This window comes from Xanthocytophaga flava, assembly GCF_030068545.1.
In the GTDB taxonomy this organism is placed as follows: domain Bacteria; phylum Bacteroidota; class Bacteroidia; order Cytophagales; family 172606-1; genus Xanthocytophaga; species Xanthocytophaga flava.
Genome location: NZ_JASJOR010000011.1, coordinates 57,672 through 173,014, shown reverse-complemented (window position 1 = coordinate 173,014; position 115,343 = coordinate 57,672). Strand labels below are relative to the sequence as shown.

Annotated in this window: 91 protein-coding genes and 2 tRNA genes (2 of these 93 cut by a window edge); 47 read left to right on the top strand and 46 right to left on the bottom strand. The window is 39.4% G+C overall.

The features are described 5' to 3' along the window. Positions 1 to 2,143: the 3' portion of a GAF domain-containing protein gene (locus QNI15_RS17540; protein ID WP_314032788.1), read on the top strand. It extends 149 nt beyond the left edge of the window; the window shows 2,143 of its 2,292 coding nt (coding positions 150-2,292); its start codon lies beyond the left edge, outside the window; it ends in the stop codon at positions 2,141 to 2,143. 184 nt (positions 2,144 to 2,327) lie between these two features. On the opposite strand, the gene QNI15_RS17535 is transcribed toward QNI15_RS17540, so the two are convergent. From QNI15_RS17535 to QNI15_RS17515, 5 genes are all read right to left on the bottom strand, one after another. Further along, positions 2,328 to 3,026 carry a hypothetical protein gene (locus tag QNI15_RS17535; protein ID WP_313995927.1) on the bottom strand — a complete coding sequence of 233 codons (699 nt, stop codon included), beginning with the start codon at positions 3,024 to 3,026 and terminating at the stop codon, positions 2,328 to 2,330. A gap of 197 nt (positions 3,027 to 3,223) precedes the next feature. Then, complete coding sequence (locus QNI15_RS17530; protein ID WP_314032786.1) at positions 3,224 to 3,838, bottom strand: NAD(P)H-dependent oxidoreductase; 615 nt, start codon at positions 3,836 to 3,838, stop codon at positions 3,224 to 3,226. 74 nt (positions 3,839 to 3,912) lie between these two features. Next, entirely contained in the window at positions 3,913 to 4,464 is a 552-nt protein-coding gene (locus tag QNI15_RS17525; RefSeq protein WP_314032785.1) for a Crp/Fnr family transcriptional regulator, read from the bottom strand. A 39-nt stretch (positions 4,465 to 4,503) separates the two neighbouring features. After that, entirely contained in the window at positions 4,504 to 5,133 is a 630-nt protein-coding gene (locus QNI15_RS17520) for a response regulator transcription factor (protein ID WP_314032784.1), read from the bottom strand. A 60-nt stretch (positions 5,134 to 5,193) separates the two neighbouring features. Then, entirely contained in the window at positions 5,194 to 7,374 is a 2,181-nt protein-coding gene (locus QNI15_RS17515; RefSeq protein ID WP_314032783.1) for a tetratricopeptide repeat-containing sensor histidine kinase, read from the bottom strand. A 240-nt stretch (positions 7,375 to 7,614) separates the two neighbouring features. Here QNI15_RS17515 and QNI15_RS17510 point away from each other — a divergent pair, with 240 nt between their 5' ends. The 5 genes from QNI15_RS17510 (at position 7,615) to QNI15_RS17490 (ending at position 12,583) form a co-directional block, all read left to right on the top strand. Beyond that, the gene (locus QNI15_RS17510) at positions 7,615 to 8,199 is read left to right on the top strand and encodes a hypothetical protein (protein ID WP_313995912.1); all 585 of its coding nucleotides are present in this window, start codon (positions 7,615 to 7,617) and stop codon (positions 8,197 to 8,199) included. An 83-nt stretch (positions 8,200 to 8,282) separates the two neighbouring features. Next, a complete protein-coding gene (locus QNI15_RS17505; RefSeq protein WP_313995910.1) occupies positions 8,283 to 8,996 on the top strand; it encodes a hypothetical protein in 714 nt (237 codons plus the stop codon). Between the two features lie 52 nt (positions 8,997 to 9,048). Next, positions 9,049 to 9,756 (top strand): DUF6683 family protein, encoded by a 708-nt coding sequence (locus tag QNI15_RS17500; RefSeq protein ID WP_313995907.1) that lies wholly within the window; start codon positions 9,049 to 9,051, stop codon positions 9,754 to 9,756. 62 nt (positions 9,757 to 9,818) lie between these two features. Next, positions 9,819 to 10,619, top strand: a complete 801-nt coding sequence (locus QNI15_RS17495) for a DUF4344 domain-containing metallopeptidase (protein ID WP_313995904.1) — start codon at positions 9,819 to 9,821, stop codon at positions 10,617 to 10,619. Positions 10,620 to 11,188: 569 nt separating this feature from the next. Beyond that, positions 11,189 to 12,583: a sensor histidine kinase gene (locus QNI15_RS17490; protein ID WP_314032782.1), complete on the top strand. Its 1,395-nt coding sequence runs from the start codon at positions 11,189 to 11,191 to the stop codon at positions 12,581 to 12,583. A 140-nt stretch (positions 12,584 to 12,723) separates the two neighbouring features. Here QNI15_RS17490 and QNI15_RS17485 read toward each other — a convergent pair whose 3' ends face one another. The 5 genes from QNI15_RS17485 to QNI15_RS17465 form a co-directional block, all read right to left on the bottom strand. Continuing rightward, the gene (locus QNI15_RS17485) at positions 12,724 to 13,455 is read right to left on the bottom strand and encodes a 3-keto-disaccharide hydrolase (RefSeq protein ID WP_314032781.1); all 732 of its coding nucleotides are present in this window, start codon (positions 13,453 to 13,455) and stop codon (positions 12,724 to 12,726) included. A 145-nt stretch (positions 13,456 to 13,600) separates the two neighbouring features. Then, positions 13,601 to 14,800: an acyltransferase family protein gene (locus tag QNI15_RS17480; RefSeq protein WP_314032780.1), complete on the bottom strand. Its 1,200-nt coding sequence runs from the start codon at positions 14,798 to 14,800 to the stop codon at positions 13,601 to 13,603. Between the two features lie 126 nt (positions 14,801 to 14,926). Further along, a complete protein-coding gene (locus QNI15_RS17475) occupies positions 14,927 to 15,559 on the bottom strand; it encodes a LysE family translocator (protein WP_314032779.1) in 633 nt (210 codons plus the stop codon). A gap of 218 nt (positions 15,560 to 15,777) precedes the next feature. After that, entirely contained in the window at positions 15,778 to 16,491 is a 714-nt protein-coding gene (locus QNI15_RS17470; protein WP_314032778.1) for a hypothetical protein, read from the bottom strand. 607 nt (positions 16,492 to 17,098) lie between these two features. Further along, positions 17,099 to 17,434 (bottom strand): hypothetical protein, encoded by a 336-nt coding sequence (locus QNI15_RS17465; RefSeq protein ID WP_314032777.1) that lies wholly within the window; start codon positions 17,432 to 17,434, stop codon positions 17,099 to 17,101. Between the two features lie 529 nt (positions 17,435 to 17,963). Between QNI15_RS17465 and QNI15_RS17460 the strand changes: the two genes are divergently transcribed. The 5 genes from QNI15_RS17460 to QNI15_RS17440 all read left to right on the top strand — a co-directional run bounded on the left by QNI15_RS17460 (position 17,964) and on the right by QNI15_RS17440 (position 26,376). Further along, positions 17,964 to 18,548 (top strand): RNA polymerase sigma factor, encoded by a 585-nt coding sequence (locus QNI15_RS17460; protein WP_314032776.1) that lies wholly within the window; start codon positions 17,964 to 17,966, stop codon positions 18,546 to 18,548. Between the two features lie 195 nt (positions 18,549 to 18,743). Continuing rightward, positions 18,744 to 19,712: a FecR family protein gene (locus QNI15_RS17455; RefSeq protein ID WP_314032774.1), complete on the top strand. Its 969-nt coding sequence runs from the start codon at positions 18,744 to 18,746 to the stop codon at positions 19,710 to 19,712. A gap of 217 nt (positions 19,713 to 19,929) precedes the next feature. Then, on the top strand, positions 19,930 to 23,484 hold the full coding sequence (locus tag QNI15_RS17450) for a SusC/RagA family TonB-linked outer membrane protein (protein ID WP_314032772.1): 3,555 nt from the start codon (positions 19,930 to 19,932) through the stop codon (positions 23,482 to 23,484). Between the two features lie 64 nt (positions 23,485 to 23,548). Next, entirely contained in the window at positions 23,549 to 25,330 is a 1,782-nt protein-coding gene (locus QNI15_RS17445) for a RagB/SusD family nutrient uptake outer membrane protein (protein WP_314032771.1), read from the top strand. A 188-nt stretch (positions 25,331 to 25,518) separates the two neighbouring features. Beyond that, on the top strand, positions 25,519 to 26,376 hold the full coding sequence (locus QNI15_RS17440; RefSeq protein ID WP_314032770.1) for an endonuclease/exonuclease/phosphatase family protein: 858 nt from the start codon (positions 25,519 to 25,521) through the stop codon (positions 26,374 to 26,376). A gap of 73 nt (positions 26,377 to 26,449) precedes the next feature. Here the strand turns inward: QNI15_RS17440 and QNI15_RS17435 are convergent, their stop codons facing one another. From QNI15_RS17435 to QNI15_RS17410, 6 genes are all read right to left on the bottom strand, one after another. Continuing rightward, positions 26,450 to 27,202 carry an MBL fold metallo-hydrolase gene (locus QNI15_RS17435; RefSeq protein ID WP_314032769.1) on the bottom strand — a complete coding sequence of 251 codons (753 nt, stop codon included), beginning with the start codon at positions 27,200 to 27,202 and terminating at the stop codon, positions 26,450 to 26,452. A gap of 193 nt (positions 27,203 to 27,395) precedes the next feature. Continuing rightward, entirely contained in the window at positions 27,396 to 28,067 is a 672-nt protein-coding gene (locus QNI15_RS17430; protein WP_313995865.1) for a hypothetical protein, read from the bottom strand. A 113-nt stretch (positions 28,068 to 28,180) separates the two neighbouring features. Continuing rightward, entirely contained in the window at positions 28,181 to 29,779 is a 1,599-nt protein-coding gene (locus QNI15_RS17425) for a HEAT repeat domain-containing protein (RefSeq protein WP_314032768.1), read from the bottom strand. Between the two features lie 19 nt (positions 29,780 to 29,798). Further along, positions 29,799 to 30,458 carry a hypothetical protein gene (locus QNI15_RS17420; RefSeq protein ID WP_314032766.1) on the bottom strand — a complete coding sequence of 220 codons (660 nt, stop codon included), beginning with the start codon at positions 30,456 to 30,458 and terminating at the stop codon, positions 29,799 to 29,801. Positions 30,459 to 30,687: 229 nt separating this feature from the next. After that, on the bottom strand, positions 30,688 to 31,050 hold the full coding sequence (locus tag QNI15_RS17415) for a hypothetical protein (protein WP_313995858.1): 363 nt from the start codon (positions 31,048 to 31,050) through the stop codon (positions 30,688 to 30,690). 342 nt (positions 31,051 to 31,392) lie between these two features. Further along, positions 31,393 to 32,952, bottom strand: coding sequence for a TROVE domain-containing protein (locus QNI15_RS17410; RefSeq protein WP_314032764.1), 1,560 nt, complete (start codon positions 32,950 to 32,952; stop codon positions 31,393 to 31,395). Positions 32,953 to 33,247: 295 nt separating this feature from the next. Here QNI15_RS17410 and QNI15_RS17405 point away from each other — a divergent pair, with 295 nt between their 5' ends. After that, positions 33,248 to 33,808, top strand: coding sequence for a hypothetical protein (locus QNI15_RS17405; protein WP_313995854.1), 561 nt, complete (start codon positions 33,248 to 33,250; stop codon positions 33,806 to 33,808). 127 nt (positions 33,809 to 33,935) lie between these two features. Here the strand turns inward: QNI15_RS17405 and QNI15_RS17400 are convergent. The 4 genes from QNI15_RS17400 to QNI15_RS17385 all read right to left on the bottom strand — a co-directional run bounded on the left by QNI15_RS17400 (position 33,936) and on the right by QNI15_RS17385 (position 36,132). Further along, positions 33,936 to 34,008 (bottom strand) — tRNA-Lys (locus QNI15_RS17400). 5 nt (positions 34,009 to 34,013) lie between these two features. Further along, a tRNA-Gln gene (locus QNI15_RS17395) sits at positions 34,014 to 34,086 on the bottom strand. A gap of 189 nt (positions 34,087 to 34,275) precedes the next feature. Then, the gene (locus QNI15_RS17390; protein WP_314032763.1) at positions 34,276 to 35,661 is read right to left on the bottom strand and encodes a hypothetical protein; all 1,386 of its coding nucleotides are present in this window, start codon (positions 35,659 to 35,661) and stop codon (positions 34,276 to 34,278) included. Positions 35,662 to 35,670: 9 nt separating this feature from the next. Further along, positions 35,671 to 36,132 (bottom strand): hypothetical protein, encoded by a 462-nt coding sequence (locus QNI15_RS17385; RefSeq protein ID WP_314032761.1) that lies wholly within the window; start codon positions 36,130 to 36,132, stop codon positions 35,671 to 35,673. A gap of 137 nt (positions 36,133 to 36,269) precedes the next feature. Here QNI15_RS17385 and QNI15_RS17380 point away from each other — a divergent pair, with 137 nt between their 5' ends. Then, positions 36,270 to 37,328: a helix-turn-helix transcriptional regulator gene (locus QNI15_RS17380; RefSeq protein ID WP_314032759.1), complete on the top strand. Its 1,059-nt coding sequence runs from the start codon at positions 36,270 to 36,272 to the stop codon at positions 37,326 to 37,328. A gap of 85 nt (positions 37,329 to 37,413) precedes the next feature. On the opposite strand, the gene QNI15_RS17375 is transcribed toward QNI15_RS17380, so the two are convergent. From QNI15_RS17375 to QNI15_RS17350, 6 genes are all read right to left on the bottom strand, one after another. Further along, positions 37,414 to 38,016 (bottom strand): YceI family protein, encoded by a 603-nt coding sequence (locus tag QNI15_RS17375; protein WP_313995847.1) that lies wholly within the window; start codon positions 38,014 to 38,016, stop codon positions 37,414 to 37,416. Between the two features lie 29 nt (positions 38,017 to 38,045). Further along, entirely contained in the window at positions 38,046 to 38,948 is a 903-nt protein-coding gene (locus QNI15_RS17370; protein ID WP_314032757.1) for a DUF5777 family beta-barrel protein, read from the bottom strand. 135 nt (positions 38,949 to 39,083) lie between these two features. Continuing rightward, the gene (locus QNI15_RS17365) at positions 39,084 to 39,587 is read right to left on the bottom strand and encodes a QcrA and Rieske domain-containing protein (protein WP_314032755.1); all 504 of its coding nucleotides are present in this window, start codon (positions 39,585 to 39,587) and stop codon (positions 39,084 to 39,086) included. 59 nt (positions 39,588 to 39,646) lie between these two features. Next, positions 39,647 to 40,519: a hypothetical protein gene (locus QNI15_RS17360; protein WP_314032754.1), complete on the bottom strand. Its 873-nt coding sequence runs from the start codon at positions 40,517 to 40,519 to the stop codon at positions 39,647 to 39,649. Between the two features lie 234 nt (positions 40,520 to 40,753). Then, entirely contained in the window at positions 40,754 to 42,547 is a 1,794-nt protein-coding gene (locus QNI15_RS17355; protein ID WP_314032753.1) for a hypothetical protein, read from the bottom strand. Then, a complete protein-coding gene (locus QNI15_RS17350) occupies positions 42,540 to 43,103 on the bottom strand; it encodes an RNA polymerase sigma factor (protein WP_313995837.1) in 564 nt (187 codons plus the stop codon). Before QNI15_RS17350 ends, QNI15_RS17355 begins: the two co-directional genes overlap by 8 nt. Before the next feature lie 511 nt (positions 43,104 to 43,614). Here QNI15_RS17350 and QNI15_RS17345 point away from each other — a divergent pair. From QNI15_RS17345 to QNI15_RS17285, 13 genes are all read left to right on the top strand, one after another. Continuing rightward, positions 43,615 to 44,904 carry a metal-dependent hydrolase family protein gene (locus tag QNI15_RS17345; RefSeq protein ID WP_313995835.1) on the top strand — a complete coding sequence of 430 codons (1,290 nt, stop codon included), beginning with the start codon at positions 43,615 to 43,617 and terminating at the stop codon, positions 44,902 to 44,904. 97 nt (positions 44,905 to 45,001) lie between these two features. After that, complete coding sequence (locus QNI15_RS17340) at positions 45,002 to 47,293, top strand: GH92 family glycosyl hydrolase (RefSeq protein WP_313995833.1); 2,292 nt, start codon at positions 45,002 to 45,004, stop codon at positions 47,291 to 47,293. A 111-nt stretch (positions 47,294 to 47,404) separates the two neighbouring features. After that, positions 47,405 to 47,920 (top strand): DinB family protein, encoded by a 516-nt coding sequence (locus tag QNI15_RS17335; protein WP_313995831.1) that lies wholly within the window; start codon positions 47,405 to 47,407, stop codon positions 47,918 to 47,920. Positions 47,921 to 47,967: 47 nt separating this feature from the next. Continuing rightward, positions 47,968 to 48,813, top strand: a complete 846-nt coding sequence (panC, locus tag QNI15_RS17330; RefSeq protein ID WP_313995829.1) for a pantoate--beta-alanine ligase — start codon at positions 47,968 to 47,970, stop codon at positions 48,811 to 48,813. 58 nt (positions 48,814 to 48,871) lie between these two features. Continuing rightward, complete coding sequence (locus QNI15_RS17325; protein WP_313995827.1) at positions 48,872 to 49,519, top strand: HAD family hydrolase; 648 nt, start codon at positions 48,872 to 48,874, stop codon at positions 49,517 to 49,519. Between the two features lie 195 nt (positions 49,520 to 49,714). Beyond that, positions 49,715 to 50,065 (top strand): aspartate 1-decarboxylase, encoded by a 351-nt coding sequence (panD, locus tag QNI15_RS17320; RefSeq protein ID WP_313995825.1) that lies wholly within the window; start codon positions 49,715 to 49,717, stop codon positions 50,063 to 50,065. 281 nt (positions 50,066 to 50,346) lie between these two features. Then, positions 50,347 to 50,955: a TetR/AcrR family transcriptional regulator gene (locus tag QNI15_RS17315; protein ID WP_313977653.1), complete on the top strand. Its 609-nt coding sequence runs from the start codon at positions 50,347 to 50,349 to the stop codon at positions 50,953 to 50,955. A 16-nt stretch (positions 50,956 to 50,971) separates the two neighbouring features. Beyond that, positions 50,972 to 52,297: a TolC family protein gene (locus QNI15_RS17310; protein WP_313995823.1), complete on the top strand. Its 1,326-nt coding sequence runs from the start codon at positions 50,972 to 50,974 to the stop codon at positions 52,295 to 52,297. 77 nt (positions 52,298 to 52,374) lie between these two features. Continuing rightward, positions 52,375 to 53,409, top strand: a complete 1,035-nt coding sequence (locus QNI15_RS17305) for an HlyD family secretion protein (protein WP_313977657.1) — start codon at positions 52,375 to 52,377, stop codon at positions 53,407 to 53,409. Between the two features lie 192 nt (positions 53,410 to 53,601). Continuing rightward, entirely contained in the window at positions 53,602 to 55,149 is a 1,548-nt protein-coding gene (locus QNI15_RS17300) for a DHA2 family efflux MFS transporter permease subunit (RefSeq protein ID WP_313977659.1), read from the top strand. A gap of 209 nt (positions 55,150 to 55,358) precedes the next feature. After that, on the top strand, positions 55,359 to 56,414 hold the full coding sequence (locus QNI15_RS17295; protein ID WP_314032752.1) for a lysylphosphatidylglycerol synthase transmembrane domain-containing protein: 1,056 nt from the start codon (positions 55,359 to 55,361) through the stop codon (positions 56,412 to 56,414). A 20-nt stretch (positions 56,415 to 56,434) separates the two neighbouring features. Next, positions 56,435 to 56,914, top strand: coding sequence for a D-glycero-beta-D-manno-heptose 1-phosphate adenylyltransferase (rfaE2, locus tag QNI15_RS17290; RefSeq protein WP_314032751.1), 480 nt, complete (start codon positions 56,435 to 56,437; stop codon positions 56,912 to 56,914). Between the two features lie 58 nt (positions 56,915 to 56,972). Beyond that, complete coding sequence (locus QNI15_RS17285; RefSeq protein ID WP_314032750.1) at positions 56,973 to 57,677, top strand: zinc metallopeptidase; 705 nt, start codon at positions 56,973 to 56,975, stop codon at positions 57,675 to 57,677. A gap of 79 nt (positions 57,678 to 57,756) precedes the next feature. Here QNI15_RS17285 and QNI15_RS17280 read toward each other — a convergent pair whose 3' ends face one another. From QNI15_RS17280 to QNI15_RS17265, 4 genes are all read right to left on the bottom strand, one after another. Beyond that, entirely contained in the window at positions 57,757 to 58,818 is a 1,062-nt protein-coding gene (locus QNI15_RS17280) for a ferredoxin--NADP reductase (protein WP_314032749.1), read from the bottom strand. A gap of 176 nt (positions 58,819 to 58,994) precedes the next feature. Further along, positions 58,995 to 59,435, bottom strand: coding sequence for a hypothetical protein (locus QNI15_RS17275; protein ID WP_314032747.1), 441 nt, complete (start codon positions 59,433 to 59,435; stop codon positions 58,995 to 58,997). A gap of 130 nt (positions 59,436 to 59,565) precedes the next feature. Further along, complete coding sequence (locus QNI15_RS17270; protein WP_313995815.1) at positions 59,566 to 60,558, bottom strand: hypothetical protein; 993 nt, start codon at positions 60,556 to 60,558, stop codon at positions 59,566 to 59,568. 97 nt (positions 60,559 to 60,655) lie between these two features. Beyond that, a complete protein-coding gene (locus tag QNI15_RS17265; protein WP_314032746.1) occupies positions 60,656 to 63,127 on the bottom strand; it encodes a hypothetical protein in 2,472 nt (823 codons plus the stop codon). A 499-nt stretch (positions 63,128 to 63,626) separates the two neighbouring features. Here QNI15_RS17265 and pfkA point away from each other — a divergent pair, with 499 nt between their 5' ends. Next, the gene (gene pfkA, locus QNI15_RS17260) at positions 63,627 to 64,595 is read left to right on the top strand and encodes a 6-phosphofructokinase (protein WP_313977671.1); all 969 of its coding nucleotides are present in this window, start codon (positions 63,627 to 63,629) and stop codon (positions 64,593 to 64,595) included. A gap of 82 nt (positions 64,596 to 64,677) precedes the next feature. Next, entirely contained in the window at positions 64,678 to 65,157 is a 480-nt protein-coding gene (locus tag QNI15_RS17255) for a hypothetical protein (RefSeq protein ID WP_314032745.1), read from the top strand. Here the strand turns inward: QNI15_RS17255 and miaA are convergent. Then, on the bottom strand, positions 65,138 to 66,067 hold the full coding sequence (gene miaA / locus QNI15_RS17250; protein ID WP_314032743.1) for a tRNA (adenosine(37)-N6)-dimethylallyltransferase MiaA: 930 nt from the start codon (positions 66,065 to 66,067) through the stop codon (positions 65,138 to 65,140). The genes QNI15_RS17255 and miaA overlap by 20 nt on opposite strands. 121 nt (positions 66,068 to 66,188) lie before the next feature. On the opposite strand from miaA, the gene QNI15_RS17245 reads away from it, so the two are divergent. From QNI15_RS17245 to QNI15_RS17225, 5 genes are all read left to right on the top strand, one after another. Next, on the top strand, positions 66,189 to 70,451 hold the full coding sequence (locus QNI15_RS17245; protein ID WP_314032741.1) for a PAS domain S-box protein: 4,263 nt from the start codon (positions 66,189 to 66,191) through the stop codon (positions 70,449 to 70,451). 67 nt (positions 70,452 to 70,518) lie between these two features. Beyond that, positions 70,519 to 70,902 carry a response regulator gene (locus QNI15_RS17240; protein WP_313977678.1) on the top strand — a complete coding sequence of 128 codons (384 nt, stop codon included), beginning with the start codon at positions 70,519 to 70,521 and terminating at the stop codon, positions 70,900 to 70,902. Positions 70,903 to 71,041: 139 nt separating this feature from the next. After that, a complete protein-coding gene (locus QNI15_RS17235; RefSeq protein ID WP_313995809.1) occupies positions 71,042 to 71,335 on the top strand; it encodes a hypothetical protein in 294 nt (97 codons plus the stop codon). Positions 71,336 to 71,411: 76 nt separating this feature from the next. Further along, positions 71,412 to 72,191, top strand: a complete 780-nt coding sequence (locus QNI15_RS17230; RefSeq protein ID WP_313995807.1) for an MBL fold metallo-hydrolase — start codon at positions 71,412 to 71,414, stop codon at positions 72,189 to 72,191. Between the two features lie 175 nt (positions 72,192 to 72,366). Further along, the gene (locus QNI15_RS17225) at positions 72,367 to 72,870 is read left to right on the top strand and encodes a DUF2911 domain-containing protein (RefSeq protein ID WP_313977681.1); all 504 of its coding nucleotides are present in this window, start codon (positions 72,367 to 72,369) and stop codon (positions 72,868 to 72,870) included. 51 nt (positions 72,871 to 72,921) lie between these two features. On the opposite strand, the gene QNI15_RS17220 is transcribed toward QNI15_RS17225, so the two are convergent. Continuing rightward, entirely contained in the window at positions 72,922 to 73,821 is a 900-nt protein-coding gene (locus QNI15_RS17220) for a LysR family transcriptional regulator (protein WP_314032740.1), read from the bottom strand. Positions 73,822 to 73,923: 102 nt separating this feature from the next. Between QNI15_RS17220 and QNI15_RS17215 the strand changes: the two genes are divergently transcribed. Further along, positions 73,924 to 74,817 carry a DMT family transporter gene (locus QNI15_RS17215; protein WP_314032738.1) on the top strand — a complete coding sequence of 298 codons (894 nt, stop codon included), beginning with the start codon at positions 73,924 to 73,926 and terminating at the stop codon, positions 74,815 to 74,817. 79 nt (positions 74,818 to 74,896) lie between these two features. Here QNI15_RS17215 and QNI15_RS17210 read toward each other — a convergent pair whose 3' ends face one another. The 5 genes from QNI15_RS17210 to accC form a co-directional block, all read right to left on the bottom strand. Continuing rightward, positions 74,897 to 75,352 carry a hypothetical protein gene (locus tag QNI15_RS17210; protein ID WP_314032736.1) on the bottom strand — a complete coding sequence of 152 codons (456 nt, stop codon included), beginning with the start codon at positions 75,350 to 75,352 and terminating at the stop codon, positions 74,897 to 74,899. A 46-nt stretch (positions 75,353 to 75,398) separates the two neighbouring features. Then, entirely contained in the window at positions 75,399 to 76,880 is a 1,482-nt protein-coding gene (locus QNI15_RS17205) for an META domain-containing protein (RefSeq protein WP_314032734.1), read from the bottom strand. A gap of 153 nt (positions 76,881 to 77,033) precedes the next feature. Then, positions 77,034 to 79,040 (bottom strand): DUF7133 domain-containing protein, encoded by a 2,007-nt coding sequence (locus tag QNI15_RS17200; RefSeq protein ID WP_313995796.1) that lies wholly within the window; start codon positions 79,038 to 79,040, stop codon positions 77,034 to 77,036. An 85-nt stretch (positions 79,041 to 79,125) separates the two neighbouring features. Beyond that, entirely contained in the window at positions 79,126 to 81,006 is a 1,881-nt protein-coding gene (locus QNI15_RS17195; RefSeq protein ID WP_314032733.1) for a 3-keto-disaccharide hydrolase, read from the bottom strand. A gap of 195 nt (positions 81,007 to 81,201) precedes the next feature. After that, on the bottom strand, positions 81,202 to 82,695 hold the full coding sequence (accC, locus tag QNI15_RS17190) for an acetyl-CoA carboxylase biotin carboxylase subunit (protein ID WP_313995793.1): 1,494 nt from the start codon (positions 82,693 to 82,695) through the stop codon (positions 81,202 to 81,204). A 510-nt stretch (positions 82,696 to 83,205) separates the two neighbouring features. Here accC and QNI15_RS17185 point away from each other — a divergent pair. Continuing rightward, entirely contained in the window at positions 83,206 to 85,092 is a 1,887-nt protein-coding gene (locus QNI15_RS17185) for a T9SS type B sorting domain-containing protein (protein WP_313995791.1), read from the top strand. Between the two features lie 66 nt (positions 85,093 to 85,158). On the opposite strand, the gene QNI15_RS17180 is transcribed toward QNI15_RS17185, so the two are convergent. The 4 genes from QNI15_RS17180 to QNI15_RS17165 form a co-directional block, all read right to left on the bottom strand. Beyond that, a complete protein-coding gene (locus tag QNI15_RS17180; protein WP_313995789.1) occupies positions 85,159 to 86,184 on the bottom strand; it encodes a hypothetical protein in 1,026 nt (341 codons plus the stop codon). A 67-nt stretch (positions 86,185 to 86,251) separates the two neighbouring features. After that, positions 86,252 to 87,034, bottom strand: coding sequence for a hypothetical protein (locus QNI15_RS17175; RefSeq protein ID WP_313995787.1), 783 nt, complete (start codon positions 87,032 to 87,034; stop codon positions 86,252 to 86,254). Positions 87,035 to 87,142: 108 nt separating this feature from the next. Continuing rightward, positions 87,143 to 87,727 (bottom strand): RNA polymerase sigma factor, encoded by a 585-nt coding sequence (locus tag QNI15_RS17170; RefSeq protein ID WP_313977701.1) that lies wholly within the window; start codon positions 87,725 to 87,727, stop codon positions 87,143 to 87,145. Positions 87,728 to 88,041: 314 nt separating this feature from the next. Then, positions 88,042 to 89,061, bottom strand: coding sequence for a hypothetical protein (locus QNI15_RS17165; RefSeq protein WP_313995785.1), 1,020 nt, complete (start codon positions 89,059 to 89,061; stop codon positions 88,042 to 88,044). Positions 89,062 to 89,342: 281 nt separating this feature from the next. Between QNI15_RS17165 and QNI15_RS17160 the strand changes: the two genes are divergently transcribed. From QNI15_RS17160 to QNI15_RS17120, 9 genes are all read left to right on the top strand, one after another. Then, entirely contained in the window at positions 89,343 to 92,087 is a 2,745-nt protein-coding gene (locus QNI15_RS17160) for a TonB-dependent receptor (protein ID WP_313995783.1), read from the top strand. 17 nt (positions 92,088 to 92,104) lie between these two features. After that, a complete protein-coding gene (locus QNI15_RS17155; RefSeq protein ID WP_313995781.1) occupies positions 92,105 to 93,169 on the top strand; it encodes a DUF4249 domain-containing protein in 1,065 nt (354 codons plus the stop codon). 61 nt (positions 93,170 to 93,230) lie between these two features. Continuing rightward, complete coding sequence (locus QNI15_RS17150; protein ID WP_313995779.1) at positions 93,231 to 95,654, top strand: alpha-2-macroglobulin family protein; 2,424 nt, start codon at positions 93,231 to 93,233, stop codon at positions 95,652 to 95,654. A 138-nt stretch (positions 95,655 to 95,792) separates the two neighbouring features. Beyond that, positions 95,793 to 96,182 (top strand): group III truncated hemoglobin, encoded by a 390-nt coding sequence (locus tag QNI15_RS17145; RefSeq protein ID WP_313995777.1) that lies wholly within the window; start codon positions 95,793 to 95,795, stop codon positions 96,180 to 96,182. Between the two features lie 136 nt (positions 96,183 to 96,318). Further along, entirely contained in the window at positions 96,319 to 96,687 is a 369-nt protein-coding gene (locus QNI15_RS17140; protein ID WP_313995775.1) for a hypothetical protein, read from the top strand. Between the two features lie 310 nt (positions 96,688 to 96,997). Then, positions 96,998 to 99,370 (top strand): TonB-dependent receptor, encoded by a 2,373-nt coding sequence (locus QNI15_RS17135; RefSeq protein WP_313995773.1) that lies wholly within the window; start codon positions 96,998 to 97,000, stop codon positions 99,368 to 99,370. A 51-nt stretch (positions 99,371 to 99,421) separates the two neighbouring features. Then, the gene (locus tag QNI15_RS17130) at positions 99,422 to 100,981 is read left to right on the top strand and encodes a PepSY domain-containing protein (protein WP_314032732.1); all 1,560 of its coding nucleotides are present in this window, start codon (positions 99,422 to 99,424) and stop codon (positions 100,979 to 100,981) included. 46 nt (positions 100,982 to 101,027) lie between these two features. Further along, positions 101,028 to 101,522, top strand: a complete 495-nt coding sequence (locus tag QNI15_RS17125) for a hypothetical protein (RefSeq protein ID WP_314032730.1) — start codon at positions 101,028 to 101,030, stop codon at positions 101,520 to 101,522. 5 nt (positions 101,523 to 101,527) lie between these two features. Then, positions 101,528 to 102,148, top strand: coding sequence for an SCO family protein (locus QNI15_RS17120; RefSeq protein ID WP_314032729.1), 621 nt, complete (start codon positions 101,528 to 101,530; stop codon positions 102,146 to 102,148). 46 nt (positions 102,149 to 102,194) lie between these two features. Here QNI15_RS17120 and QNI15_RS17115 read toward each other — a convergent pair whose 3' ends face one another. The 5 genes from QNI15_RS17115 to QNI15_RS17095 all read right to left on the bottom strand — a co-directional run bounded on the left by QNI15_RS17115 (position 102,195) and on the right by QNI15_RS17095 (position 110,430). After that, entirely contained in the window at positions 102,195 to 103,121 is a 927-nt protein-coding gene (locus QNI15_RS17115) for a formylglycine-generating enzyme family protein (RefSeq protein ID WP_314032728.1), read from the bottom strand. A gap of 320 nt (positions 103,122 to 103,441) precedes the next feature. Further along, positions 103,442 to 104,332 (bottom strand): DMT family transporter, encoded by an 891-nt coding sequence (locus tag QNI15_RS17110; protein WP_314032727.1) that lies wholly within the window; start codon positions 104,330 to 104,332, stop codon positions 103,442 to 103,444. A gap of 905 nt (positions 104,333 to 105,237) precedes the next feature. Beyond that, positions 105,238 to 107,511 carry a TonB-dependent receptor family protein gene (locus tag QNI15_RS17105; protein WP_314032726.1) on the bottom strand — a complete coding sequence of 758 codons (2,274 nt, stop codon included), beginning with the start codon at positions 107,509 to 107,511 and terminating at the stop codon, positions 105,238 to 105,240. A 158-nt stretch (positions 107,512 to 107,669) separates the two neighbouring features. Further along, positions 107,670 to 108,242, bottom strand: coding sequence for a hypothetical protein (locus QNI15_RS17100; protein WP_313995761.1), 573 nt, complete (start codon positions 108,240 to 108,242; stop codon positions 107,670 to 107,672). A 1,387-nt stretch (positions 108,243 to 109,629) separates the two neighbouring features. Next, positions 109,630 to 110,430 (bottom strand): hypothetical protein, encoded by an 801-nt coding sequence (locus tag QNI15_RS17095; protein WP_313995760.1) that lies wholly within the window; start codon positions 110,428 to 110,430, stop codon positions 109,630 to 109,632. Positions 110,431 to 111,073: 643 nt separating this feature from the next. On the opposite strand from QNI15_RS17095, the gene cphA reads away from it, so the two are divergent. From cphA to QNI15_RS17080, 3 genes are all read left to right on the top strand, one after another. Then, the gene (gene cphA / locus QNI15_RS17090; RefSeq protein ID WP_314032724.1) at positions 111,074 to 113,794 is read left to right on the top strand and encodes a cyanophycin synthetase; all 2,721 of its coding nucleotides are present in this window, start codon (positions 111,074 to 111,076) and stop codon (positions 113,792 to 113,794) included. A gap of 2 nt (positions 113,795 to 113,796) precedes the next feature. Further along, positions 113,797 to 114,693, top strand: coding sequence for a cyanophycinase (locus tag QNI15_RS17085; protein ID WP_313977744.1), 897 nt, complete (start codon positions 113,797 to 113,799; stop codon positions 114,691 to 114,693). A gap of 81 nt (positions 114,694 to 114,774) precedes the next feature. Next, on the top strand, positions 114,775 to 115,343 hold the 5' portion of the coding sequence (locus QNI15_RS17080; RefSeq protein ID WP_314032722.1) for an isoaspartyl peptidase/L-asparaginase family protein. 343 nt of this gene lie beyond the right edge of the window; the window shows 569 of its 912 coding nt (coding positions 1-569); the start codon lies at positions 114,775 to 114,777; its stop codon lies off the right edge, out of view.

The window sequence follows — 115,343 nt, the reverse complement described above, 5'->3', positions numbered from 1 at the left end:
AATGCTGACGTCCATTCTATGCCTCATTTTCTATATTGGCATTGCTGCTTTTTACATCAAAAAGATAACTAACAGATTATCAAATACAAAGAAGGCAATTCAAGCACTCTCAGCAGGTGATTTCAACCAGACATTACAGCCTGAAGGCAACAATGAACTGGCAGATATTGAAATAGCTGTAAATACTATTGCTAATCAACTGGCTCAGGCATCTCACTTTACAGAAAACATTGGTAACGGAAATAGTGATGCAGTATTCACTCCTGTTGGACAAAGTGACATTTTGGGCCATAGCTTACTGAAAATGAGAGACAATCTGGCAAGTATGAAGATAGAGGAACTGAAGCGCAACTGGGCTACAGAGGGGTTGGCGAAATTTGTTGAAATATTACGCATGCATGAAAATATAAAAGATCTTTCCAATGAAATTGTTAAGAATCTTGTTCAAACACTGAATGCCACTCAGGGAGCCCTGTTTTTACTTAATACAGAGAAATCGCAGGAGCCGATTCTTGAGATGACAGGCTGTTATGCCTATAAACGAACCAAGCACCTGACTCACGAAATTGCTGTTGGGCAAGGTCTGGTAGGGCAAACCTATCTGGAAAAGGAAACACTCTATCTGAAAGAAATTCCGGAAGACTTTGTACGTATCACTTCCGGTCTGGGAGATGCCAATCCCAGAAATATATTACTGGTTCCACTGAAAGTAAATAATGATACCATAGGTATTGTAGAACTGGCCTCCTTCTATGAATTTGAAAAACACGAAATTGCTTTTGTAGAAAAGCTGGGAGAAAATATTGCCCATACTGTTATTGCATTTCGCATCAATCAGCACACCAAAGTGCTCCTCAAAGAATCACAGGAACAGGCCGAACGTATGCGGTCTCAGGAAGAGGAACTACGTCAAAATCAGGAAGAACTTCAGGCTACTCAGGAAGAAATCAGCAGACGATATAATTCACTGTTTCAACAACTACACGAGCTCAACTATCAATCCAGATTTGAGCAACTGAGGTCTATTACCTCTACGAAAAAGCGAAACATTGAATACTATTTCAATATTATCCGGAGCCAAATTCAGACATTTGCCGAAAACAAGATGCTTATCAGTGCTGTAAAGGAATTTAAATCAGCCTTTTACGACATACAGAAAACAGTTTCAGATGCAGAACTGGAACAAATGAAACGAAGTGTAAAGGGGTATTATATAGATGAATTCATTCCCCGACTAAACGACAACACAAGTCAGCAAGCCTTTGCAGATGAGTATCTCCCCGATCAAAAAACAGCTCTTATCCTACAATATCACTATATCTCCAATAATACCCATCCTACCGGACAAAAATCGCTGTTGAATAAGGCACTCGATGGCAGTACATACAGTAGCATCCATGCACATTACCATCCAGTCATGCGAAGCTTTCTGGAAAAGTTCGGCTATTATGATATCTTCCTCATTGATCCGGAAACTGGTGATATGCTTTATAGTGTATTCAAAGAAGTGGACTTTGCCACCAGCCTCACCACAGGACTATATCATACTACTAATTTTGGCACAGTCGTCAAAGAGGCAGTTCAAAGTACAGACCGAAACTTTGTAAAGCTGATCGATTTTGAACCATATGACCCCTCCTATAAAGCTCCTGCCTCTTTCATTGCTTGTCCGGTATATGATAATGATCAGAAAGTAGGTATTCTGGTATTTCAAATGCCTATCAACAAAATTAACCAGATTTTGACAGGCGATAATAAATGGAGGGAAGATGGACTGGGTGACAGTGGGGAAACATTTATAGTAGGAAGTGATTACAAGTTACGCTCCATAGCTCGGGAACTGATTGAAAACGAAGCTGAGCACCTGGCGTCCTTAAAGAAAGCTGGCTACAACGATACGCTTATCCGACAGATACAGAAGTCTAATACCAGCATCTTGCTGGAAGAAATGAAACTGGATTCTGTCACACAAGCCCTACAGGGAAAAACGGGCACTCAGATAGAAACAAATCTCCAACACGAAAAAATGCTCAATGCCTATGCCCCACTGGAAATCCTGGACGTAAACTGGATGATTATGTCTACAATGAAAGAAGAAGAAGCATCTATGCGGATTAATCGATTGAAAGAGAATAACATATAAATCTTCGAAATATGAGTCATCCTAAATTCAGGTATGAGTTGAGTTGATCTAAAATATTACAAAAACAGATCTGACTCTTTTGTTAAAAAGACAGGCTCTGTTTTACTTTCAATTACGTTATCATCCTTAGCAAAGAACAAGAACGTTATAGACACCTGCACATCCATTCATAATTGAAGGAAACTTAAAATTCCTTTATCATTCCATCTTCATAAACAAGTTCTTTTTTAGTAATGAGGTCTATATTTCTCATTTCCAGCAAAGTGTTTTTATCTAAGTGATAGGAAGTAGTAAGACCTCTATTCAAAGTATTTACAGATAAAATACTTTGAATAGGTAATATTTCTTTATAGTTAAATATTTTTCCACCTACATCTTTTCCTTTAAAAAGAACCTCAAGCTTGTTTTTGTTTACGTTAAGAAAAGAGCTTAATTCATATGAACTCCCCGTCAGATAATCTTCTTTGCGTGCCGTAATTACCTTATAAAGTTTTGCCCCTTTCTCAAAAACTAATATCATCCAATCTTCTTTTGTATAAATAGGATTAATACTAAAATAAACAAGATGAAGCTGACCAGAGTCAAGAGTTTTAATTCCCTTTACATTTCTGAGATGAAATTTATGTTCTAGCTTAGAAACGGATTTGATCAGAACAATATCTTCTATATCTATATTGTCATTCTTATATACTTCCACACTTATAGAGGAGTCTATTAGTATTTCTTTTGTTAATTTATGTTTATCTATTTTTGCATATAGATTGGTATCAACACTTTTATATCCTTGAACGGTATCAAAAGTTATACTTTTATTCTCTTTCTGTTTGGATGAACAGGAGACAGCTAACATGCCTATACTAATTATCCAGATAATGTATTTCATATTAAGGTTACTTAAATATAAATAAAGTCGTCAAAGTCAGCACATCTAGTCCCCTATTTTAACAATAAACCAATAGTATTAAAATATGCGCAACGCGAGCGTCGCACCCCAACATCCATACACGATTAAAGGCATCATAACTCTCTTTACAGCTTATTTTATTTAAAAATTCGAGATATTTCTTGTATTCATCTACTTCACTTCATTCTCCCAAAGTGGCTTTCCAGCTTTGTCAGCCATTTTTTCCGTTTCTGATCGGAGACAAATTTAACCATATCCAGGCTAATCCACTTTCTGTTTTTATACCCTAATTTCCAGAAGGTACCTGTAAAAAATGCATAGCGAATGGCATTGCCAAACAGCACACGGTATAGAAACGAAGGAGTATTCATAGTGGTAATCAGTGTAATGCCTTTTAGGCGAAGAAATTCTTTTACCATCTTTTTACCATTGTTTTCATAATGGTAGGCAATACCCGGAAAAATTACCTTATCAATGAATCCTTTGGTCATGGCAGGCATTAACTCCCACCAGATAGGGAAAATAAAAATCAGATGATCGGCCTCCTGTAAACGATCTCTGTATTCAAGTACTTTAGGGTCCAGCAATGTCTGAGAATCCTCGCTGTTGTACTTTGCTTTGACAAATGCTTCCAGATCTTTGGCCCGCATCACAGGATCAAACTCCTCTTTATCCAGATGGATCAGGTCTGTTGCATGGCCGGCTCTGTGAAGTCCTGTTACTACAGATTGTAAGATAGCATTACAGTAGCTTCCTTCATAAGGATGATTAAAAACAATAACGACTTTCATAGTGCTTCTTTTTGGCACAAATGTCGTATGCCTGCTATCCTTTAGACGATAACAATTGTTAATAAATGACTTTTCTAGATCCGGTTGCGGATACGACTTAAAGAAACAGAAGTAATACCCAAGTAGGAGGCAATGTAGTGTTGGGGTACCCGTTGTATAAGGTGGGGTTGAGTCCGCAATAATTCCAGGTATCGTTCCTTGGGACTGTCTTTGATGCGGGACAGAAACAACTTTGAATAGTGTGCCACCCTCTGAAACATATGTTCCTGCACATATTCTTTATAGCCTGGCACACTGGCGAAAATCTCCTCCATGTTGTTTTTTGTAATCATCAACAGTGTGCAGGGCTCAATCGTTTCCATACTAAACAGACTAGGCTGGCCGGACCGGAAACTTTCAAAAGATGAAACACCTTCGTTCTCAAAGAAGAATTGAAAAGTAATATCTTTTCCATGATTGTTAAACCAAAGTCGTATGCATCCCTGTTTGATATAGTATGCTTTACGGGATATATCACCTTCATTCAGCAAAGTAGTCTTTGCTGGTACTGCTATCTCTTCATACAGGTGCCGATGATTTTCCCAGTCTATTTTTATATCCGAAAGATTGTGAGGTGTTTGCAGCATTTACATTACAAGTGAGTAACCAAAGATACTGGATACCCACTACAAAATTTTACAATCCACAGCCTTTTTGATAAGAGCAGCCACATTGTTTACTTCAAACTTCTGCATCAGATTGCGACGATGTGTTTCAACCGTAAGAGGGCTAATAAACAACTTATCAGCGATAGCATTGGTTGTGTGCCCATCAGCCAGCCATTTGAGTATTTCCAGTTCACGCCTAGTAAGTACCGGTATAGTATCCTGGGTATTGGAATAGGCATCCAGCAATACCTTCTGCACTTCCGAACTAAGGAAAACCGTTTTAACAGTTACCTCTTCAATGGCTTTGAGCAGTTCATCTGCCGGTGCATTTTTCAATAGATAGCCACTCGCGCCACTCTGTAACATTTGGGCAATCATACTATGCTCACTGTGATTGCTCAATGCCAGGACTTTCGTTTGCGGATAGGTTTGCTTAATCTGGCGACACAATTCGATTCCACTGATATCAGGCAGGTTAATATCCAGCAACACTACATCAGCAGGATGTTCACTCAGATAAGGAAGAACATCTTTTCCATTGATAAAACTATTCAGAATTGTAATTTCCGGCTTGTGCTGTAACAGTGAACGTAACCCTTCCACTACAATAGGATGATCATCCACAATGATAACGGATATCACACTCATTCCAATAATTGATTAGTAAAGAATATAATACAATAATCTAGCTGACAAATCTGTTCTACATCAAACAGGTATCTCTACAGTCACAGTAGTTCCTACACCAGGTTCTGATTGAATTTCCAGTCTTCCATTCAGATATTCAACCCGATTCCTGACATTCGATAAACCTACTCCATTCCCCTTTATGGAAGCTGTGTCAAATCCCTGTCCATCATCTTCAATCGTAATATGGATGCTGCCTTCATTTTGCAAACATTGCACCAGAATCTGCTGGGCATTGGCATGTTTGATGGCATTTGTAATCAATTCCTGAATCACCCGATAAATAGTGAGCTGAATAGACTTAGAAAGATCCGAAGAAAGCCCCATTGTTTGACATCGAATCTGCAACTGGCTATTCTGTAAGCTTTCACAAAGATCCCGCAAAGCTGTTTTCAGTCCAAACTTCACTAACGTTTCCGGCATCATATTTCGGGCAATCCGTCGTAACTCCTGCATAGAGTTATCAATCTGAACTACCGCAGTCTGCAAATAAACAGCTTGTCCGTTCATAACCTTCTGATTGATTTGTGACAAGTACAGTTTGGTACCAGCCAGCATCCCACCCAATCCATCATGTAAATCACGAGCCAATCGGGATCGTTCAGTTTCCTGTCCGTTCAGCATGGCTGTATAAATTTCCAGCTGTTTTTGCTGCTGTAACTCTCTCAACTGCTGCGCAGCCAGTTGCTCTTTTTGTTGTGCTATACGTTTCTTACTTTTCTGTGTAGTATACAATAGAAACAGTATGGCACTGACAAGAAAACCGATTCCTAATATGAACAGGATAGTTCGTTCTTTACGATCCAGCTCTGCTTTCTGGTTCTGATTGGTATTCTGAAGTTTGTTAATAACCAGTTGATTTACCTGCTCGTCATACTTTTTTTCTAATTCTTTTAACTTTAGTTGTGTTTCATCACTGGCAATGCTATCCCGTAACTGTACAAACTGTGTATAATAGCCTAAGGCTTTTGAATAATTTCCTTCCTGTTGCCAGGCTTTGTATAACAACTCCAGTATAACCGGCTCATACACTCTATCATGTACCTTACGACCCTGTTCCAGGCTAAGCGTTAGTAACCTCAATGCTTCCGGATAGTTTTTTTCATGTAGGTAAAACCTCCCCAATGAATAATTATGCAGGTGATAGGAGTCAGAATCCTGAATTTCCTCAATCAATGCTTTGCTTTTCTCCAGATACCATTTGCCCTCTGTTTCGTTGTTCAGATATAAAGCATACAACTCACCCAGATAGCGATAGGTATATCCCATCTCATCTTTCTGTTTAAAACGAAGGCATATCTTTTCTGCTTCTTTTAATAACTTTAATGCTTTATCATATTGTTTGTTTTCCATCAGGGCTGCTGCCAGATGACGATAGCTCCGCAATAAAAATGTATTGCTTTCTATCTTGCGGGAATTATCAAACACCTGCTGCGCATACTCAATAGCCTCAGTCGGGCGGTGTAGCATCCGGTAACAAAAACTCAAGTTCAACATGGTATTGGACTGAAGATATTTTTTCTCCTCATCACTCTTGGTAATCTTTTCTGTCGCAAGCAGTGACTGATAGAAGTAGTGGGCAGCTTTCTGAAGATATCCTTCATTCATAAACATATACCCCAGGTTATTTAATGTCACATGACATTCATCACATCCATGTGCTGTCTTACGAGTCTCCAATGACAGCATATAATACCTCTCCGCTCCTTTTACATCATGAGTCACCAGATTCAGATAATCAGCTTTTGCCGTATAGTATTTACCATTCAGGTATTTATCTTCAATTTGTTTCCTTTTTAAATACGATTGGGTTGAATCCAGCCATTTATGGGCTTGCTCATATCGATTGGTAATTCGCATGAAAGTGCTATACCACAGATAGCCTTCTACCACAGTAGAATCGTTTCCTGTTTGTAAAGAATGCTCCAGAAAGCGATTCATATATCTATCGGCTGAATCAATACGCAGATTCTGTAATTCCAGAAATCCAATTGTATACTCAAGCTGTATCACACAGGGTACAGGAAAATCTTTCTGATGATTTTCATAAAAGACTTTGATCTGAGGCAGTGTTTCTTTGGTATTGGTCATACCTGCCTGAGCATATTTTTCTACCTCTGCCAGACAGGGTAAAGTTTGTCCATAGCCCTTCTGCAGGAAGCAGCAACAGATAGCCAAAACGATATATACTCCTGATTTCATGGGTTCAAGTTACAGCAATCAAACCAATCTTGTATCGATTTTATACAAAATACTGGAAAACCAGTAGAGAAAAACACAGGTTTTCAGCGATGGTTTTGCATGTGACAATCAAGGAAATTTGTAATCAACAAACGGCATTGGTATTCAGGAGTAAATGACTGTAGTACACAAGCCTCAGAGAGTAGTAAAAAACATCTCTGCCATTTATAATCATAATACAAACACAATCAGCCAAAACACATGAAAAAATCGCACAAAACGTTGAAAGGCATTTTGATTCTGGGATCTGCTTTCCTGACAAATCTTTGTATAGCTCAAAATATAGCTGCAGACTCTTTACAACCAGCACAGGGAGCCCAAATGACATTGGAATCAACATTACCAGAAACTGCTTCTACAGAAAAAACACTAACAGCATCTCCAAAGAAAAACAAAACTGTTCCACAAATAGCAATTCCGGAGAATTCAACCAAAAAGCAAGCCCGTAAGCTTGAAAAACTAAACCAGGCACTGGCCAAACAAGCAGAAGCTGCAGAAAATGGTCAGGTAAAAGAACCCACAAAGCTCCAGAAAACCGCAGCAAAAATTGCCATGCGGAAGATGGAGAAGAGGTTACAAAAATCAGGTATCGAAAACCCAGATCAGTTTCTGGAGGCTACAGAAGATCAATCTTCACTTGCTGCTCAGGCTTTGAATAAACTAACACTCATTGGTCTTATTCTGTTGGGGGCAGGTTTTCTCTTCCTGTTTATCATAGCCATTGTAGGATTGTTGTTTATGATTGCCGGATTGGTATGTCTGATCCTTGGCATAGCTGAATCCTGATCTAGGACATATCCTTATCTCTGACCAACAGGCAGAGATAAGGATTACACTCTGTATTATTTACAAACCCAAACAACATATCTATGAAAACGAAAATCATTTTTCTATTCAGTATGCTATGTATTGGTATACTAGTTAGTTCTGCAGGCTGTCGAAGAGACAGTGAGGTCAACGCATCAGAAACCATTGCAGGTATAAGTAATGTAGATGGTATTTATATACATCTTGAATATGAGGCAGGTGTTGGTGGAGGCATCTATCCTGTCTATAATCCCTATCTGTTCTTTACAGATGGCAGCGTATACAAAAACATGGCTACCAGTCCTGAAAAACTGGATGTAGCACAATCCAAACAACAGGAACCCAAAGAATGGGGCACCTGGAAAAAATCTGGCAGTACCATTACCATTGCCTGGAATAAAGGGGATTCAGAGACATGGGATGACAAATCCTGGCACAAAGCACTACCGGCAGGAAAGAACGAAATGATCACAGGATCATATAATTCAATCAGTGGAGGTGGCAATACGGCATTGGGTGGTGATATTATGATTGTAAATGCGAAGAACCTATCTTTTGATGGTTCCAGATTCACCTATGAGTCCACTAGTGGTGGTGGCAATACCGGTGTAACTGCCTATAGCAATCAAGCTAAAGCCGGAACCTATAAACTCAATGGCTATAGCATTGAGTATACCTTCCATAATGGAACAAAAGAAATAAAGTTCTTTTACTTTTATCCGGATTCCAAAACTGTTTTCGGAGTGGGTGATCGGGTATATGTCCTCGATAAATAATAGTATCACTCTCCTACCACTTTTACATTCCCAACCTCTTTCAACTATTGCTATGAAACACAAAATCATTGCTCTATGCTTATGCCTGATCACAACTGGGTTGTGTCAGGCTCAATATTTCGGTTCGTCTGAATGGGCTAGTGATATACGTGACTATACCAATATGTCTATGTTTATCCAGACAAATACCATAAACATGCAGCAAATGCAGAAGGCCTATAGTGAAACTGACACCAAATCACAAAAGAAACAAACTGACTTAGCCAATGTAAAACCCGTGCTGTTTCAACCAACTGGCAAGCGTTTGTTTATTGAAATGGTCAAGGCTAAAGCAGGTACCAGTGAAGAACAAAAAAAGGGACTACAGGTATACAGCCAGTTGCTGGAAGCGGGATTAACACAATACGAAAAGGTAGCTCGTGAGAAAAAACAAAACCCAGCTAATCTGGGACTTGCAGTAGCTTTTTTCATGGAAACTACTTATGCACTTTCTTCCGGAAAACATCTGGAAGATCAGCAGATACTGGATATGGCAGCTGTCATCAATCAGAGCCTGGCAAAAAACGCACAATTTCAGAAGACATCTAATCAACAACGTCAATTGATCTATGAGGCATTTGTTGGCCCACAACTGGTTAACTATATGCTATATGAACAAGCCAGACAGGATAAGGATGCCAAAACACAGGAACAAATGAAACAACAAGGTCTGGCTTTTTACAAATCCCTTATGGGAACTGAATTTTCGATGCCTCAATAGCCTGTTTCAAAACAGGCTATTGCCCTCCCTTTCTATGCTATGTATATTTTTACTTATCCTTTATGTCATACAAACAACTACAACATGCTGTATGGATCACACTGCTGATCTTCAGCCTGCAATCCTGTGCACTACTTGAAAAAGATACAGTAGATGCCCGACATAAAATCGTTGTCAGCTATGAAGCAGCGCAAACCACAACGGGCGATGCCATTTTCCAGATTGTGAAAGAAGGAAAAGATCTTGAAGTATTATCAGATGCGCTGAGCTCACGCATTCGTATGCCACAGAACTTACCTGTCGTTTTTAAAGATCTCAAAGTGTATAATGCCTATTACAATCCACAGGAGAAGAACATTACGATGGACTACTGGGTAATTGCCTATTTTGCCAATGCACTTTACAACATGACGCCACTAAGTGATGAAGATCTGATCGAAGCAGTTGAAAATATCAGTACGTTTATTGCATTACACGAAACCGGACATGCGTTCATTGATCTGCTTAGCCTACCAGCTTTGGGGAATGAAGAACAAGCAGCAGATGAGTTTGCTACTCTCCAACTACTACAAACAGGCCAGGGAGACAAAGCACTGATAGCAGCTATTACTTTTTTCTCCATGTACTATCAGAATCAGAATCAACAACCTGGAACTAATGTAATTCAATATTCAGATGAGCATCCACTGGATATTCAACGCTACTATAATATTGTTTCCCTGATTTATGGTAGCAATCCGGCCAAATATAGTTTTCTGGTAACCCAAGGTCTATTACCCGAAGCAAGAGCCAAGCGAAGCGAATATGATTACCAGGAAAAAACCCAACGCTGGAATGAAGCGCTTGCTGACTACATTCGATAAAAGAATGTATTTTACTTAGGATTAAGAGGGAGCTAGTTATATAGCTCCTTTTTTATAACCTTATGAAAATATGAGTGCTCCCGAATTTTGAGGAAAAGGATTTGACTTTGAAGCGGAATACATAGTAAAATAAATAAGCTACAAAGAGAGTTGCATTGACTTCAATCGTGAGTGGCAGTGTAGGTGCGCTGGCAATCTTTTCTCCGCGAGGTTGGCCCTTGGCCAGTGGGCAGGAGGATCGGAGAAAAGTGTCCTTTTTGGGGTACTTTTTTGGACAAGCAAAAAAGTACCATGCTGCAAGTTGAATAAGGATAGGGATCTGAGAAAATAAAGGAAGCGTGATTTGTCAAAAATTAACCAGCGTCTATACACTTTTTAAAAGAATAGACGCTGGTTTTGTAAAACAAACTCACATCCAACATTCGGGATGACTCTTGTTCTAATGTTATGAAATAAGCTTAGAATCAGCAATGTAAGAATCAAACTCTTATTACACGATTGAGAGAGTGCCAAATTTTTATTTTTGTTTGACCTGAAAATCAATTTTCTATTTGTTATGTCTTCCGGCTGTGCAAAGTTTTAATTATTTCGTTCGCTTTTTGGGCCAACGTTCCACCCTATTTTACTGGCTAACAATCTCTTTAGCCTGCTCTACGTTGCTCCTGACAGCATTTATTATCTATTCTTACCGACATAGCAAAAATCTCTACTACGATCTCACATGGGTAGAGCATACCTATCAGGTTATTAATGTCACTGATCGGCTAGTGCAACACATCAATCAATGCGAAGGAAATGTCAGAGGATATGCCCTCACTCATAATAAAGAATTTGTAAGGAATTTTCCTCAATTGGTCTCAACCATTCATTCTGAAACAGATAAACTCCTAAAACTTACAGCCGATAATCCTACCAGACAAGCAGATACACGGTTACTTGATAACCTTATTCAACAACGTCTGGGAGTGTTTGATACCTCCATGGCTTATGTAGCTGGGAAATTTCAATATCCCAATGCCCAGGCCAGAATTGCCCATCTGGAAAAAGCACGATTAATCATGCAGGGTATCTATCAAACACAGGAGAGAATTCAAAAAAATGAACAAGCATTGTTAACGATCAGACACAATCGGGCTAAAAATAGCATTGATCGCTCTCAGATTATTATTATTTTATCGGCCCTGGCTAGTATTTGGGTTAGTATTCAGATTGGGATTATTGTCTTTAAATACATCAAAAACCATCAAAAGCTCAATCGTCATCTAAAAGAGCTCAATGAACAAAAAAATCGTTTCTTTTCCATTATAGCGCATGATCTGCGAGGACCCGTACATTCTGTGCGTATGCTTATCGATATGATGACGAATGAAGATAGACCACTCAGTGAAAAAGAGCAACAGACATTTTTAAAAGCTTCCAAACATACGGTTGATCAAACAGCTCATTTGCTGGATAACCTGCTGGAATGGTCACGAGCCGCTATGCAACACACTCGTTTTGAACCTCAGAAAGTAAATTTGTATCAGATAACCCAACAGGTACTGGAATGGTCTACCCCTCTGGCAGATCAGAAACAGATTATACTTAAGAATGACACAGATTCAAGTGTAAGTTTATATGCAGATGAAGCCATGATCCAGCTTATTGTACGAAATCTGGTATCCAATGCTATGAAATTTACGCTTCCCGGAGGAACCATTCGTATCTATACTATTCAGAAAGAGCACAATATCTCTTTTGCCATTGCAGATACGGGTATTGGTATGACTCCAGATGTCATGAATAAACTATTCCATCTGGATTCGAAACATACCACATTAGGTACACAGGGAGAAAAAGGTAGCGGATTGGGACTTTTGTTAACACAACAATATGTTCAGCAACACAAAGGAACCATCTCTGTCGATAGTGAAGTAGGCAAAGGCAGTGTATTTACGATTTCTTTGCCCCGTGTTGCGGCATAATAAAACAGGTATCATTACTTCTGCTATGTTATTGGTAAACACATGTTGAAGTAAAAACCAGACTTTCTACCTCAATCCCTACCGTTTTTAAAATATAGACAGCAGGGGTTAAGTATACGATCAGCAATCTGCCGAGATACTTATAACTCCTTAATTTTAATATTCCGAAAGGCAATACCTTTGGACCAATCCTGTAAGGCAATATGTCCTTTGGTCGACTTTCCAAACTCAGGAAAAAATTTAAAGTTACTATTAGCTATCATGGCTTTCCATTCTGCTGAATTCAGATCCTGCTGAGCTGTTAGTGTATCATTCAGGTAAAATTCTACTTTGCCATCAACCTGTTTGATTTCTGATCGATTCCATTGTCCGGCAGGCAAAGGGATTACAGCATTCTTTTGTGGGGCAAAACCATATAAACAACCGGCTCTCTTCACAGGATTCATGGCATAATCAGGATGGGTATTCTCCAGCAATTGATATTCAGGACCGGAAGACCAAGCAGTAGGCAGACTATCTTTTTCAATCACATTAAAAAATACACCACTATTACCAGCCTCTGATATTTTCCACTCAAACTTCAGATCAAAGTTTTTGAATTCTTTATCTGAAATCAGATCTCCATGTGCTATATCAAAGGTATCAGGCTTACAATACAACTCGTCACCCTGTACAATCCAGGCAGAAGGAACCTTTCCTTTGTTATATAAGTGCCATCCATCAGTAGTCTTTCCATCAAACAACACAACCCACCCTTCTTCTTTTTCCTTTCCAGTTAATTGGTTATTGCCTACTTTTTCCTCTGAACAAGAAGTGAGTACAATGGTGGCAATACCTAGATATGCCAGGAGTTTAGTCAGTGTTTTTTTCATACATTCATTAAAATTTCTACAAACAATATGATTGCAATGGTGATAAAATAAAATGGAAAAGCAATATTTTTTCAAAGTAAATATATTCTGGTATTAATGTATCTACATGAGAAATATTCTACGTACTAACAAATTCAGTATCTACTTAGCCATTTTGATTTGAGGTTGTAGGCAATCCGGAAGCATTCGTTGTGGCCTTCTTATTTTTCTTCATAAATCGTTCTGTCAGCCATTTTCGCACAGGTATATCATACCATTTTAAACTACCATAAGCAATAAACAAAGAAGCGACTAACACAAGCAATCCAATAGGCCAGGCTTCTGCCAGAGGTATTTTATCTTCAATAACCCAGCCTGTGAAGATATAGATCAGCGGATAGTGAATGATATAGATCGGATAAGAAATATCCCCCAGAAATCTACCGATACGTAACAAACCTTTTCCTTCAATAGTACCACTGGCACCCATATAGATTATCACAGGAAATACAACAATTACAGCGAGTGAGTCATAGATACCGTTTAGCCACAGCCGATCTCCACCCACACGAGGAAAAGCGAGTACAACAATAAGCAAGAGGCTACACCATACAAATGCATTTTTGATGTATCCGGGCTTAGAAGCTCTGGCTAACAGGATGCCTGCCAGAAATGGAAAAAGCAGACGAGTGAGGCCAATTCGAAATTGTAGCGGATCTAGTGACCAGCCTCCAATGAGATCTCCACTGGGCCCTGTAACCGCCCAATGCACCAAAGCAAACCCAGCCAGAGCTACCAGCACAGCCAAAACTGTATTGGAGAGTTTTCTCAGCAGGAAAGCATACAAAATATTGGCGAGATATTCAAAGAAGAGAGACCAGGCAGGTCCGTTGAGAGGGTGCATCTCTATCCAACCTCTTATATCCATTGAAAGAGGTAATGGCAATAAGGTAAACCCGATCAGCATAACCAACATAACCCTCCCAAAAGAAACATCACGGCTCAGCGGATATACTTCCGGAAAAGTATAGGATAGAAATCCGATTGCTCCAATGATCATCCCCATAATGATCATTGGATGAAGCCGGACCAAGCGTCGCTTAAAGAAATCTTGCCAGGTCATTGTATTCCATCGGTCGTCGTAGGCATGTGAGATCACAAAGCCTGATAGGAGAAAGAAAAAATCAACGGCCAGATATCCATGATTAATGATTTGCTTCTGATGATCTCCGAATGAGAAGGCTTCAAGGATATGAAATACAACCACCGTAATGGCAGCTACACCACGCAACGCATCCAATATTTCATAATGGCTTTTAGAATCTGAAAAACTAGTGTTTGAAGGAGGTAGAGTATCTGCTTTCATGGATATATCCTGGTAACAATCACTTACATTTTTCTCTGAAACTAGCCGGTCTAACTATCTGGCGCAAACGCTCGACCAGCAGATCTGACTTACAGAGTGTAGCCTATATCTGCTGGTACTAAAACTCTATTTTTCTGTTATGGCAACTTTTATTCCCATACCTACATACACCATCCCGGATGCTTTGTTCAGGTATTGATTAAATCCAGGGTTATTTTTCAGTCTTTGAGAGAATAAAGCAGAAAAAAATGTGAGAGTCAGAAACCATATCATACCCAGCAAGGCACAGGTACATCCCAGGATAATAAAAGGAACAGGTGACTCAATGTACTCTTTCTTTATAAACTGTGGAAAGAAAGAGAGAAAAAACAAGGCAACTTTTGGATTCAGAATATTGGTCATAAACCCAGTACGAAAGTTTTTCCAGTCGCTTTCCTTGACAGGCTCTTTCTTATCAAAATCCATTTTCTTATCTCTGGATCGAAGTGCCGATATACCAAGAAATAGTAAATAAAGAGCACCTGCATACTTAACCAGAGAAAAAGCAAGAGCAGATTGCGCCACAATAAGGGATAAACCTAAGGCAGCAAAAAGTGTATGCAAGAGTACGCCACTGTTAGTGCCGATTGTAGAAAATATGCCGGCCCGTTTGCCCTGACTGATTGATTTGTTTAATATGAAAATGGTATCAATGCCGGGGGTCATTATAAAAATGAGGGCTGTGATACTAAAAACCAGGAAGTTGTCGATTCCAATCATGTGATGAATTTTGATGCTCTAGTCTGCATAATGCAGACAATTAGTAAAAGCACAAAGTAAGCATCTTTCTTTTGAAACCGATAAGTATTTCTCTGATCACGCTATATTTTCGTTCACCTGTTTTCAAAAATCATTCATATGCTATGTATCCCGATTTTAGGACTACCCCAGTCGCAAAACCCACAGTTATCGTATTAGTTAATGGTATGCTCACGTTTTCATTTATCCTCTGTTTGACTTCTGTCATTAACGGTGATTGTTTCCTTTTCTAGGATAAACTTTCCATTAACATATTGGAATTGGCCTTGTCTAATTGTGTCTATATCAAGGTCATGGCTATAACCATAATTATTGCCATAGAGATAGGTTAAACGTTTGCTTTTCAGATCATACCGGATATAAGGCTCCTCTTCAAGTTGAACTGTATTTTGCTGGCAAAACTCAAATTTACCTTCTGAATTATTACCTATTGAGTGTGTTAAAATGGAGTCATTTTGAAAAGAGATAACTCTTGCATGATTGCATACAACACTCATTACAGATGCAGGTCGTCCGTAACTATGTTCCATTATTACATATTTCTCATCAGGAAGTTTATGTATTGACGTAATACTAGTGAAATCAGCTTCTTTTATAACCTGCTTACTTTTTAGATTATAATGAATGTATGAACTCCATAAAGGATTGCAATAACCTCCACATGATTCGCCTTCTATAACATAGATTTTAAAAGTACTGTCAGGAGCATAAAATACTTCTCCACTGGATAGACTGATTCTCATTTCCTGTAAAATACTATCCATCTCAGATTCTGTTACCAGAGAATCATCTTCCATATATCCTCTTATTAGTGCTAGTCTATATTTAGCTACTATAAGTGAATCAGAATTTTGATTCAATGCAACATTGGATTGAGAGGTATGCGAGGACATATCACTTTTATGAGATGCACAGGAGTACACCAAGCTCAAAAATAGCAGTGCAAATAGTAGTATAGATATTTTCATAAACTTTTATCCTTAACATTATCAGCCTCTTCTCTGAGTTTAAGCACAAACCAAACAGTAAAAGGTAAAAACGAAAAAATAAGAAGTATGAACAAAAACGATCTGGAAGTACACTTTGCAATCTCCCAAAAAGTCAACAAAATATAGGCTACAAATAAAAGAACAAACGGAGCATCTATTATGAAAGTTATGAGAGGATTAAATCCGGACAGGAAATCGTAAAAAAGAAATAACATACAAACTCCCACAGTATTTGCTACTACCAGAAAAGATATTCTCGTTGAGATTGAATCTGGATTTACATATATACAGGTAACATAAACTGTTAATATCAAAGAATAAAAACCAAGCGCTTCTATAAACTTTCCATACTTAGATACCTCATCTGCAAACCAATACATCAACGATATCACAGAATGTAGTAAAACAATAATTCTGAAAAAGCTGGTATTTTTTAGCAAGTGAAAAAAAGACATTGTCTGAGAAGAGAAATTTAAACCAAGTAATTTATCTATGGGTAAACCGGAATGGCTCAACCTTCAAACAGATAATACAAAAAAGCGGATGCGGATGTTTGAGCCAAAAGAACAGTCACCAAAATTATACATTCTGGACTATTCTGTTCGAAATGTGTGCTATTCTGTCCGATATAAAAACCACCTATTACGAGACATAACAACAGTATGGGTTGACTAAGTAATACTATGGCTCTGCATCTATCCGGATTGCTTAGTGTCCATATAACAAACACAGATAAGCATGTTACTATAGATATAACACAATACGTATAGGTAGTTGCAATAGGTACTAAAATCCATTCTTTCCCATCATTTCGGATTGCTTTAAAATATAGGAGTTGGTAAAGCATGGTTAGAAAATAGCTGAGCACTATAAATAAGAATCCAGCAAAAAAGGCCTTTTTTAGGGTACCAAATGTAATTTTATTTCCCCTCATGGTTATTGTCTGCATTAAGTCTGGGATATGCTGCATTTCACTTAAGCTATATAAAGAATCTGCATTCGCTTGATTTGCAACAATAAAGCTGATATAAGTATATTCTGTATGACTTCTACTACCAAAACCAACCGTATACCTTTTATTCAATATAAAATCACATGAGTCTTTATGTGTGTTAGACGGAATTACATCACGAAAAGATAAACTTATTCGTTTTCCATCCTCTCTTACATAATAGGACTTCACAGAAGAGCTAAAGTACAAACTTTTGGGTTCTGAAAATTTTGTCAGATATAAGCCATCTTTGCTAATTTGATAAACCCTCACACTTCTCTGTATAGTACAATATATTTCCTAAGCTTTTTTTTCATTTAACACTGGCTTAATAAGCTTGTCTTTTCAGAAATCTATTTTTGCAGAAAGAATTTTTACACAAGCTATGTCTTATCTTTCTGCTGACGAAGAAGAACTCCTGCGGGAATTACGAGCCGGAAACGAAAAAGCGTTTAACGAGATATACGACCGCTATTGGAAAAACCTATACTTGTTTGCCCGCAACAAACTACGCTCTGAGGATGAAGCACTGGATATCACACAGGATATCTTTGTAAAGCTTTGGACCAAAAGAGATACGTTGCTTATTACTACTTCTCTTTCCGGTTATCTGTTCAAAAGTCTGAAAAATAAAATACTGGATCATATAGCTGCTACCTATACACGGGAAGATTATCTGGCGTCACTGAAAACCGCCACTCTCCCTTTTCGGGAATCAACTGCCGAAAAAATAGCTGAAAGTGAGATCTATTCTTTGCTGGATACATCTCTGGCCAGCATGCCCTCCCGTATGAAGGAGATATTTGAACTGAGCCGACGCCAGGATCAATCCATTGCCGAAATCTCGGAACAACTGGACTTATCTCAGCAGACTGTAAAAAATCAACTTACAGGTGCCTTAAGAAGACTTCGCTTAAGTCTGAGTGATTATATTGTATCTATTCTTCTATTCTGTATCTGGATTTCCTAAGTATCAGATAACCTGACAATATACTATTACTCCTTACTCCTACTCCTATAGCCCTCAAATACAGGTCTATATTTGTTTCATTTTACCTATTTTAATTTTTTTCAAAAAAATCTTCACTTCGCATAGTACCATTTGGATTCTCGCCCGTCACCTCATGGTAAACGCACTATTCTCTGACATCACAATACCATCACAGTGACTCCTGAAGAAATAAAAAACCTGATTACGAAATACAAACTTGGCCAATGCACAGACGATGAAAAAGAATGGGTAGAATATTGGCTTGATTCGCTGCATACACATTCTGAAGATCTATCAACAACCGAAGAAATACGAATCAAAACCAGCCTTAAGGAGCGAATTGATACAGCCATTAAAGAAGAAGAGAATATTATTGCGTTACCTGTCAGACAATTTCCCATATGGCGAGTTGCCTCTGTTATTTTACTGGTAGCCCTGGCTGCCGGAGTAGGGATATGGATCGGCAAAGGTCATTTTCTGAAAACTTCTGTTGCCTATATGGAGATATACAATCCTCCGGGCCGTCAGAAGGTGATTCAGTTATCAGATAAGTCACTGGTATATATGAATGCAGATACCCGAATCAGAGTACCCAAGTCCTTTTCAGGAAATATTCGGCAGGTGTATCTGGAGGGGGAAGCCTTTTTTGAAGTAACCAAAGACCCTAAAAAGCCTTTTGTGATCACTTCAGGAAAGATCAATACACGGGTTCTGGGTACCAGTTTCAATGTAAAGGCCTACAAGGATGATTCGCAGATTGAGGTTGCGGTACGTACCGGAAAAGTACAGGTTGGAGATAGTATGCAAACTGTATTCCTAACACCTAATCAGAAAGCCAGCTATTCTATAAAAGAACATCTACTAACTCAGACCCAGGTACCACAACTGGAAGATTATACAGCCTGGATGGAGGGTAATCTGGTGTTTGAAGACAAAACTCTACCGGAAATTATTCAGATCCTAAACCGGAAATACAATGTAACGATACAGCTGGAGAATAAGGAACTGAGTCAGTGTAAACTAAATGCCCGGTTTAAAAACGAGCCGTTACCGCGAATCGTGGAGAAGATATGTCTGTATCTGGGAGCCCGATACAAGAAAGTTGGAAATCAGATTATCATCAAAGGAAACACCTGTCAATAATGCCTATACATTAAACCACTGTCAAACAAACAATCCATTCTATTGCCTATGTAACAGTCAAACTCTACGTCTACCCGTAACGCTGGATAAAAACCGAAGATGTTGCGAGCATCTCCGGTCTGATAATCCCCGGTTTTTATGTATTCCTTATCACACATCAAAGAAATAACCAAGAGACCTTTCGTGTTCAGTTTAACCTGAAAACAAACCCAAAAATATGAAAAAATCCCAAAAACGAGGGTTCGTATATTCCATATATTTTATGAGATATGCAGCTCTGTTTGCCGTGCTGTTGCAGTTCACTACCACTGCCTCCTATGCCAAAGCTACCAGTCAGAACATATTGGATAATACCATTTCAATCTCTTTAAAAAATGTAACACTTCGCCAAAGCCTGACCATACTCAGCGAAAAAGCAAATTGTGAGTTTATTTATTCTCCCAGTTTGTTACCAGCTGATAAAAAGGTATCGGTAAACTACGAGAACCGGAAACTACGGAACATTCTGGATGATTTGCTTAAGCCTTATTATGTTATCTACGAATCTTCGGACTCGTATATTTTTATCAAAGAAAAACCAAAAAGTACAGGCACATCTGCCAATAAGCCTCAAGGCACTGTTACAGGAAAAGTAACTGATGAAAAAGGTCAGCCCTTGCCAGGTGTCAGTGTTAGTGTCAAAGGAACTACTACAGGTAGCATCAGTGATGCTCAAGGAAATTACAGTGTCACTGTTTCCGATGAGAATGGTATTCTGGTATTCTCTTTCATAGGCTATAACACAGAAGAAGTTCCTGTGGCCAGCAAAACTGTGATCAATGTAACGATGGTACCTAACATACAATCACTGGAAAATGTGGTGGTAGTGGGTTATAGTTCTATCAAGAAACGCGACCTGACAGGGTCTGTGGAACAGGTAGATGGTAAAGCCCTGGAAAATCGTTCTGTGTCTAACGTTACACAAGGACTACAGGGAGTTATTCCGAACCTGAACATTATTCCACAAGATGGCAAACCAATTCAATCACCGCCTTTCAACATACGTGGTACCACTTCCATCGGTCAGGGTGGTAATGCTTTAGTACTGGTAGATGGTGTAGAAGGTGATCCGAGCCGGCTTAACCCCAACGACATTGCCAGTGTTACTGTACTGAAAGACGCAGCCTCTTGTGCTATTTATGGAGCTCGTGGTGCATTTGGTGTAGTCTTATTCACTACTAAAAAAGCCAATAAAGAACGTACCAATATCACCTACTCTGTCAATCATGCATTCAGATCTCCTACTACAGTGCCTGATCTGGTTACAGACGGTTATCAGTTTGCCAAGCTGTTTAATGAAGCGTGGTCAGCCTGGAATGATTACTCTCAGACCCCCCAGAACATCAACAAAACAGTAAAATTTTCACAGGATTATCTGGCGGAGTTAGAGAGACATTCCAAAGATCCCAGTCTTCCTCAGGTAGAGGTAAACTCAAATGGAGAATACGTCTACTATGCGAATACAGACTGGTACAAGGAACTTTACAAAAAGCATACAACGTCTACCGAACATAACATTTCGTTCTCTGGTGGCAATGACAAAAGTGACTTCTACGTATCCGGAAGAGCTTATACACAAGATGGATTGTTCCGTTACAACTCGGATGATTACAAAATGTATAATCTCCGCGCCAAAGGATCTTTACAGCTAACATCCTGGCTGGATGCGACAAACAATGTTGACTATTCGTCTATCAAGTATCACAACCCGCTAAACGTTGGGGAAGGTGGCAGCATCTGGCGGAACATTTCAGACGAAGGTCATAACATGGCTCCTATGTTTAACCCGGATGGTACCCTCACCTATTCTGCGGCTTATACAGTGGGAGATTTTGTATATGGTAAAAACGGTATCGACATGAACCGCACTGTAATCCGGAATACGACAAGCTTAAGCAGTCACTTCTTTGAGAACAAGTTACGCATCAAGGGTGATTTTACCTTCCAGAATACCGACAATGATGAGAATCGCAGACGCGTACAGGTTCCCTACAGCCGCAAACCGGGAGTAATTGAGTATGTAGGAACTAACACCAATGACTTGCAGGTACTGCAACGCAATACCAAGTACATGGCTACCAATATTTACAGTGAGTACGAGAACTTCTTTGGTAACCACTATGTAAAAGCCCTGGTCGGATTTAATTACGAACAATCCACCTATAAACGGCTCGAAATAGTACGCAATGGACTAGTATCTCCGGATGCAACAGACCTTAACCTCGCTCTGGGTCAATCAATCACTACCTCAGGAGGGTATGATCAGTGGGCTGTTATGGGAGGTTTCTATCGGTTAAACTATGGGTTCAAAGACAAATACCTGGTAGAGTTTAATGGCCGCTATGATGGTTCATCCAAGTTCCCTTCCAGTCAGCGGTATGCCTTCTTCCCTTCTGTATCAGCAGGATGGCGGGTGAGTAAAGAAGCGTTCTGGACAGTTCCTGAAAGAATTATTTCAGATCTGAAAATTCGGGCTTCCTATGGTTCATTGGGAAATGGAGCTATAGATTCGTATTCATTTCAGGAAAAATTTAACATCAAACAATCCCAACGTGTCTTAAATGGAGTAAAACCTCAGCAAACCAGTCAACCAACAATTTTACCGGATGGACTAACATGGGAAACAGCTAACACACAAAACCTGGGGATCAATCTGGGGTTACTATCTAACCATCTGAATGTGACAGCAGACGCTTATATTCGAAAGACAACTAATATGTTTACTGTGGGTATGACACTCCCTGCTGTGTTTGGAACCAATACACCCATTGTAGATATCGATGTACCTAAAGGAAACTATGCAGATATGAGAACAACAGGATGGGAAGCATCTATTGCCTGGAACGATCAATTCAAAGTCCGTAACAAGCCTTTTAACTACAATATCCGGTTTGTAATTGCTGATTATACCAGTAAAGTCACCAAATACAATAACCCTAAGAAAAGGCTGACAGATTACTATGCAGGTCAGACAGTAGGTGAGATCTGGGGATTTGTAACAGATGGATTCTTCAAATCAGATGAAGACATCAAAAACTCAGCAGCACAAACATTGTATAAGGCATCAACCAGTGGCAAGACACTTCCAGGCGATATCAAGTTTAAGAACCTGAATGAGGATAATGTAATCAACAACGGTGACAATACAGTTGACAATCCGGGTGACCGCAAAGTAATTGGTAATGCGACTCCACGTTATACATATGGTGTAAATCTGGGTGCTGACTGGAATGGATTTTTCTTTTCGGCCTTCTTCCAGGGTGTAGCCAAACAGGATTGGTATCCAGGTACGGAAGCAGCTCTCTTCTGGGGTCCTTACAACAGACCCTATAACAGAATACCTAAATACCAGCTGGATCAGATCTGGTCAGAAGAAAATCCTAATACATACTTCCCAAGATTAAGAGGATATGTAGCTCAGAATGGGTCTGGCGAGTTGACACAAACTCAAACCAAATACCTGCAAAATGTAGCCTATGTACGCCTTAAAAACCTTCAGATCGGCTATAACTTCCCTCAGGAACTCATCAAAAGAGCACACATGAGCAATGCACGGATTTATCTGTCTGCTGAAAATATCTGGACATGGTCTCCCTTGTATAAGCTCACCCGAGATATCGATGTAGAAAGTATCAATGGCTCTGACCGTGTATTGACTGATGGAAAAACAGGAAATGGAAACAACTATCCTATTCTGAAAAGCATGTCAATGGGACTCTCTGTTACCTTCTAAGGAATAGGTGAATAGCCTCGGTTATAGATTTATCCTTATTCAAGTTTATCAATCCTTTGTATTCATGAAAAAATATATAATAATACTTCTTGGCCTAACCATCCTTTTTTCCGCTTGCGAAAAACTGGATCAGGTACCCGAATCCACAGCCACCAGAGACGCTATTTTTGGAAATGAGACGGGTCTCATGCTCTATACTAATTCATTTTATGATATACTTCCTACGGCAGGCGACATTCATCGGAGTGATGAAATGTCTGATTATGCAGCCCGTACTCAAGTACCTGACTTTTTGCGTGAAGGTGCTTTTGGTCCCAGACAAAGTTCCGGATGGAATTGGGAACAATTGCGAAATGTAAATTATTTCATTGAAAACTGTACAGACCCACGTGTTTCTGAAACAGCCAGACGCAACTACATTGGTATTGCACGTTTCTTCAGAGCCTGGTTCTATTTTGACAAAGTAAAACGTTTTGGAGATGTACCCTGGATCAACAAAACCTTTCAGGTAAATGATCCTGACTTGTTCAAAGGTCGTGATTCCCGTACATTGGTAATGGATTCAGTACTGGCTGATCTTGACTATGCAGCAGCCAATATCACAGCCGCCAATGACAACTCACGTAGTCTGATCTCCAAAAATGTTGCCTATGCATTTAAATCCCGCGTGTGTTTGTTTGAAGGAACCTATCGCAAATACCATGATGAATTGAATCTGGCATCTACCTCTGAAAAATGGCTGACAGAAGCAGTAAATGCAGCAGAGAAAGTAATAAACACGGGAGGTTACTCGCTTTACAATGGTCTTGGCACAGATAAATCGTACCGTCAGCTGTTTACAAGTACTACGCCTGTCACATCAGAAGTGTTGCTTTCTGTTGTAATGGATGCTAACCTGAGTGTATTCAATGATGCCAACTGGTGGTGGACCAGTGCAACCTATGGATCTCGTGTAAGCTTTATCCGTACGTTTGTCAATACGTATCTGTCTAGTGATGGTACACCCTTTACCTCCAAACCAGGGTATGAAACCATGACGTTTATGGAAGAGGTAAAGAACAGAGACAAGCGCCTGCAACAAACCATCCGTATGGGCGATTACAAACGAGTAAATGGTGGTTCTACTGAACCTGCGCCTCCTGTTTTCTCCTATACCTATACAGGGTATCAACCGATCAAGTGGACGCTGGATGATGTGTATTATGATGGAGGAAGTCGCAACATCAACTCTATCTGTGTGATTCGTCTGGCAGAAGTGTTGCTGAACTACGCAGAAGCCAAAGCCGAACTGAAGTCATTTGGTATTGATTTCACAACTGCCGACTGGACAACAACTATTGGAGCCCTGAGAACAAGAGCTGGCCTTGCAAACGCAAACTCATTACCGACTACCATAGATCCGTATCTGGAACAAAACTATTTCCCTGATATTATGGACCCAGTTTTAATGGAAATCCGTAGAGAAAGAGGTATTGAGTTAGCTCTGGAAGGTTTCCGCTTTTATGACCTTGTACGTTGGAAACTTGGTAAACTGATGGAGCAAACATGGAATGGTTTCTATGTACCTGCGTTGAATCAACCTATGGATCTGAATGAAGATGGTATTCTGGATGTATGTTTCTACAAAGAGAAACCCGCTACACAGATTGCAGGAGTTACGTATGTGAATGTAGCAGAGACAATCAGCAATGGCCCCAATCCACAGCGTCTCTCCCATGACACCTATGGCGAACTTACCTGGCTGGCGAATGTGCCTCGCAAATGGGAAACCAAACACTATCTGTATCCTATTCCTGAAAATGACCGGCTTCTGAATCCTGCTCTGGGTCAGAATCCAGGCTGGTAATAACTCATTAATCAATCCGTCCATCACTGATTCTGCAGATGGACGGATTTTTTCTTATTGCAGATAATTACTCCATCTTTTCAATATGTTTTGCTACTGTTTTATCTAAAACAGATTTACCTTACAACAAACTTCATAGTATAATTTCCGATCACAACCTATATAAGTTTAATTTTAAGTTACAATTTATGAATTCAAGAAAACATATTACCTTATTCATTTTATTTCTCCTAATGCTGACAGGAACAGAAAATAGCTGGGCTCAGGATATGATTGTGGGAAGCTTTAATCTTCGCTTTGACAACCCAAGAGATACAGGTAATCTATGGGTAAACAGAGCCCCTGTCGTAGCTTCGCTGATCCGGTTTCATGAATTTGATATCTTTGGCACACAGGAAGGTCTGAAAAATCAATTGGATGATATTAGTAAAGCATTGCCTGAATACGAACGGTATGGTGTAGGACGCGATGATGGCAAGGAAGCGGGTGAATACTCTGCAATATTCTTCAAAAAAGATCGTTTTACCGTACTGAAAAAAGGAGATTTCTGGTTGTCTGAAACACCTGATAAGCCTACCCTCGGATGGGATGCTACCTGCTGTAAGCGTCTTTGTTCATGGGTATATCTTCAGGATAAACTGACCAAAAAGAAATTCTATTTCTTCAATGCCCATTTTGACCATCAGGGTAAAATTGCCCGTGTAGAAAGCGGCAAGCTGATTCTGAAAAAAATCAAAGAAATGGCAGGTAACGAACCTACCTTATTTACTGGCGACTTAAATGGCGGACATCAAAGCGAATGGTATCTGACACTGGCCAACTCCGATTTATTAAAAGATACTTTCAGCCAGGTAAAAGAACCTTATACCAATGGCAATCCTTCCTTTAACTCATTTGGAAAAGGTCCGGTAGGAAATGATATTATTGACCATGTATTTGCTACCAAAGATTTTCAGGTAAGCAAGTGGGGAGTTTTGACGGACACCTATCGGGGTAAGTATCCATCTGATCATTTTCCTATTCTGGTAAAAATGAGATTGAAATAACTCTTCTCAAAATTAAACAAAAGGAGGCAGCCTGTATTAGGCTGCCTCCTTTTGTTTGGTTCTTCCTATAGTTTTAAAACTCCAGCAGTTCTCCATCTGCAGGGATACGTAATTGAGAAGCAGGTACTCCCTGTTTCTCAGCATAGACTTGTAGTTCGTCACGAGTTACACTACCATGATCCAATGCCTCAAGATGGGTAGCGATAACGATACTATCAGGAGCAAATTTACAAAGGTCTATAGTCTGTTCTTTATCCATTACAATAGCAGGTGTATCATCCGAAAAACGATTGCCACCAGAATGGGTAATGATAATATGTGGCTTATGCGTCTCAATAACTTCTTCCAGCTTTGAGTACCAGATTGTATCCCCCATCCAATAAATAGTAGGCTCACCAGCAGCCTTTAGTATAAAGCCTGCCACATCACCCATCCGCTGGCCAATCTCTCCTACTCCATGTTCACCGGGAGTACGTATGATCTCCAGATTGCGCCAGTACAGCTGATCCTCTACTGACGTAATGCGGGTAAAGTTCATACCAAGAATGGTATTCAAATGTGTAGGATGGCAAAACAGAGGTAATTCTTTGGGTAAAGCGAGCTGTGCAGTTTCATCAAAATGATCCGGATGCAGGTGTGAGACAAGTACCATTTCTACCCCACTCAAAATATCCTCTACTGAAACGGGTAACTCTACTGTTGGATTTGGGGATTTACCGGCAAAAGAACGCTGGCTATGTTTTGATGCAAAGTAGGGATCAATGAGAAAGGTATTACCGCCATAGTAAAATTTAAGTGTAGCATTACGGATAAGTTGAATTTTCATGACAAAGTGAAACTAAGGGATTAGGATGGATATAGTCAGGCTACACCTTACATAAGCAAAGGTATCACACAAATGGTCAAAAGCTCAAAAATATCTTTCAAATATGAAAAGCTGATGATAAACGGGTAAAGCAGTAGCAAGCATTGCAAAGCCTGCAATACACAAAATGTAGAATTTAGTATAAATTGGAAGATTAAGCGGCTGCTATTTGTCCCGGACAGAACAGCCAGACTTTGGCATCGCCAGAAAGTACCTGTAGGGTATTATAAGATACCAGATGTAAAGTGTTGGAAGCGGTAATCACAAATGTATCTGAGAGCCTTTGTATAGTAAGGTTGTCTACAGTTTGAGGCTCAGATAAAGAGGCTTTTACCAACTCTATAACCTGTGCTTCATACACAGCCTGAGATTGTTGCTCTTCAGCCTGAAGTTGTTCGAGTTTCTTCCAGGAAGTATAAGCAGATTGGATACGGACTGTTACCTGGTCACGTTTGGCTTCTTTGAGGATATAGTTAGCCATGTTGTCTTTGTCCTTCTTTCTATCCAATACAACCAGATGAAGGTCATTGCGTTTGTATTGCACACGCAACTCCTTCAACTCTTTTTCTGCTTTTTTGAGTTGTTTATCTCTTTGCTTGGAGACAGCTTGAGCCTCGAGTTCAGCTTTTTGTTGGTCTGCGTGAGCTAGTAATTTTGTCAGAAGTATATGTTTGGCAAGAGAAAGTTTTTCGTCTTCTTCAATCTGCTTAATGCGTTTGAGCATATGATGTAGTTGCTCATTAAGACGTGCTTTATAGGCTCTCAGACGATAATATTCTGATCTGAATTTACGAATGGCTGTTGAATTTGTATGGTAACGAGGCATGTAAAAATGTTGATTTTTGTTTGTTGTTAGATCTTTTAAAGATACAAAAATCAACTCGTTTAAACAATATTAAAGAGGTATTTTACGACAAAAATTACAGTTATGATGCTAACTCATATCTGTCGCCACAAGTAAAAATGTAGCCTTTCCCAGATTTGTTCTCTCTGAGAAGTCACCTCTAGTTTTGAAGTATTAAAAGACTGATATATACCTCTGGCCCTTTCTAAATCTACTGGATCAGCTACTGCATATAATGTACTAGCTTTTCTTACCCACTTATCAAGATACACCCAAGTCTGTTTTTGAACAATGATGTCTTTATCCATCAGGCCTGTGAGCAGGTCACCTAAAACTCTCCATCCACCTTCTTTTGAGAACAACAAAAGAATAGTCTTTCGATATATTTCATTCCCAGATAGAAACAACTCTCTTGCATATGTTAGTATATCATTATTTACATACCCCGCTAATATTTCAATACTTCGTTTTCTAAGCTTACCGGATGGATGTGATAAGAATTGTAAGGCATATTTTCTGGCTATCTGTGCATCTAGTTTTGAAATAGCAATCAAACTGGCAAGTTGTACACTAGATGATTCATGTTGCAGATACAATTCACAAACACCTATATCTTCCTTCGTACCCGTCTCAGATAAACCCAACAGACTACCAGTTAACTGGTGTTGTCTATGAATCTGCTGTCTGTAGATTTGGGGAAAGGATACATCTGCATTTTTTAACTCGTATCGGGCAAACTGCTGTACAGTTGCAGATGTATCAGCAATCAATGACCATATGTCAGGCCTTAATTCATTTTTAAACGTTCCAATTCTTTCTAAAGCTGTGGATCTTACCTCTGAGGAAGTATCATATAAAAATGCTTTCAGTAAATCTTTGTGTAGAGATTCTTCAAGCAAATGAATATTTTTTAAGAGTGCCAATCGAACCAAATGGCTTTTGTCTGTAAGAATCCGGTGAGCAATTTCAGGAGTGAGTTTTCCTGATTGTAACAGATGGTTTATATAAATCACCCGTGCGTGGTCAGGTATTCGCTGAATTTTTTTGTGCCATTCAAAAGTATATTCTTGTGAAAGAAGAAACTGGATAAGTTCTGTATGAATGGCTGAATATTTTACTTTTTCCACCTTTAGAAGCCATTCAATCAGAGACATATTATGTAGAAGATGATAGGCAAATTGCTCTTCTTTAAAAGACTGAATAGCACTGTTTGCAGCATTCCGTACTTGGCCCACCCAATCTCCCAACCGAAGTAAAATATAGGGAATGGCCTCGGGTTGCTTTGTTAATACTAATTCTCTAACAGCAGCTTCTCTTACATATCCATCACAATTCATACTTGCAAGCATCAGCAAGGCGTGATAGCTTTCTGTCGGAAAACCGCATTTATATTTATTAATATCAGCAGGTAAAATGTATAGGTATCTCAGAAACTCATAAGAGCCAGCAGTAATCTTTTGTCTCTGAAGTATATGCTTAATTACGTTGGCTACTTTTACTTGAAACTCTGAGGGTTGAACCGATAGGAATGGCACCTTTAAAGATTTGCTTTTCAACAATGGAAATAAAAATCCTATATGATGAATGGATCCTTTTTCCTTGTAAGTGTCAAGACATTGAAGCTTCTGTTCAATAGAAGCAGTAGAGTCACTCAGTATGTGTGTACAATGAGAGAAATCGTAGCGTCCTTTCATTACAAGTTATACTATGTAGTTACCTGATTAATTTTCGAGAAGCTATTTTGCTATTTGCATCTTTTTTATACTCTGCATGAGAAGAATATGCGAACAAATCTCTTTGAAGATTTTTATAATACTTAGTTGTTGTATCCACTTTTAGCCTTTCAAGGATTGTTCTTGCTTTTAGGATGTCAATGTCTCCAAACGCTCCATAAAAACTATCGTGCAAACTGGTAAAGAGAAGGTAGTGCCATTTCTTATCTTTGATCAAAAGATAATAGAGTTCTTCTTTCCATGTAAATGGGACTGCAACAGATGATCGTAGCATACTTTCAACTATTTTTTCGTTATCTAGTTCCATCAATCGTTGCCATGATTCCGCTACAGTTTCATTATCTTCAAAAAGATCTACTGCCAGTAAATACTCAATTCCGGATTTTTGCTGTTGATCTGATCCTAATAAACAATTGATACATCTATTCCAGAAAATATCGCGTTCTTCAAGTTCCAGGTCATTATAATACCACTTCAGATGCATCAAAACGGCATAAGTAGGCTGTATTTCAAACAACTGAAAGGAAAGATCCAGCTTTTGACTTTTTGACAAATGCTCATCATGCCAGATTGCATTCATGCTGTCAAATTCATTTATTCCAGAAGATGGATAATTGATAATGTATGGTTCCAGTTTCATGGGCATTAAACATCTGCTTACTTAAAATCTCTTTGTCCCCCTCCCCGGATTCGAACCGGGATTTCCTTTTACAGGACAGTCGGGCTGTGAACGCGCTTCCCTACTCCACTCTTCGCTTTTCGGTGCACTGCAAACTCTGTCCATTTTAACGCGTAGTCAAAACGGCATATTCCCAACACTCCACGGTTTCGGTTTACCGTAGCTCTGCCTTTTGAGCTAGAGGAGGATATTAGTAATCTATAGTGTATATTGCATTTTTCTCAAATATGATGGCATGAGGCATCCAGCAATCTGAATATTCACTAGCCACTTCATGTTGTTGTATACAAATACGGTTGGGACCATAAGAACCTGATATACCACAGCACCCTTGTAGTCTTTCCGGATCTGAATGCCTCATTGTATTAATCAGATCATCTATATGAATTACAACTCTGCCTCCCGTATTAGCAAAACACTTACCATCACTAATCCAGTAATATCCCTGTGGCAAAAAAGGCCTATCATCCTCTTCATTAGTCAGGGAGGCATAAGGCAAATAACGTAAATCAGGGGTTAATGCTGTATGACAGGCTTTGCAATAGACTTTCATCTGATTTACCAATTTTAAAGGATCAAAAACAAGGGCAACAAGCGAAAAGAGAACATATGTGCTCTACCTCTGAGCTATCCTGCCTAAGCAGGAGCAGGATTCGAACCTGCGACCACATCGTCCCAAACGAAGTAACTCTTTTCTACGGCACCTGGAATTTACAAGTCAGTTTAGTGCTGACTAGTTGTATTATAACAGAGCTACACTCAATAAGAGAGGTTTTGATTAGAAAGAAATTAAATCGGGTTTAAAGGTTTACACAATAAAGCAGCGAAGTATCCCTTATTTACGGCATCTGTTATTTCTTTGAAACCCTTCTGGCCTTTTGCAGGCCAGAGGGTTCTATATCTCAATTTTATCAATGACGGACAATACACTTTCCTTTTCTTCCATAGCAACCATCATATCGAAAATCTTTTCACTCCATCCAGCCACAGTCATCACACCATCTTCGAAAAGAGTATTTCCATATCCTTTCAGATCCACACTATAGGTCACCACATTTGGATTTAGTTTTTTGTATTCGTTAAATAACTTTCCAAAGTCGCTCCCTACCCGTCGTTTGTGGTCATACCAGTTGCATCGGGCTCCAATCTGACAGTCAGAAAAAATAACAATACGATCTACTATGATTTTCTCAGACAACATTTTCTCTATCATGTTAAATATTCCTTGTTCTGTGCTGGGTCCACATGTACGGGCAGCATTGTTGATACTCGCAAAGTTTTCGAATACAGAAGCGTTTCGCTTTAATTCCGGAAAAACCAGTTTGTCACCAAACAATCCAATCTCTGTATCTTCAGACTGAGCCCAGTACAAGACAGCAAACAGATTGGCGATATCGGCGGTTGTTCTACGGCTCATTGCTGAAACAACTGACTTTCCTCCCATGTCTCCAAACATACTTCCGGAATTGTCTGACAGGATCAGAGTTTTTCCTTTGGATACAGGAATGTTGTTACACGAGTACCGTACAGCTTTTTCAAGAGCCTCCTGAGTAGCTTTGATCTTTGCTTTATTTGTATCATTAGCTACAGCTTCAATCTCTGTATAAGCTGACAAGAACCTGAATGGTAGCTGTTTAGAGCGTTTTACTTTGTCTTCACTAGCAATCTGTTTAAGTACTTCTGTCAACGCATGGTCTGTCCCCTGAGTAAGAATGTTTCGCAGGTTACGCAACAATGCCATGTAACCTAACTTTCCACTTAGAACCAACTCTTCCCATTTCAAGGCTTTTACCTGTTGCTTTTCCTGTTCACTGGCAAATGACTGTTGTCCTAATTGAGACAATTCTGTTTCCCAGGTATAAGGAACAGGCAGTGTATCACTGGCAATCTGTGTGAAGATTTCCTGTTGTGCATCATCTTTAGGCATCGGATGCACCAAAAACAATGCATCTCTCAACCGAACGACTGTGTCACGATTGTATTTGGCAAACTGGTACGCATCAAACTTATTAAAGCTTTTTGCCAATCCTTTCTGAATCTGCTTTGAAAGCTTACCTAGCTTTTTGGTTTCTTTGCGTTCATTGGTCAATTGATAATAAGCCAACAACTCCATGATTTCATCCGGACGTTGTACCACACGTTCAACCGTTCTGCTGACCAGACTATCTCCCTGATGTACCTTTGCCAGTTCGCCCAGTAATACTACTGGCACAGACCGTAAATACATTTGTTCACGAACATATACAGCCAGCTTTGCCACAAACAATGGATCTACCTTTGGAATCAATGCTTTGATTCGTTCCAGTCGAGCATCTGCTTTCTCATAATAGGAATCGTGAAGCATAGCACTTACTACTGTAGTGTATAGTTCCATCTCTGCCTGCAACATATAGGCTTTGCCACCCATGTAGTTGACAGTTGGTTGTGCAGTATGGCTGGTTGGTGTAAATTTCATAGCTGTAAAGAATAAATAGTCTTCGTTGTTGTATTGATAGCACAAAGTTGAAAAGCCAGAACGCAGTCTTTTTGCGTAGTAAAAACTTTTTTCAAAATTATTACAAACTTTTTCTCTTTGGTATTGATTCACGAGTAGGCAAGTCGGGAAAAAATAATAATCTTACTCCCTGAGGATACTATGGTCTTCAAAATGGCATATTTATTGCCTGTCACATTTATGTAAATTATTTGTTTCACCCTCTTTACTCCTGTCCACCAAGCTGGCATAGACAAAGAGTTCAACACCACACACTATGTATACTTTCACAAAGTCATTCTTGGGATTTATCGCACTTTTATGTATAGGTTTAGTTAGTTGTCAGGGACCTCAGGGGCCAGCAGGTCCTCAAGGTGCTCCAGGACCACTAGCACTTGCCTATGAGTTTGAATTTGATTTGACATCTAACAATGACTATGGCATCTATTATACCTTTCCAACCCAGGATAATATACAGCCTTCAGATGTTGTCTTGGCCTATCTGCTCACCGGACAGGATAACGGAGTAGATATTTGGAAATTAATGCCAGCAGGTGATCCGTTTGTACAAAATGCATTTATTGATTTTGACTTTACATACAAGAATATATTTATTTACGCCTATTCTGTGGGTCAGAATTTGCCGATTACTATGAATGACCGAGTAGCTCGCGTTGTAGTAGTACCAGCAGATTATTCACCCAATGGTCGCAAAGCTTTAAACATTGACTATAATGATTATAATCAGGTGAAAAAAGCATTTAATTTATCTGATGCATCTGTGAAGAAATTGACTCCTGTAGCAAAAACAAAATACGAGGGACCAATTATTTATTAATCCATAGATCAGAGAGCTACCCATTCGGCTAGCTCTCTGATAAACAATAAGCAACGAGAGCAGGATTTGAACCTGCGTCGATCCGGATTTAGAGCCAGACGTTCTACCGCTGAACTATCTCGTTTGATTCTGAAGACAGGACTCGAACCTGTGTCTAACCGGATAAGAGCCGGAAGTTCTACCACTGAACTACATTCAGAATCTGAATCGGGAGCAGGACTTGAACCTGCGTCCGGTCGGTCCAGAGCCGACTGCTCTACCACTGAGCCTATCCCGATTGGTTTTCACTATATATGAAAGAGTAACAAGCAATAATGGAAGCGGGGCATTGCATAGCTGGAGTCGAACCAGACGATTTTGTTGCACGAGTCAACTATACCGTTCCTCCCCAAGGGTAGCTGCGAAGTATCCATCGTTTACGACATCTTTCAAGATCTTTATACTCTCTTTTTCTACAGCATATTCATTTAACTCCATTCGGATTGTACTGATTTCAAACCCTTTCCCGAGAAATAACCATGCTTTCTCAATATAGACGCTAAAAACGGACTTCCCACACTCACCCCATGCACCAGTTCAGGTGTTGGGCGAAAAGCAACTATCCCATGAGGCCGTGGAGCTATCCAGCCCGATTGTTCAGCATCCAACCCTGCATTGTAACACGCCTCTTTGACTAGCGAGCGGGTACAGATTTCCTTTTCCTGAAAAACCTCCCAGGGCAATGGAATCTTGTTCCATACTTCTGTATTAGGGTCTAGCTTCCCCCCTGACATGTAATGCCAGGCAACTACATCACCAGCCATTAGACGTAGTATTTTTCCAAAACACATCTGATCCAGTATAAACTCTAACCCTAAAGCATAGATCAGATTCATCCACGCATCACGAGCTTTATTCCAGGCCCCGGCAGTATGATTCCAGGTAGACGAATCGTTACCCTTTTTTACTACCATAGTGGTACGGTTAATGGTATTTTCTTTCCATAGCTGAGCCAGAAACTCTGCGATCTCCTGCAAAATACCAGTCCATTGCCCCAACAGTTCCCCTTTCTCTACATCCGACAGATGCGCTAATACCTTAGGGTTCGGATATACGTAGGAAATTGCTTTGTAATTAGGTGTATTGACAATAGCCGATATATCTTTTCTAAAAATATGATTGCGTAAAATCTGATGTACAGACTGTTCTCCTGTACACTTTTTAAATAGCATATCGGCAATCTCGTCATAGGGACGTTGCTGTCCTGAAATCGTAAATTCGCTACGTAGATTACATCGTGCGGTATAGTATGCAATAAAACAAGCTGTGTACTTATCCTTTATGAACTCTTCATACGGTAACCGATGTGCCAAACCATGTTTAGCTACTTGCTCATACTCTGATTTTTGAGCCATACGATTCATCTTTCTCAGCTTTTTCTCCATAAACCGCAGCCGGCGAAACAGCTTGTTGTATTGTCGTTTGGAAATATCCATCCCTTCGGCCTGTCGCTGCATTTTGTTCAACCGATCATTCAGGTAATGGTTTTTACCCATATCCTTATGAATCATTGGAGAGATTTCCTGAATAAATGTCTCTACAGCAGCCGGATCATCAGCATCTATAGTATTAGCATTGTTTAACCGAAATAACTCTACCGTTTTTTTTACCTGCTTTTCAGCACCTATGGGCTTAAAGAACTCCTGAGCCATGGAAGTATAGGCATAGAAGTGTTTCTTCAAACTTCCCTGTGCTGCTTTTTCCAGCATACGCTTTTCATCCTGTGTCAACTCTCCTTCCAGTAAAGTAAGAATCATTTCTGCCACATCTTCAGGGCGTTTGCGTTGTTTTAATGTCTGATATAAAGCTTCCATAGTTGTAGTTCAAATCTTTTTTACTCTTTTTGCAAATTCTTTGGGTTTCCACTTCAGTAAGACAAGCCATTCTTCCATTCTTGCAGCATTAAATTTTAAGGATTTCTCCATAGTGTATAACTTGTCTTCGTATTGTGTAGTCACTTCAATTACATCTATTGAAGTTTTTACAATTCGTATATAATGATAGACAGATTCACAATCTGATACCTCTCTTCCCAATGCAACCTCACAACCAGCACAAATCCTATTTAAAGGCCCTTCCTCTCTACAACCACAACATCCATCAAAAGAAATACTTCTGTTTTTATGATACCCCATGTAAGCCTGCTTTCCATTCTTAAGGCTTATATATACATTCTCTTCATCTTCAAAATAGTTATCGTCGTTCAGAGCATTCAAGTCGTCAACCTGATTTACCAGAAAGTCAGATATTTTTCTAGTACAATTTTTACAAATCAGGTAAACCATAAACAGTAACTGTACTAAATCTTACATTCAATCAACGATACAAAGTTGGGCTGCCAATGCGCAGTCTTTTTGCGTAGTAAAAACTTTTTTCTATTTTTTGAAAACTTTTCTCAAAACACTCAATATACAATCCTTTTATGCCTATCAATCGCAATGCATTGATCCGTTATCAGACTATAGATACCTGTTTGCGCAATCGTCACCGTAAATGGACACTGGAGGATTTGATTGAGGCGTGCTCAAATATGTTGTATGAATACGAAGGCATTGACAAAGGGGTAAGCCGTCGTACCGTACAGATGGACATTCAAATGATGCGGAGCGAAAAATTAGGATACAATGCACCCATTGTAGTACTGGACAAAAAGTATTATACCTATGAAGACCCCAACTATTCTATTACCAACATTCCGCTTACGGATGGAGATCTGCATACATTAAAGGAAGTAACAGAGATTTTAAAACAGTTCAAAGGCTTTGATCATTTTCGGGAGTTGAGTGGCATGGTACAACGCCTGGAAGACAAAATACGTACGGCCAAGACACAAAGAGGAGCTATTATTGATTTTGAAAAAAACGATAATCTCAAAGGGCTGGAATATATTGAAGTGATTTATCAGGCTATTTTACAAAAACAATGTTTGAGTATCACCTATCAATCGTTTAAGGCTAAGTCTGCTCAAACCTTTATCTTCCATGCTTACCTGCTGAAGGAGTATCGCAATCGCTGGTTTGTGCTGGGAATACGACACAAAGCCAGATTCGAAACACTGCTGGCATTGGATCGTATTCTTGAAATCAAGCCCAGTGAGGAATGGTATTGTGATAATGAAACGCTGGATATTGAGAACTATTTTCGGGATATAGTTGGAGTAACTATTATGCAGGGTCAACCTACCGAAAGGATTTTACTTTTACTCAATAAATATAGTGCACCTTATGTGTTAACCAAGCCCATTCATCATAGCCAGCAGATAGTGGAAACACGCGAAGATGGAGTTGTGATATCTCTGGATGTGCAGATCAATTATGAAATGGAACGGGAAATTCTGGGCTTCGGAGAAACTGTTAAGGTACTAGCTCCAAGAAGACTACAAAATCGTATCAAACAAAAGATTCAGCATATGACAGCGATCTATCAACCTTTAGAAGGAGAACCAGAATCTTTAGAATCAGAAGCTGAATCCACAGAGTAACGGAAGAATAAACTCCCGTTACTCAATCCCGAGGCTATAGTAATAGGAACATGTGGAAAAGCTAATACTCTATTTCAATAAAAAACTATTGTGCTTTTTTCTCATACGGTACATAAACAAAATGTGTGGTGACCGCGATCTTTTCTGCAATCTTGGCAAAGACCACTTCCGGAACCTTGATTTTATGGTCTACCAGTAAGACATCAAAAGCTGCATCTAACAAAGCTTTACCCGATTGCACAGTCAGCTTTCCTTTAAGGGTCTGGTCTCTCTCAACTCCATGAATATTCAGTTTGCCAGTTGCAGACACATCATAGGTACCTGGCTTAGTAAAGTCAATTGCCTCATTGATTTTACCTTTGAAAATAGCATAGGGATATTTATCACTTTCCATGTAATTCTCGTTAAAATGCTCCTGCATCAAACTTTTGGGAAATACAAATGATTTGACAGGCACTTTCACAGCAATCTCTTTTGTTACCCCATTCAGCATGGACTGACTGGCTTTGTTGACTGCTTCGATATCTTCCAGGGGTGTACTCGAAAAGAACTTAACCTCTGAAGAAGAAGATGTATAAAGATTTTGAGCCTGTGTGAGTACAGATGCTCCAATACAAAACAATACTGTCCATAAGAAAGATGGCTTATATAGCCATAAAACACGGAGGCTAACAGATTGGTACATCATATGTTTCGCAGGTTGTAAAATGGAAGTTGTTATTTAGTAGAACGTCGGGCGTTTTTATTGAAAGAAAAAGTACGGGAAACATTAAATCCATAATGAATATCACCCTTTCCCCACTGTCCGGTTGTTTCTCCAATGAATTGCTTTTCAATCATGCCCAACGAGTTAGTAAAGTGTACCGAAAAAACGTGTCCACCCGTTTCAATATCAAAACCCAGCGCCAGCGAGTTATGGAACTGCGGATCTAACTGATCGGGCAATACATAATAGTAATCGGCATTGAACGATACCCGTTTGCTGAGTTTATATCGCCCTCCTAAACCTAAGGCCCAAACCGTATTCTTCTCTCCTATATTTTCCACCCTGTTTCGGTGCAGCAGTGTTGGGGTGAGTTGCAGGGAAAGATTTTCACTGAATTTTCGGGCAATAATCAGTTGGGTGGTATAGGCGAAACGAGAGACAAAGGACCGATCTTCCTGTGTATAGCGCAGTGTATTGACCGCACTACTGACAAAGAAGGTCATTGTGAAAGGCATATTCCTTGTGCCTGATGACTGCCGTAAGAGCTTCACTTTTGTGAACAGGTCATAAGTTTTATCTGTATTACTCCGTCCTACTCCTACCATCCATTGATCAGTGATCCCATATTCAAATCCCAAGCGGATATAAGCCATATCCAGCCCCCACAGATTATAGGCACCACTATTGAGCGTTCCAAACCGATGTGAGATACGGAAATCCATATGGTTTTTTGCTACTGTTTCCACCGAATGGCCATTGATAATCCGGGTGGATTTGAAGGTTGCTGTCGTATAATTGACCGTATTGCTGTCAGACTTCATCATTCCTAATAAATCATCCTGAGCCAATGCATTTTCAGGAGTCGATAGTATTGCCGAGAAAAGGAGAAGAAAAAAAATACTGTATTTTTTCATAGGTAAGCGATTGTTGTTGCCAGTTTTGTATCTGATGAATAGTGTGTTGACGCTTTTATCTGCTGAAGCTTCTACTTGCTGTACTACCTGAAAAAGTGTAAAAAAGGGTAAAGCAGTAAAGCTTTACCCTACAGCTTATGCAGAAACAGTTAGCACATTAGTAGTAGTATTCAAGCTGGCGGAATAAACTGTCAACCCAGCCGTAGCAGGACCATTTTCCACTGAACCAGTAGTAGAAAACTCAGAGCCATGATTATCGCAGTAAAAGTCATTCTGATTCAACCGATAGGTAACAGTAGTTCCCTGATGGGTACACGCTTTGGAAAGGGCAACAAAGCCACCGCCTTTTACTTTGGCTACAATTACATCACCACTATTGGGATACAGATAAGATCCTTCAGTCAATAAGGATTTAAAGTTGTCAGTAGTCAAATCAAGTGTAAAACTGATTTTACCTGCTGAAGTTTTTGCATTGCCTGTAAAGCCGGCTACTGTATTGCCACCGCCATTATTTCCACCCGTGTTGGTATTGGGTTGAGGCGATTCGGAGGCACAGGAAGTAAGCCCACCCAAACAATAGATAGACATCAGGGCACCACTACTTAAACCCAGGCTTTTAAGAAATTCGGATCTTTTCATATCAATTTTAGTTTTAGAGGTTTATAATTAAATGGTATGTAAATCGTAGCTGATAAGGATTAATTTGGAGCCTCTACTGCATCCTTAATAGCAACAGGCCATACTCCAGGACTTGGTACACTCACTCCCTTGGTCATACCCCGTCCGGAATCCTGAGTGAAGTAATATAGTGGCCACCCTTTATAAGTTAGTTGTTTCTTGCCATCTACATCGATGGTTCCAAATAGAGATTTATCCAGGGCAGAAGGTACACTTGCCAGTGTTTCGGTAAAGGCAGGCCAGGCAGCTTTACAACCGGAAGAAGTACAACTGGTCGTATTTTTTGAGTCTGTAGTAAACGTATATAATGTACGGCCTTTGCCATCTGTGAAAAACTGAGTTACGCCAGTACCTTCTGTATAGTCGCTCTTGTAGTTTTTGCCGTCCTGGCCAACCAATTGCTTGCTAGCCAGCATAATGGTATAATCAGTTTTAGCAACATACCATACTCCGCCAACTCCTTCACCCTTGGTTTCTCCAGGTAATTCCTTCACGCTATTTGCGGTAGGAGAATAGTAGTAAAGAGGCCAGCCTTTATAAGTCAGTTGTTTAGCTCCGCTTGCTGTTGTTATTTCTGCAAAATCAGCCAGTAAAAGACCCTCTCCCAGCATTTCCTGTGTCAGGTTTGCTTTGTAGTAAATAGGCCAGGCAGCCATACAGTTGCCAGATGTGCAATTATTTGTTCCATCTGCATCTCTTGTAAAGAAATACAATGTATACCCTGCACTATCTACCAGATAACTTCCCAGTGTACTACTGGTAGCCAGCTTAATCTGAGTAGTTACCTTATTGGGACCAGGACTATCGTTGTCATCACAACTTACAATCAGGCCGGCTAGTACAGCCAGAGAAAACAAAAATGCAAATGCCTTACTTTTAAATAAAGGTTTCATGGTGTTACTGAATTAATTAAGTGTTAAAACTAAAAATGGTAATCACACACGTCTGTGTGACATAATCCGGATCTAACTCTCTATAGCTATAGTTTTACACTTTAAAGCGCTACTTTAAGATTTTTAATTTCCTCTTTACATATATTCAATCAGACTGAATTCAGAAGACAAAGCAATAGCAGTACATCGCTGAAACGATGAAAAACATGCATATAAGCCAGCAAAATCAGGTGATTATTTTTGTTTAGACAGGTGGTATTTGATTGAGAAGAACACACCTGAGCTTATCAGCTTAACCTTCCCATACCCAACTCCACCCAGTGGTATCTTCAGATACGGTTCGACCTGCCAGGAGAAATAGTCTCCCATACGTCGTTCATATCCAATAGACAGGTTTCCTACAGCAAAAAAGTGATTATTGGAATTGCTGATTCCCCATTTGGTATCTTTACCATATCCGTGTTTGTCAAAATGATAGTCATAATCTTCTCTTTTCATCAGATAAGATGAGGCACCCGCACTCACAAACCAATTGGAACCAGTAGTTTTATTCTGAATTACATTATATCGCAAATTCAAGGGAATATCTATAATTCTGCAATCTGCGCTAATCGAGTTCAAATAAAATCCTTGTTTTTCCATATAGTCCAAATAATCGTCTGGAGGATTATAATCATCTTTTCCAGCAACATAAATCTTCTTAGAGTAAATTCCTCCTGCTGTAATCAGTAACCGATTTGAGATATTGTATTCCAGTAGTATCCCTGCACTTGTACCTGGCTGCATAAAATTGCGAAACCCTACAGTAGTTAAATCAGGTGCTATGACAAACCGAATTCCTAACCGGAAAGGTTTTCTTTCAACTAATGGCTTAATATCCGGCTTTTCCCCAGCCTTACCCATAGTATCTGCAGGTGGTGGGGGTATCACAAAATCCTTTCCTTTCGCCCAGTTTACCTGAATGGATTTTCCGGTAAGAGGCATCAAATAAAGTACTTCTTCCTTATTCGCCAGGTAATTAGTTGTATACAACCGATGTGTATCTGCTTCAAATGAAGTCTCTTCTGGCTTTATGTCCATAGGTTGTCCATTTGTAGAGTTGTAGATCACTGTTTTCTTCTGATTTCTCTTGCTACCGCTTCCTTTTTGCTTTTCTCCTTTATTTTTGTCTCCTCTTTCAGTCAGTACGTTTTTCGGTTCTACAGATCCAGGCTGTCCGTTTAAAGCAATCTTCGACTCTTGTTGATCTGCAACCTTTCCCTTTTTAGTCTCTTCAGAAGAAAAGAAGCGGCGAAGCTTTTTATCCGCAGCAGGTACACGGGATGAATCTGATAGAGTGCTCCGATCCCTTTTGCTTATCTCCGCCGTTCTGATAGGCGCAACCATTTCTGGTTGCGGCTCCTCTTCACTGTCGTTTATTGTCTTTCCAGAAGTCTGAATGCCTTTTTTTGAACTGTTGTTTTTTCTGTTTGCGTCAATACTACTTGTATTTTTATTCTTTTCATTTTCTGTATACAGCACCTCTTTATCTTTCTGCACTGTGGTACTCTTTGCTTTCTTATCACTGTTTACAGTACCCGGTTTTTCTTTATTCACAGATAGTGTCTTATACTTATACAAAGAAGGTGTGTTTGAGCGTTTTTCTATCTGACCTCTTTCTATCTGACCTCTTTCTATCTGACCTCTTTCTATCTGACCTCTTTCTATCTGACCTCTTTCTATCTGACCTCTTCCCTTATAGTTAGGTCTATTGTCTTTTGCTAGTAATGTATCTGGCAGACCTTTTTTATTCTGTGAAACCAGATTTCCATTTCCAGGTCCACTCAACCATATATAGGCACCAGTACTAATTAATAATAACAACAGAGCTAATAGTCCCCAACGCTTCCATTTTCCATTTCCATTGGAAGATCCATTGTCGAGTTTTTTTTCCATGCGCAGCCAGGCTTCCGGATCAAACGGAATATCTATCTCTTCAGCTGACTTTCTGAAGAGATCATCCAATTCATTATCGGGCATCTCATTCATACTTGTCATAGCCTCTCTGCTTTAACATATTTCTTAAGTGTTCTCTGGCACGAGCTAAATTGGATTTGGATGTTCCGATAGAAATATCCAGTTGCTCAGCTATCTCCTCGTGCGAGTAGCCGTCAATTGCATACAGATTGAATACCATCCGGTAAGCCGGAGATAACAGTTGTACAAGTTTAATTAATTCTTCATGTTGTAACTCATCAAGTACTGTTTCACTGACAGATGCAGTTTCTACTAACGTTACATCTTCGTGAAAATAATGTTTTACCTCCTGGCGGTAAAAATCCAGGGCTGTATTGATCATAATGCGCCTCAACCAACCTTTAAATGATTTTTCCGGATCATATTTTTCTGTCTTGGTAAACACCTTCATGAAACCATCATTGAGTACTTCAATAGCTTCATCTTTTGTTCGTGTATACCGCATACACACACTCATAGCATACCCATAGAACTGCCGATATAGCAATTCCTGGCTCTTGCGGTTGCCATTGCGGCATCCCTGCAATAAAGCCTCCAGTTCAGTTAAGGTTGCGGAGTTGGCGATCATAATCGAATTCAGACACAGCACGGAAGATTTTCTCAAACGGTTGCGTCACTTTTTTATTTTTTTTCAAAAAAACAGCACATACAAGTATAAACCACTGTCTATCAACTAATTAAATTATTTATTTTTTTATGCTTTTTTTACCAGAGATAGGTTTATCCCTAATCAGATAGATACCATTTGCAGCTATTGACAACCTAAGTACTGCTCTACTACTATGACGGATACGATTTTATTCCAGTCAATCCGAAAACCAGCCCTGTTCGTTTGTGCCAATCATTGATACGCCATAGCTGATCAGATTCAATCTCTTTTCGATAAAGCATAGAACATAATCGACTATATGGGCATGCTAACTGATTAATTTACAGTGTGTAGAAGAATATAGAAACAGAATAATTCTGAACTACCCCTTTCGCATTATATATTGATTTTTGTGGCGCAGAATGATACTTATATGTAGTTTCACTTTTCAGGTATTCAACTTTACATCCCAACACTTACCAAACCATTCATGTTATACCATCTGAAGTTACATTTACTGCTTATTACTTTATGGATTACCTTTTTTTCCAATGCACAAATCTCCTCTACTCTTCCTGCTAAAACGTATGTTCTAAAACCAGAACGAGTCTTTGACGGCAAAGAAGTAAAAACTGGCTGGATAGTACTTGTTCAGGGAAATAAGATTATTGCAGCAGGAAAGCCAGCAGATATACAGACGCCATCCAATGCGGAAATAATTAATTTGCCTGCTATGACATTGCTGCCCGGTCTGATTGAGGGACATTCTCATTTATTTCTGCATCCTTATAATGAAACATCCTGGGATGATCAGGTATTGAAAGAATCTCATGCAGAACGTACAGCCAGAGCAGTAGTTCATGCAAACAAGACATTGCTTGCTGGAATTACTACCGTTCGGGACTTAGGCACGGAGGGAGCTGAGTATGATGATGTAGGATTAAAACAGGCTATTGAAAAAGGGATAATTCCTGGTCCGAGAATGCTGGTAGCCGGACGCGCTATTGTGGCTACAGGTAGTTATGGTCCTAAAGGATTTGCTACTCATGTCCTAGTCCCCCAAGGTGCACAGGAAGCTTCAGGAGCAGAAGATCTGGTTCGGGTAGTGCGTGAACAAATTGGCAAAGGAGCCGATGTAGTTAAAGTGTATGCAGACTATCGTTGGGGCATTCGGGGTGAAGCAATGCCAACATTTACAGAAGTAGAACTACGACTAGCTGTAGAAACAGCTGCTAGCAGTGGTCGAGTTGTAGTAGCACATGCCAGTACAGTAGAAGGTATGCGTCGGGCTATACAGGCTGGTATCCGGACTATTGAACATGGAGATAACGGCAATCCTGAAATTTTTAAACTCATGGCACAGAAAAATGTAGCCCTCTGCCCTACGCTAGCTGCTGGAGATGCTATTTTGCAATACAGAGGATGGAAAAAAGGAACAGATCCTGAACCAGCCCGCATTCAGCAAAAAAAACAGAGCTTTAAACAGGCATTGGAAGCTGGAGTTACGATTGTGATGGGAGGCGATGTAGGTGTATTTAGCCATGGAGATAATGTTCGTGAGATGGAACTGATGGCTGAATATGGCATGAAACCACTGGATGTATTACGATCAGCGACATCGGTTAATGCTCGCGTGTTCGAGTTGTCACATCTGGGATCTATCCAACCTGAATTTCTGGCAGATCTGATTGCAGTAGAAGGTGATCCGACCAAAGATATGACCTCTCTTCACAAAGTTACCTTTGTGATGAAAGATGGAATAATTTATAAGAAGCCTTAAAATTGTTTTATAGCCTGACAATTCCAAAACATCTTTTAAATTGCATCCATATTTTCAACGTTTGTGACTTTACGTCATGTATACCTCCTTAAAATCTATGTCTTTCAAAAAATCATTTCTTTTATTTCTTGTGCTATCCGTTTCGCTATCGGTTACAGCACAGGAAGTAAATACCCCAACTGACCTGGCCGAGTGGGTAAATCCACTTATGGGTACGCAATCAACCTTTAATCTTTCCAATGGAAATACTTATCCATCTATTTCACTTCCTTGGGGTATGAACTGCTGGATGCCACAAACCGGAAAGATGGGAGATGGCTGGGCATATACCTATACCTCTACTCATATACGGGGATTTAAACAAACTCACCAGCCTTCACCCTGGATCAATGACTATGGTCAGTTTTCCATAATGCCGGTAACAAAGCATGTCTTTGATGAAGAGAAACGCAGTAGCTGGTTCTCTCACAAATCAGAGATCGCCAAGCCTTATTATTATAGTGTGTATCTGGCAGACCATGATGTGACCACAGAGATCGTTCCTACTGAGCGTGCTGCGATGTTCCAGATGACATTCCCTTCATCAGATTCTTCATTTGTAATTATTGATGCGTTTGACAAAGGCTCCTATATAAAGATTCTTCCCAATGAGAAAAAAATAGTTGGTTACACAACCAAAAACAGTGGTGGTGTACCTGCTAATTTCAAAAATTACTTTGTATTGTATTTCGATACGCCTTTTACATCCAGTAATACCTGGCATGGAAAAACGCTTGCCAAAGATACACTGGAATACAAAGCCAATCACGTAGGTGCTATGATTGGTTTTAAAACCAAAAAAGGTCAGAAGGTTCGGATTCGTGTGGCATCTTCATTTATCAGTCCGGAACAAGCCGAGCTTAACCTGCAACGTGAGTTAGGTAACGACGATTTTAATACGCTTCAGCAAAAAGCAAAAGCTATCTGGAATCAACAGCTTTCTCGTCTGGAAGTAGAAGGTGGCAGTCCTGAACAAGTTCGTACATTCTATTCCTGTCTGTACCGGATTATGTTATTTCCCCGCAAGTTTCATGAAGTAGATGCACAGAACAAAACGATTCACTATAGTCCTTACAACGGTCAGATTGCAGAAGGTTACTTATATACAGACAATGGATTCTGGGATACTTTCCGCGCGGTATTCCCATTCTTTACACTGATGTATCCGGAACTAAACAGCCAGATTATGCAGGGGCTGGTTAATACCTATAAGGAAAGTGGCTGGTTGCCTGAATGGGCTAGCCCCGGACACCGTGATTGTATGATTGGTTCCAACTCAGCATCCCTTATTGCCGACTCTTATCTGAAAGGAATTCGTGGATATGATATCCAGACATTGTATGAAGCAGTTCTGAAAAACAGCGAACAAGAAGGACCATTGTCATCTGTAGGAAGAAAAGGTGTTTCGTATTATAATAAGTTAGGTTATGTGCCTTATAATGTGGGCATCAACGAAAACGCTGCCCGTACACTGGAGTACGCTTATGCAGATTTTACCATTTCTCAACTTGCTCAGGCGTTACAGAAACCAAAAGCAGATGTTCAGAAGTTTACCAAACGTGCACAAAACTACCGCAACCTATTTGATCCGCAAACCAAACTGATGCGTGGTAAAAATCAGGATGGTAAATTCCAGCAGCCCTTCAATCCATTCAAGTGGGGTGATGCCTTTACAGAAGGAAACAGCTGGCACTACACCTGGAGTGTATTCCATGATGTACAAGGTCTAATTGGCCTGATGGGTGGACAAAAAACATTTGTATCCATGCTAGACTCTGTATTTACTATGCCTCCTGTATTTGATGATAGCTACTATGGATTCCCAATTCATGAAATCCGGGAAATGCAGATTATGAACATGGGACAATATGCACATGGTAACCAACCTATCCAGCACATGGTTTATCTGTACAACTATGCAGGTGCCGGTTGGAAAGCACAAAGCCGTTTGCGTGAAATAATGAACAAAATGTATAAACCAACTCCGGACGGCTATTGTGGTGATGAAGACAACGGTCAAACATCTGCCTGGTATGTATTTTCAGCGATGGGTTTCTACCCTGTTTGTCCAGGTACACAGGAGTATGTATTGGGAAGTCCGTTGTTCCGTAAGGTAAGTATGCACCTGGAAAATGGTAAAACCTTTACCATTGAAGCACCAGGCAACAGCGATAACAATGTATACATTCAGAATTGTCAGTTGAATGGACAGGAGTATAACAACACATTTATCAAACACAGTGACATTCTGCAAGGTGGCACACTGAAGCTTGATATGTCTAATACTCCTAATCAGCAGAGAGGAACTAAGCCAGAGCAACTTCCATTCTCTGTATCTGCCAAGAAATAAGTTCTTTCATAACTGAATCAATTATATATAACATTCTGTCGGGCATATTTAATTGCCTGGCAGAATGTTACTGTTTTCAACCTCATTATCCACATCCACTTCTAAATATCTATGAAACCACAACCTAACGAGTATCCTCAAAGTGAGTACACCAGCCGTTACATCAATCTTGTTCCGGAAGACAATGCTATTGATGTACTAAGACAGAAAGAAGTATGGCAATTGGTACATACTCTCTCAGAAGAACAGAGCACTTATCGGTATGCAGAAGGCAAATGGAGTATAAAGGAAATGCTTGGACATATGATTGATACAGAACGTATTTTCACCTATCGTGTTCTATGTATAGCCCGGGGTGAAAAACAACCGCTGCCTGGATTTGATGAAAATTTATATACAGAAACAGCTCACTTTGACAGTCGTACCCTGGTCAGCCTACTGGCAGAATATTCCGCTGTCAGAGATGCGAACCTGTTTCTTTTTGACAATCTGGATGAAACAGCTCTTTTACAAATTGGCAATGCTAATGGCAAAGAACTTTCTGTACGTGCTATTCTCTATATGATCGCAGGTCATGAACGTCATCATATCAGTATCTTAAAAGAACGTTATCTGAAAATACAGTAGATTTATCCAATACCTCACACAACCAGAAAAGTATAGCATCCCTATTTATGCAAGTCTTTACCTCCATACAATCATTACGAGATTACCTGTCCCAAAGCCGTCAGCAGAATAAAACTATTGGATTTGTACCCACTATGGGGGCACTACATGAAGGACATCTCTCTTTAATTAAACGTTGTAAAGAAGAGAATGATCTGGCAGTGTGCAGTATTTATGTCAATCCTACTCAGTTTAACAATCCGGAAGATCTGAAAAAATACCCTCGCACTCCGGAAGCAGACCAGCAACTCTTACAGGATGCAGGTTGTGACGTGCTTTTTATGCCAGCAGATACAGAAATGTATCCGGCATCTGTGAATCTCAAAATAGATTTTGGCAATCTGGAGACAGTACTGGAAGGTAAATTTCGTCCAGGACATTTTAATGGTGTAGGCATTGTTGTCTCCAAGCTGTTTCATATGGTACAGCCAGATGCAGCTTACTTTGGACAAAAAGATCTGCAGCAATGTCTGGTAATCCGCAGATTGATTCAGGATTTATCCTTTCCTGTTCGGTTGGTTATATGTCCAACCATGCGTGAATCAGACGGATTGGCTATGTCGTCCCGCAACAGAAGACTTAGCTCTACCCAACGTACAGTAGCGCCCTTGTTGTATCAAGCTCTGGAAATGGCACATGCTATGCTGGATAACGATGGAACTATAGAAATTGCGAAGAAAACAGTAGCCCTTCATCTAACCAAAAGCGACGAAGTAGAACTGGAATATTTTGAAGTAGTAAATACTGACGATCTCGCCTCATTTACAGAAGGAAAAGTACAGGCACCTTATGCACTTTGCATTGCAGCTTTTGTAGGAGGTGTACGACTTATAGATAATATTCTTATAGAATAAGGTCTGCTCTTGGCATTGAATATAACTACAGACTTTCCCTAATACCCTTTCACTATTCATGATCTCACCTCTTATAAAAGCATTCATATTTGATATGGATGGTACGTTGATTGATAATATGGAGTACCATCAGTTGGCTTTTTTTGAATTTCTGAAAAGACATACTATATCTATAACAGAAGCTGAGTACGAGCAGAAAAATAAAGGGACTATTACAGAGATTATCCCACGTTTTTTTGGAGATAACCTATCCCCTGAACAAATCAGTGAATTAGGCGAAGAAAAAGAAGCCCTTTATCGTGAAATGTATCAGCCCCATCTAAAGCCCATTGAAGGGTTAGTTGAGTTTCTGGAAGAAGCTAAAAACAGGGGTATACGTATTGCTCTTGCGACTATGGGAGATCAGAAAAATGTACAGTTCACGCTGGCAGGCTTGCAGATCCAGCACTATTTTGATGCCATTGTCAGTGGGGAAGAAGTAAAACACGGTAAACCTCACCCTGAAGTATTTCAGCGTGCAGCAGTCAAATTGTCAGTATCTCCGGACCATTGCCTTGCCTTTGAAGATTCTGTTTCAGGAATTACCTCTGCACTAACGGCCCATATGCAGGTAGTAGGCATTGCTACTACACATACTCCAGAAGAATTGCGTGCCTTATTTCAGCTTCCAACCATAATACAAACCTATACAGAACTCCACTGGTAACTTTTCTTATTAAAAGATTGTTAGATATAGGATGGCAGGTAATTCCTGCATATAAATCCCGTCAGAGAAGTAAAGTGATTGCTGCACGGTTTTTGTAACTCATTGTAAAGGCAATCCTTACATGCAAGGGTGGATTGCCAATAATTTTCATACCTTTGCGCCGCTTTACAAGGAAAGCGTCAACATATAACAACAATGTTTATCAACATTCTAAAATCCAAAATCCATAGGGTTAAGGTTACAGAAGCGAACCTGAATTATGTAGGTAGCATTACCATTGATGAAGATCTGCTGGATGCCGCCAATATGATTGAAAACGAGAAAGTTCTTATTGTGAATAATAACAATGGAGAACGCTTCGAAACATATATCATTAAGGGAGAGAGAGGCAGCGGAAAGATTTGCCTGAATGGCGCAGCTGCCCGACGAGTACAAGTCGGTGATATTCTCATCATTATTTCCTTTGCCATGATGGAGTTTGAGGAAGCCAAAAAATTCAAACCCTTTGTTGTCTTCCCTGATGATAACAATAAGCTTGTAAATTAACACACGAAAATATTCTGATCGAAAAGCCCTGTATGTATAAGCATTCAGGGCTTTTTTCTTGTAATACTGTCTATTAAAATTATCCTATTATAAACTCCACCTACTCCTAGAAGGAGTAGATAGGCCTTTATCCTTACTAAAAAAACACCAATTCATCCCGGTTTTATTTTATGTTGTATTATTTTCACAAAAATTAAATAAACATTTAAGTTAAATAATCATTTAATTAATAAATCATTTGTACATTTGTAGTGTTATATATCCAGTAACCCTCGGACACCATGGATAAAAAAGAAATTATTTTACAAGCCGCAGAAGAACTTTTCGCAGAAAAAGGATTTGACGCAACCTCAGTAAAGGATCTTTCTCAACGTGCCAATGTCAACGTAGCGATGATCTCCTATTATTTCGGATCAAAAGAAAAGCTACTTGAAACCTTGATCGAAAATAAAAGCAATGATTTGTATACCAGTCTGCAAAATCTGAATAGCCAAAACAAAGACCCTTTTGCCAAACTGGAATCACTCATTGATATTTACATTGAGCGGATTTTTAACAACAGCAATTATTTTCTGATCACTCAAAGAGAGTTGTTTTTGAAGCAACGAGGTGGCACTCATGAAGCGATTATGCGCATCCATGCCAAAAATGTGGAAGAAATCCGAAAACTACTTGATGAGGGACAAAAACAAAAGCTCTTTAGGAAAGTAGATACAGATCTGCTGATGGCTACTATCTCCGGAACTATTTTCAATGTAAAAAAGAAGGAATACTTCACACAGGACACTACACTACCTCCGGAAGAAACAGAAGCAGCGACTAACAAAGTAAAGAAGCAAGTAAAGAAACATCTGTACGAAATGCTCAGAGCCTATCTGGAGATTAAGTAATTACCTTTAAAACCATATGAGACTAAAAAATCAAAATTGTTTATTACCTATCCTCTTGTTGCTATGTATACCACTGGTTACTACAGCACAACAGACCAAACCTTTGTCATTGGAGGAAGCACTTACGCTGGGAGTATCCAACAGTAAGTCTTTGAAATTATCCAAAGCTAAAATTGAAGAAGTAACCGCTCAGCAAAAAATAACCAAAGAACAACGATTACCCCAGGCAAAAGCAAGCATTATGTATAATCATGCATTTATGCTTACCAACCAGTTTCAATTAAGTCCAGGAGCAGAACCGTTTGTATTGCCACGTAATGCAGATGTGTATCTGGGAACAGCCTCTGTTAATCAGGTTATCTATTCTGGAAATAAGCACAAATATGCAGATGAATCAGCAGCTCTTTTAACCAAGATTGCAGAATTGGATGTAACCAGACAGGAAAACGAAATCAAGCTGGCAGTAATCCAACTATATTTCAATCTGTATAAAATCAAACAGAGTCAGAAAGTTATCCAGCAGAATTTTCAGGATATTGACGAGAAAATAATTGAAACTGAGAAGTTTGTAAAACAAGGTCTGGCAACCGAGAACGATGTATTACGCTGGAAACTACAACGTTCCAACATTGAGATCAGCAATCTTGATCTGACTACCAGTCAGAAGACAGTAAGCTATCATTTAGGCTTGCTACTGGGTCTGACTGACGATAATCTGATTGAAGTAGATACATCTTTAAATCTGTTAGCAACAAGCAGTTCTTTCCAGGATTATGTCAACCAAAGTCTGAGCAATCGTAAGGAGGTAACTATTGCAGATTATCAGAATCAACATAGCAGATTAAATATCAAGTCTATACAAAGTAGCAAGTATCCAACATTAGCCGCTGGAGCAGCCTTATATCATATTAACCCTAGTGCAAATCCAATACCTAAAGCCAATTCAACTATCACTCCACTAACAGTTGGTCTCACGCTGAGTTATGATATTGCTTCACTGTATACTACAAAAGCAAAAATCAGCCAGGCTGAAGCCAGTGAGAAACAGACTACAATAGCTAAAACAGTAACAGAGGACAACATTCGTACAGAAGTAAAACAAAGTTATGAAGGCTATATCCAGGCTCGTGAAAAAATCAAATTGCTTGAAGTTGCTACAGAGCAGGCAACAGAAAACTATCGAATTACTAACTCTAAATACAAAAACAATGTAGCCTCTACTACTGATCGTATTGATGCGGAGACATTGTTATTTCAGGCAAAAATCAACCTTGAATTAGCCAAAGCAGACGCTGTTGTTGCCTACTACACATTGTTGAAATCTGCTGGAATGTTGCCTTAAACTAATGCTCAAAGGCTATTAGAGGAATAGCTTAATAAAACAGGAGAGTCAATAACCCTACTTTACAATACAAAATTATGTCAGAGAAAAAATCAAAAAACTTTGCATTACCCATTATTTTAGGCATTGTTATTCTATCAGCCGGAGCATACGGCTTTACAAAATATACTCACTCACTCCATTATGTAGATACAGATGATGCACAATTGGATGGAGATATTGTACCTGTAGTAGCAAAGGTGGGCGGTTATGTAAACAGTGTATTGTTTGAAGATAACCAGAAAGTTTCCAAAGATCAGCTGCTTGTAAAAATAGAAGATACCGATTATCTGATTAAAGTGCGTCAGGCAGATGCCTCTTTACAATCGGTAATGGCGAATGTAGGTGTATCCAAATCTACTGTAGTATCTACACAAGCTGGCATTGCCACAGCTAAATCAGCTATTGAAGCTGCCAATATCCGCCTGTGGAAAGCAAACCAGGATTATACCCGTTATAAAAACCTGTATGATGACAAAGTGGTTACTGCTCAGCAGTTTGATGCCATAAAGGCTGAAAAAGATGCTGCTGAAGCACAATTAGCATCTGCCAAAAGTCAATATGATGTAGCCTCCAAACAAGTAGGTACCTCTGTATCTCAGGTAAGTGCAGCATCCAGTAACATTGCCCTTCGTCAGGCAGATCTGGATTTTGCCAAACTACAACTTTCCTATACCAGTGTAAGCGCTCCTGTTTCAGGAACTGTTGCCAAGAAAAATATTCAGCCAGGTCAGTTGGTGCAGGCAGGTCAGAGTTTGTTTGTAGTAGTAAATGACAGTAGCATTTATGTGACAGCCAACTTCAAAGAGACACAATTAAAGAAAATGAAGCCAGGTAATCCTGTCACCATTGTGGTCGATGCCTATCCAGATGAACCAATAGCGGGTGAAGTAGCTAGTTTTTCTCCTGCAACAGGTGCTAAGTTTTCATTATTGCCTCCAGACAATGCAACTGGAAACTTCGTAAAAGTGGTACAACGTGTTCCAGTTCGTATCAAACTGAAGGCAGATAAAGCTATGCGTGAAAAGCTGCACCCAGGTATGAGTGTAACAGCAGAAGTGAAAATAGATTAACACTTTCTTCAAGGGTAGTAATGGAATAGTCAATGAGAATAGCCCTTGATATCCATTAACTACCTTTCCTACTGAACAGATAAACTTCTTTTGAGGCAAAGCCTATTTAGAAATATAGCTGTCAGTTTTATAAAAGATGATTGTACCCTTACAATCAATCCATACTTTACATGAACTTTAGTTGATTACTATATGCCTGAAAAAGGTTCTTCCAAATGGATTATTACCATTACAGTGATCGTAGGTTCCTTGTTGGAACTGATTGACACAACTATTGTCAATGTATCACTGCCCCAGATTATGGGAAATCTGGGAGCCACATTATCAGATGTGAGCTGGGTGGTAACAGGGTATGCGGTTGCAAACGTAATCGTATTACCTATGTCTGGCTGGCTGGCCGGACGTTTTGGCCGTCGCAATTATTTCCTTGGGTCTATTATAATATTTACAGTTGCTTCTTTCTTTTGCGGAAATGCAGATAGTCTGTTGATGCTGGTTATTTTCAGGATTATTCAAGGTCTGGCAGGAGGTGGCTTATTATCAACAGCACAAACGATTCTGATTGATACCTGGCCACGGGAAGAGATAGGTATGGCCAATGCCTTATTTGGTTTAGGAGCCGTATTGGGACCGGCAGTAGGTCCTACCATCGGGGGTTACATCACAGACAATTACTCCTGGCCATGGATATTTTATGTAAACATTCCGGTAGGTATTCTGGCAGGGGTATTCGTATTTGTTTTTATTAAGAATACCAAAAATGACAACATCAGCCGACGTATTGACTGGACAGGTATTGCCCTTCTGGCTTTATGTATTGGATGTCTGCAGGTAGTACTGGAGAAAGGTGAAACAGAAGACTGGTTTGAAACAGCTTACATATCAGTACTAACCTTTATCTCACTGGTAGCAAGCATTGCGTTTATATGGAGAGAATTGAGTATTGACTATCCGATTGTAAACCTTCGGATTTTACGCTATCGAAGCTTTAGTGCCGGTATGCTTACTTCTTTTGCACTGGGATTTGGTATGTACAGTTCGGTATTTGCACTACCTATCTTGTGTCAGAATATTCTGGGTTTCAGTGCCCAGCAAACAGGTGAGTTGATGTTTCCTGGTAGTCTGGTAACCATGTTTATCATGCCTATAACAGGCACACTATTAAAGAAAGGATTTCCAGCCCAGTTTCTGGCTACAGGCGGCATGATTCTGTTCTTTATTTTTACTCAGATGCTGAGTGTTTCCAATGTATTTAGTGGTCCGAATGACTTTTTCTGGCCTCTGATGGTACGAGGTGTCGGAATGGCCATTCTCTTCGTTCCTCTGACTACACTGGCTATTCAGGATTTGCATGGAGCTGAGATTGGACAGGGAACAGGTCTTAATAATATGATGCGGCAATTGGGTGGATCTTTCGGTATTGCTCTTTCTAATACTATACTGGCACATCGTGCAGCTTTTCATAGAGTGAATCTTGTCTCTTACATGAACTCTTATAGTGATGCATTTACAGAAAGATTAAGAATGCTTACCAATAGTTTTATTGCCAAAGGATATACTCCACTAGATGCTGAATCCAAAGCACATAAAGCATTGGATGGAATTATGACCAAACAAAGCATGATTCTCTCATACAATGATATATTCTGGCTTGTGGGGTTCTTTATGTTATTCTGTATCCCAATAATTTATTTGCAGAAGTTCAAGAAAAATGTTGCGATCCCTGTGGATGCACATTGATGTAATTTACAATTATCCCGAAAAACCGGCAGTTTGATGACTGTCGGTTTTTTTATGCTCTATCTGGTACATCAGGGTATGTATCATTTAGCTTAAAATCCACATAATGCCCTCTAAATCTTTACAGACTGTATCCATCCTTACTGACAAACAATAGCCTTCTGCCAGGAAAGGTTGTTTCTCTGAAGTTTAAGTACCATTTTTGCGCTATGAAATTCCGATTAATCGATATTATCAAATATGCCATTCCATTGGTAGTAGCTTTTCTATTGCTACGTTTTTATGTATTTAAGGAATTAAGTCTGGCTGACATGATAGCCACTTTCCAGCAAGCTAACTATAGCTGGGTTATCTTCTCAGGAATCGTCCTATTGTTTGCACACTGGAGCAGAGCCTATCGATGGCGACTATTATTGGAACCTCTCGGATATAAACCGAGTATGTTTCGTATGTTTCTGGCTGTTATGATCGGATATTTCGCCAATCTGTTACTGCCACGTATGGGAGAAGTATCCCGCTGTGGTGTATTGAATAAGATGAATAAGGTGCCTATCAATGCAGGAATAGGGACTGTAGTAGCTGAAAGACTTTTTGATGTTGTGATGTTACTCTTACTTCTATGCCTTAATTTCCTTCTTGAGTTTAATCGGCTTAGTGAGTTCTTTATACAATTCTTTACAGATAAGTTTGGTAGCTTTAGCCAAATCTCCTCAACTTTTTATCTTATCCTGATTGTTGGGGTCTTGTTTATAACTGGTATTGGATTCTGGGCTTATAAAAATCAGGAAAAGCTGTGGAAGATTGCTATTCTTGCAAAAGTCCGTGACTTTTTTCTGGGTATGTGGGAAGGCTTGGTCAGTGTAAGAAAGATGCAAAACAAATGGAGTTTCATTGCTCACAGTTTCCTTATCTGGATAGGATATTATTTCGCAGCCTATCTACTCACATTTGCTCTTCCAGATTCAAAACCTCTTGGTTGGATGGGTGGCCTTACTATTCTTATGATGGGAAGTTTGGGTATGGCAGCTCCTGTACAGGGTGGCACAGGTCCCTATCACTTGTTGGTAAGTAGTGCACTTATGTTGTATGGCTGGTCTCAGGAGGAGGGTATTATTTTGGCTACTTTTATCTGGGCTTCACAAACACTCCTGACAATTGTAGCAGGTGGCATATGCTTTGTGATAAGTTTGTTTATCAATAGGTCAGACACACCATCTGTTGAGATTAAAGATACTCCCTCTCAGAAGTATAATTCTGCAACCTGAATTACATATATTTCACTATAATGACAGAAGAAAAAATTCAATCCTTAGATAAAGCACTTTCAACCATAGCTCAATGGAAGGCTGAAGGCAAAGCGATTGCCTTTACCAACGGATGCTTTGATATAGTACATATAGGCCATGTAGACTATCTGGAAAAAGCCAGATCGCTTGGAGATAAACTTGTATTGGGTCTTAATACAGATGCTTCTGTGAGAAGACTAAAAGGAGAAAGCCGTCCTATTGTAAGTGAAACAGGACGCAGCAGGGTTATTGCAGCACTCGAATTTGTCGATCTGGTTGTCTTTTTTGATGAAGATACGCCAAAAAGTCTGATTGAAGCCATAAAACCTGACATTTTGGTCAAAGGAGATGATTATACAGTTGAAACAATTGTTGGTGCGGATTTTGTGATAGCTAATGGAGGAACTGTAAAAACAATACCTCTGGTAAAAGGATTTTCTACTTCTTCTATAGTAGATAAGATCCGAAAGTCAGGGTAAAATTTTTATAAAACCTGTTCGTCTACCTCGGTAATTAAAATTAAATAAACACACAACTATGATCTTTCTTATCAGTATTGTAACCATGCTTGTCAGCATGTTTGTGAGCTGGCAACTTAAAAGCAAATTTGCGCAATATTCACAAATTCCATTAGCAGGTGGAATGAGCGGAGCAGAAGCTGCCGCCAAAATGCTGCGAGACAATAATATTTTTGATGTTCGGATAACAGCTGTAGAAGGCCAACTCACTGACCACTATAATCCAGCAGATAAAACAGTCAACCTGAGTCAGGATGTATATTATGGACGTAATGCAGCAGCAGTAGCAGTAGCCTCTCATGAATGTGGACACGCAGTGCAGCATGCAACTTCATATGGACCTTTACAAATGCGTTCAGCATTGGTGCCTGTAGTAAGTATTTGTGGTAATGTACTTCAGGTTTTGAATATGCTTATTCTTTTTGGTGTAGGTTACTCTATCTTCCAGGGTCATGGAGCAATGGGTAATATTCTGTTGCTGGTATTAATAGGAGCCAATGCAGGTTTGGCGTTGTTCTCCACCATTACACTTCCTGTAGAATTTGATGCTAGCCGCCGGGCATTAGTTTGGATGGAAAATAGTGGAGTAGTTACTCAAAGAGAACATGACATGGCAAAAGATGCGCTTAAATGGGCTGCCATGACTTATGTAGTAGCAGCTATTGGTGCACTCGCTCAACTTGCCTACTGGATATTCGTATTCATGGGCCGCAGAGATGACTAATGACACTATGATTTATAAAAGAAAAACGCCATGCAATCCTGTATGGCGTTTTTCTTTTATAGTCTTTCTATTTGCTTTATCAATCAATCTCAATCACAACATCGCTGGTTAGAGGATGGCCTACACAGGTAAGGATATATCCCTGTTTGATCTCTGTTTCTGACAATCCATCTTCTTCATCTAATAAAACCTTTCCACTTACACACTTACCCATACAGGCAGTACACATACCACTCTGACAGGAGTAAGGAAGATCAATATCATTATCCAATGCCGCTTCCAGTATAGTTTTTTTGGCAGGTACTGCTACTTTATATTCAGCTCCTTCATATACAATTGTCACTGTATAATCTTTCACCTCACCTGTTGTATCTTCTACCACTTCTCCATGTACGGATTCTTTAGTTGCAGTTAAAAAGCTTTCGGAATGTATTCTCTCTGAGGGTATTTGCAGAATACGCAATGCCTGTTTGGCTTCTTCCATCATACCATCCGGACCACAGATAAAGTACTCTGTATCTGTCCATTTAGGCAAATGCTCCAACATCTTTAATATCAATGACTGATTCAGTCGCCCAACATGACCAGTCCAGGAAGATGCGGGCTGACTTAATATATGAATCACATCTAATCTACCTGCAAACTTCTGAGTAAGAGCAGCCAATTCCTCTTTAAAGATAATAGACTGTTCATTTCTGTTGCCATATATGATAGATACCCGACTACGGGGCTCTGTATGCAGAATGGTTTTAGCAATAGACATCAGAGGTGTAATACCACTACCCGCTCCAATCAGTATAATATGTCGCTGCTTTTCAGCATTAGGCTCGATAGTAAATGTTCCCATAGGCTCCATCACTTCAACTAATGCACCTGGTTTCAGTTGATCATTCAGAAAGTTTGATACCTTCCCTCCTTCTACCCTTTTTACAGTTACAATCAAACTATTCTCTGTAGCAGGTGAGCTACACATAGAATAGGAACGGCGTTCTGTTGTTCCGTTAATAGGAACCAATAAGGTAAGAAATTGACCCGATTTATATAAAATGCGCTGATTTGCAGGCTGCTCAAAATGTACAGAAATCGCATCAGGCGTTTCCCGAACAATTTTTTCGACTTTTAAAAAATGATATTTACTCATGTATATTAACAATGTTGATTTTATCAGGAGGCAAAAGTAATCAATAGCATTCAAATCATGCTTGTAACAGAATCAAACTTTCATCACAAAATCCAATTTCTATAAACTACACCAAATAAAAAACCTGTCTCACAACAAGACAGGTTTTTTATTTGGTGTAGATATAATGCTGAAAACTAACCAGCAGGCACCAGATACAGTGTTACATTGGTTGTTTGGCCTTTGGTATTAGTAGTAGTATATTTTATAGTCAATCTGTCTTCAGATAAATCGCTCATAGTAACTGTAGCAGGGCTGAAGCTAGTATTATTTGGAACTGTAAACTTGATTTCAGTATCATTGGAAGCAAATATCCACGTTCCGGAAGAAGAATTGTTCTGAGAGTCAATCCATGTAAAGCCTGTACTATTAAAACTTAAACGCAATGGTGTATAGTTTGCAGTTTGAACTCCTCCAATTTCAAAAACGGTTGTTCCGTTCTCTTCTGCCTTCTGAACTTTCCAGGTCTGGCTGATTAATTCAGTTTTAGTTTTAGGTGTACTTTTTTTGCAGGAAGCTCCTCCTACAATAATGCTGATCAAACAGAGTGTGGTAAGGAAAATGTTGATTTTTCTCATTTAGACGCTAATAAAGTAAAGGTTTATAACAAAAATAGGGACTTTACTATAAAAAAACTAATTCTTTGAAACATACGCTATATTTTATACATGTATATATGTATGTTTTTTAACAAAACACTTATGTTTGTTAGCCTCCAATATGAAATACCGAGAGAATCAGCATAATACAGTTTATGAGTCCGTATATTCCCAAAATGATAAAACCTACTGTCCGATCTGTTTTCTGAGATTGTTTACGTTTTCCGGTATCGTCTATACGCAAAGAAATAACAGAAAACATCACAGTAAAGAAGATTGCCAGAAAGGTAGCTCCATGGAGAATGTCTACTATAGTCAATTGAGAAGAGAATGGCAAATAGCCATCAATCACATATTTGTTACCCACTGCGGCAAATAATCCCCCTACTGGTAATCCAAAACGAGCATCTGCGTGTTGAGCATCTATAAAAAAAGTAACGTAAGCAATCGCAAATGCAACATACATTCCCAGAAATAATTTAAAGAATAATCCCCAGGCATTGCGTTCAACATCTACAACAACTGCCAGTTGTGAATAGGCCGCATTAAAGTGTTCCAGACGAGAATCCCCAAATCCTGTTTTGTATTCGCTGGTTCCGATCTCAATAGCAGTCTTTCGAATTTTCCAGCCAGAGATTGTCATATCCGGATCATATAATTTTCCACTGGTATCTGGCATAAAAATCAAACTTGACTGATCATATTTTGAGTTCTCTACAAGTATCTGAAGTCGTTGTCGGTCAAAAGGAAAATGCTGGATAGCCCAGTTTTCTTTCATAATACATTTTAACTTAAACTGTACCCACTTTTTCCCTTCCAGACTATCTATCACCACTTCATCAACTGTTACTTCTTTGGCATTGGCAATCTCCAGACTATTTTCCAGGTCCTCCAGCTTTTTATTGTATACCATCCAAACCCAAAACCGAGCTGTGTATTCCTGCTCGCGAAAATCAAGGTCATGTAAACTTAACAAATAACAACCTATACGAACGGTATCAGGTGTGCTTGTCTGTGCATAAAGGCTATTACAGGTACCTATCCCTATTAAAACTAAAACAAATAAAAGAAAGCTTCGAAGATTTCTTGCAAGAAGAAGCATATGATTCAAATGCTTGACTGTAAATATAAACAGTTGAGGATACTCATCTGGATGATGTAAAAGAGATAGCCATCCAGATGAGCTTTTAATATAAAGTTTATGCCTTATTCTTTTGCTTGGCAGATAAAAAGATTGCAGCGCCCACAAATGCAAACAAGGCAATAGAGCTAAACAACGCAATATGCTCACCCTGTTGGTAGGTAGTACTGATAAAAGTAAACGTAATCTTGTGTTTTCCAGCAGGTACAACCATACCACGCAAGATGTAATTCACACGAAAATGAGGTACGGGCTTATCATCTATGGTAGCCTGCCAGTAATCTTTGTTAGCATAGTAAATCTCGGAGAATACAGCCAGTTGAGGAGTCTGCGCATTCGACTCATATACCAAATGGTCAGGAGAATAGCTTGTAAGTTTAATAGTTGCAGTGCTATCAAACTGAATAGTTAAACCATTCAAGTCTTTTTCAAAACGTTTATCAATAATAGCAGTCGTCTTGGGTTCAAAAGTCTCAATGGCTTTAATTTCTTCATCAGCATTCGGAACAATTTTATATTCCTTTACAAACCAAGCATTACCCAATGCCTCCGGATTCTGCTGAACAAATATCTGACCAGTTTTCTGATCTGGTACAATTACATACTTTGTATTCAGCATATTAAGGCCTTTGATGCTTCCTTTTGCCAAAACGCTGTCAATAACATCACTATACCGACGCATCTTGGCACCATGATATCCTCCTACTGAATGATGGAAATAGGAAGTAGTAGCATCCTGAAACGGACTTGCCGCATAATTAAATACTCTGTATTGAGTGGTATCTCTCAAAATCTGTTCATCCGCAGGTGTTGGTTTAATAAATGCCCGCTGCTGGTCACGTCTGTCAACAGTAAAATCGTCATTGTTCACATAGCGCTTATCAACAGCAAACATATCAGTCAGCACAACCGCTCCCAATACCAAGACCATAAGTGAAGGAGAGAGACGTTTGAATAAAAACGCAATAATTACCCCTGCAGCCACCACAATAAACAGAAAGCTGCGAAAAGCATCTCCACGCAATATGGAAGCTCTGTCATCACGTATCGGACGTATAATCCAGTCTCCATATCCCTGAGCAAGTTGTGAGTCAACTATATCACTACGAAAATCGAAGAAAGCGCCTCCTAATAATGTAAATAACAAAGCAATACCACCTGTCAAACCAAAACTCCAGATCAAAGGACGCTGAAGTTTAGTCCAGCTATAGTCTCCACGGATCAGTTCCTGCACAGCCATAGCAGCTCCTAACACCAGAAATACCTGTGTTAAGGCAAGTGTCATAGTCACTGCACGGAACTTATCAAACAAAGGAACATAGGTAAATAAAATATCATTGAGGAAAAAGTTTTTGCCCCATGCAAGCATAGTCATAAATACAGCACAACCCAGAATCCACCACTTGATACGATTCGGGATAATAAACATTCCCAAGACAAACAGAAATAGAATAACAGCTCCAGCATAGGTTGGTCCACCTGTAGTTGGTTGATCTCCCCAATATAAAGCACCAGATAATTGTGCTACAATTTGTTTGGCTTGTGCATCAGAAGCACCCTTCTCCATTAGGGCATTATACATGGCTGAACTTTTTCCAATGCTTTTAGACATCGTTCCACCACCATAAAAATCAGGAATCAACAAGGTAAATGTCTCCATCTTACCATAGCTCCAGCGAAACGCATAATCATAGTCCAGACCATCTGCATTAACCCCCTTATCATCTCCAGTTGCTGGTTTAGGTGTCAATTCTGACTTCCCTCGGATACTTTCTTTAGAATATTCACTGGTAGTCATCAATCGTGAAGCATGAGATCCTACTGCCAGTACAACAGCGACACCCAGTACTGCCGAAGCAATCAAAAATGGTTTTATCCGTTTTTCACGAATAGAAACAATTAACTCCATCAGCACATAGAATCCGATAGTCAGAAACATGTAAAATGTAATCTGCACATGGTTTCCATAGATATGCATCCCTAAAAAGAGTCCTACTAACGCACCTCCAATCCAATACCTGCCCCGAAATGCCAGGATTACCCCGCCTAATATAGGAGGCAAAAATCCCATCGCAATTACTTTGGAAGCGTGACCTGCTTCTATATTTATTAGATTATAGCTACAAAAAGCAAACCCTATTGCCCCTAATACACCTATCCATGCATCAAACCCCAATGCAGCCAGCAGAATATAAAATCCGATCAGATACAAAAACACATAGTTTGCTGGCTCTGGTAATAGATTAGCAAAGAAACGACCTACTTTGGTAGTCCAGCTGTTAGGATAATCTGCCGCAATAAGATAAGTAGGCATTCCTCCAAACATACTATTCGTCCACATAGGATAATGCCCTGTCTTTTCACGATACAAGCTTGCTTCATGCCCTGCTCCTTTCGCCTGAACAATATCATGTTGAGAGATAGTCTTTCCATCCAGGACGGGCGAGAAATAAACAAAAGTGATAATCAGAAAAGCCACAATGGCCAATACATGTGGAATGGCTTTTTGCAAGAGGTTGTTGGTTTTCATGCGTTCAGAATATTGAAGAGCAACTACTATAAAACAAAGTTTTCTTTTACGCCTCGGCAAACAAACTATTGATTGTAATACTGAGTAAATAGACTAACTTTATTAATAACGTCTCCTTTCAATGAAATTAGTTTAGATTGTTTTCTGGAAAATGGTTCAAATATAGAATTTAAACTCTGAGGATGTGAAAGAAAAGCCGATATTATTTTCCCGATCGAACATAAGATTATAGAAGTAAAAGATGGGATACTAAAGTATTAAAAGTCCTTTTTCAGGATTTAACACAATTTTTATAAAGAATTCATACCACTATTCAGTTTAGCTGTGTATTTTCGCAACCGTTTTTAACGAGTTGTAAAATCTGAATCATTATACAAGCAAGATATATAGTCAAAACATATCTGTATATTCATTGCATATCTGGCAAATAGCCAATTAAATTATCAGGCAGCCAGTTTCTTTCATATTATCCGGAAATAAGCTACCTGAAATCAAAATTATGAAGAAAATAGCCATTTTCACCTCTGGGGGAGACGCCCCTGGCATGAACGCTTGTGTGCGTGCAGTTGTCCGAAGCGCTATTTATTATGGATTGGAAGTATATGGAATCCGTCATGGATATGATGGCATGATCAGGGGAGAAATTTCTCAAATGCAATCCTATTCTGTTAGCAATATCATCCAAAAAGGGGGAACCATTTTAAAATCTGCCCGTAGTAAAGAGTTCATGACCAAAGAAGGCCGGGCAAAAGCATACGATCAGTTACAAAAATATGGTATTGAAGGATTGGTAGCAATTGGGGGAAACGGAACCTTTACAGGAGCCTCTATATTTTATGAAGAATATGGTATACCCGCAGTAGGAGCTCCAGGAACTATTGACAATGACTTATATGGCACCGATTATACAATTGGCTATGATACAGCTGTAAATACAGCATTGGATGCCATTGACAAGATCCGGGATACAGCAGATTCTCACGACCGTATTTTCTTCATCGAAGTAATGGGTCGTGACTCAGGATATATTGCTATTCAGTCTGGTATTGGTGGTGGTGCAGAACTAGTAATGGTTCCGGAAACTTTTACTCCTATTGGAGAAGTTATTAAAACGTTGGAAGAAGGCTGGAGTCGCTCCAAATCTTCTTTTATCATTATTGTAGCAGAAGGAGAAAGTGGAGGAGCTACAGAAGTGGGAACAACAGTAAAGAAACATTTTCCGGATGCGGATATACGTATTACTAATCTTGGTCATATTCAGCGTGGTGGTAGCCCCACAGCATTTGATCGGATTCTGGCAAGTCGTTTGGGTGTTGGTGCAGTAGAAGGTCTGATCAATGGCCAGCAAGGGGTAATGGTAGGTATCATTAACAACAAGCTGACCTATACTCCTTTCCGTGACTGTATCAGTTTAAGCAAACCTATCAGTGATGAACTGGTTCGCATTGTAGAGATTTTAAGTATATAATAGTATAAGTCACACAATATCAGACTTTGAATGGGAGACCATTTGTTCAAAGTCTGATATTGACTATCCGTTGTTAGATAAGATGATTATTTTCGCTCTTTTTGCATTTAAGGTTACAGGAATTGGTGTGTTACCTATACTTCTGGTTATTACAGGAGCAATATTTCTGTGGGGTATGGTGGTTCTTAATAGTTTGAGAACCCGCAAAAGTAATACAGACATATATCTTCAGAATGTAGGCAAGGTAGCATTTCAACGGGTACAGCTACTTATGCAATTAGGAGAATTACTGAATACTAATCTGGTAGTTGATCAGGAAGGTTACAATGAAACCAAATTAACTACAGAATCCAAAACAATTGCAGAGTCTATCGAAAACCTGGGATTTACAGATAATAACGAAGCCAAACGGTTACAAACAGCATTAAGCCAAAATGCATCTCTTCTGCTGCAAACACAGAAAAAATTCAGATCCGCACGGGGCAACTACAATGAGCTATGCAAGCATATGCCTTATCGTATTATAGCCTCCTTATTTGGATTTAAGCCTCTGGCAGTTTAGGATTAGCCATTTGTTTTTCTATATACTGTACAATTTCATCAAACTGCCTGGGGTGAAACCACTGATATTCTGTATCACGGGTAAACCATGTAAGTTGACGTTTTGCATACCGTCTGGAGTTTCGTTTCAATAAACGAATCATTTCAGCCTCGTCATACATACCGTCCAGAAAGTCAAACACTTCTCTATAGCCTACTGTTTGTAAAGCATTTTTGTCTCTATAGGATATCAAATTACGAACTTCCTCTACCAAACCATTTTGCAGCATCAGATCCATACGTGCATCAATTCGCTGATATAACTCTTCCCGATCACGATTCAGACCAATTTTAATAATCTGAAAAGGTCGTTCTACCTTTTTTCCTTTCCGAAAAGAAGAATAGGGCATCCCGGTTCCTATACTCACTTCCAGAGCTCGCATCACACGTTGTGGATTTGCCCGATCTACCTGTTGTCCATATACAGGGTCCAGGTCATCCAGTTGTTTGATCAACACCTCTAATCCCTGTGTATCTAATGTATGTTGAAGTTGTACCCGGATTTCCGGATCAATATCAGGAATCTCATCCATCCCATCTGTCAACATTTTGATATACAATGTAGAACCTCCTGTAAGAATACAAATCTTATGTTGTGCTAGGATAGTTGTAATGCAGGCCAATGCATCCTGCTCAAATGCAGCAGCATTGTACTCCTCTACAACACTATGGGAATTGATGAAATGGTGTGTTATTCCTTCTTGTTCATCCGTTGTAGGCTTAGCCGTGCCAATAATCATTTCACGATAAAACTGGCGCGAATCTGCTGATATGATTTCAGTCTTAAAATAATGGGCTAAACGCACACACAATTCGGTTTTCCCTACTGCTGTAGGACCTACTATCACTACTAAATAATTGACTTCTTGCATACAAAAGCGGAGAGGACACGTTTTTTCAGGAATATTTGTTACTTTTAAAATGAAAACGGCCCTTGTTTTTTGAACCAGCAAGATAGTATTTTTCACTTTACAAAGAGAGAACGTTGACGATATGGATTATATTGATTCAGTGACCCAGCAAGAAAAGAGTAGATTATTACAGGAAATCGATCGCTTAAATCACAAGATTGCTCAATACGAGAAACTCACTCAACCTAGTTTGGGAGACGCAATACCTGCATCTATTTCAAAAACAGGATACAATCAATTATTTAATAGCCCCTTACGAGCCAAAGAGTTTGACCAGCCTCTGGCACAAAATAATGATGAGCTAATCATCATTTTTGATAGGGAAGGTAATGTACTGGACGCAAACAGAGCTGCCTTACATTGGTTTCAATATTCAAGAGAAGAGCTTATCAGCCGATCTGCCAAAAACTTTTGTGAAGCCTATGGCCTGGACTTTGAGCGATTTCAGGAATACTTAAAACGCACCTGGCAAGGAGAAGAACTAACCATTGAGAGGCAACTCGTTAGTAAGAAAGGCACATTCTTATTCGAGATACTCTTAAAAAAAGCCATCTATCTGGGAAGAGAAGCCATAGCTATCTATGGTCGGGATATTACAGAAATCAAAATAGCAGAGGAAGAAAAAAAACGGCAGGTAGCCCAACGTGATGCAGAAGAGCAATTCCTGCGGACACTTGAGAAAGTAAATCTGGTATGTTTTCGGATTGAAAGTGACGAAACCATATCTTTTTGCAATGATTACCTCTTAAAAGTAACCGGATGGTCAAGAGAAGAAGTGCTTGGACAAAACTTTTTTGATGTATTTGTACCAGTATCAGATCATGTACCCCGTCGCAAGGAATTTTATAATGCATTAAAAAATGGAGGATTCTTTGAGATTACCGAACGAAGCTTATTAGGTAAAGATGGAAATCTTCGTTACATACAGTTTAGCTCTGTTGTATTGAATACACAAAAGGGAGAGATTTCGGCTATTACCCGTGTTGGGGAAGATATTACAGATAAAAAGAAAGTTACTGCCATTCTGGCCCGAACTCACGCACAATTACAGGATTTGTTTGATAATGCCAATGACTTGATTCAGATTATATCCCTAAAAGGAGATGTTCTTTTTGCCAATCGGGCCTGGCAGGATAAGCTTGGATACAGTGGGGCTGAAATCGAAAAACTAAATATTCGCGAGATTGTTCATCCTCAACATCTCAAAAGTACACTAAGTAAATTTAACCGGATTGCGAACGGCGAAAAGATCTATAAGTTTCAAACCGTATTTCGAAGCAAATCCGGCCAGGATATTTACCTGGCAGGTAGTGTAAGTTGTAGATATGAAGCTGGCAAGCCCACAGCTCTTCGCTGTATATTATATGATACAACCGAACGAATTCGGGCAGAACGTGCACAAAATCTGTATTATAGTATTGCCAACTTAACGACCAAGAGTGGTAACCTGGATATCTTGTATCAGAATATCCACAAAGAATTAGGGAAGATTATTGATGTACGCAACTTCTATATTACGCTGTACAACAATGAGCGTAACTTTCTCTATTATCCCTATTTTGTAGATGAGGACACCAGCAGTGATTTGCGTGTAACCCAGCGTCGTGTAGGTCGCGGACTTACCGAGTTTGCCATGTTCTACAATAAGCCGTTGTTCTTATACGAAGAACAGATCGTTCGTCTTGCAGAGGAGAACAATCTGGAATTATACGGTAAAACTCCCAAGGTATGGATGGGTGTACCTTTAAAAATTGAGAGCCGGACTACTGGAATCATTGCAGTAAAATCCTATGACAATCCCAACACATATAGCACCAGGGACCTTGAACTGTTGGATTTTATCTCAGGTCAGATAGCCCTGGCAATTGAAAGAAAGCAGAACGAAGAAAAGCTGTATAAACAAACAGCTCAATTAAATGCTGTATTTGAGAGTGGAAGCCACCTGATGTGGTCTGTGAACAAACGTTTATACCTGACATCCTTCAACAAAAATTTTGCAGATTCCTATGAGTCCCGCTTTGGTTTCCGGCCAATAATCGGGGTTAATACAGATCGGGTGCGTAGTGAATTTATGCGTTCTCACAATTATCATAACTGGGAAGCCCGATACCGACTGGCATTACAAGGTATCCCACAGCATTTTGAGACGCAGATACGAACAAAACAAAATGAAAATTCCTGGAGAGAGGTATATCTGAATCCTATTATCTCAAAAGATGGAACAATTGAAGAACTCTCTGCAATTGCCCATGATATTACAGAGAAGAAAGAATCAGATATGAATCTGATAGAGAGTGAGAAGAAATTCAGAAGTATCTTCGAATCTTTTCAGGACATCTATTATCGGTCAGATTTACGTGGTATTATCCGCATGATCAGTCCATCTGCTTACGAGGTAGGGAACTACAACGACGGTGAAATTATTGGTCGTAATATTACAGATTTCTTCATTGACAAAGGAAAAAGCTACCATACCTATCGGCAACTACGACGTAATGGATCTGCCAAGAACATTGAAGTCGGTTTTATAACCAAACAAGGCATTGAAATACAGTTTCTGCTCAATGTTCGTCTGGTACATGATGAAAACGGAAACCCAATAGAAATTGAAGGAGTAGCCCGGGATATTACCGAACGTAAAAAGGCAGAAGAAGAACTTTTAAAGGCTAAAGAAATAGCTGAAAAATCGCTGAAGGTAAAAGAAAGATTCCTGGCTAACATGAGTCATGAGATCCGAACACCGATGAATGGTATCATCGGAATGATTGATGTGCTCAACGATACACCGTTAAATCCGAAGCAAAAAGAATATGTTCAGACTGTAAAAAAATCATCCGAAACTCTGCTCACGATTCTGAATGATATTCTGGACTTGTCCAAGATCGAAGCTGGTAAAATGGAGCTTCATAAAGCCCCTCTGTCTTTTCTGAGTACTATCGAAAAACTCCATGCCCTATTCAGCCAACAAGCTGCAACAAAGAATAATATTCTGAAATACCATATCGATGAAAAGGTACCAGAGTTTATTATTGCGGATGAGACCCGACTGCTTCAAATTTTGTCTAACCTCACATCCAATGCCATTAAGTTCACAGAAAAAGGGACTGTATCCATTCAGGTATCCTTATATGAAAGTAAGGGAAAAGTTAAAAAGATAAAAGCATCTGTGAGTGACACAGGTATAGGTATTTCCAAAGAAAACCTGTCTCTGTTGTTTAATGCATTCAATCAGGTAGACAACTCATCTACCAAATCTTATGGAGGAACAGGGCTGGGTCTGGCAATCTCTAAAGAACTGGCCCGTATGATGGGCGGAGAAATAGGGGTTGAATCTCAATCAGGAAAAGGCAGTACCTTCTGGTTCACGTTTGAAGCAAAAGAAACGAACATTAGCCCTCTGACAAAAAATATTACAGAAGGAGAATTTAAGGAAGGCGATGTATTTAACGGATCAAAGCCTCTTGTATTACTGACAGATGACAATATGGTTAACCGTACTGTTGCCAGTGAAATACTTGGCAAGGCAGGATGTATTATTGAGATGGCAGAAAATGGTTTTATGGCGATTGAAAAGGTAAAAAACACTTTTGCAGATCCGACAAAACGAAACTATGATATTATCCTGATGGATATTCAAATGCCAGATATGGATGGTATTACAGCTACCCAACACATTCGTCAGTTGGATATAAAAGACCTCCCTCCTATCATTGCGATGACAGCGTATTCCATGAAAGAAGATCGCGAGAAGTTTCTGAGTCAGGGTATGGATGATTACATAGCAAAGCCGATTCGTGCAGCGGCACTCATTCAGAAAGTAAAAGAATGGTTTGACAAATCGGGAAACCTGAAAGCAACGACAAACGTAATACACCCGATAATAGCATCCCAGGATGTAGATGTATCAATGGAATCAATCACCCCTAAAGTATCAGACCCAAAAACTGAGCCTGCTGTCGTATTGGAAGTAGAAAAAGAGGTTCCTGTTCTCAATCTGGAAGTAATAGGGCAGTTAAAGAAATATGGTGGAGAAGAGATGGTGTTGGCAACACTCGAAGAGTTTATTGCGGAAGCCTATGAACAAATGAATGAAAACCTGGAAGCTCTACCTTCAAAAGATTATAAGAAGATTTTGAGCAACTTACATACATTGAAAGGAAATGCAGGTACATTAGGTATTGAAAAAATTGCTAATTTTGCACGCACGACAGAAGCTGACCTGAAAAACAATGTCGTCAAAAATTTAAAAAAGAATCTGCTGAAGATTCAAAAAGAAATTGAGATATTTGAAAACTCCTATAAGGAGATCTTAGGAACTGATATAGAGGCAAAAACAGAATCTTAGCAATTATATCAGATCAGAATTATTTAAATTTTGTAACAACTTAATATTTATAACTACTACCTGAAAAATGGCAGACAGCAAAAAAGTACTCATTGCCGAAGATAGTTCGGTTATTCAAAATCTAACCAAAAAAATTCTTGAACAACAAGGATGCATTATCTCTTCTGTAAAAAATGGAGAACAGGTACTAAGCGCACTTGAAAAAGAAAACTTTGACATTATTCTATTAGATATCAATATGCCTGTTATGGATGGTATGGAGTGTGCAAGACAGGTAAGAGCATTGCCTGATCCTGTAAAAGCCAACATACCATTGGTTGCCATTACAGGAAATGCCAAAAACTACACGATGGAAGAGTTCCAGGCAGTAGGAATCAATGAATATCTACCTAAGCCTTTAAACTTTGATCAGTTGGTGGAAGTAGTAAAAAAGCTAACCAACAAGGCTTGATTTCATAAGATTAGTTTAAAGGCCTTCTGAATAATTTAAAGCTTATTACGGATTTTTATTTATCTATTAATAGCACATAAAATAGCAGCACTGTTTATATATTCTATGTACAGTCTGCTATTTTATGCTTTTAAACCTCATGAAATATACACCGCAGTTTTTATCAAAGATCGAAGATATCTTTGCAGAGTCTGATTATATACTTCGTTATGAAAAAGGCAACTTCAAAACGGGTTGGTGTGTATTAAAAGAGACCAAAATAGTTGTTGTCAATAAGTTTTTACCACTGGAAGGACGTATCAATAGTGTAGTTGAGATTCTGAAATCTGTAAACCTAAGTACCGAGAAGATGACAGAGAAAAGTAAAAAACTATTCTCTGAACTAAAGGGAGAACAGGCAAAAGACAAAGAAACAACACTGACTACTTCCTAAACGCAAAACAAATCCTTTAGATATTGCCTTTTTGTAAGATCATAGAGTCTACCACATTAATTTTTCTATTTGCTTTATGGTTATTACCCTACTCGGCACAGGTACTTCACAAGGCGTTCCGGTAATAGGTTGTGATTGTGAAGTTTGCCGTTCAGTTGACTTTCGAGACAAAAGACTTCGTACTTCCGTACATATACAAACAGATGATCTGAGCCTTGTCATTGATACCGGTCCGGACTTTCGTCAACAAATGCTTCGGGAAAGAATCAATACACTGGATGCCGTATTGTTTACCCATGAGCATAAAGATCACACAGCAGGCCTGGATGATATACGAGCATATAATTTCCGTCAAAACCGGGATATGCCTGTGTATGGTCAACAACGTGTACTGGACTCCCTGCAACGTGATTTTGCTTACGCATTTGCAGAATTTAAATATCCGGGTATTCCACAGATTCAACTACATACAATTGACGGACATCCTTTTTCTATACAAAATACCACGATCATTCCCATTGATGTACTTCATTATAAATTACCAGTTCTGGGCTTTCGAATAGGAGACTTCTCGTATATCACTGATGCTAACTACATTTCAGAAACAGAGATGGAAAAGTTAAAAGGCTCCAGAGTAATTGTTTTTGATGCTCTGCAACAAGAGCCACACCTTTCCCATTTTACGTTGAATGAAGCGGTCGAAATCCTTACAAGATTACAACCAGAAGAGGCATACCTCACTCATATTAGCCATCGTATGGGACTGCATTCTTCAATCAATAAAATTCTGCCACCATTTATTCGAATGGGCTATGATGGAATGCAGATTAGAATGAACAACAAAATACCTGTGTAACTTTTATCTACTAATACAACCGTTCATCAATATGTAATTTGATAGTGTTCATAGAATCTTTCAAGTTGCATTTAGATAATTCAAACAAATTATCTAAATCTCAAACCACGGATTGCCATCTATGGTATAATACTTGTACAGTAGTTTGCGCAAAACCTTTAACTATTCAATTATCATGAAAAAATCAATTCTGCTTACGTTTGCATTTGCCTTGGCATCTATTCTTGCTTTTGGCCAAAATCCACCTAAAAGCCCTCGTATTACATCTGAAAGCAAATTTATTAAAGTTTCGTATGGACAGCCTTCTAAAAGAGGTCGGACTATTTTCGGTCCTAATGGCATTGAACCTTTTGGAAAAGTATGGCGTACAGGTGCGAACCAGGCTACTGAGATTACATTTACTAAAGACGGTAAATTCGGCGGAACGCCTGTAAAAGCTGGAACCTATACACTATTTACTATTCCGGAAGAAAAAGAATGGACTGTATTGTTGAACAGCCAGTTAGGTCAGTTTGGAGCATTTGAGTATGATAAATACAAGGATAAGAACGTATTGGAAGTAAAGGTGCCTGTAAAAAAACTTTCTTCTCCAGTAGAAAAATTCACTATTACACCAAGTGATAAAGATCTGAAAATCGAATGGGATCAGACAAGTGTTGTTGTACCCGTAAGCTTCTAAGCTGAATTGTTAACACAAAAAAGGATTCCAGTTACTGGAAACTTTTTTGTGTTAATCTTTTATGTGATCAGGTGTAGGCAAAAACTGTTTCAAGAGTTCCAGAAATGCAGACAGTTCTACTGTTCTCTCCTGAGCCCACACCAATCGCATCTCTACCTTATCCGGAATGTTAATAAGCTCCTGATACTTTATATCCAGTTGTATGCCTTTGAGAGTCGATTTTCCCATCAAAGTTATTCCTATTCCTGCTTCCACTAAGCGTAACACACTAGCTGAATTGGGAGATTCGTGCACTGTTCGTGGTAAAAATCCATGATTCTGAAAGATTCGAAGTATATTCTCCACATATCCCTGGCTTTCCCGTTGCGGAGGTAAAATCCAGTCCTCCTGACAAAAGTCTCTTAGGTTGACTATCCCCGTAATTGAAAATGGATGAGATTGAGGGAGTATCAAAGCGAAGTTTTCCTGATAAATTACCCTACTACTCAAAGCAGGTGGGACAATAGAATTAGGCATAAAGCCTATATCCAGTTCATTGTTCAGTAGCTTTTCACAGATTAATCTATTGCTAGCTTCTATAAGCATCGTTTTTACCTGAGGGGCCTCTTTTCTCATTTGTTTTAGTAATACCGGAATCACCGATTGCATAGCAGAACTTGCATGACCAATCCTATACTCCCCTGCTTCTCCTCTGTGAATCTGTCCGGTACGATACCTAACATCCTCCAACTGATGCAGAAGCTTTTCGATATGCTGTTTGAAAAAACGACCTGCTTCTGTCAACTCTATCTTTCGTTTGGTACGATCAAATAACACAGCCCCCACTTCTTCTTCCAGTTGTTGCATCTGACGGGTAAGCGCAGGTTGAGCAACAGGAATTTCATCTGCTGCCTTACGAAAGCTAAGAGTCTCTGCTACCAGCAAAAAATTTTGTAATTGATAAATTGTCATGATATATCTGATATCATTTATAGTATCAGTCAATCGAAAATAAGTATTTTTTTCGATCAAACAAATGCAATTACTTTGTCTGACAATCAAACAACTACAACTATGTTATCCACCTCTACATCCCGTTATACTCCAGCAACTCTTGTCTGGATAGCCTTTGTCTTATTAACTCTTACCTGGGGTAGTTCTTTCATCTTGATAAAGAAAGGCCTGCAAAGCTATTCTACCTGGCAGGTAGCTACCCTTCGCCTAGTTTCAGCCTCTGTGATTATGATACCACTTGCACTAGTTTATATCCGGCAGATACCCAAAGAGAAAATTCAGTATGTGGTTCTGTCAAGCTTATTAAGTATGTTTACTCCTGCTTATCTCTTCTGTGCAGGCCAGACAGGACTTAGTAGCTCTATTGTAGGTGTATTGAATGCACTGACCCCTGGTTTTACATTTTTGGTGGGAGTTCTTTTCTTTCATCAGAGAAGCAGATGGATACAGATAGCAGGCCTGCTAGTGGGTCTGGCAGGCACATTATTTCTGGTACTGATTACAGCACAAGGCACAGTAGTATTAAATGGTTACGCAATTCTGATTGTGTTGGCAACAGTCAGTTATGGTTTTAATATCAATATTATCAAGAATCATCTTGCCTCCATCAACCCTGTTCATCTTACAACAGTCACGGTTTCTATCTCAGGTTTACTGGCATTACTTTATTCCATTGTTACCCATACAGATTTATTACAGATCACAACGCATGAAGAAAAAACTTCCTTCGCTGCCGTAGTGACTTTAGGTATAATGGGAACTGCATTTGCGCAATTGGTATTCAATAGTATAATCAAGGTTTCTTCTGCAGTCTTTTTCAGCTCGGTAACCTATTTCGTCCCTGTTATTGCTGTATTCTGGGGGGTATGGGATGGAGAAGTCCTTTTGCTATGGCATTATCTGGGTATACTACTTATCATCGTTAGTGTGTTCATATTGAATAAAAGCAGATAGATAGCGTTCATCATATAGTAACCAAACAAGCTTATTACTCAAAGAACCTCATATATGAGGTTCTTTGAGTAATTTATAATTAGTTACAGTTTGTTTTCTTTAAAGGAGTATTGCTATCAAACTTCAGAGCGGCTTTATCCTTAAAAACTATCTTTCCATCTTTTTCTTCTATATCTCCAAATCCTTCTATCAAATTATCATCCTTTTTCAGGAAAACAACTTCTCTTACAGATTGCACACCTTCAGACATAAAAGAATATTCTGCAACTAATGTATCGCCATGCATCTGTCCAGTCAGCGAACCTGTATTTTTATCTTTTTCGAATAACTTATACTGCAATGCCCCTGTTATATTACCATCGGCCAAAGTAAATTGAGTAGCAATTGTATCTTTATCTGTTACATACGAATAACATTCCGTAGTAGAGACAGGCGCAGAGTTGGCATCTTCTGTTTTGGTATCTGTTTGATTTTGTTTAGTGTTACAAGCTGTAAGGCATAACAGAAAGATGCCTGAAATATAAAAATGACGCAAGTTTTGCATTACAAATGGAAATAAGTGAAAAATTGAGTTATAAAAATTAAAGTTTTCTTGTAAATCGTATAAGAGGTAATTCATTCATATAGAAAGTAAGTGTATTATCTGCTATGGCATACTTGTTCACTTTCTTTAAAGCATCCATAAAAGCCTGTTCCCCGCCTCCTTCACAAAACATACGAGTCATAACAAAGGTGTCAGGAAAACGAATAGTTTGATCTGTTATAGTAAACTGTCCTCTAAATGAATTACAACTACTATTTCCAGCTACTGTACGATTATTCGTGTGTAAAGTTATAGAAGGCTTTCGATTGGGATATAAACCATCAAAAGTAATTTTCGGGCCTGAAATATAAGTTAACTCCCATGTTCCATCAAGAAAAGGCAATGCCAAAGAATCTGTAAGTGTACCATGCTGGTTCCAAGCAAGTTTTTCTGTTAAATACATATAAGGGGCATGAAAGTGATGCACAAATACCTTCTCTTTATTATCGGGATACAATTTGTAATACTCTTTATCTGCCAGCAACACTATGATTGATCCTGTACGCACATAATTATTACTACTATAATATTCAGGTGATGTATAACCGTTCAGGTTCTTCTTCACCAATTTGTATGCCATTTTACCCAAATAGTTCTGATAGCGTTTTTGTGCTTTGAGAGAAGGTTTACTCAACCTATTGTACACGTAGTTAAGAGCAATTCGTTGAAAAAATTTTTGTTTTTTAATAATCCCTCTGGCGTTTGCAAATAGATTGGTTGTATTAAAATCATGGATAGTTTGTACAGAAAGTGGAACTTCCGGCACCCAATCTGCGGAATTAACTACATTATATGCCCAACCATTTTGTGTCATTGCTTCATATTCGTAGGCAAAAAACAAATTTCCCGGTTTAGGGCCTGCGCTGCAATAGGTTTTAAAACGTACATCTTCAGGTAGCTGCTTACTTTTTTGTAGGCTATACAAGTAAGCCGTCATCAGATAAGCAATACCTCCACCCTGACTATGCCCCATGATAATCATATCTTTAATTCCCTTTTTATAACAGGAATCTATTTTGGGTAGAATATCTTTTGATAGAAATGCTGTACTAACCAACCATCCTACATGAACAGCAGCTTTGGGATTTGATGCCAGTTCATAAACAAACTTCTCCTTGGCACTTATTTCAAGTTCTCCTTTGGCAGGAACCATAGCAGAATAAAAGTTTGCCAACCAGCTTACACTACTGGCGACACTACCTCTGATGCTAATAACGCCTATAGAGTGTTGTTTATTTACCCATAAATCCCAACGGTTCTCTAGCCCAACTACAGGAGAACGATACACAAAATCATACTGTTGAGGCTTTTCGATGGCATTAACATAGGTTGTATCACCAAACCGGGCAGAAACCTTCATTAATTCCATGTATTCATTTTTATCAAATCCTGGCTTTAATACCTGTGCATGGGAAATAGTTAGAATTATAAATAGGAATACAATAGAATGTCTGAAGGCTCGAAATATTTCCTTTTTCATACTGGACAAGTATTAGTAATAAATAAACTGTCTTCTTAACTTTCTATCTGATTAATTGTTTTGTCTTCCTTTAAGAATAGTATAAACCGTTTAATTAGCCACAAAAAAACCCTGTAGTAAACTACAGGGTCTTACTTTATATAACTCTATCTATTACGGATTAGGCTTATCACTGTTTGCCTTTCCTAAGGAATTAATCCAGGCAGCAATTTTCAATGCATCTGCCTTAGGAACCTGTGGCATTGGAGCCATTGGAGTGGCATATCCCGGCCAGTTCTCAGGTTTGGGATTATAAATCAAGTCCACAATCTTTTCATTGGAATACTTACGCTTTGCTACATCTGCATAGGATGGACCTACCACTCTCTTTTCAGCAGAGTGACAAGCCAGACACGTATGTTTACGCAATAACGGCATAATCTCTTCTGTAGTAGGCACAGCAGCAGTTGTAGGTTTTACTTCCTTCTTGGTAGCAGGTTGCGTTCCTGTTTTTGTTGATTTGGCAGGAGTTTTTGAAGTAGCAGGAGTAGTTGCGGCTGCAGCCGAATTTTTCTTACTTACTTCTGCCATGTTCAGTTTTTCACCAGCAGGGATGGCATTAAGCGTATAATAAGTAGTAGGGTGTACCAAAGACCATGAATTTTCACGAGTTCTTACACCTTCCAGCAATAACTCATGCACATAATACTCACGCAGGTTATCTACTACTACACGAACTTTCATTCCATCTTCACTTACTTTTACACCCTTCACAGTACAACGCTCCTCATTGATGGTTGGACTACCATACACAGGATAGTATTTGTATGTAAAGCTTTTTACCTGATAGGAAGCAATGTCTTCGGCAGAAGCTTTGTCTACAGGCATTGTGAATTCCACTTCAAATCCGTCAGGCATCGCACGTACAGCTTTCATTTCAAATGGAAGCTTTCCGTTCCAGATTAAGCGTTGCAGGCCTTGATTAGCATCCCCGGCAGATCCCCATCCACGATTTGTCTCACCTACAAACAATGATCCGTCTTTACCCCATGACATACGTAGTACGCCTGACTGGAAACCACTGCGAAAATCAAAAGCAGCACCCTGATATTCTCCGTTTACTTTCTCCAGGAATACCCGCATGATTTTGCTTTGTCCCTGATCCCCTACAAATACCTGACCAGCAAAAGGACCAAATTTACCTACAGTTTCATCTGTGATGATCTCAGAGTTAGAAATACCTAAGACCCCGTGAGGCAACCAAACGGCTGGCGTCTTTAACTGAGGAAAATCTTTTTTGTAGGTGAATAATGGAGCCTCTTTCCCTTCACGATTGTTTTCAGGCTTCACAGCACGGCCATTCTGACGAACAAAACGTGGATCTACTTTAGCATACAATTGCTCTGTAGTAACTTTTACAGGCTTGTCTGTCAGTTCGTTCACTTGTGTTTGTTTAGCCCAGCGCAAACCTGCGGGGTGGCCTGTAAAATCACCTTTTGCCACATGCCAGATACCACCAGACCCCATCCAGTCACCTTGGTTATCATCATAGAAAAATTCACCATCTATGATACCTATACCGCAAGGAGAGCGCATTCCTGTTGCCCAGGGTTCCATTTTACCATCAGGTGTAATACGCATTGTCCAACCTCTCCAGGGTACACGACTTTCTCCACGCCACCATTCTTCATCTCCAAAGGCTACGTTGCCCGTTACAAAGAAAGATCCGTCAGGAGCTATTTTAGGACCGAAACTATACTCATGATAGTGTCCTGATAAAGGCCATGCATAGACAGTTTCATAGCTATCGGCTTTGCCATCACCATTTTTATCTGTCAGTTTGGTAAGTTCACCACGTTGAGCACAATACAACGAACCATCTTTGTATACTAGCCCCAAGATTTCATGCAGTCCACTGGCAAATTTTGTAAACGAAGGATAGGCCCCATTGCTCATGTATGGATTCTTGATTACCCATACATCTCCCCGGCGGGTAGATACAGCAATATCACCATTAGGCAGTGTAGTAACCCCACCTACTTCCATAACAATTCCTTCCGGAACCGGAATGGTAGCAATTTTGTAGAAATCTTCTTCCTTAGGCGATTCCTGTGCCTGCATACTCAATGGTAGCAACACAGCTGCCGACCACCCAATAATATGTTTTAGAAATGTCTTCATAAATAGTATGAACAAAGCTTTTAATCTTTTAAACAGGTATTTTCAAAACGGACACCGTTGTATTTCAAAATACAATGAATGCCTGTTACCAAATAATAGAGTAACTGATCTGATTACCAATTGTTACTGGCATAAGTAATTCCTGACGATTATTTACTGTACGTACTACAGGTTTTACACCAGCAGCGTTAGCAAGCTTTATGAAATAGGATTTATCGTCTATCAGATAACTACCATCAGGTTGAGCAACGATGTCTTTTCCTTCCGCAATACGGCAGTAGAGATTAGTTGCAGATCCTGATACTTTCAGCGTACGTGTCAGACGCTTTCCACCATCTTCCGGACGAGTCATATCTTCTACCTCTGTTCCGTAGATACTATATTTGAAAGTTGGAAGGCCTGTTGCATCTAACTCATATCCCCGTCCACGATAATTAGCTTCTGGAGTTAATGAATCTGGCCATGCAGTAGTATTGGTAGGTAATATAGAGAAATTAGGCACATCATTAATTTTCAATGTGCTGCCCATTGGGTCTGAATGTCCATCACCCCGATCATGCCACATAGGTGTTGCATTCAGAAAATCACCTCTCCAGCATTGTACCAGTGCACCATTATTTAGGTCTACTGTAAAGTTGGCACCTTCCAGGCTACCTACAGACACAGCATGTGTAATTCTCTTAGACTTAGTACCTTTTTCAAAATCAATGAAACAACGTACTATTTTAGGTTCGCCTTCTACATTGATCAGAATAGGGTTTACAGGAGCATCCAGAGGCAGTGAGCTCAATGTATTCAAAGGCATTCTGCGAACATCTGCCCCTTCAATAAATACCCCTAAAGCTGGTTTCATCCAGGAGTCTCTTTTAGCTACCAATACCTCAAAGGTATGATCTCCAGCCGATAGGTCCGTTGTGGCAGAGCGTTCGTTCCAGGTACCAGTCATAGCTAATGGAGCCAAGATCTTACCATCTATTTTCAAAAGGTTAAAACCATTGATCTGAGTATAGAAAGTATATTTTCCAGCAGATTTTACGTTCAGTTTCCCAGTGTGTCTGATTATATAATCATTGGCAGCCGGCACATTCTCAATAGTCAGATCCTGTGTTTTACCGCTTTGTACCACCTTGAACTTGGTTTCTGCCTTTAAGGTATCACTGGAGAAAGGTCCTTTGCCATAACTATATTGCAAGTCAGACAATGTAGGTACACTCATACCATATGTTTTGTAATAGATATTACGAAAAGCAACCGGACCATGGTCGCCCTGAATCAGAATCGGGCCTGGTGTTTTCTCATCTGGGAAAACAGCCCCACGGGTAGGTCCTGTTACCTCTACATTTTCATGAATAACAATGCCATTCAATACAACTCTGAGGAACTTTGCATTGGTAACTTTATTTCCTGACGCATCATATCGAGGTGCCTGAAAGGCTACTTCCAGGTGCTGCCACAAACCAGGAGCTAAGCTGGCGTTGGTACGGGGAGGAATTCCCTGATAGCCTTTTTGTCCTTCAGGTTTGCTGTCATCCCAGCGTTGGTAAATACCTCCGCAGTCGCCATAGGAAGGGTTCTTTTTACCCCAGCTGTCCAGGAGTTGTAACTCATAACGTCCTTGCAGGTAGATGCCGGAGTTAGACCCTTTAGCCATCATAAAATCAAGCGTCAGGTCCATATCTGCATGGTCAAAGCCAAATGTAAGATTTGAGGTATTTTTCTTATCTGGCAGGTTCACCAATACACCTTTGCCTTTGCTGATCTTTAATGCATTTTCCTGATTCAGATCAGCATTAGCATCGCCAGCAATCTGCCAGTTGCTTCCTGTAGGTTTAAAATTACTTAAATCTTCCAGCAAAAGCTGTTTCATCGGAACATCTTTGTTCTGAGCCAGTAATGCTCCTGAAAGCAATAAGGCATACCCGAACAGACATGTCTGACGAATGTTTACGAATGAAAACTTCATCATACAGTACAGTTGTGAAATAAATAGTAGAAGGGATGGAAATATAGATTAAGAGCAGAAAGGTACAACATTCTCTTCTTTTGAAAAAAGAAGATTTGACGAAATATTCACTTTTAAATAAAATATATCTACAAACGATGTACTTTCAACAAAATAATTTAGCATTAATCTTTATTCAATAGAAAACATATATACCCGTTATCTTTGTGTTTTCCATTTACTTTTTTGAGAAATAGTAGTTGTCTGCTGTATAGTGCTTTTGCGAGTATTCTGCGCCTGTAACAATTGGCTAACTAGCAAGGCAGCTATTTCAGCTTCTTTTTCATTGGCACCTATTTGTAGCAAATCCGGTGTAAAGTATTTATTTACAAAGTTGGTATCAAAACTACCATCCAGAAAAGCAGGATGTTCCAAAACAAATCTGCAGAATCCAAGTGTGGTTTCTATTCCTGTAATCTGATATTCATCAATTGCCCGCTTCATTCGGTCAATAGCTTCAGTACGATCTTTTCCGAAAGTAATAAGCTTGGCAATCATAGGATCATAGTAAATAGGAATGCTCATTCCCTGCTCAAATCCATCATCTACCCGTACCCCTGCTCCCTGAGGGCGAACATAAGTTACCAATTGACCAATATCCGGGAGGAAATTATTTTTAGGATCTTCTGCATATACCCGCACTTCCACTGCATGGCCATGAATGTGAAGATCTTCCTGAGTAAAGGATAACTTTTCACCAGCAGCTACTTTAATCTGTTCTTTCACCAGATCCACGCCTGTGATCTGTTCCGAAACAGGATGTTCCACCTGAAGACGGGTATTCATTTCCAGAAAATAGAAATTAAGGTCTTTGTCTACTACAAATTCAACAGTCCCTGCTCCATAGTAGTTACAAGCCTTTGCCGCAAATACAGCAGCCTGTCCCATTTTTTCGCGAACTTCAGGGGTCAGCACAGCAGAAGGTGCTTCCTCAATCACTTTCTGATGACGACGTTGTATGGAACATTCCCGTTCAAACAAATGAACGATATTTCCATGTTTGTCGCCCAATACCTGAATTTCAATATGTTTGGGTGAAGTAATGTATTTTTCAATAAAAACTGATCCATCACCAAAAGCGGCTGTTGCTTCAGAAATAGCTCGTTGCATCTGTTCTTCCAGTTGCGACTCTACTTCTACCAGTCTCATTCCTTTCCCTCCTCCTCCTGCACTAGCTTTAATCAATACAGGATAACCAATTCTGGCAGCCTGCTCTATCGCAATTTTGACATCGCTTACAGCCGATGGAATGCCTGGCACCATAGGTATATCATATTTTGCGACAGCATTTTTCGCAGCCAGTTTACTTCCCATCACTTCAATCGACTCTGGTGATGGTCCAATAAAAATCAACCCATTGTCTTCAACCAACTGAGCAAACTTTGCATTCTCGGATAGAAAACCATATCCAGGATGGATAGCATCTGCTCCGCTCTGTTTGGCTACTTCAATAATCTTTTCCATCTGCAGGTAAGACTGAGCCGAAGGAGGAGGTCCTACACAATAAGCTTCATCGGCTGCCCGAACATGTAAGGCTTTACGGTCAGCCTCTGAATAAATGGCAACAGTAGCAATACCCATTTCCTTTGCAGAACGAATAATCCGCAAAGCGATTTCTCCCCGGTTAGCAATAAGAATTTTCTGAATAGACATACAAAACTACCGATTTATTGATAAGCAAAGATAGTATTGGATTCTGGGGATGCAAGACAAAACTTTTAGGAACATAAGAGATTCTCTTTCATATACCTAAATACTCTATTTCATGAAAAGTCAAACTAGATGATAAGCAAACCTACCTATAAATCATATACTCAAAACAATGCTAGTTCACTGAAAATTTCAAGTTTTATACAAACGCCCTTGTTAAAATCAATACTTTAATTAGCTATTTATATAACTTTACGCTGTAAGTTATTAGCCATATCCATTTGCCAATAACCTTATTATCTCTATTACACTGTGATCAACAATGAAATCTGTAGAAATATTAAATTCATTTATTTTAGTATTAACCTTTATATTCATACAGCTTGCTGATTCACAAATATGCTGTAAGAGATATTAACAGTACTCACATCCCTATACTTCAAAGACAACCAATCCTATCATTTAATCTTTATAAATAAAAAATATAACTACGTCTGCTCAAAGCAACTCTTTATGCGTCTTACCTTTACTGTACTTATCCTCTTATCTTCATTCACCACATTTTCACAGGTAAAGATCCAGAATCTTTATTTTAACAGTACTCAAAATATTCTACGGCTTAATTTTGCAAACCTTCCCCCTACCCCACTATATACAGGCATTGCAGGTATTAGTAAAAGCACAACCGAACCTGAGATAGCAGAAGGCATTGCTCATGTAGAGGATACAGAAGGTAATGTAATTATCTGGGTAAATTCTAATGGAGTATATGACAAAACCGGTACACTTATGCCTGGGTCAGCAAGCATTCTGGCAGACCCTTCTTCAACGGAGATTGTAATCTGCCCTGTACCAAATACAACTGACCAATTTTATATTTTCTATAACAAAAAACTGTGTTCAACCTTATTGTATGCTACTGTAGACATGAAGCAACGCAATGGATTAGGGGATGTAATTACTCAAAATAATCCCATTGATGTAGCCAATACCTATGCAGAAGGACTTGAGATTATAAAAATTCCATGTAGCAATGAATACTGGCTTATTGCGTATCAATGTAGCATAGGCTTTAAACGGTTTAGAATCGGCATTTCGGGAATTGGAATGGGGGCTATGGTGCAATCTCTTACAATTACCAACAATAATACAGAAGTAAATTATCAAGGACGTGGAGAATTAGACTATCACAACGGAAAAATTGGTTACTCCATTTCAGCAAAAAACAGGGCGTATGTTGCCGATTTTAATCCAACAACGGGTTCTTTTTCGAATGGTAAACTTCTCTCATTCATTTCAGGAGAAAATAAAGCCAATGATGGCATGTATGGTGTTGAGTTTTCGCCTGATGCAACCAAAGCCTACTTTACAGACTACAACAACCGCGACTTTTTGGGTGATATTGCATCTAACAATCTATTTCAGTATGATTTTGCTACTCAACAAATACGTTCCTGGCTTATTCCTTATCAAACATGTTCTCTTAGTCCAAGTGAGGTCGAAGGATTAGGACAAATAGAACTGGGAAGAGATGGAAAACTGTACATACCACATGTAAAAGGTTGTCAGATTACAGTAATTGAGAATCCTAACTCAACCTCCCCAACTTTCAGTAAAATTGATGTTAATACCGTCTTATCAACAGGGGTATCTGATCATATTCAATCAGAGATTTTTGTTCCTTTAAGTCTCGTTGCCAGCAAGACTTCAATTTGTAAGGGAGAAAGTGTTACACTGACTGTTACAGGAAATGCCAACACGTATCGGTGGTCGTCAGGAATCGCTGGAAATTCTTCCTCAGTAATCGTAAGTCCTGAATCACAAACAACATATACTGTTTATGCGCTGAATCAATATGGATGTGAAGATTCGTCCTCTGTTACTATCAAAGTAAAAGATGTCACTTCAACGATCTCTGTAACAATACCTCCTGCAGCTTGCAGTCTTACATCAGCCACACTTACCGCTTCAGCCAACATGGATGTGTATCAATGGTATCTGGATGGTCAATTACTCAATGGCCAAACCCAATCCTCACTGGTTGTTACGCAAAGTGGTTCTTATAAAGTACTTATATCATCAGCTAATTGTGCAGATGAATCAGATGAAATGGTTATAGAACTTGATACAAGTAAGTTAAAAATACCAAACGTGATTACCCCGGACAAAGATATAAATCTTACAAATGAGACTTTCAAAGTTACAGGTACCCGTAGTACACTCAAACTTATCATTTGTAACCGTTGGGGACAAGAAGTGTATACAAGCGCTGATTACCAAAATGACTGGGCTGCTGATAACTTACCAGATGGACTTTATTATTATTATGTGAGTAGTGCCGAAAATTGTTTTCCACCACAAAAAGGCTGGCTGCATGTATTAAGAGGTCCTCAAAATTAATCAAGTGATATAAAAATAAACCCCTGTTAGTAAAGGGGTTTATTTTTATAGAGGGTCAGAATGTTCTTAGAATCTAAATCCAAAAGCAATCGAACGTAAATCAGGACCATGCTCTTCTGTAAATAACGGGTTCAGATCATACTTGAAGAAAAGATCAATTCCTCGGATACCTACCAATGCCTGCACACCATATCTAACATTATTCAGATAGAAGTTACTGGTTTCATGATCTTTCTTGCCATCGGAATCTTTTATTTTAGAGTAACTATGTAGTCTGTATCCAACAAATCCCCCTACTCCAAAACGAAACGATCTGCGGGAGTGTCCAAATTGTAATACAGGCATTACGGGTATACTTGCATAGATAGCAGTCAGCTTTGACTTCTTTAGATCTTTGGCATTTGCCCCATCCATCACCTCCACAAATTCCGCACTAGTAGCCCCTTTTTCAATTCGTGTATTGCTATCAAACATATAGTTATAAAAACTAGCTTCCAATCCATAGGTAAGCGACAAAGGACTACGGCTACCGCCAATACGTGTTTTATAAATATGGGATATAGCTACATATCGTGACCCTAAAGGTCTCAATGCATAATTAAGATTTTGTTCCGGAAATTTGCCATCTCCTGTCAGGTAATTATCCAAACCAAGGTCAAAATACCATTCACTACTGGTACGTTTGCGCTTATATACTCTAGGCTGAGAATTAGAGGTAGAATCACCGCTACTTACATCTCCATCTTTTCCTCCGATTCGGATAGAAAAAGTAGATTCTCCTCGTTCGGTGTCTTTTATAGTTACTTGATTATCACGAACCAATACAGTATCTCCATTCATTACAAAGCTGGTATCCTTTCCTGCTCTGGCATCTGTCTTTTCCTGAATCTCAATAACCCTGTTTACCAATGCATTCAGGTCATAATTTCTCAGTGCCTGTAATTCGGCTTTATCAGTTGTCTGAATAGCAATACGTGTTTTCTTACCTAAAAGGATGATAATCGAATCCCTTCTCTCTTCAGGAGATGAATTAAAAGCCATTGCTGTACTCATCACTCCCCAAAATAATGTAACAAAAATTAACCGTTTCATAGTTGTAGATAGAATTGTGTTTAGTCCTTCTTTCATTCTTACTTTTAATATATGGATTTATGAGTGATCAGTTTTTAGTATTTCGGTCCTTCACCCAGGCAACAATAGCTTCTTTGTCCAGGTTGATTTCCGATTTTTTAGCTTTCTTAATTGCCTGCCATAACTTTCCTGCCTTCCTTGCAATAGGCTCTGTAGTATCTCCTTTAGTTGATGCCGTTAAACTCTCGTCAGCAACTTCCACTACTACCACCGTAACAGTACTTCCTGGTGACGTTGACTCGGGCTTCACAGAAGGAACAGCACTGGCAATTATCTCTTCCTTCTGAGTAACTATAACCTTATCATCTTGTGTTGTCTTTTTCTCTATCACTGGTAAGTCTGGACTCTTTGCGATTAACTTATCCGTATTCTGCTCCACTGGTGATAGTGTTTTCTTCTTAGTCTGTTTTTCAGATTTCTCTGATTTTTGATTAGAAGATATCTCAGTCTTACTATCAGAATAAGTTGTAGTTGATTCTGCTCTTGGTCTGGTTATTTCTACTTTTTTTGTGTTCTCAGCTTTTGCTTTCTCCTCTATGCTTTTTACAGGAGTAGTCTTACTTACCTTATGCGGATCTGATACTGCCATCTGTGTACCTGTATCCTCTCTCCAATAACGTATGCCTACCAATCCAAGAATAAGCAGAGCAATAGCAGCAGCAATAGAGAAATACACTCCTTTTCTACTCTCTTTTTTTTTCGTCATTCTTCCCTGAAGCTCATCCCATACACGAGAAGATGGCATTTTTTCGACATCATACAACCGTCTGGCAAACAGATCATCAACCGGATGTTTCTTTTGTTTATGCATATCTTACTTCGTTTTACTTTGTTTCTACTGACCAATAATTCTCCTTTTTCACTATACTTTTTCCCATTTTATAGGATTATATCAGGTAAAGACAGTCAAATATTTATGTTATCCTATCTGTTTCTCCACGTTTAGCATTTTTTTTTCAGCCTTACGCAAATTTTCCTGCAACAATGCCCTTGCACGGCTTAACTGTGACTTAGATGTATTTTCACTAATACCTAATTGTTCTGCAATCTCCTTATGTGAATAACCTTCAATAGCATACAAGTTAAAAACAGTGCGATAGCCGTCAGGCAATTGCTGAATCAGAGCTAGCAAATCTTCTGTCTCAAATTCATCTCCATCTATATGCATCACTGCCTCATCATTGTAAACTGATTCAATCTCCACTTCCAGAAAAACACTTTTATTTCTACGAACTTGTTGTAATGCTTCATTAACCATAACACGGCGTATCCATCCTTCAAAGCTTCCTGCAAACTGATACTGATCTATTTTTTCAAAAATTTTCAGAAAACCATTAATCATCACATCCTCCGCTTCCATCTGATCTTTGATGTAACGAGTACAAACACCCAACATTCTGCGTGAATACCGATTATACACTTCACGTTGTGCAGCGGCATCATTCCGCTGACAAGCCCGAATGAGTTTTTCCTCGTTATCCCATTTTTGTATGCGTAGAAACATACGTTCTTTGAATGTGTTAGTTGTAATTGATTTTCAAAAGGTAGATGCAAAAGAACGAAGGCAGGTTGCGCCAGGGTTAAAAAAAAATCATTTTTCTTAACACACACGACATAAGTCACACACTATCAAATACTTATAGTTAAAATATTTTTTCATTCTCTATTGACAAAAGAAAAACCCGTTCGAAAACGGGCTCAAAATACTAGTCTCAGGAAAAACAACAAAAGGTATCAATACTATTCTTCTCTATATGCTAAAATCTGTTAAAGTAATACTAAAAGAATTAACTCACTTGCTATCAATATAGTAGATCGCTATTTATTTCCTACCACTGTCATTGTCCTTTTTTTTAAATACTGAGCTAATTCTTTCATACTTTCCTCACTGATGTATTTGTCTTTGCCATCTTCAGCCTTTAAACGCACAAAGCCAAGGGGCAGTCCAGTCATACTATCAATAACTGCATGCAAATAATTCGTAACGATTTTCTGTCTTTTGGATAATATTTCTGGAACTATCTGTAGCAGGGCCAGATTTGGATTACCCTTTACAGCACTTTCATTAAAGCGTTTAGCGTCTACAATGACAAAAGGATACGGATAGACTTCTTTAATGTCCTCATAGGTTAAGCCTTGCGCAAGCCAGTCTTTACGTAAAAGTAATGTTTTGGCATGCATATCAGCTTCTGCACGTGGCAACACTTCTTCCCATTCATAAGGTGTTGCTCTGGCCTGTAAGGTACTATCAATCAAATAATGCTCTACAGCTTGAACACCAAAAACCAAATCAGCTTTTTCAGGTGTTATATTCGGAAGGTTTTGTCTGAAGAGAGGTTGAGACTTTGGCAAATCCTCTAAAAGCTTAATCTCCATTACACTATAATTACGCCAATGCTCCCGAAGAGCATTTAGTTGTTTGTAATTTTCAGGAAACAATAGTCGTTGATGATTTCTGCCACCCTCATCTCCTTTTATTGTGAAGTTATCGATAGTGGTGCAGTAAATAACTGCATAGTTTTTTACCTGTGTTTTTCGCAGACGATCTGCATCATTCATTGTCATATAGTTAGCAGAACTATCCCACTTCCAATATTTTTGCACTGCATGTTTCAAAGCTGCATTATAAGCCTCAACTCCTTCTTCATAGGCTACTACCTGATCATGTTTCTTTTTCTTCTTCATTAACTCAATCACTTTCTGCGAAGGTTGCTCCATTATCACAATCAACTCTCGCTGAGCCAATTTCTTCATCAATGCTGGACTTCCGAAACCACATTGAGCATAACTGGCACAAACAATGAAAAATAAAAATAGGTATGGGTAGAATTTTCGCATAAACAAATATAAAAACAATTGTTTGTTAGAAAAATTATATACTTTGCATTTAGCTATCAATAACTTGCAGAGTTTCTTATAGGGCACCGTCAAGTTCCACATTTCATTTGAAAGTTTCACAGAAACTATATTTTTTTCGATAGAAGTATCTTTTTAGAAGTTAAAATTATAACCCTTTCAAAGAATTTCATATTTTGAAAAACAACTACGCCCTCTCTATCCATTTTAGAGTAAGCTTGCTGCTGCAATTAGTATGCATGTTAGTCTATAAGCAAACATGCATGGGACAACAATTGTCTCAAGTCCGATTTTCAGGAAACTTCAAAGATGTACCACTGAGTGAAGTTTTGCAGTCTCTCGAACAACAAGCATTGCAACAACAGCAAAGGATACATTTTTTCTATGAAACACCTGTTGTATCTACAATAAAAGTCTATGCCACATTCACCAACGTACCTCTTGCACAGGTCATGCCGTCTATCCTTGCCTCTACACAGTTAAGTTACTTACTATATGACTCTAACTATATTTTACTGATCAATAAAGAAGACCTGTCCTCTCTATCATTGTCTCCTCATACGGTAGATTCCGCGGGACGAAAGCCACATCCTGAAAATATACCTTCAACTGAAGCGACTAACGATTCTCAGGAAACGATTCGGGAAAAAATGAATCTCATAACTACCAAACGAGGTACAAATACATATTCGATTACAGGATTATTAACTGATGCCACCAATAATAAAAAACTGGAAGGAGCTACAGTATATGTAGAAGAGATGCGATCCGGGGTTTTGTCTGATGCAAATGGAAATTATCAATTGGCATTACCAGCAGGAACCTATAATCTGGTATATAGTTATGTAGGCTTTCAATCCAAAAGGAGACAAATTTCTGTTCGCTCCAACCAGACTATCAATATAAGTTTGTTAAACACAGATATTCGTTTGAGAGAAGTAGTAGTCACAGCAGAGGCTGCAGACCGAAATATTTCAACCACTCAGATGGGTATAACCAAACTGAATATCCGTACTATCAAAAAAATGCCTCCTTTGTTAGGAGAAGTTGATATTGTCCGCAGCGTTTTGTTACTACCAGGAGTAAGTACTGTAGGTGAAGGTTCTACTGGTTTTAATGTGCGAGGAGGTAGTATAGATCAAAACCTAATCCTGATGGATAATGCACCTATCTACAATACCTCTCATATGTTTGGCTTATTTTCTGTTTTTAATCCAGATATTGTAAGAGATGTCACTTTATATCGAGGTGGGATTTCAGCCAGATTTGGCGGAAGAGTATCTTCTGTACTAGATATTCAACTGAAAGATGCCAATGCACAAAAAGTTACTATAAATGGCGGGATAGGGCTAGTAGCCAGTCGATTGGCAATTGAAGCTCCTATTATCAAAGACAAGCTTTCATTTATTGTAGCAGGAAGAGGCAGTTTTACAGATTTTTTATTAAAAAATCTCCCGAACGAATCACTTCGCAAAACACGAGCCAACTTCTATGATGTAAATGCAAAGGCAGATTATCGTATTAACTCCAAAAACACATTAAGCCTGTCAGGGTATATCAGTGATGACTTTCTTCAAATCAATGCAGATTCCATTCTTACCATTGCAGTTAATTCTTCCATTACACAATACCGATGGAGTAACAAATATGGTGTACTGAAATGGCAGCATTTCTTCAGCGAGAAGTTAACAAACACAACCTCTCTTACATATAGCAATTATACAGCTAAGGTTATTAACCCTACTGCACCAAATGAATTTAAGATACCTAGCCAGTTAAAGCAATTTGATGCCAACTCTGATTTCAGTTATCAGTTGAACGACAACCATAAACTGAGTTTTGGTATACAAGGCATCCGGTATTTCGTCCAACCTGAAAATCTGGAAGTTACTCCACCTAGTGATATCAACCCCATTTCTATATCCACTGAACACGGTGTAGAAACAGCCATATATCTGGAGGACGATTTCACCATTAACAAGATGCTGACACTCACCTATGGCTTACGATATTCCCATTACCTGAACATAGGCCCTGCCACTGTCAATATGTATGCGCCAGACTCACCTAGAGAATCGCTATCGGTTATCGATTCAACAAGCTATGGAGCTGGTTCTGTCATAAAAACCTATGGAGGCCTTGAACCCAGATTATCTCTGAAGATCAGCCTCAATGAAAGCAGTTCGATAAAGATCGGCTATAACCGAATGCGACAATATATTCATCTTATATCCAATACAGCCTCAGCTATCCCAACCGCACGCTGGCAGCTAAGCAACACCTATTTAAAGCCCCAAATAGGAGATCAGATTGCTGTTGGTTATTTCCGAAACTTATTCGGCAATATGTTTGAGACCTCCATTGAAGTATATTACAAAAAGATCTACAACTTCCTCGATTATAAAGATAATGCGGTTGTTTTTCTGAATCGTAACATTGAAACTGCAGTTCTCCAGGGCCAGGGACGATCCTATGGTGTAGAATTGCTGTTAAGAAAAAACATAGGAGAATATCTGACAGGCTGGATGAGTTATACCTATGCCCGGACTTTTGCTCAGATGAAAAGTCAGATTGACAGAGAACAAGTAAATGAAGGAGACTGGTATCCTGCCAACTATGATAAACCTCATACGTTCAATCTGGTATTAAATTATCAACTGAAGAAGCGTATTGGGTTTTCCATGAATTACACATACAGCACTGGCAGACCTGTCACGTATCCGGAATCCAAATTTGCTTATGGCGGTATTATTATTCCAGATTATGGTTTACGCAACCAACGCAGAATCCCGGATTATCACCGCCTAGATGTAGCTGTAAATATTGATAGTGGCTATCGGAAAAAGAAAAAGGTAGATAAGAGCTGGACTTTTGCTGTATATAACCTTTATAGCCGTAATAATGCCTATTCGGTGTTCTTCAAACAGGAAGGTGGAAGTGCCAATGCCTATAAGCTCTCCATATTTGGAGCAGCCTTCCCTTCTCTTACTTATAATTTTAAATTTTAAAGATACATCTTTCTCCTATGAGACACTCTATTCTGTATTTGTCTTATATCTTACTAGCTTCACTTCTGGCAAATTCGTGTATTACACCTTATGACCCAGATCTTCACACAGCAGAATCACGCATTGTGATAGAAGGGCTTATCTCTACGTTACCAGGGCCGCAAAAAGTACGTATTACCCATTCAGCGGTATATACCAATGCCACTGCCGGTACTAATATTGGCATTGCCGGAGCAATTGTATATGTTACGGATGATCTCGAAAGTCGGATAGACTATACAGATATAGGAAATGGTAACTATGAAACATACATTCAAGGTAGTGTAGGGCGTTCTTACCAACTACATGTCATAATGCCTGATGATAAAGAATATATTTCCGAACCTGATTTGTTGAAACCCGTTTCTCAAATTGATAATATCTATTGGGAATATAATCGTGAGAAAAAAGAAATTAATGTATACCTCGATGTAACAGATGCACCTACACCTGGAGATGGTTACTTATGGAAATGGCAACACTATGAGAAACTAACTTATTGCAAATATTCAGAACTAGTAGCTCTACCTAATGGGAGCTCTACCTGGACACAGTGTCGCGAATGTTGTACAGACTGTTGGGATATCACTCAATGCCGTTCGTGTGTCAATATAGCAGGTGACCAATATGTAAATGGCAATCAAATCAAAAAACAACTAATTACTACTGTCCCTTATAGTAACTATACTCCTTACTATCTACTGATAGAGCAACGATCTTTAACAAGTAATGCCTATGCATTCTGGAATTCTGTGAAAGCACAAACTTCCAGTACAGGTGGACCATTTGATGCAGCACCAGCTCCTATTGTAGGTAACATCAAAAATATTGCAGACTCTAAAGAAAAAGTTCTCGGCTTTTTTGGTGCTTCTGATATTATTCAGAGACCCTACTGGCAGGAGAGAAATCAGATTGATGACACTCCGAATCCAGTCCAGCCACCATTCTGTGCACCTGCTTCAGGTCCTCCACCTATGTGTTATGCCTGTATTGAAGATGCAGGATATCGCACCAACTTTCAACCGCCAGGATGGAACAGATAACAGAGTTAATCCTTGATGTACGATTTTAATTCTCTTCTTTATCTATGCAAAAATACTATCTATGCAAAAACACCTTAAACACTGGCTACTAGTTATCGGACTACTACTAACAGCAACTATAGAGTCAGCCTATCTTACAGTTCCCAAAGATGATATATTAAACCAGATCCTCAAAAAACTCTCTTCATATCAGGAAGCCTACGCTCCAGAAAAAGTATACCTTCATCTGGATAAGTCCTACTATTTTTCAGGGGAAGATATCTGGTTCAAAGCGTATATAGTGAATGCAATGACTCATTTGACCGATTCAGCCAGCGGAGTTTTATATGTGGACTTACTCAATAACAAGGGAGTAGTAGTAAGTACTGAAAAAATAAAGGTTACGTCAGGACAAGGTCATGGAAATATTTTGCTGGGAGAAGATCTTCCAACAGCGACGTATCAACTTCGTGCTTATACTCGATGGATGCAAAATGGCAAAGAAGATTTCTTCTTTCACAGACAAATTTCAATCCTGAATCCAAATGATACTCCATCTCCGACAAAATCTACAGATACAGGAATAAACATACAATTCTTTCCAGAAGGAGGAGATCTGATAGAAAATCTGGAAAGTACTGTTGCCTTTAAGGTTACAGATAAACAGGGAAAAGGTATTACCAGATCAATCAGAATAATTTCAGATCTGAAGGACACTTTGGGAACATTTACTCCCATACATCAGGGTATGGGAATCTTCCACTTTACGCCTCTGCCAGGGAAAAGTTATCAGGCCATAGCTCAGGACCAATCTAAAAAAACTATTGTATTCCCACTTCCTAAACCTCGTTCGGAAGGTTGGGTAATGCACGCAGAAAATACAGCGAACAATCTGCTGCTATCTGTGCAATCAACCCGAAGTCTGGAAGAGAAACTATATATAGTCGCACAAAACAGAGGCAAGAGTATCTACCAAAGTGAAGGACGCATTTTAAATGGGAAATTTTCGTTGCAACTTCCAGGTAGCTTGTTTCCAACTGGTATTACTCAGATTACCTTATTTGATGCACAAGGAACTCCTCAGTGTGAACGACTTGTATTTTTCAATCAAAATGATCACATTCAGATTCAATTAACGCCAGATAAAAAATCGTATCTGCCACGCGAAAAAGTAACTATGATATTGACAGCCCGTGACGCACAGGGTAAGCCTATAATAGGTAACTTTTCTATGGGTATTACAGACACACGTAGCTTCTCTTATCCAGAAGAAAATATATTGACCAATCTGCTCCTTACTTCTGATCTGAAAGGAAACATTGAAGATCCAGGATTTTATTTTCAGAACAATAATTCGAATGCAGCAAAAGCGCTGGATAATCTGATGCTTACACAAGGCTGGCGACGCTTTACATGGAAAGAAATCCTGCAACCCAACTTACCGTCACCTACCTATGAACATGAACCAGATATTGCCCTTACTGTAACATTGCTAGACAAAAATACGAAGAAGATCATCCCTGCACAGGTCCTTCTGATTTCAGCTCCAGGAACAAACTCTGTTTTCAGATATGGCTATACAAATGCAGAAGGAAAAATTCATCTGAATAGCCTGGATTTTTATGATTATCGTAATGTTATAGTCAGCATTTACAATAAAGACTTGTATTCATCGGCCATCGTTGTTGTAGATTCAGCAAGTAGTGTACCTCCTTCTACCGGGATACTTCCCACAGTTCTGATTACAGAAAATATGAACCAGGCAACAAACCGAAAAAAGATATGGTCTATGCTCCAACAGAGTCATGCATCTGCTGAATCTTTGAATGCGTCTGTTGCCACCAATGATACCTTACGTCCTGTACAACCTATCTATCAGAAAGCAGATGACAGGATCAAACTGGATGATTATACTCTCTTTCCAACAATGGAAGAGGTTATTCGGGATATAATCCCCTGGGGACTACTCACACACAAAAAGGGACAAACAGGATTTCGTATTCTTAATCCGGACACAAAGCTTTATTTTAAATATAATCCATTGTATCTCATTGACAATGTCCCTATCCACAATATAAATCCTATTCTTAGTCTTGATCCAACTGCTGTACATTCTATTGAGTCTGTACGAAGTGCTGTAGGAAGAGGACAATTTGGAGAGATAGGGTATTATGGCATCTTTTCGGTTTTTACCAAAGCTGGAGATTTTTACCCTTCCAATGAACCTGGGTTATTTAATTTCCCAGTACGTGGCTTTCAAAAAGTTCGTGAGTATTATTCTCCCAAATATGAGATTCCTTTGCAGAATCAAAGACAACCTGATTTCCGGAATTTGCTGTACTGGAACCCTTCTGTTCAAACGGATGCGACAGGACAAGCCACTATAAGCTTCTACAATTCCGATGATCTGACCACATGGCGTATCATAGCAGAAGGTATTTCTAAAGATGGTAAGCCAGCAATGGGAAATGCAGAATATACTGTCAAGATGGATTTAGCCAGATAGAAAACACATATCCAATTATACAGTTATAAAGGTCATAAAAATTCCGAAGATAAACCCATCTCAGGATTTTTTATGACCTTTGCCATGTTATATCTCTGGCAGTGTGTTTACCTTGCCCACACAATACTTAATTTTATTATGGAAGTTCAGAAAAAAGACATTACAGATATAAATGACATTGAACAGTTTGTCAATACATTTTATGGCAAAGCCCGTGAAGACGAATTGATTGGGCCTATCTTCAACAATGCAGTAAAAGACTGGTCACACCATCTACCTGCTATGTATAAGTTCTGGAGTCAGTTATTGCTTGGTACAATGGATTATACAGGCAGTCCATTTGCTAAACACATTCCATTACCTATTGAGAAACAACACTTTGACCGCTGGATACAGCTTTTCTATACCACTCTCGATGAACTGTTCGAAGGGCCGAAAGCAGCCGAAACAAAAGAAAGAGCCTATGCGATTGCGGCAACGTTTGAATATAAATTGCGGACGATCCGTAAGCTAACATCACAACCCTAAACAAACACCTGATTAAAATTGCAGAGTATAATTGCGATTTTAATCATTGATTTTCCTGAGAAAAGGTATACTTTTGGGACCTCATAGTATATACATTTGCATTATATCCTTAATCCTTTTCTCAGGATAGCTTTTTATGCGAAAAATAGTAACCGCACTGCTCCTTTTTTCTCTACTGCTGCAAACATTCAGCAGAGCAGGCATCTATCTTTCGTTTAAAGTCAATCAGGATTACATTGCACGGGTACTTTGTATCAACAAAGCAAAACCTCAGTTGAATTGTAATGGGAAATGTTATCTGGCAAAGAAATTGAAACAGGCAGCAGAACAGGAACAAAAACAGGTCCTGTTGAAAACCCTTGAACTTAATCTCTGCTGCCAGGAACTACATGCATTTAACTTTGCGCGTATCCCTCTGATTGTAAACCGGAAGCTGGTGACATTCTATCTGGTTAAACCTACATTCAGCACATTGCTGAACATCTTCCACCCTCCCCGTATGTAAAGTTCCTACATTTCTTTTCCTGCAACTGATGCCTTTTGTGTCTTTATGGAATTTATATGGCTGGTGGTATCTATACATCTTACCCACCCATAGTACAAGCATAAGGTAGCAGTAACGGAAACTCAAGGAGTCTTACCTCAGACTATCCTATCACACAAATTACAGAGATAAAATCTATAATCGGCTTTTCCATGCAAAGGATTAGCCCTGATATCTTATTGCCTCTGTTTTATTCTGTGATATTGGGTTGGAGACTTCATACTATGCCACTCAAGGCGATACACACTTTGTGGAACTTATTTTAACCTATATGAAAAAATACTATAACCTCACTATATCCTTTGTTTGTTGCTTTCTTATTTGCTTCACAGGATTTGCCCAACAAACTATCAAAGGAGTCGTTTTTGACAATCAAACACTTGAACCACTGGCAGGGGCAACTGTGTCTATCCCCAATACAACAACAGGAACCCAAACTAATGAGAAAGGCCAGTTTGTTTTACAAGCCTCAACTGAAAAAATCCTAATCTCTTTTATTGGATACGAATCTCAGGAAATTTCTGTAGAAGGTGTATCTCTCAAAGTGGCACTGGCACCTATGATTGGAAATCTCCAGACTGTAGTAGTGACAGCTAATCGGGAAGCTGGTTTACGAACCCAATCTCCAGTAGCAATCAGTAAGCTCTCCCCTACGCTGATCAATGATACCAAACCCACCAATTTATATGAGATCATAAATAAAGCTCCGGGAGTAGTGATGCTAAACTACAACAATGAACAACATGCCATGAGTATCCGTCAGCCAATGACGACCAATTCCTATTTTCTATACATGGAAGATGGAATTCCTGTTCGGCCTATGGGTGTATTTAACCATAATGCGTTAATAGAGATGAATATGATGGCTATTTCGTCTGTTGAGATTGTAAAAGGGCCTGCGTCTTCACTCTATGGCCCGGAAGCGGTAGGAGGAGCATTAAACTTTATTACTCAACGACCCACCGCTGTTCCTACAGCCCGTGCAGGCATTCAGTTTGATAACTATGGATATAAACGTTTTCAGTACAGTGCTGGAGCTACTACAGGTCGGTTTGGTTTCTTTCTGGGAGGATATTTTGCCCGACAAACGAATTCCTGGATGGACAGAAGCGATTTTGAGAAATCATCTGTGAATGCCAGAGTAGAATACAAACTTACTGATAAAACGAATCTTACAGGTACCTTTTCATATAACGATTATTATTCTGAAACGGGAGGCACTGTAGATAGCACAGCGTTTTATAGTCGTTCCTATAAATCCAATAATGATTTCACCTATCGGGCTGCAAACGCTATCCGTACCAGACTAACATTAGAACATACGTGGAATACGCAAGCTACTACTACTATTACCCCTTATTTCAGAGATAACTCCCTGAAGCAAAACCCAAACTACTCTATTATCTGGACAGCAGGCAGTACTACAGCAACCGGACAGATCAACGAAAATGCCTTTACTTCCTATGGAGTTGTAGCGCAACATTCACAACGGTTCGACTTCCTTCAATCGAAGCTACTGGTAGGTGGCATGTATGATTACTCAAAAAATCCATACTATGCCTATACCACTCAATTAGCAGCCCAATTACGTGCAGATGGAAAGTCTGTTGAGAAATACACGCTCACACAAGAATTACCGAATGACTATTTGTCCAGATACAAAGCAGATATTTATAACTCTGCACTTTTTGCTCAATGGGACTTTGAACCTATACAAAAGCTGCGTCTCTCTCTGGGTGCACGTTATGACAGAATGGCTTTCGATTATGTCAACTATCTGGATAACAATGCCACGGGTTCAAAATCATATAGTCAGTTTACCCCTAAACTTGGCTTAACCTATGATCTGGGTAAGGACAAAGGCATATATGCAAATTATTCCAAAGGTTTCTCCCCTCCTGCGCTTACTGCTATTTTCCGAAAAAACACCAATGCCACAGAGGGTCAGGACCTATTCTATTATAATCTGAAACCTGCACGGTTTGATAATTTCGAGATCGGAGGCTGGGCAGCATTTTTCCAGCACAAGGTCTATTTGGACTGGGCAGTTTACCAGATGAATGGGTATAATGAGTTATTAAGCATACGGCAATCCAACAATAGTTATGACTATCAGTCTGCAGGTAAAACCTTACATCGTGGTATTGAATATGGACTCACCTGGAAGCCGACTACTGAATGGTTTTTCCGGTTTGGAGGTACCAATGCACTGCATAAATTCATAGAGTTTGAACTGAGCCAACGGGAAACAGATCAGGTTAAGAATATCAATGACAAGATTATGCCTCAATCGCCTTCCTGGACAGCCAACACAGAAGTTACTTACAAACCAAACTGGCTCAGAGGTTTTCGCGCCTCTCTGGAGTGGCAACGGATGAGTTCATGGTACATGAATCAGGTTAATACAGTTACATACGACGATCATACAGCTCTGGGTCTTAAAGGAATCAGTCTGTTTAACTTCCGGACAGGATATACATGGAAAGGAGTCGAAGTATTTGTCAATGTCATGAACATGACCAATGAGCTATACGCCAACTCTACCAGTCTTGGCAATAGCACATCAGACCGGGCTACCTATACTGCTGGGGCACCCCGCACATTTGTAATGGGCATTCAATACAATTTCACAGGAAAGAAATAATTCACTCACAGTGCGAGATACTCTCAGCCTGTGTCTCTATAACCTTATTGTATGAAACAAGTAACATCAACCCTTGAGAGCCAACCCCTATCACTCAAAGATAGAGTGTTAAGACTTATTAGGCGCAATATGTATCAGTGGCATCGTGTTCTGGGTATTATCACTGTGATTCCGGTCATCTTCTGGACATTATCCGGTTTGATGCACCCCTTTATGTCACATTGGTTTAAGCCCACTATTGCTCACGATTTTATTCCTCAATATCCAATACAAAAGAATCAGATTAAACTATCTGTTGCAGAGGTGCTGAAGCAAAATAAAATCACAAAGTTTAAGAACTTCCGTTTCATCACGTTAGATAAGCAGACCTACTATCAGATAAAGGATACAACTAACCATTTGTTATATTTTAGTACACAGAATGGAAGGCCTCTTCCCAATGGAGATATCCGGTATGCCGAGTTACTGGCTCGCTATCTGATTGATGATTATACATCACCAATCCTTGCTATCACTCAGATCACAGAATTTGATCATGAATATAAGTATATCAACCGCCTGTTACCTGTATGGAAAGTAAGCTTTGACAGATCGGACAGAATGGATGTAATGATTGAAACAGAGCAAAGCCGGATGGCAACTTTCAATACGCAGGGACGCAAAACCTTTATCCGGATCTTTGATCTATTACACAATTGGTCATTTCTGGAAATGATATCCAATAAAGGACTTCAGATTACGATTATGCTTATGTTATTGGCAATCATTTCACTTTCGACTGGTAGCGGTATTGTTGTCTATGGCTTTCTATGGAAGCGGTTCAAAAAACCAACCGCAGGTAATACAAAAGGTATCCTTAAAAAATACCATCGTCAGATTGGTATAGCCGTATCACTGGTTACCTTTGCGTTTGCAGGAAGTGGGGCCTGGCATCTGGTTCGCAAACTGACACCTGACGAACGGAATAAGTTTGTCTATGAGCCTGTTTTCAAAACAGCAGAAGTGGAAGTAGCTTCTCTGATGCCGGATATTCAGTGGGATCGTTTGCTGAATATACAGATAGTAAAAATAGGCCGAACCAATTATTTCCAGCTCTTCTATGATAAAACAGAGTTAGAGTCTGCCGAAGTGATTTATCAGCATACCTATACGCAAAAAATGTTGAAAGATGGTTCTGTGTTATATGCCAAATACCTTGCTAATAAGTTTGCCAATCTGGCAAACGTCAACGGAAGTTTACAATCTGCCTGTTGTGATCTGATGTCAGATGTGGCTAATGAAGATATTTCCAATGACAATCTGCTTCACGCTGAGATACTAACACGGTTTGACAGAGAATATGGATTTGTAAATAAACGATTGCCTGTGGTAAAACTTAATTACAATACACCTGAAAAGACCAGCTATTATATAGAACCAGCCACATCCCGACTAGCAGCTAAGATTGAAAATGCAGACAGGGCTGAAGGATGGTCATTTGCTATACTGCATAAATACTTACTACTGGAATGGGCGGGCAAAAATGTGAGAGATTTTGTTACCCTTCTTTCAGCTACAGGTGTGTTGATAACAAGTATCTTTGGGCTGGTGTTATTTATCAAAAACCGATAATCTATATTTTTGTTTCTCGTACTTTAACTCTAACTACCTATATCCCATGCATCATTTAGTGCAAAGCAAATATATTCTCTTAGTATTGGCATTTGCCGTGTTTTTCTATGCCTGTTCCGAAAAAAAATACGATGGAGGACATGATCATCACCATCAGGCAGAAACAAGTGGCAATGCAACAGTAGACTCGCTGAAAAATCAGGTAATGGCTGTACATGATGAAGTGATGCCTAAGATGGAAGAAATTATGGCATTGGAATTAGAAGCACAGCAACAAATCAAACAACTGGATAGCCTGGCTAAAATCAATCCAAAACAAGCTAATGCTACTCAGAGACAACAGCTGGATTCCCTTGTAATACAGTTAAATAAGGCAGATGATGCGATGACTCACTGGATGCAGGAATTTGATGGTCAGATGCAATCCAAAACAGATGAAGAAAAAATAACCTATCTGAAAAACGAGAAAGATAAGATTGATGCTGTACGTGATCAGATGCTGGGCAGCATAAACAAAGGAAAAGAACTTCTTAAAAAGTAAACTACATGAAAACAACTAATCTTTTTTATACCTTATTTATCTTATGTGTAGTAAGCCTTACGGGTTGTAATCAGGAGAAAGGCTTACCTATATTAGGTCCAACCCACGAGGAAAACGGAAAAACTGTATATCATACAATCCCAGCATTTTCCTATCGTGATCAGGACAGTACACTTATCACCAATGAAACGCTGAAAGGCAAAATATACATTGCCGATTTCTTTTATTCCTACTGCCCTACCATTTGTCCCAAAGTAAAAAAGGAATCGATGCGGGTGTATGAGAAGTTTAAAGACAATCCGGATGTTATTTTCGTTTCTATTACCTTAGACCCCAAACATGATAATGTTTCCTTTCTGAAAGAATATGCAGAAAATTTTGGTCTTGACAGTAAGAAGTGGCATTTTCTAACAGGAGACAAAGCAGCAACATATCAGCTTGCTCAGAAGGGTTTGATGGTAACAGCTCTGGAAGATAAAAGCGAACCAGGAGGCATTGTTCACAGTGGAGCCCTGGTACTGATTGACCGTCAGGGACGTATTCGTGGTTTTTATGATGGTACCGTGCCTAGTGATGTTACCAATCTGCTTTATGATATACCAACACTGTTAAAAGAGAAGGAATAGAATACAAAGTTACTCCTTAGTTCAATCTTCGGACTGAGGAGTACTTTTAAATAGAGATATCCAGTAACGCTCTCACCCCACAAGTAGTATCTTCCAGTCCTTCTGAACTACTTCTCATTGCAGAAATAGCAAGAATCCATTCTTCCGGATTTTGCCAGGGCCAAAAAGCAGCAGCTCCACCTTTGATAACATATTCACTGGTAGAACTGTCAGTATAAGGAGAATCATCATACATATTTGCATGTGATGGATACCATTTGTCACAACACCATTCACCAATGCTGACACCCACTAAACCAAACAAATTGGCATATCGGTTATTTATTTCACCATCGCTAAATTCATTGCAACATAAGCTATTACCTATAACTGCTCTATCTTGAGGCAATTCATCGCCTAAATAAAACAATGTATTACCGCCTCCCCGTAAAGCATATTCCAGTTGCACCTCACCAGGGATTTTAAAGCCAAACTTTCCAAAAAGTTGATGTATCTCTTCTAATGTTAAATACATAGGACATACACTATCCTCTTCTTCATTTCCAAACACAGGTCGAAAAAGATCCGGATCTGTAGTGATATGTTCATTTACAAAGTTGGCAATAATAGGAAATCGTGTAATAAAGAAAGGCTTCACCCAGATGTCTTTTGCAGGTTTCATTAAACTTAAATCAAAGTCTATCCCGGACATTTTAAGAAGTGTCTCTTCTCTTTCAGAAAGGCCAAATGTGAATTTACCTCCAGGTATAAAATGGAAGAGAAGCCCCGAGTTATCCTCTATGAATGAAGGAATATATACTTTTTCATTTATACCATAATTACAAACTTCATTCAAAGTCAATCTCTCTTTTACCATAAAAGCAATTTCGTGAACAATCTGTTTTGCTTCCTTACCCTTTAAAACTTTCCATTTGTTGATATCCTGAATTACTTCTTTGTATTTAAAAGTAGAAAAATCAAATGTTGTGCTCATTGGTATTAGTATCGTAGTATTTTGAATAGATACAACTTCACTTTCGGAACTCTGGTATTATCAAAACATGATTATTATTTCGATTTTCTCAAAAAATAACCGGAATTCCAGTTGCAGTTGAAAGTGAACTGAATTCCGGTCAAGCATTAAGTTGACCATTATTCGAATATTCTTGTGAAGCGACCTGAACTATGGTCAAACAAAAAAATGATCCGAACAAAGGTCATAAACTATTAACATCTGAGTCATCTGTATATTCCCATATCCATTTAATTGACTAGAATTCCGATCAATGGCTCTGATGTGCAGAATTCACAGTATCATACTTCCACGACTTTCTGCTCCTTATTTTTAAGGAACACCCTTACCATTTGCAGTATCACAGAAAGTACAATCAATCCTAATCCAAGATAAAATACAGGTGTTAATTCCTTATTCTCCTGATAAATTATAATAGCCAGTATAATCGTGTACACAGGCTCCAGGTTTAAGCTCAGATTGATTGTAAATGCGGATATTTTGCGCAATGCCTGGGTTTGAAGCAGATACAGCAACACTGTACAAAACAATGATAACACCAGCAAATAACCAAAATCTGCCCGGGAAGGAATAATAGAACCTACAGGAAAGAAATACAGATACAAGGGCATGAATATAGAAAGTCCCAGTGCACCTCCTAACATTGAGTAGGTAATGATAACTTCGCTTGCATATAACTTTGCCAAACATTCGTTGGTGATTGTGTATAATGATCCTACTATAGAGGATATCACCCCTAAGCCTATTCCTATCCTGTATTGAGAGTCAAAGCTAAATATCAGAGCAATGCCTGCCAGTGTTAACATACTCAGCAATAATTCTGCGACTATGATCCGGTGTTTGTTCAGGATAGGTGAAAATAGTGCAGTAAAAAAACTGGTCAGGGAGAAACACACAACTCCGACTGAGATATTGGCATATTTGATACTTCCATAGAAAAACAGCCAGTGTAACCCTATAAGGAATCCCGGCACAGAAATTCGCAGAAAATCTTTCAAAGACACAGAAGTTAAACGTCGTGTTATGCTTAAAATGCCCAGCATCAGTATTCCAGCCAGCAATATTCTGTACCAGGCCAGCAAGCCTTCATTGAGTGTAATAAGTTTTCCAAAAAGTCCGGTAAAACCAGCAAGTACGATAGAAATATGAAGTTTTATAAAAGCCTTTTTCATACAATGATTGTTTGAACAGATTTGAAATAAGCTCTCCTTGTTCTGATATGTATACACGACAAATCCAGAAAATAAAGAGTTAGAAATACCCATAGAGGGCTCAGCTAAACAACCTTGCAGAAAATAAAACAGGCAATAGCAGTTATGCCTCTTACAATCTAAGAAGATAACGCTACAGTTATTCCAGTTGCTTAGCTTAGCAAGCTACTGGAGGAGGAAGAACATTAGAGAAAAATCCGTAGGTATACATTGTAATCGGGAATGATGATACAAGTATAAGTCAATCTCAACATATTTTCAAGTTTACAACATCAATTCAGATAGAGTTTATTTGATCTGGAATAATCGAAGAAGAGTAAATTCTATACTCTTTAAAAGTGTAAAATCTATTTTCTTGATAGCTTTTCAATTTATAGATTCTAATCTCTCTTCATTTTTATGCATGTTTGTATCTAAAGTTAGTTTAAAGTCCAGAACATCACTCTTCTTATCACCGTGTCACTTTTGCAGCTTTTAGGAGATAATCTCTTTTTTGTGCCCTTACACCCTTTTTTGTCCTCCTGAAAGGAACTCGTGGCAAGACCGGCGGCCTTTGGATTTGGAATGTATTTGTTTTTCTCACAAACCAGGCATGGCTCTATTTGTCACGAGATCCTTCCAGGAGGACAGGGAAAGTGCTTTTTTTCTTTATTTACAAACCATATTTCTAGAAAAGATATGGGACAAGATAAGGCATAAGCATTGGACAATAAACCAACTCAGGAAATAAGCAAAAAATGAAGAAAGAGAAGAGAATATAAACAAACGACAGAAGAAGGATCTATAAAAACAAACCAAGAACCTACACTCTTTTCAAAAAGTATAGACTCTTGGTTTGTTCTATTTCAGATGAGACAAATATGTCATTACAATCTCACCCCAAATGAAGCAACAATGCTTCGGCCATCTGAACTCCATATTCCTGGTCCTGGATAGAAAGTAGGTCGTTTGGTAAAGTATTGTGTATTGGTAAGATTGTTAATGCCCAAACGGAATACATAATTACCACCAAAATGCATACTCATATTCAAATCCCAGATGCCATAAGCAGGTACCAGACCTTTGGCTCCATTCGCAGACGGAGTTGGGGTATTGAGTGCATCTGAGAATGTTTGGCTCACATAACTGTATTGTAAGGTTGCACTAAAGTGTTTGTACCAGAAGTTTGCCCCGTTCCGAGTAGTCCATCTGGGAGCAGATTCTACATAGTTCCCTGTGATATCCTGATTCTCTGTTCCTGTTGATACAGCTCCTTTTATGTACCGAGCATCGAAGTAAGAAGTGGATGTAAAGATAGAAAACTGTAAAGTAGTTCTCTTGATCAGCTTGCCTTCTATATAAGTTTCTACTCCTCTGGTGCGACTATCTCCTACATTGGTTTTATAAATATAAGACGTTCCATCAGAATCTGTTAGAATCAGGTTTCCCAGTCGATTTCTGTACAAAAGCTGAAAGGCTGTTACATCATAATAGAGCCAGCTGGCAAAGTTACCGCGGACTCCCACTTCAGCATTGTAACCAAAGGCATCTTTCAGATCCTTGTTGGCACGTTCCAGCACAGAACCTGGAATGATATCTTTCAGAATAACCGGACGATATGACTGAGCCCAGCCTCCATAGATAGTATGGTTGGGGTTGATCTGATACTGAGCATTGAGACCTGCCAGAGGAAAATGATGTTTGATTTTGTTTGGCACATCCTGAGCATCATAATAGCTGATTTTTCCGGAAAGATCTGTTACCCCGTTTTCATAGCGAATGCCTGGCGTAACGGAAAACTTCGGTGTAATCCGAAACAGGTTTTCTACAAAAACAGCCATATTTTGGGTTTTGAAATGCAGATCCCTCCCCCAGTTTAGATCGGTTAATGTAAGATCAAAATCAGAGGCAGTAGTACCTTTACCCAATTGACGACGATGCAAGTCATTGTTGATATACCGTATTCCTGCAGACAGGCTACTTGGTAATCCACCCAAGGTATAAGTCTTCAGCAAACGAATTTCGGAAGTATAGCTATTGAAGTTATCAATATCTACCTGACGGGCTTTGTAGCTGTTGGTAGCTGGATTGATGGTATCCCCAACGGTTGCGAAGGCATCAATCTGCACGCTATTACGGGAACCCAATACAGCCGAAGTGATAAAACTCAACTGAGTTGTTTCATTCAAATGCCAGTCCAGTGTCAGTGAAGGAATATAGATATCCGGATTAAAGTAGTTTCGTGAACGGGTAGATTGTCGCGGGTCTTCCTTAAACATAGCATCTGTCAGCGGACCGGGGATATGATACAGGTATGTACCTCTGCCTAATTCAGCCTTCAGATTTACCTTTCTGGAAAAACGATAGGACAAACTAATGAACTGAGCTTCGGCATTGGATTCACTATTCTTACGATAACCATCAGACACACGTTTATGATAATAGGCATAATAAGTTAGCTTACCAATTCTTCCGCCAATGGCATTGTATGAACTAAAAAGACCATATGAACCTGCCGAGTTGATGCTTTCAAAACTAACTTTGCGGGTAGAATCTGCCTGTTTGGTTATATAGTTGATCATACCACCAAATTGCGAACCGTATTGAAGGGAGGCTGTGCCGCGTATTAACTCTACTTTCTGAATAGACTCCATTGGCGGACTATAGTGACTGGCAGGATATCCATAAATATCCGAGTTAGTCATAATAAAGTTCTGACGAATGTTATACTCCCAGCTCCGGTGTGGGTCCAATCCACGGGTGGCTATATTCATCTGATTACCCGATCCATCCATATCATAGACAAATATTCCCGGAATCTTGGCAAACAACTGACGACCTGTCTTTTCAGCAATATTGGCGTTCAAAGTTGAAATATTGATGACTTCATTTTTAACGCCACCAATCAGATAGGTATTATGAACAGGTTTCAGATGCTCAACCTGATCCTGTTTTCCATAGACATCCACCTGTTGTAACTGATAGGTGCGTAAAGAATCTTTTTGTCGGACTTTTACACTATCCGGCTGTTCTGTCTGTGCATGAACAGAGAAGGTCATAACAAGTCCAACTAGAATAAAAAGGACTCTTGTAAGTAGGGAGTTTGCAGATAAGGAACAGGAAACGAATGGTTTTATATAAGTAGTACTATATTTCTTCATGAGAATAAGGTGACAAATGGCAAATTGAAAAGATAACGGATTCAGACAGGCATACCCATAGCCTAGCCTATCTGTTACTTAGACAACGGTAGAATACAATCGTGTAAGCAAACAAAGAATACGCTCTAGAAAAGTTATCCTATTGGTAGTTCTATCAGCTATGAAAGAGAGAACTCTGGAGGGGGAGTCAGTATAGTAGGTATACCGGAAGTAAACACACAATCCCAGAAAAAACAGGCATTCCGAGTATCTCTGGCTTCTAACATGAGTCTAAAACAAACAGGTAGATAAGGTAGATAAACCTGTTTAAAAAAAGATTTTATAGGAGAAGATGATTGCTTAGAGTCCTTCTTAGCTAGATCCAGTACATGTGTATTTATATGTGTCTGTAAATCATTCAGTACTTTTTCTTGTTTGGCATTATTGACACAATACACAAATAGTGTATCATTCACAATTCGCTGAATAACCTTTTCATAGATTTTCCCTCGATGGGTAAGTTCACCATCCACCTTTTCAAATCCACGGTTTGTCTGATGATACCATCCTACGGGCACTTTGAATACAAGCCAGTCCTTTTGAGGTAAAGTGTTTCCTTGTATAGACGGATCTTGTACAGATTGATGCAAGGCTGTTCTGGCTTCTGTTTTTTTCCACTCAAATAACAGAAAATACCCTATTGAATGATAGAGTAAAAGGAATAGCAGACATATGGAAACAAGTCGTTTCAACTTTAAGTGGAAGGTAGCTCACAAAGATGCAAGAACTATTTTGCACGAAAAGATACTACTTTTTTAACAAAGTATGTCAAAAGTTGAACAAACACCTCTTTGATAGTATATAGCTGGTTCCTAAGTTATCTGGTAGGGAGCTGCATTCAATTACCTAATTCATTACCAAGTATAAGTTCTTATTGTTCATCTATAAAAAGCGCATTTTGTTTAGGTAAACTCCAATCTAAACTACTATATTCAGGACGGGACAACTTCTATAAAAAAAGCTTCTCTGATCCAGAGAAGCTTTTTTGCTATACGTATGAATAAAGAAGCAAAGATGAAACGGTAAAATGTAAAGTATCTGAATCAGGGTATAAGCATCCGCTTAGAATCCCTTGTTTGTTTATGCTGAATAATGTATTTATATGTCTTGTTTTAACCCACTAATTTGTAGCCAACTTCCATACATACTAAATGGATAGCGGTTAGAAAGAAGATACATCCTTACTTTCAGCAGAAAAGAGAAAGATGTATCTTCCTAACACAAACTAAACCAGGTAAAGATCTCACTCTGTATCATCCTTTTGGAAAACGGCTATTCCGTCTTTCCTATTGATATACTGTAAAAACAGTGCCAATCATAAACCTTTGATAAAGAAATCATTACCAGCCAGTATAACTACTTAATTTACAAAATGAGTAGTTGCCGTCTGGTACTAGAGCAGTAGCCCCTTATATCAGCAAAATCTGTACTTTTACTTGTCTTAAGCCATTTTCAAAAACAGATTACTACTTATGCATTTCTGGAAAAATACTCTCTGTTGCATATATTTAACCATAAACCACAAAATTCCTTCACTGACAGGCATGCTTTTTAGCTGATAGCCCCAATTCCACAAATTGTATTTTTCTGTCATATCGTATCCACACTACGCGACTTTTATACAAACCGACTTAGCTAACCAACTAAGTTATCTATTCAGAGAAAGGTGAACGCGTAAGCAATTGACAAATTTGTGAAGCAAAGGCATCTCCGCTGTCCAAAGGGTCGAGAGGATTAAAAAATAGATTTTCCTAAAAAGATCAAGATTGTCAAAGATCTAGCACAAGATAAGGGTTGGCCTTAATTCATGTGGACGGAAGCAGTACTGGAAATGCATTTTTCGCAAGCAAAAAATGAAGAAGCCACAAGAAGAACAATGAAAGAGAAACTGAGAAAACAAAGAGGGAGTTCTTAAAAAGTACCCATCACCTTCACTCTTTGTAAAAGCATAAGTGATGGGTATAAAAATCACTTTCTATAGTTGGTATGATTCATGTGTCTTTTAAAAACCTCAAAATTCGAAAAAGATATAAGACACAATAGGATCGGTATCTCAACCTTATTGCATGTAGCTATCGTTTACTTACAAGTATATTGCAGTGAAAAATTGATAACTTCATCTGCACTTCCAGATTCGGAGATAGTCTGCTTAACTGTGAGCGGAAACCCTTTATCATTGTAAGTATACACATAGGTCGAGGTAGAACTCACCGTATTACCGTCATATGATTTACTACTGATGGGATTGTTTGCACTCACTACATCGGCAATGTCACCAAAGACTACACCAAAGACCAATAATGCCACATACGTTCTGTGGGGGTTGGGTTTGTCATCATAGGTATACTCAGTAAGTAACTCTTCGGTTTGGCTGCCAATTTTGTAAAAAATCTTAGTCAGATTACCATTACCATCATATTCATAGCGGTATTGAGTATCATTTCGTGTAATTTTAGTGATGTTATTACCACTATAGGTAAAAGTAGCCGTAGATGAAACACCACCTAAAAAGGGAGCTGTGAGTGTTTGAATTTTACCGGAAGCGTCGGTAGTTGCCATAGCGGTTATGTCTGGTGTACCAGAAGTTTTGCCATTATAAAAAATCCGGATCTTCTCTACTTTCCCATCGACATAATCCGTAAACAAGGTGCTTTCCAAAGCATTACTCTTTGTTTTATCATAAGAAGCTGTCTTGATTATTTTACCATCGGCATTATATTCCAGCAGTACATAGTCCTCCGCATCTTCTTCACGGGTCACCAGGCAGTCATTATTTACAGCCGGTGTAGTGGGTTCATCATCTTTTTTACAAGAAAATGTTATAGTTAACAAAAAAAGAAAGGCAAAGGTACGACAATAGCTAAAGGGAGAAAGGTTCATAGCAGTTTTCGTTGGATTGATCATTGGATAAAAGACTATAACTGAATAGGATAAGTGAGTGTAATTACTTGTAAAACCAGCTTACCTGTTCTGCATACAAGACAGTATCAGGCCTAGGTTTCACAAAAGTAGGCGCTCCTCAAGGGTACTTCAAGACATGAATATGTGTATTTGCAGATGTGCTGTAGAAAGTAGCATGACACATTGTGTGATGTCTCAGGTTTGACTATTGTTTCCAAACAGAATTCTACATCTTCTCATCTGCTTTTCCACAACTTTTCCTTACATACATAAAGTGGGGAATCCAATGAGGGACACTGATTATACGTACAAACACTCATTTTAGAAAATAAGTAACAACCACATGTATAGTATGTGAGGTAAATGATATGTAAGCCATTCTGTTTTCTTCCCCTCAAAACCTTCCATTTGCAAAAACACATTTTCTGAAAAATAGCTCTGGAAAAAACTATAGTTGTAATGGAGTCAAAGCAAAGCACAGACTTTCTACTGAACTAAGTAGTTATACGCCAAGGCATTAGCTGCTTTACGTTTCAAATGAGTATAATCCCATTTTGCCTGTAAAAAATCTAAATACGGGCATATTTTTTACCGATGGTATGGCAAACGTAAAGACCTACCAATGAAAGTACTTGAAACAAAGGTAATGCGAGGCCCTAACTACTGGTCTGCCTACCGTCAGAAGCTTATTGTCATGAAGCTTGACCTGGAAGAACTGGAATATTATCCAACCCACACCATTGATGGATTCTCAGAACGAATAGAAACACAGATTCCGTCTTTAATTGAACACCGCTGTTCTGAAAATCATCGTGGCGGTTTTTTTAAACGTGTCTATGATGGAACCTGGATGGGACATGTAATAGAACACATAGCCTTGGAACTACAAAGTCTGGCAGGTATGCCATGTGGCTTTGGAAGAACCCGTGGCACAGGAAAGATAGGTGTATATTATGTCGTTTTTTCCTACGAAATAGAAGAAGCTGGCTTATATGCAGCTACAGCTGCTGTGCGTATCGCAGAAGCACTGGCAAAAAACACGGCTTTTACCCTTGAGGATGATATCCGGGAGCTTGTTCGTATCAAACACGATCATCAACTCGGACCAAGTACCTTATCTATTGTGCAGGAAGCTGAAAGAAGGAAGATTCCTTATCAGGTACTGGATGAGGGTAGTGAAATCATTTTTGGTCAGGGAAGCCGTCAGAAAAGAATTCAGGCTACCATTGCTCAGACCACAAGCAATATGGGCGTAGAACTGGCTGCCGATAAAGAGCAGACAAAACAGGTGCTTGCCAAAGCAGGTATCCCTGTTGCGTATGGAATAACTATACGAAAAGAGGCCCAGCTACAGGCTGCCATTGAAGAAATGGGATTTCCGCTTGTGATCAAGCCTCTCGACGGAAATCACGGACGTGGAGTAACTACAGGAATTCGTTTGCTGGAGCAGGCCTGGGAAGCTTTTTCATTGGCTAAACGCATATCAGATACAGTCATTGTCGAAAGATTTATACAGGGTGAAGATTATCGGTTTCTGGTTATCAACTATAAGCTGGTAGCTGTTGCCCGACGTACTCCCCCATTCATTATCGGAAATGGAATACACAGCATTCTGCAACTGATAGATGAACTCAATACAGACCCACGCCGGGGAGAAGGACATGAAAAGGTTCTTACCAGTGTCAAGATTGACCAGGCCACTGTATCTATATTGAACGAAAAAGGATATACACTGGAAACAATCCTTCCTTCAGGAGAGACACTTTTTCTGAAACGGACTGCAAATCTGAGTACCGGAGGCACGGCGACAGATGTCACAGATCAGGTGCATCCACACAATGTATTTATGGCTGAGCGGATAGCCCGTCTGATGGGTCTTGATATTTGTGGAATTGACATTGTTACGCAAAGCATTGAACAACCCATTACAACCGCTACCGGCGCTGTAATTGAAGTAAATGCAGCACCGGGCTTCCGGATGCATTTATCTCCTACCGAAGGAATGCCCCGAAATGTTGCTGCACCGGTTGTAGATATGCTCTTTCCAAAAAATATACAGGCCCGCATTCCTATCATTGCTGTCACAGGTACCAATGGAAAAACAACTACTACCCGGTTAATTGCCCATATGATGGGTCAGACCGGACAAACGGTAGGATATACAACAACTGAAGGGATTTATATTCAGGGCCATCTGATTCAAAAGGGAGATTGTACGGGCCCTAAGAGTGCCCATATGATATTAACAGACCCCTCAGTAGATGTAGCGGTACTGGAGTGTGCCCGCGGAGGCATACTACGTTCTGGCCTTGGGTTCGATCAGTGTACTATCAGTATTGTTACCAATGTGTCAGAGGATCATCTGGGCCTGAATGGTATAGAGACACTGGAAGAAATGGCAAGGGTAAAAAGTGTGGTAGCCCGTAGCACGGCTAAAGATGGCTATTCCATACTGAATGCAGATGATGATCTGGTATATGAGATGGCTAGCGATGTAGACTGTGACGTAGCTTTTTTTAGCATCAACCCTACTAATCAACGAATCATTCGCCATTGTGCAGAGGGAGGATTGGCGGCTATTATTGAAGAGGGGTATCTGACTATTTGCCAGGGGCAATGGAAAACACGTATAGCAAACGTTGCCTCTATCCCTCTTACACTGGATGGAAAGGCGTCCTGTATGATCAAAAATATCCTGCCTGCTACCCTCGCAGGATTCATACAGGGACTTTCGCCTGTAATGCTTCAGCAGGCACTGCATTCTTTTGTACCCTCTCCCGACAATACACCTGGCCGGATGAATTTGTTCACCTTTCCGGACAGCACAGTTATGATTGACTATGCACACAATAAAGGTGGAATGCAGGAGTTGCAACACTTCATGGGAAAAGTAGAAGCATCTGTAAAGATCGGAATCATTGCAGGTGTGGGTGACCGACGGGCTGATGATATCCAAACTATGGGCAAACTCGCAGCACAAATCTTTGATCAGATCATCATCCGGCTTGACAAAGATCTGCGTGGACGTGATCCTGAGGAAATAGTCAATCTGTTGGAAGAAGGAATTCGTGAGCATAATGCACAAACCTGGGTCAAAGTAATTCCAGATGAAAAAGATGCAGTAAACTATGCCCTTGATATGGCGCCTTCAAAGGCGTTTATCACTGTGCTTGCTGAAGAAATTGAAGAATTGACCACTTATTTAAAACAACTAAGGCAACAAAAAGAACAATCGCTGGATATACCAGATGTTCTGGTTGCAGAGGGCTCCTCTGCAACGCAGGCCAGTCAGCAAACACAGAGTAAAACCTATCATCCATTTGTTTTATCTAAAGCATCCTAATCATGCAGGAAGTTCCTAAAGGAAAATTATTAATTATAGGAGGAGCCGAGGATGTGGGAGATCCGGAAAAGCTATCAGAAGCTCAGGAGGAAAGCCGAAACTTTCGAAATTTTGAGGTCTTGCAGGAACTGCTTCCTCCTGATGCCAAAGCTGATCACCGCATTGAGGTAATTACTACCGCTTCTGAAGAACCCCACGAGATGGGTAAAAAGTATCAGAAGGCTTTTGAACGAGCCAACATCTCCAATGTAGGTATTATCCATATTGGTAATCGGGAAGAGGCAAAAGTTCCAGCCACAGTCAAACGTATTGAGAAGGCTAGTGCGGTCTTCTTTAGTGGAGGTGATCAGTTTCGCCTCTCTACCATATTAGGCTGCTCACAGGTAGCAGATGTCATTAACCGGAAGTATATCCAGGAACCTGGATTTATTGTAGGAGGTACCAGTGCGGGTGCTATGGCGATGTCTGCTATTATGATTTATGGAGGGGATAGCAGCAAGGGTTTGCTGAAAGGAACTGTAAAAATCAGTTCTGGTTTGGGACTCATAGATCATTGCATCATAGATACCCATTTTATCAACCGCGGACGCTTTGGACGACTGGCAGAAGCCGTTATCATGAATCCTTCCTGTATAGGATTGGGCCTTGGAGAAGATACGGCTCTGGTGATTCATAATGGGAATGATGCCGAATGCCGTGGTTCCGGGATGGTTGTAGTGATTGACTGTAAAGGGTTAGGACATTCGAATATAGCGTATGTGGAGGAGGGCACACCTATAAGTGCCGAAAATCTGACAGTACATCTTCTGACTAAAGGAAATGGGTTTACCCTCAAAGAACGAAAATTCGTCCCGGCCAAGAAGGATATTGAGCTTGAAGAAAACATTCGATCTCATTAGGTGAATGTGTCTGTTCGATGGGCACTGTCACACCTATGGAGTGAACAGTGCCTTATTTTCCATCTTTTTACTTTTTTATCTATGTCTATAGTAGCCTTAGCCATTCACGGAGGAGCAGAGCCCCTATCTCCCCGTATCAAACAAAATCAACAAGCCTATGAAGCAGGTCTTCATCAGGCGCTAGAGGCAGGATATCGGATTTTGCGTCAGGGTGGTTCGGCAGTGGATGCAGTAGAGGCAGCCATACAACAAATGGAATTACATCCTTTGTTTAATGCAGGTCGAGGAGCGGCTTTGGATCAGAAGGGGGAAGTAGCCATGGATGCTTCTATTATGAATGGGAAAGATCTGCAGGCTGGAGCAGTTGCGCTGGTACGCCAGATCCAACATCCTATTTCATTAGCTCGTGCTGTTATGGAACAAACTCCACATGTTCTTATGGGTGCCGAAGGTGCAATGGAATTGGGAAGAAGCCTGCAAATGCCGTTTATGCCAGATTCGTACTTCATTTCCGAAAGTCAGTACAATGCACTGGCAGAGATGCAGATGCAAACACAAAATAAGCCTGATGTTATATTAAATGACACGGTTGGAGCTGTAGCGCTGGATCAGGAAGGCAATCTGGCTGCGGGGACGTCTACCGGAGGCCT

Bases quoted from the DNA above. Each gene is read 5' to 3' on its own strand.
- QNI15_RS17310 (WP_313995823.1), top strand. From the start codon at position 50,972: ATGAGACTAAAAAATCAAAATTGTTTATTACCTATCCTCTTGTTGCTA.
- QNI15_RS17180 (WP_313995789.1), bottom strand. From the start codon at position 86,184: ATGAAACGGTTAATTTTTGTTACATTATTTTGGGGAGTGATGAGTACA.
- QNI15_RS17220 (WP_314032740.1), bottom strand. From the start codon at position 73,821: ATGACAATTTATCAATTACAAAATTTTTTGCTGGTAGCAGAGACTCTT.
- QNI15_RS17150 (WP_313995779.1), top strand. From the start codon at position 93,231: ATGCAAAAACACCTTAAACACTGGCTACTAGTTATCGGACTACTACTA.
- QNI15_RS17335 (WP_313995831.1), top strand. From the start codon at position 47,405: ATGAAACCACAACCTAACGAGTATCCTCAAAGTGAGTACACCAGCCGT.
- QNI15_RS17135 (WP_313995773.1), top strand. From the start codon at position 96,998: ATGAAAAAATACTATAACCTCACTATATCCTTTGTTTGTTGCTTTCTT.
- QNI15_RS17500 (WP_313995907.1), top strand. From the start codon at position 9,049: ATGAAACACAAAATCATTGCTCTATGCTTATGCCTGATCACAACTGGG.
- QNI15_RS17285 (WP_314032750.1), top strand. From the start codon at position 56,973: ATGATCTTTCTTATCAGTATTGTAACCATGCTTGTCAGCATGTTTGTG.
- QNI15_RS17145 (WP_313995777.1), top strand. From the start codon at position 95,793: ATGGAAGTTCAGAAAAAAGACATTACAGATATAAATGACATTGAACAG.
- QNI15_RS17130 (WP_314032732.1), top strand. From the start codon at position 99,422: ATGAAACAAGTAACATCAACCCTTGAGAGCCAACCCCTATCACTCAAA.
- QNI15_RS17350 (WP_313995837.1), bottom strand. From the start codon at position 43,103: ATGATCGCCAACTCCGCAACCTTAACTGAACTGGAGGCTTTATTGCAG.
- panC (WP_313995829.1), top strand. From the start codon at position 47,968: ATGCAAGTCTTTACCTCCATACAATCATTACGAGATTACCTGTCCCAA.
- QNI15_RS17355 (WP_314032753.1), bottom strand. From the start codon at position 42,547: ATGAATGAGATGCCCGATAATGAATTGGATGATCTCTTCAGAAAGTCA.
- QNI15_RS17435 (WP_314032769.1), bottom strand. From the start codon at position 27,202: ATGAAAATTCAACTTATCCGTAATGCTACACTTAAATTTTACTATGGC.
- QNI15_RS17440 (WP_314032770.1), top strand. From the start codon at position 25,519: ATGAATTCAAGAAAACATATTACCTTATTCATTTTATTTCTCCTAATG.
- QNI15_RS17095 (WP_313995760.1), bottom strand. From the start codon at position 110,430: ATGAACCTTTCTCCCTTTAGCTATTGTCGTACCTTTGCCTTTCTTTTT.
- QNI15_RS17245 (WP_314032741.1), top strand. From the start codon at position 66,189: ATGGATTATATTGATTCAGTGACCCAGCAAGAAAAGAGTAGATTATTA.
- QNI15_RS17380 (WP_314032759.1), top strand. From the start codon at position 36,270: ATGCCTATCAATCGCAATGCATTGATCCGTTATCAGACTATAGATACC.
- QNI15_RS17375 (WP_313995847.1), bottom strand. From the start codon at position 38,016: ATGATGTACCAATCTGTTAGCCTCCGTGTTTTATGGCTATATAAGCCA.
- QNI15_RS17255 (WP_314032745.1), top strand. From the start codon at position 64,678: ATGATTATTTTCGCTCTTTTTGCATTTAAGGTTACAGGAATTGGTGTG.
- QNI15_RS17480 (WP_314032780.1), bottom strand. From the start codon at position 14,800: ATGAAAGCAGATACTCTACCTCCTTCAAACACTAGTTTTTCAGATTCT.
- QNI15_RS17535 (WP_313995927.1), bottom strand. From the start codon at position 3,026: ATGAAATACATTATCTGGATAATTAGTATAGGCATGTTAGCTGTCTCC.
- QNI15_RS17365 (WP_314032755.1), bottom strand. From the start codon at position 39,587: ATGAAAAGATCCGAATTTCTTAAAAGCCTGGGTTTAAGTAGTGGTGCC.
- QNI15_RS17140 (WP_313995775.1), top strand. From the start codon at position 96,319: ATGCGAAAAATAGTAACCGCACTGCTCCTTTTTTCTCTACTGCTGCAA.
- QNI15_RS17445 (WP_314032771.1), top strand. From the start codon at position 23,549: ATGAAAAAATATATAATAATACTTCTTGGCCTAACCATCCTTTTTTCC.
- QNI15_RS17275 (WP_314032747.1), bottom strand. From the start codon at position 59,435: ATGAGAAAAATCAACATTTTCCTTACCACACTCTGTTTGATCAGCATT.
- QNI15_RS17165 (WP_313995785.1), bottom strand. From the start codon at position 89,061: ATGCGAAAATTCTACCCATACCTATTTTTATTTTTCATTGTTTGTGCC.
- QNI15_RS17120 (WP_314032729.1), top strand. From the start codon at position 101,528: ATGAAAACAACTAATCTTTTTTATACCTTATTTATCTTATGTGTAGTA.
- QNI15_RS17410 (WP_314032764.1), bottom strand. From the start codon at position 32,952: ATGAAATTTACACCAACCAGCCATACTGCACAACCAACTGTCAACTAC.
- QNI15_RS17230 (WP_313995807.1), top strand. From the start codon at position 71,412: ATGGTTATTACCCTACTCGGCACAGGTACTTCACAAGGCGTTCCGGTA.
- QNI15_RS17195 (WP_314032733.1), bottom strand. From the start codon at position 81,006: ATGATGAAGTTTTCATTCGTAAACATTCGTCAGACATGTCTGTTCGGG.
- QNI15_RS17530 (WP_314032786.1), bottom strand. From the start codon at position 3,838: ATGAAAGTCGTTATTGTTTTTAATCATCCTTATGAAGGAAGCTACTGT.
- QNI15_RS17125 (WP_314032730.1), top strand. From the start codon at position 101,028: ATGCATCATTTAGTGCAAAGCAAATATATTCTCTTAGTATTGGCATTT.
- QNI15_RS17340 (WP_313995833.1), top strand. From the start codon at position 45,002: ATGTCTTTCAAAAAATCATTTCTTTTATTTCTTGTGCTATCCGTTTCG.
- QNI15_RS17370 (WP_314032757.1), bottom strand. From the start codon at position 38,948: ATGAAAAAATACAGTATTTTTTTTCTTCTCCTTTTCTCGGCAATACTA.
- QNI15_RS17300 (WP_313977659.1), top strand. From the start codon at position 53,602: ATGCCTGAAAAAGGTTCTTCCAAATGGATTATTACCATTACAGTGATC.
- QNI15_RS17345 (WP_313995835.1), top strand. From the start codon at position 43,615: ATGTTATACCATCTGAAGTTACATTTACTGCTTATTACTTTATGGATT.
- QNI15_RS17390 (WP_314032763.1), bottom strand. From the start codon at position 35,661: ATGGAAGCTTTATATCAGACATTAAAACAACGCAAACGCCCTGAAGAT.
- QNI15_RS17265 (WP_314032746.1), bottom strand. From the start codon at position 63,127: ATGAAAACCAACAACCTCTTGCAAAAAGCCATTCCACATGTATTGGCC.
- QNI15_RS17465 (WP_314032777.1), bottom strand. From the start codon at position 17,434: ATGCTTTACCAACTCCTATATTTTAAAGCAATCCGAAATGATGGGAAA.
- QNI15_RS17470 (WP_314032778.1), bottom strand. From the start codon at position 16,491: ATGTCCTCGCATACCTCTCAATCCAATGTTGCATTGAATCAAAATTCT.
- QNI15_RS17115 (WP_314032728.1), bottom strand. From the start codon at position 103,121: ATGAGCACAACATTTGATTTTTCTACTTTTAAATACAAAGAAGTAATT.
- QNI15_RS17240 (WP_313977678.1), top strand. From the start codon at position 70,519: ATGGCAGACAGCAAAAAAGTACTCATTGCCGAAGATAGTTCGGTTATT.
- QNI15_RS17460 (WP_314032776.1), top strand. From the start codon at position 17,964: ATGTCTTATCTTTCTGCTGACGAAGAAGAACTCCTGCGGGAATTACGA.
- QNI15_RS17085 (WP_313977744.1), top strand. From the start codon at position 113,797: ATGCAGGAAGTTCCTAAAGGAAAATTATTAATTATAGGAGGAGCCGAG.
- QNI15_RS17105 (WP_314032726.1), bottom strand. From the start codon at position 107,511: ATGAAGAAATATAGTACTACTTATATAAAACCATTCGTTTCCTGTTCC.
- QNI15_RS17520 (WP_314032784.1), bottom strand. From the start codon at position 5,133: ATGAGTGTGATATCCGTTATCATTGTGGATGATCATCCTATTGTAGTG.
- QNI15_RS17505 (WP_313995910.1), top strand. From the start codon at position 8,283: ATGAAAACGAAAATCATTTTTCTATTCAGTATGCTATGTATTGGTATA.
- QNI15_RS17110 (WP_314032727.1), bottom strand. From the start codon at position 104,332: ATGAAAAAGGCTTTTATAAAACTTCATATTTCTATCGTACTTGCTGGT.
- QNI15_RS17405 (WP_313995854.1), top strand. From the start codon at position 33,248: ATGTATACTTTCACAAAGTCATTCTTGGGATTTATCGCACTTTTATGT.
- QNI15_RS17385 (WP_314032761.1), bottom strand. From the start codon at position 36,132: ATGGTTTACCTGATTTGTAAAAATTGTACTAGAAAAATATCTGACTTT.
- QNI15_RS17305 (WP_313977657.1), top strand. From the start codon at position 52,375: ATGTCAGAGAAAAAATCAAAAAACTTTGCATTACCCATTATTTTAGGC.
- QNI15_RS17155 (WP_313995781.1), top strand. From the start codon at position 92,105: ATGAGACACTCTATTCTGTATTTGTCTTATATCTTACTAGCTTCACTT.
- QNI15_RS17215 (WP_314032738.1), top strand. From the start codon at position 73,924: ATGTTATCCACCTCTACATCCCGTTATACTCCAGCAACTCTTGTCTGG.
- pfkA (WP_313977671.1), top strand. From the start codon at position 63,627: ATGAAGAAAATAGCCATTTTCACCTCTGGGGGAGACGCCCCTGGCATG.
- QNI15_RS17430 (WP_313995865.1), bottom strand. From the start codon at position 28,067: ATGCCTCGTTACCATACAAATTCAACAGCCATTCGTAAATTCAGATCA.
- QNI15_RS17205 (WP_314032734.1), bottom strand. From the start codon at position 76,880: ATGAAAAAGGAAATATTTCGAGCCTTCAGACATTCTATTGTATTCCTA.
- QNI15_RS17515 (WP_314032783.1), bottom strand. From the start codon at position 7,374: ATGAAATCAGGAGTATATATCGTTTTGGCTATCTGTTGCTGCTTCCTG.
- QNI15_RS17420 (WP_314032766.1), bottom strand. From the start codon at position 30,458: ATGAAACTGGAACCATACATTATCAATTATCCATCTTCTGGAATAAAT.
- panD (WP_313995825.1), top strand. From the start codon at position 49,715: ATGTTTATCAACATTCTAAAATCCAAAATCCATAGGGTTAAGGTTACA.
- cphA (WP_314032724.1), top strand. From the start codon at position 111,074: ATGAAAGTACTTGAAACAAAGGTAATGCGAGGCCCTAACTACTGGTCT.
- QNI15_RS17425 (WP_314032768.1), bottom strand. From the start codon at position 29,779: ATGAAAGGACGCTACGATTTCTCTCATTGTACACACATACTGAGTGAC.
- QNI15_RS17175 (WP_313995787.1), bottom strand. From the start codon at position 87,034: ATGCATAAACAAAAGAAACATCCGGTTGATGATCTGTTTGCCAGACGG.
- miaA (WP_314032743.1), bottom strand. From the start codon at position 66,067: ATGCAAGAAGTCAATTATTTAGTAGTGATAGTAGGTCCTACAGCAGTA.
- QNI15_RS17450 (WP_314032772.1), top strand. From the start codon at position 19,930: ATGAAAAAATCCCAAAAACGAGGGTTCGTATATTCCATATATTTTATG.
- QNI15_RS17270 (WP_313995815.1), bottom strand. From the start codon at position 60,558: ATGCTTCTTCTTGCAAGAAATCTTCGAAGCTTTCTTTTATTTGTTTTA.
- QNI15_RS17325 (WP_313995827.1), top strand. From the start codon at position 48,872: ATGATCTCACCTCTTATAAAAGCATTCATATTTGATATGGATGGTACG.
- QNI15_RS17160 (WP_313995783.1), top strand. From the start codon at position 89,343: ATGGGACAACAATTGTCTCAAGTCCGATTTTCAGGAAACTTCAAAGAT.
- QNI15_RS17170 (WP_313977701.1), bottom strand. From the start codon at position 87,727: ATGTTTCTACGCATACAAAAATGGGATAACGAGGAAAAACTCATTCGG.
- QNI15_RS17485 (WP_314032781.1), bottom strand. From the start codon at position 13,455: ATGAAAAAAACACTGACTAAACTCCTGGCATATCTAGGTATTGCCACC.
- QNI15_RS17360 (WP_314032754.1), bottom strand. From the start codon at position 40,519: ATGAAACCTTTATTTAAAAGTAAGGCATTTGCATTTTTGTTTTCTCTG.
- QNI15_RS17295 (WP_314032752.1), top strand. From the start codon at position 55,359: ATGAAATTCCGATTAATCGATATTATCAAATATGCCATTCCATTGGTA.
- QNI15_RS17200 (WP_313995796.1), bottom strand. From the start codon at position 79,040: ATGAAGACATTTCTAAAACATATTATTGGGTGGTCGGCAGCTGTGTTG.
- QNI15_RS17235 (WP_313995809.1), top strand. From the start codon at position 71,042: ATGAAATATACACCGCAGTTTTTATCAAAGATCGAAGATATCTTTGCA.
- QNI15_RS17475 (WP_314032779.1), bottom strand. From the start codon at position 15,559: ATGATTGGAATCGACAACTTCCTGGTTTTTAGTATCACAGCCCTCATT.
- QNI15_RS17525 (WP_314032785.1), bottom strand. From the start codon at position 4,464: ATGCTGCAAACACCTCACAATCTTTCGGATATAAAAATAGACTGGGAA.
- accC (WP_313995793.1), bottom strand. From the start codon at position 82,695: ATGTCTATTCAGAAAATTCTTATTGCTAACCGGGGAGAAATCGCTTTG.
- QNI15_RS17510 (WP_313995912.1), top strand. From the start codon at position 7,615: ATGAAAAAATCGCACAAAACGTTGAAAGGCATTTTGATTCTGGGATCT.
- QNI15_RS17185 (WP_313995791.1), top strand. From the start codon at position 83,206: ATGCGTCTTACCTTTACTGTACTTATCCTCTTATCTTCATTCACCACA.
- QNI15_RS17225 (WP_313977681.1), top strand. From the start codon at position 72,367: ATGAAAAAATCAATTCTGCTTACGTTTGCATTTGCCTTGGCATCTATT.
- QNI15_RS17315 (WP_313977653.1), top strand. From the start codon at position 50,347: ATGGATAAAAAAGAAATTATTTTACAAGCCGCAGAAGAACTTTTCGCA.
- QNI15_RS17415 (WP_313995858.1), bottom strand. From the start codon at position 31,050: ATGAAAGTCTATTGCAAAGCCTGTCATACAGCATTAACCCCTGATTTA.
- rfaE2 (WP_314032751.1), top strand. From the start codon at position 56,435: ATGACAGAAGAAAAAATTCAATCCTTAGATAAAGCACTTTCAACCATA.
- QNI15_RS17280 (WP_314032749.1), bottom strand. From the start codon at position 58,818: ATGAGTAAATATCATTTTTTAAAAGTCGAAAAAATTGTTCGGGAAACG.
- QNI15_RS17495 (WP_313995904.1), top strand. From the start codon at position 9,819: ATGTCATACAAACAACTACAACATGCTGTATGGATCACACTGCTGATC.